The organism is Pannonibacter phragmitetus DSM 14782 (assembly GCF_000382365.1).
Lineage (GTDB): Bacteria > Pseudomonadota > Alphaproteobacteria > Rhizobiales > Stappiaceae > Pannonibacter > Pannonibacter phragmitetus.
In genome coordinates, this window is the sequence record NZ_KB908220.1 from 1 (window position 1) to 115,343 (window position 115,343).

Consider the following 115,343-nt stretch of genomic DNA (forward strand, 5'->3'; position numbering starts at 1 on the left):
ATTCTGGCCACCGGCGGTGACTATGTTCTGGCCCTCAAGGACAACCAGCCCAGCCTCCTGAAGCAGGCCAAAGCCCTCATCGAGGATGGGGACCAGACCGGCAGCATCCTGCTCGCCCCGGAAACCGCCCATGACCGGACCGAGACGCGCCGGGCCAGCGTCGTGGCCGCCACAGGCCTCGATTTCCCCGGGCTGCAGGCCGTCGGCTCCGTCGAGACCGCCTGCCGTCATGCAGATGGCACCCAGACCAGTCATGTCCGCTTCTTCCTCCTGTCCAGGATCATGCCGCCAGACGCCCTCATCGAGACCGTCAGAACCCATTGGCACATCGAAAACAAACTGCACTGGGTCCTCGACGTCCACTTCTGCGAGGACGCCGCCAGAAACCGCAAGGACAACGGCCCCCAGAACATCGCCCTCCTGCGAAAAATCGCCCTCAACGTCATCCGATCCCATCCTGACAAGGCCTCAATCAGGCGGAAAATCAAAAAGGCTGGATGGGACGAGGACTTCCTCACATCGCTCATCAGCCATATGCGATAGCCCTGCCCTTGAGGGGGGAGAGGAGTTGGAGCCTGACTGACTGTCCGGGATAGACACCGCGCCCTCACGGCGCCCCGTGCCAGGGGCGGGTGCGGACGGGGCGGGCCCATTGCAGGTGCGTGATCACCACCCTGCCCTCCACCACTTCCAGCCAGAGGGCGAGTGCGCCTTTCTCCGTGCGCTCCGGCCCGCCGATGGCCAGCGCCTTTGCGCAAGAACGCGGAAGGGTGAAGCTGCTGATGACCATATCCGCAAGGCGGCAATCCTCCTCCAGCGCCTCCAGGCTGCGGCTGAGAGCCACGCGAAGTGGCGCCACCCCAGCCCCTTCTTCCGAAGGCAGCGGATAGGCCTCGACCACGCAGCCGGACGGATCACAGGCCATGTCGCGCGGCAGCAGGCGGCGGGCCTCGAAGGCCATCGGCGGCACCCCATCCCCCCTAAGCCAGGTTTCCGCAGCAAAGCCGACCTTCGAGGCAGTGACCCGCAAATCCCCTGAGACATCGCGCACCGCCACCAGCGCGCCCCTGTCCGCCACCATGATATCCGGCGGGCGGAAGAGCATCAGCGAGACAAGACCAATGCCGAGCGGCACCGCCGCAAGGGCCCGCCAGCGCCCGCTCGCCAGCAGCAGCATGAAGACAGAGGCCGTGAGAATCACCGCCGCAAGGGCTGGCATCTGTCCGGTCACCCCGTCTGTATCGCTGAGCGAGGCGGTGAAACTGGCTGAGGCGAGCATCAGGTCAATGCCCCAGGCCATCACCGCCAGAGGCAGATCCGCAAGGCCGAAAGGCAGCAGCAGGAAGGCCAGCACACCGGCCGGCATGACGATGAAGGAGACGGCAGGCATGGCCAGCAGATTGCCGAGCAGCCCATAGGGCGACACCCGGTCGAAGTGATAGGCCCCGATCACCCCCGTCGCCACACCGGCCACAAGCGACGTCACCGCCAGTCCGCCAGCCCATAACACAACAGATGAAAGAATGCGGCGGAAGGGCGAGAGGCTCGCCCGCCGTGCCGCATTCATCTTGGTGGCCGGACGGCGTGACCAGTCGTCATAGACCGCAACCAGACAAAGAACGGCGGCAAAGGACATCTGAAAGCCGGGGTCATAAAGGTCTTCCGGCGCCACGATCAGCAGCGCCAGCGCCACCAGCGACAGGCTGCGCAGGCTGAGGCCGCGCCGCCCGGTCAACAGCCCCAGAAACACCAGCGAAATCATCAGATAGGAGCGCTGCGTCGGCACACTGGCGCCTGACAGCAGCAGATAGGCGGTTGCCGTCACAAGGGCCACACAGGCGGCGATCTTGTGGATGGGCAGACGTAGCGCCAGCAACGGAAAGGCCGCCAGCAGCGCCAGCGCTGCCGCATAGACACCGCCCGCAAACAGCGCCATGTGCAGGCCGGAGATCGACAGCACATGCGCCAGCCCGGATTCTCTGAGATCCTCGACCGCTTCATCTGAAATGAGACTTCTGTCCCCGACAAGCAACGCAGCCGCCAGCGCCGCCCGGTCGCCCTCGCCAAGGGCGGCGCGAATGCCTTCGACAAGGCCCGCCCGCACAGCCTCGATCTGCCGGAGCGCCTTCAGCCGGAGCCCCGGCGGCGGCAGTTCTATTGTCTCCGGCGCACCCAGCACGAAGCCGGTGGCACCGATCCGGTCATAATAGGCGCGGAAGGCAAAGTCATAGCCGCCCGGACGCACCGGGCCGGAGGGCGGCACCATCCGGGCCCTCACCTTGATGGCATCGCCAATGGCAAGCTTCTGCGCCTGCCGCAGCACCAGCCGCACCCGCGCCGGCGGCTCGCCCCGGCGCGACCAGTGCGCCACATCAACCGTCACCTGCCGGGATGCGCCCGCTCCGGCGATGCCTGAAACGTGGCCGGAAATCTCTGCTGAAACCGGACCCTTCAGCACGGGCGCAGCAATGCTGACCGTGCGCATGGCCCCTGCCGCTGCCCCAGCCAGCGCCAAGGCCAGAACCAGCGCCACAGCATGAAGCCGCCCGCGCCAATGCGCCCACAGAGCAAAGGCAAGCGCCGCAAAGGCCAGCGCCATCAGCACCCAGCCGTTGGGCTCACGCGGGGCGGAAAAATAAAGCGCAATGCCACCGCAGAAGGCAAAGGCCTGCAGCACGGGGGCAAGATCACGCGGGACCTTGCGGCTGACCGCTGCAGCCGGTTTCAGCAGTCCGGCATCGGGCGCATGCGGCCGCTTGCGCCACAGGCGCTCACCATGACGGTAAAACCAGTCAGGAATGGAAAACGGGCGGCGCGGCGGCGGCGCCCTGTCATCTGTTGCAGAGCCTGTCAGCCCTGCATCGGCCATGGCCCTGCGGCCCCTGCTTCATACGCCAAACGCAAACCCGCCCCACACTGCCGGTGCGCCTCACCAGCCTTGCCCATACCCTTTGTCCATTCGCTGCACCCCGGACATTTGCCGGGCCGCGCGCCTGTGCTAAAGAGCCAGCAACCGGATTCCGGTTCTGACCGGCATCACCTCACTCTGACAGAGAAACAACATCCTGACCATGGCTGACCAGATCGTCACGCGCTTTGCGCCTTCCCCGACCGGCTACCTTCATATTGGCGGCGCCCGCACGGCTCTCTTCAACTGGCTCTTTGCCAAGCGCCACGGCGGCAAGATGCTGCTGCGCATCGAGGACACCGACCGCGCCCGTTCCACCAAGGAAGCCGTGGATGCGCTGCTCGACGGCCTGACCTGGCTCGGCCTCGACTGGGACGGCGAGCCCGTGTCCCAGTTCGGCCGCGTCAAGCGCCATCAGGAAGTGGTGGAAGAGATGCTGGCGCGCGGCACCGCCTACCGCTGCTATTGCTCGCCGCAGGAACTGGAAGAGATGCGCGAGAAGGCCCGCGCCGAAGGCCGCCCGCCGCGCTATGACGGCACCTGGCGCGACCGTGATGCTTCCGAAGCTCCTGCGGGTGTCGCCCCGGCCATCCGCCTGCGCGCGCCGCTCGAGGGCGAGACCATCGTTGATGATCAGGTGCAGGGCCGCATCACCTTCCCGAACAAGGATCTCGACGACCTCGTCCTGATGCGCTCGGACGGCGTGCCGACCTACATGCTGGCCGTGGTGGTGGACGACCATGACATGGGCGTGACCCACATCATCCGTGGCGACGACCATCTGACCAACGCCGCCCGCCAGACCCTGATCTATCAGGCCATGGGCTGGGACGTGCCCAGCATGTCGCACATCCCGCTGATTCATGGTCCGGATGGCGCCAAGCTTTCCAAGCGCCACGGCGCGCTGGGAGCGGAAGCCTACCGCGCCATGGGCTATCTGCCTGCCGCCATGCGCAACTATCTCGCCCGTCTCGGCTGGAGCCATGGCGACGACGAGATCATGTCCACCGAAGACATGATTTCCTGGTTCGGCCTTGAGTCCATTGGCCGTTCGCCGGCCCGCTTCGACTTCAAGAAGCTGGAGAACCTGAACGGCCACTACATGCGCGCCACCGCCGATGCGGACCTGCTGGTGCACTGGAAGGCCTGCATTGCCCATAACGAGGGCGGCGCCGCCATTCTCGACTGGATGGCCGCCCCCGGCAATGAAGCCAAGGTGCTGGCAGCCCTGCCTGGCCTCAAGGAGCGCGCCAAGACGCTGGTGGAACTCACCGAAAGCGCATCATACCTTTGGCGGGTGCGGCCAATTGACCTCGACGAGAAGGCCGGCACCATTCTTGACGCAGACGGCAAGTCGATCCTTGCCCGCCTCCTGCCGCTGCTGCAGGCTGACGGCACGTGGTCACTGGAAAGCACGGAAGCTGCCGTCAAGGCCTTCGCGGAAGCCGAAAACCTCAAGCTTGGCAAGGTGGCGCAGCCTCTGCGCGCTGCATTGACGGGCCGTGGCACCTCGCCCGGCATCTATGATGTGCTGGTGGTTCTGGGCAAGGACGAATCCCTTGGCCGCATTGCCGATCAGGCTGCTTGACGCCTGATCGGACAGGTATTTTCAGAATAACGTTCAGCGTTATTTATTGGAACCAGGCCCATGGCGCAGACGTTTTCGCGCCATGGGCAGTGCAGCATGCAGCTTGCAGCCCCTGCTCAAATGGGATACGCAATCCGGGGCTATTTCAACCGCCGTGCAAGCATCAGGCAGATCAGTCAAGGTCTGCGGCGCTCCCAACGCCAGAATGCACCGGCAGTTCCAGACGAAGGGGTTACCTGAATGGGCGACACGAAAGCCAACCTGACCGTTGACGGCAAGGCCAGCGATTTCAAGATTCTCGATGGCTCCATCGGACCGTCGGTCGTGGACATCTCCACTCTCTACAAAGAGACGGGCATGTTCACCTACGATCCGGGCTTCACTTCGACCGCATCGTGCGAATCCAAGATTACCTACATCGATGGCGACGAAGGCGTGCTTCTGCACCGCGGTTACCCGATCGAGCAGCTGGCCGAGAAGGGTGACTTCCTCGAAGTCTGCTATCTGCTTCTCTACGGCGAACTGCCGACAGCCGCCCAGAAGAAAGACTTCGACTACCGCGTCACGCACCACACCATGGTGCATGAGCAGATGAGCCGCTTCTTCACCGGCTACCGCCGCGACGCTCACCCGATGGCCGTCATGGTCGGCACCGTGGGTGCCCTCTCCGCCTTCTATCACGACTCGACCGACATCACCGATCCGCACCAGCGCATGGTCGCTTCGCTGCGCATGATCGCCAAGATGCCGACGATCGCCGCAATGGCCTACAAGTACCACGTCGGCCAGCCCTTCGTTTACCCGAAGAACGACCTCGACTACGCCTCCAACTTCCTGCGCATGTGCTTTGCCGTGCCTTGCGAGGAGTACAAGGTCAACCCGGTCCTGTCCCGCGCCATGGACCGCATCTTCATCCTGCACGCCGACCACGAGCAGAACGCCTCGACCTCGACCGTGCGTCTTGCCGGTTCGTCGGGCGCCAACCCGTTCGCCTGCATCGCGGCCGGCATTGCCTGCCTCTGGGGCCCGGCACACGGCGGCGCCAACGAGGCTGCGCTCAACATGCTGATGGAAATCGGCTCGGTTGACCGCATCCCCGAATATATCGAGCGCGCCAAGGACAAGAACGATCCGTTCCGTCTGATGGGATTCGGCCACCGGGTCTACAAGAACTATGACCCGCGCGCCAAGATCATGCAGAAGACCATGTACGAAGTGCTGGAGGCCACCGGCCATGCAGATGACCCGCTGATGCAGGTTGCTCTGGAGCTGGAAAAGATCGCCCTCAACGATCCGTACTTCATCGAGAAGAAGCTCTACCCGAACGTCGACTTCTACTCGGGCATCACCCTGCGTGCGCTCGGCTTCCCGACCACCATGTTCACCGTGCTCTTCGCCCTCGCCCGCACCGTGGGCTGGATCGCACAGTGGAACGAGATGATCGAAGATCCGTCCCAGCGCATCGGCCGTCCGCGCCAGCTCTACACCGGCGCCCCGCAGCGTGACTACGTGCCGCTCGGCAACCGCAGCTGAGATCTTCTGATCTGACAGACACGAAAAGGGCGCCAGACGGCGCCCTTTTTGCTATGTGCATGCAGAACAGGAAAAGGCGGGCTTGAGCATTTTCAAGGCGTGATGCGTCAGCATCGAAAGCCTTGGTATTACGACTTGAGGAGATCCAGCACGATCCGGGCCGCGGCCTCGCTCTGGGAGCGGCCATCCGGCAGGCGCATCATGCCATCGAGCGCCGTGAAAGCGTCCACCTGCGTGCGCCGCTCGGGCGTATCGCTCAACAGCTTCGAGATGACGGGCACAAGGCGCTCCGGATTGACCTCCTCATCGAGGAACTCCGGCACCACATTGCGCTCCAGAATGATGTTGGGCAGCACCATGGAGGAGACGCTGGCAATCGGCATGATCTTGTGCAGCTGCTTCAGGCGCCGGTAGAACCAGTCGAGCCGGTAGCAGATCGCCATGGGCACACCGGAGGCCGCCAGTTCCAGCGATACGGTGCCGGAGGCTGCCAGCGCAGCATGCGCACGGCGGAAGGCTGCAAACTTTTCCGCTTCGCCCCGGATGATCTGCGGCGGCAACGGCCAGCCGGCAACCCGCTCCGTAATACGGTCCGCCAGATGCGGCACCGCCGGCAGCAGCACTTCCAGCCCCGGATGAAGCGGGGCAAGCTGCAACAGGATCTGGCCGAAATCATCCAGCAGTGCATCCACCTCGCTGCGGCGGCTGCCGGGCAGCAGCAGCAGCACGGGAGCGCCCTCGCCCACCGGCTTGCGCTCACCTGCAGCCGGACGCAGCAAGGCCGCCTTCTCGATCAGCGGATGACCGACGTAGAAGGTGGGCGGGCCGCCGAGACGCTTGTGGGCCGCCGGTTCAAACGGCAGCAGCGCCAGAAGACGGTCCACATAGACGCTCATCTTCTTCGCCCGGCCCGGACGCCAGGCCCAGACGGAGGGCGACACATAATCGACAATGGGAATATGCGGCGCGCGCTTGCGCACCCGTTTGGCGACATTATGCGTGAAATCCGGGCTGTCGATGATGATCAGCACATCCGGATTGGCGGCAATTGCCGCATCGACAGCCTGATAGACGCGCCGGACGATGGTGGGCAGGCGCTTCAAGACCGCCGTGAGCCCCATCACTGCAATGTCGGACAGCGGAAAGAGGCTCTCCAGCCCCTGATGCGCCATCCGCTCGCCGCCGACGCCCTCAAAGACAATTGCGCCGCCGTGCAGCTGCTTCAGCGAGGCCATGAGATTGGCGCCAAGAGAATCGCCGGATTCCTCGCCAGCCACCAGAAACACCTTCAGCGGACGCGCCGGATTGCCGGCCATCACCTCAGTGTTCATGCTGCATCGCTCCCGTTTCGCGTCAGGCCGAAGAGGAACAATCCGCCCGCTTTGGCGGCCGCTGCTGTCTCAGCCTCATCGGCCACCAGCGCATGGCCTGCTTCCACCGCTATGCCGGCAAGCCCTGCCGCCTTGGCAAGCTCGACCGTGCGCGGGCCTATTGTCGGGAGATCCACGCGCAGATCCTGCCCGGGCTTGGCCGCCTTCACCAGAACGCCCGCTGCGCCCTTGGTCTTGACCCGGCCAATGCGCCGCAGCTCGGCGCAGCGCGCCAGCATCGCATCGGTGCCCTCGGCCCCTTCCAGCGCGATCACACGCCCGCCAATGGCGACAGCGGCCTGGCCAATATCCAGTTCACCCAGCCTTTGCACCGCCTTGTAGGCTAGTGCCATATCTGCGGCGGCATCCTCATCCGGTGTCTTTCCGGCGAGCAACCCGGCACGAGCCAGCAGCGCAGGGGCAACATCGCGCACGCCAACAGCCTTGAGGCCTTCGGCTTCAAAGATGCCGATCACACGGGTCAGAAGACTGTCATCGCCGCCAATCATCGCCTTGAGGATGGCAGGCAGGCGGCGCATGGTGCCCAGATCCCCCATGACGGAGGTAAAATCCGGCCTCTTGGTAATGCCGCCGATCAGCAGCACCCGGTCGCAGTGCGCCTGTTTGAGGCTCTTGAACAGCTGTCCGATCTGGCCCCAGCCCAGTTCGACATCGGCCTGGGCAGCAAGCTCCGGCTCGGCCTCGCCCTTGATGGCGACAAGATGCACGGGCTCGCCCCGGGCCTGCAGGTCGGCCAGAATAAGCCCAGGCAGACGCCCCCCGCCCGCGATGATGCCGAGGCATCCTGTGGAAGCCCCGGTCTTTCCGGCATCGCTGGCGGCAGTCATCTCAGGCATCGCCCGCAGGGCCACGCGGTGTGCAGAAGCGGCGCTCACCCTCGACGAGGATGAAATCCGTCACCTGCTTCACCAGCGGCTGGTCCGTCACGCTGTCTGCAATCTTCTGGGCGCGGTCACGCAGCGTGCCTTCCTCGCTCTCGAACAGCTCGCGGTAGGCTGCGCGCAGGGCATGGATCTGCTCACGCGGGAAGTTGCGCCGCTTCAGGCCGACGAGATTGAGACCGCCAAGCCGCGCCCTGTTGCCCGTGACCATGCCATAGGGAATGAGATCATTCTCAAGACCCGCCAGGCCACCGACAAAGGCGTGGTCGCCAATGCGGGTAAACTGGATCACGGCCGATCCGCCGCCGAAAATGACGTGGCTGCCCACTTCGACGTGGCCGGCAATCATCACATTGTTGGACAGCACGCAGCCGTCCCCCAGATGGCTGTCGTGGCCGACGTGAGAATTCGCAAGGAAAGCGCAACGGTTGCCGATGGTGGTCGTGGAGCCGCCCCCTTCCGTTCCGGCGTTCATCGTCACGCCTTCCCGGATGATGCAGTCCTCGCCCACGCTCAGCGTTGCGTGCTCGCCCTTGAACTTGAGATCCTGGGCCTGATGGCCGATGGACGCAAAGGGGAAGATGACCGTGCGCGCACCGATCCGGGTGGATCCGGCAACGGCCACATGCGACTTCAGCTCGACGCCATCGCCCAGCACCACATCCTTGCCCACGTGGCAGAAAGGCCCGATGCGAACCCCGTCACCGAGAGACGCACCGTCTTCAATGATTGCGGAGGGATGAATGTGGGACATGATTTCCTCAGGCGTCAACGATCATGGCGCTGATTTCAGCTTCAGCGACCTTAGCGCCATCCACCTTGGCAATCGCCTCAAATTTCCAGATGTTGAGACGGTTACGGATCTTCTTCACATGGAATTCGACCTGGTCACCCGGCATCACCGGCTTGCGGAACTTGGCCTTGTCGACAGTCATGAGATAGACGAGCTGCGGCGTGTCGCCGGTGCTCAGGGAGTTGACGCAGAGCGCCCCGGCCGTCTGCGCCATCGCCTCGATCAGCAGAACGCCCGGCATCACCGGATGAGCCGGAAAATGCCCCTGGAAATGCGGCTCGTTGATCGTGACATTCTTGATGCCGATGCAGGACTCGTCCCCGTTCATCTCGATGATCCTGTCGATCATGAGGAACGGGTAGCGGTGCGGCAGGAGCTCCATGACACGCATGATGTCAGCGGTGTTGAGCGTTGTCTTCTGTTCTTCCATATCCATCGCCCTCTTGCAGGGAAACTGTCGTTTGCTGCTGTTTATCGCAGTGTAAAGCGCCTGTCAGGCATCAGATCCGCGTTCTGCCAGTTTTTTCAGCGCCGTGATTTCACGGAACCACTGTTTCACCGGCTTGGCCGGCACGCCGCCGTAGCGCCCGCCTGCCGGAACCGCGTCATTGACGACGCTGACCGCAGCGATCTGTGCGCCCATGCCGATTTCCACGTGGCCGGCAACACCGGACTGTCCGCCAATGGCCACATAGTCGGCCAGGGTCGAGCTTCCGGAAAGTCCGACCTGCGAAACGATCACGCAGTGGCGGCCGACAACGACGTTGTGGCCAACCTGGACCTGATTGTCGATCTTGGTGCCTTCGCCAATCACGGTGTCACGGTTGGCGCCGCGGTCAATGGTCGTGTTTGCGCCAATTTCCACGTCATCCTGAATGATGACACGGCCAATCTGAGGCACCTTCAGATGCCCGCCAAGACCCATGGCATAACCGAAACCATCCTGTCCGACACAGACGCCCGGATGAAGAATGACCCGGTTGCCAAGCAGGGCGTGCTGCAGCACGGCATTGGCGCCGATCCGGCACTCCCGGCCGACACGCACATTGCAACCGATGACGGCATTGGGGCCAATATGGGAGCCCGCACCAACTTCGGCGCCTTCTCCGATGACGGCACCCGGCTCGATGACGGCGCCCTCTTCAATGACGGCAGCCGGATGCACGGTTGCCCGCTCCGAAATCCGTGTCTCGCCGTAAAAGGGCTCCGGCTTCATGGCCGCAGGAAACAGGCCCGCCAGCACAAGCGCCCAAGCTCTGTACGGATCCTTGCAGACGATGACAGCCACTTCTTCCGGCACTTTGGCCACATGCTTCTGTGCAACGATGCAGGCACTTGCCCGGGTGCTGCCGAGCTGGGCGAGGTACTTCACATTATCGAAGAAAACCAGCGCACCTGGCTCCGCATCCTCCAGCGGCGCCACCTTGCTGATCAGAAGAGCCGGGTCACCGCGCTGAAGCTCGCCGCCGGACAGGGCCACAATCCGCTCAAGCGGCAGCTCTGCCATGGGCGGGAAGAAGATGGGATCGGACATGAACTGTCTCCCGCAAGATGTTCTGACTACAAAAGAAAACGGCCGCCGTTTGATGCGGCGGCCGTTGAATTTCTGCTTCTCCGGCTTAGAACCGGGTGCCACCGCCGAGACGGAAGACCTGGGTCTTGTCGCCGGTTTCCTTGACCACAGGCACGGCGAAGTCCATGCGCAGCGGACCAAAGGGCGACTGCCAGCGGATACCTGCACCCACCGAAGCGCGGACCTTGAAGCTGTTGCTGTTCACACCGTTGGTGCCCACAGCCTTGATCAGCTTGTCGTCGGCATCCCAGAGGGAACCTGCATCCGCGAAGACCGCACCGCTCAGACCGAATTCTTCCGGAATGACCGGGAACGGGAAGGTCGCTTCCACGGTACCAGCCACGTAGAACCGGCCACCGAGAGCGTCACCCGTCCTGCTGTCACGCGGGCCAATACCCTGGCTCTGGAAACCGCGAACAAGTTCGCCACCCATCATGAACTGATCGGAGATGCGCAGACGCTTGCTGCCAAAGCCCTGAATATGACCGGCACGCAGCGTGACGTTACCGACGATCCCGGCATCCGGGAAGATCTCGTGGTAAGCACGGCCTTCCACAGTCGAGCGCATGAACTGTGTGTCACCGCCGATACCTGCAAATTCCTGCTGGAACTTGCCGTAAAGACCGCTCGACGGGTTCACGTTGTTGTCGAGCGTGTTGTAAATCAGCGCGTAACCAGCCAGAGACGTCAGGTAAGTTCCCAGAGCGTCACAGACAGCCGGAGACAGATTGGCGTTCCGCGAACAGGTTGCCAAGTTGGTGGCAAGGTTCTTCGGATCCTTAATCTTCGTCTCATAGATGTTGTAGAACAGCTTCAGAGACAGCTCGTCTTCACGAAGCGGCAGAGTGAAGCCGAAACCACCACCGGTGACTTCTTCATCATAGCTGCGGTAATCGTTGTTCTTCGAGACACGGCGATAGGCCTCGAGATCCAGCGCGATACGGCGGCCCAGGAAGAAAGGCTCCTGGAAAGCGAACTCGTAGGACTGGGTGCTCTCACCACCACCAACGCCGAGCTTCACATACTGACCGCGGCCAAGGAAGTTCTTTTCGCTGATGGAGACATCGCCGATGACGCCGTCGGTGGTCGAGTAACCGACGCCGAAGGACACTTCACCCGTGGCCTGTTCTTCCACGTCCACGTTGATGACAACGCGATCGGGCGAGCTGCCGCGTTCAGTGGTGATGCGCACTTCCTTGAAGAACCCGAGGTTCTTCAGACGGCGCTCGGCCTTGTCCATGAGAACGCGGTTGAAGGCATCACCTTCCGCCAGATCGAACTCGCGGCGGATGACATATTCGCGCGTCCGGTCGTTGCCACGGATGTTGATCCGCTCGACATAGGCGCGCGGGCCTTCTTCGATGTTGTAGACGAGATCAATCGTCTTGGTCTCGTAATTACGCAGGGCGCGCGGACGCACCTCGGCAAAGGCGTAGCCTTCCTTGGAGACCTGCAGCGTCAGATCTTCGAGCGACTGCTCAACCCGCTTGGAGTTGTAGGTGTCGCCAGCGCTGGTCCGGACGTAGGACTTCAGGCTCTCCGGATCGATGGACGACAGGGAGCTCTGAACTTCAACGCTGCCGATCTCGTACTTCTCGCCCTCGTCCACCGTGAAGGTGACGTAGAAGACGTTCTGTTCGCGATCGAGGTCAGCACTGGCCGAGATGATGCGGAAGTCGGCATAGCCGTGCTGATAGTAATACTGACGCAGCAGCTCCTGATCGGCCGCCAGACGGTCCGGATCATAGGTATCGGAGCTGCGCAGCCAGCTCAGCAGCCCGCTTTCACGGGTGCGGATGACATCGCGCAGGCGGCGGTCGCCGAAGTTCTTGTTACCGACGAAGCTGATGCGCTCGACACCGGTCTTCTCGCCTTCGTTGATCTCGAACACCAGATCGACGCGGCCATTGCCGCGGTCGATGGTCTTGGGATCAACCGAAGCGCGGTAACGGCCCGAGCGGCGGTAAGCTTCCAGAATGTTCTGGACGTCGCTCTGCACCTTGCTGCGGCTCAGCATCGAGCGCTCAGTGGTGCGAACCACACCCTTGAGGGTCTCGGGGCTCAGGCGCTTGTTGCCCTCGAAGGACACGCGGGAGATGACCGGATTTTCCACAACATTGACGACCAAGGCGCCGCCCTGCTGCGTGATGCGGACATCTTCAAACAGCCCCGTCGCAAAAAGCGCCTTGAGCGATTCGTCGATATCGGCCGCAGAATACTGCTGCCCCCGCTTGATGGTCATGTAGCTCGCGACGGTTTCAGCCTCGATGCGCGTGTTGCCACGCACGACGATGGAACCCGCAACGGCTGCCTCCGCAGTGGATACAAACGACCCGAACGGGTCAGGCAGCACCCCGCCGGTGACAAGGAGCGGCGCCGACAAAATCACGGCGCGGGAGATTTTCCGCAGTCGCTGCATATTCGAGCTATGCCTTTTTCACAAAACTGACCCCGAAGGATCATAGTCAGATTCTCAGCATCCGGCCTTGGTTTTACATCCTTTTGCCGAATACGCAACCGCACGATTCACACGAAACAGATTTCATTTGAATGCGTTGCGGGCATGTCACGCAGGCAGCCAGCGGCTGACAAGGCGTGACAGGTCATTCCAGGTCGCAAAAACCATGAGCATCAGCACCAGCGTGAGGCCGATACGGAAGCCGAATTCCTGCGCTTTCTCACTGAGCGGCCGCCCTCTGACAGCTTCCGCAGCATAATAAACCAGATGTCCTCCATCCAGCATCGGCACCGGCATCAGATTGAGCAGGCCAATGCTGACCGACAGGACTGCAGCAAGCTGCAGCAGCGGTATGAAGCCAAGCGTCGCCACCTGTCCGGCCACTTCCGCAATGCGGATCGGCCCCCCAAGCTGGTCGGCCGGCTCGCTTCCGCGCACCACCTTGCCGATGTACTCCACGGTCCGCACCATAACGAACCATGTTTCGTTAACACCCTCTTTCACTGCCTCGAAAGGACCATAGGTTTTCTGAATTCTGTCACCTTCCTGTACCGTTCGTGACACACCCAGAAGACCGATGCGCTGCACATTGCCGAAATCGTCCTTCAGCTCGCGCAGCTGCGGCGTCACGGTCAGGTCCGTCAATTGCCCCTGGCGCTCGATCTCCAGCTGCAGCGGCACACCGGCGCTGACGCTGACGATGCGCTGCAACTCGGCAAAGGTCTCGATCGGAGTGCCGTTGACCGCAGTGATCAGATCGCCGGGCTGAAGCCCGGCCTCGGCAGCTGCACTCTCCGGCTGGACTTCACCGACCAGAGGCGTCGAGACGACGCGGCCAAAAGCGCCGAAAATGAAGGCAAAGATGACGATGGCGAGAATGAAATTGGCGACCGGGCCAGCGGCAACCACGGCTGCGCGCTGCCAGACGGGCTTGGCAACGAAGGCCCCCGCACGCTGCGCTGCACTCATGGCCGCCACCTTTTCATGGTCAGGCACACTGGCGGCATTCTCGTCGCCGGAAAACTTCACATAGCCGCCCAGCGGAATGAGGCAGAGCTTCCAGCGTGTGCCCTTGCGGTCATTGAAGCCAACCAGCTCACGGCCGAAACCGATGGAGAAGGCCTCAACGTCCACGCCACACCAGCGGGCCACAGCAAAATGGCCAAGCTCATGAAAGAAAACAACAACCGTCAGCACGAACAGGAAGGCTGGCAGGGTGAGCACCGGCTGTGACGACAGGGCTGCGAGAAGATCCATTCACCTATCCTGAACTTGCGCAACACGCGGGTAGCGGAGCGGTCATGTTTCGCCCCTTTCTCGCCCGGAACATAGCCATCCAGTCAAGGTGATGCCAGATGTATGGCGGAAATTAGTCGCAGGCGCCAAATGCGGCGGGGAAAACCTCCCTCCTGGCGGCGGTCAGGTCAATGCAAAGCGGTTCAGCAATTCGTGAGCCAAGGCCCGCGCCTGCATATCAAGCGCCAGGATGGAATCGATGTCTGCAGCCGGAGCCAGATCATGCCCGGCAGCAAGCCTGTCGAGCACCGCCCCCACCAGACCGGCAATGCCCGTAAAGCCGATCTGCCCGGACAGGAATGCGGCAACCGCAACTTCATCGGCAGCATTCAGTGCAGCCGGTGCGCAGCCCCCTGCCCGCATGGCATCCAGCGCGAGGCCGAGCGCCGGAAACCGCTTGATATCCGGAGCTTCAAAGGTCAGAGAACCGAGCTTAGCAAGGTCGAGCCGTGCCCCCGGCACCGGCATCCGGGAGGGATACGCAAGGCAATGGGCGATGGGTGTGCGCATGTCGGCCGGTCCCAGCTGCGCCAGCAGCGAGCCATCCGTGTATTGCACCATGCCATGGATGGCCGATTGCGGATGCACCAGAACCTCGATCTGATCGTGGCGCAGCGGGAAGAGATGCGAGGCCTCGATCACCTCCAGCCCCTTGTTCATCAAGGTAGCACTGTCGATGGTGATGCGGCTGCCCATGCTCCAGTTGGGATGTTTCAATGCCTGTTGAGGCGAAACATGCGCCATTTCGGAAAGGGAGAGCGTGCGGAACGGGCCGCCCGAAGCGGTGAGGATGATCTTTTCCACTTCCGCCAGATTGCGGCTCTCCAGCACCTGGAAGATGGCATTGTGCTCCGAATCGACCGGCAGCACCGTTGCCCCTGCCCGCCCTGCGGCGGCCATGAACAGGTCCCCGGCGCAGACGAGGCATTCCTTGTTGGCCAGCGCGATGGTCCGGCCCGCTTCAAGCGCTGCAAAGGTGGGGCGCAAGCCGGCAGCGCCGACAATGGCCGCCATCACCATGTCTGCGGGCCAAAGCGCCGCCTCGATGACCGCAGCTTCACCTGCGCCGCAGGCAATACCAGTTCCGGCAAGATACGCGGCCAGCTCTTCGCCTTTTGAAGGATTGGCCAGAGCGGCAAAACCGGCCCCGGTCTGACGGGCAAGTTCCGCAAGCCCGGCCGCATCCTGACCGGCCACAAGGGCCGCAATCTCGAAATGCTCCGGATAACGGGCAACCAGATCCAGCGTGCTGCGGCCGATGGAGCCCGTGGCCCCGAGAATGACCAGCCGAAGCGGCGCAGTCCGCCCTGCCAGCATTGCCTCAAGCCCTGCCGAAGCGTCCCGGCCCTTCTCTGCCTCACTCACCACAGCCAACCACCCAGGCTTTTGAACTTACTGAAAACCGATGCCGGACATCGGATCGGCAAGACTGCCGCCGAAAAGCAGTCCGCACAGAACGGCGAAGATGGCAGCCGCCACCAGTCCGTCGATCCGGTCCATGATACCGCCATGGCCGGGAATGAGACGCCCGGAATCCTTGACGCCAAAGCGCCGTTTGATCGCCGATTCCAGCAGGTCGCCCCCCTGCGATACAGCGGAAACCGCAAGACCGAAGGCAAACCAGGACAGCGTGCCGCCCTGCCCCAGAACCGCGACAACTCCCAGACCGCCAAGCGCGCCGAAGATCAGGCCACCGATGGCCCCGGACCAGGTCTTCTTCGGTGAAACGCGCGGCCAGAGCTTCGGACCACCCAGCTTGCGCCCGGTGAAATAGGCCGCGACATCGGTCACCCAGACCACAGCCAGCAAAAAGAAGATGTGCATCTCGCCTTCGCTGCCCCGGCGCACAAGCATCAGGGCCCCGAGAGCGAGACTGGAATAGAGAATGCCCTCAGCCGTCCAGAAACCGGTCTTCCCGGCCCGGGCCGACAAGATGCTGAGGCCCGCACCGGCGGCAAGTGCGGCAAGGGCCCACAGCTCAAGCCCTGCGTAGATCAGCCCCGCGACAGCCAGAAGCGTTGCAAAGCCGGCCAGTGCAGGCAGGCCGGCAGGCCGCGCACCGACGATCGCCAGCCATTCCTTCAGGAACAGCGCGCAGCCAAGCAGCGCCAGCGCGAAGAATGCCTCGCCGCCCCGCCAGGCGATGAGAAGCACGAGCGGCCCCAGAATCAGCGCGGAAATGAACCGCAGCTTCAGATCGGCCATCGGTCCGGCCGGACCACCGGTCCCGCTGCTGCCATTTGCCCCCCCGGACATGATCAGGAACCCGTGGCGGTTACACCGCCGAAGCGCCGCTCACGCTCACAGAAGGAGGCAAGCGCGGCATCAAACTCGTCCGGACCAAAATCAGGCCACAGAACCGGCGTGAAATAGAACTCGGCATAGGCCGCCTGCCACATCAGGAAGTTGGACAGGCGCAGTTCGCCGCTGGTGCGGATGATGAGGTCAGGGTCGGGGATGCCGGCCGTATCGAGCCTTGCAGAAATCTCGGCATCCGTAATGGCAGAAGGGTCGCGCCCCTCCGCCAGATATTGCTGTGTAAGCTTGCGCACCGCACGGGTGATCTCGTCACGCGCGCCGTAATTGAAGGCGATCACCACGGTCATGCCGGTGTTGGCAGCCGTCACCCGCTCGCTCTCTTCCAGCAGGCTGCGGATGCCTGGATCCAGCCCTTCCCGCTCGCCGATGATGCGCACCCGGCAATTGGCCTTGTGCAACTCCGTCAGATCGCGCTGCACGAAACGGCGCAGCAGCGACATCAGGAAGCTGACCTCGGTGGGCGGGCGGCGCCAGTTCTCGGAGGAAAAACTGTAGAGCGTGATGAAATCGACGCCACGGGACGAAGCATGGCGGATAATCTTGCGCAGCGCTTCCAGCCCGTGGCGGTGTCCTTCGGTACGGGGAAGCCCGCGCGCCTGCGCCCAGCGGCCGTTGCCATCCATGATGATCGCAACGTGGCGCGGCACAGACCCGCCGCCGGATGCGGGGCCTGTCACGCTTGAGCCAGTTTCAGGTCGGCTGCTCATCAAGTCCCCCGGGGCGCGCTGCCAGATGGCGGGGGCGGGCTTCGCCCGCTCCCCTATCAGATCCTCAGACCTGGGAGATTTCCTGCTGCTTCTTTTCCAGCATGGTGTCGGCCTCGGCAATGCGGGCGTCGGTCAGCTTCTGCACGTCATCGGAAGCAACGCGGGCGTCATCCTGGCTGATGTCGCCGTCCTTCTCCAGCTTCTTGATGATGTCCATGCCGTCGCGGCGCACGTGACGGATGGCAACCTTGGCCGCCTCGGCATATTTGTGCGCGACCTTGATCAGTTCCTGGCGGCGCTCGGCGTTCAGCTCCGGGATCGGCAGGCGCAGCAGCTGTCCATCGATCACCGGGTTGAGGCCAAGGCTGGATTCGCGAATCGCCTTTTCGACGGCGCTGACCATGCCCTTGTCCCAGACCTGGATCGCGACCATGCGCGGCTCCGGCACGGACACGGTGCCAACCTGGTTGATCGGCATGGACTGGCCATAGGCGTTGACGACGATGGCATCCAGCATGCTGGAGGAGGCACGGCCGGTGCGAAGGCCCGCAAGTTCGGTCTTCAGAACACCAAGTGCGCCCTGCATACGACGCTCGAGATCTTTGAGATCGACACCTTCAACCGGCATAACTTCCTCGCTTTGTTTTTCGTTGGCTCACGCTTTGCTGGCGCGGCGCAAACATGGCACAGTCTCGCCGAAAGACAAGACCAACTCAGGCAGAGCCCCTGAATAAGCAGGAGACAGGCGGATGCGCAAGCCGCATTCCGCCACTCTGCATGTCCTGATGCCGGGAAGGCCGGAAAAGCCCTCCCGCCCTTTGGAAAATCAGCTGACGACCGTGTAGAGGCCGCGCTCTTCCAGAACGCTCACGAGAGCGCCGGGGGTGTGGATCGAGAACACGATCACGGGGATCTTGTTGTCACGGGCCAGCGCAATGGCCGTCGTGTCCATGACCTTGAGATTGCGGGTGATCACGTCCTCATAGGTCAGCTCGGTGTAGCGCTCCGCATCCGGATTGATCTTCGGATCTTCCGAATAGATGCCGTTCACCTGCGTGCCCTTCAGGAAGGCATCGCACTTCATTTCGGCTGCGCGCAGGGCCGCGCCGGAATCGGTGGTGAAGAACGGGTTGCCCGTGCCGCCGGCAAAGACGATCACGTCGCCGTCTTCCATGTAGCGCTCGGCACCGCGCTGGGTGAAGGTTTCGCAGATGGAGGGCACCGGCACGGCCGAAAGCACGCGGGCCGGGATGTTGTGGCGGCGCAGGGCGTCGGCCACGGTCAGGCTGTTCATGATCGTTGCCAGCATGCCCATATGGTCGCCGGTGACGCGGTTGCCGCCCTTGGCGGCCACGGCGACGCCGCGGAAGATATTGCCGCCGCCGATCACCACACCCACTTGCGCACCCAGCTTCACGGCACTGGCAATCTCAAGCGCAATCCGCTCGACCACTGCCGGATCGATGCCGAAGGACTGGCTGCCCATCAGGGCCTCGCCCGAGAGTTTCAGAAGCACACGGCGCCAGCGCAGCGGTTTGGACATGGGCATACCTTCCGGTTCAATGATCGTGAAAAAAAGGGCTGTCAAAAAAAAGGCGCCGGTTTGATCCGGCGCCCTCTGGGCTTAGTGGCCGGCCGCCGCGGCGACCTCTGCCGCGAAGTCCGTCTCTTCCTTCTCGATCCCCTCGCCGAGAGCGAAGCGGACGAAGCCGGAAAGCGTGACTGCGGTGCCGAGTTCCTTGCCGAGAGCCTCAACGGCCTGCTCGACGGTCTTGTCCGGGTCGATGACGAAAGCCTGCTTCACGAGGGTGACTTCCTCGTAGAACTTGCGGATGCGGCCTTCGACCATCTTCTCAATGATGTTGTCCGGCTTGCCGGATTCGCGGGCCTGCTCGATGAACACGGCGCGCTCACGCTCCACAACGGCCGGGTCCAGCTGGTCGACGTTCAGCGACAGCGGGCTGGTGGCAGCAATGTGCATGGCGATCTGGCGGCCCAGAGCGTTCAGCTTGTCCTTGTCACCGGCCGATTCGAGCGCGACGAGCACGCCGATCTTGCCGAGGCCATCGGAGATGGCGCTGTGGACATAGGTCGACACAACGCCATCGTTGACGGACAGGACGGCTGCGCGGCGCAGGGTCATGTTCTCGCCGATGGTGGCGATGGCATCCTTGATGGACGCGTCAACGGACTTGTCGGAGCCCGGGTAGCCGGCAGCGGAAATCGCCTCGACATCACCGCCAGCGGTCAGGGCAACGGCGGCGATATCGCGGACCAGAGCCTGGAAGCCGTCGTTACGGGCCACGAAGTCGGTTTCGGAGTTCAGCTCGATGACGGCAGCGGTCGTGCCCTTGGATGCAACGCCAACCAGGCCTTCAGCAGCCACGCGGCCGGCCTTCTTGGCAGCCTTGGCGAGACCCTTGGCACGCAGCCAGTCGATCGCTGCTTCCATGTCACCGTTGGTTTCGGTCAGAGCAGCCTTGCAGTCCATCATGCCTGCGCCGGTCTTCTCGCGCAGATCCTTCACCATTCCTGCGGTAATGCTCATGGTAGCCTCGTGAATCGGAGTTAAAGCTTCGCACGGTTTAGCCCATGGCCAACCGCGCCTTTATGACGGTTCCCGCAAGAGGGGCCTCCATCAGCGGCATTGCCGCGCCTGACCTTGAAACGGCGCAGCCTTCAGGCCGCTGCCAGGGTCAGAACAGGTGCGGCGCCGGGCGCCGCACCTGCAACAGAATCAGGCGTCAGCCGATTCTTCTTCAGCGTCGAGAGCCGGCTCGACCGGAGCGGACTCGGAAGCACCGACGTCGATGCCCATGCCACCCTGGGCGCGGGAGATGCCGTCGAGAGCTGCACGGGCGATCAGGTCGCAGTACAGCGCAATCGCACGGCCGGCGTCGTCGTTGCCCGGGACCGGATAGGTGATGCCTTCCGGCGAGCAGTTCGAGTCGAGGATCGCGGCGACCGGGATGCCCAGACGGCGGGCTTCCTGGATGGCGATGGCTTCACGGTTGGTGTCGATCACGAAGATCAGATCCGGCAGGCCGCCCATGTCCTTGATGCCGCCCAGGTTCCGCTCGAGCTTCTCGCGCTCGCGGTCCATGAACAGCTTTTCCTTCTTGGTCAGGCCCGAGGTGTCCGTGGACAGGGTCTCTTCGAGCTTGCGCAGGCGCTGGATCGAACCGGAGATGGTCTTCCAGTTGGTCAGCATGCCGCCGAGCCAGCGGGCGTTGACGAAGTACTGCGCGCAGTTGCGTGCGGATTCGGCAACAGCTTCCTGAGCCTGACGCTTGGTGCCGACGATCAGAACACGGCCGCCCTTGGCAACGGTGTCGCTGACGGCCTTGAGAGCCTGGTGCAGCAGCGGAACGGTCTGGCCGAGATCCATGATGTGGATGTCGTTGCGAACGCCGAAGATGTACGGCGCCATGCGCGGGTTCCAGCGGTGCTTCTGGTGACCAAAGTGAACACCAGCTTCGAGCAGCTGACGCATGGTGAAATCGGGCAATGCCATGGCCCTGAACTCCATATTTTTCCGGTTGAACCTCCACGGGGAGCGTGCAGCAGCAGCCTGAGGCTGAAGCAGACACCGGAACGGCAAATGGACAAGCCAAAGCCTTCCCCCGTGTGTGGAATGGGCGCCTTATATGCGCGCATCCGCGCCATGACAAGCGCAAATGACAGGTTTTCACACCCTCGCCCGCCCTTCGGCGGCAGCAGATCAGGCCAGTTGCACGTCCGTGACACCCGGCACGGCCTTCAGCGCACCGGCGATTTCCGGCGACAGGCGGTAGCGGCCCGGAAGACGGACTTCCACCTCGCGCTTACCCTCGTCCAGCAGCACGACCACGTTCACCTCCCCCTCGCCCTTGACGCCAAGGTGGCGCGACAGGCTCTTGAGCGGGCGCGGATCGCGCAGGAAGACGCGCAGGCTCTTCTGCACGCGGGCCGCCATCACCTCCACCGGATCCACCTGATCGATGCGGATGGACGGCTCATCGTCGCGCATGTCGGCGTTGACCAGCACCACCATCGACTTGCCGACTTCCAGCACATCGCGGAACTGGGCGAGCTTTTCGGAGAAGAGCAGCGCCTCGAACTGGCCGGTGGGATCGGAGAAACGCACGATGCCCATGCGGTTGCCGGACTTGGTCTTGCGCTCCTGCTTGGAGATCACGGTTCCGGCAAGACGGCCCGCCGAGGCACCGCGCTTCACGGCCTCGGAGAACTGCGCCCACATCTGTACGCGCATACGCTCCAGCAGCGGTGCATATTCATCGAGCGGGTGGGACGAGAGATAGAAGCCGATGGCCGCATGTTCGCGCTGCAGCCGCTCCGCCGGCAGCCAGCCGTTCACCTCCGGCAGCTGGAGCTCTTCCTCCACCCCTGCCCCGCCGAACATGTCGTTCTGGCCAAGGGTAGCATTGGATTCGGTGCGCTGCGCCAGTCCCATGATACGGTCGAGGCCTTCGAAAACCCGCGCCCGGTTGGGCTCGATACAATCAAATGCCCCTGCGTTGACAAGGCTTTCCAGCGTTCTCTTGTTGAGGAACTTCGGCGAGATGCGGCTGGCGAAGTCGCTGAGATTGCGGAATGGCCGGTCACCGCGCACATCGACGATATGCTGCACCGCCTGCTCGCCCACGCCCTTGATGGCACCCATGGCATAGACGATGCGGCCCTCGTCCACGTCGAAATGCACCATGGAGCGGTTGATCGACGGCGGCATCACCTCGATCCGCATGCGCCGGGCTTCCTGCCGGAAGTCGCCCAGTTTGTCCGTGTTGCCCAGATCCAGCGTCATGGACGCGGCCATGAACTCCACCGGGTGGTTCGCCTTGAGCCAGGCCGTATGATAGGAAACGAGCGCATAGGCGGCGGCGTGCGACTTGTTGAAGCCGTAGTTGGCGAACTTGGCCACAAGGTCGAAGATCGTGCCGGCCTGATCCTTGTCGACGCCGCGCTCCACCGCACCGTCAACGAAACGGGCGCGCTGCACCTCCATCTCGGCGGCGATCTTCTTGCCCATGGCGCGGCGCAGAAGGTCAGCTTCGCCGAGCGAGTAGCCGGAGAGCACCTGGGCGATCTGCATCACCTGTTCCTGATAGACGATGATGCCATTCGTCTCTTTCAGGATCGGTTCCAGCAGCGGATGCAGATAGTCGGGCTCAAGCTCGCCGTGCTTGACCGAGTTATAGACCGGGATGTTCTCCATCGGGCCCGGACGGTAGAGGGCCACAAGCGCAATGATGTCCTCGAAACGGTCCGGTTTCATGCCTGCAATGGCGCGGCGCATGCCCTGGCTTTCCAGCTGGAACACGCCCACCGTTTCACCGGCAGCCAGAAGACGGTAGGTCTTCTCGTCATCCAGCGGCACTTCCTCGATCTTGATATGGACGCCCTTGCGCGCAATCAGCTTCAGCGCCGTATCGATGACGGTCAGCGTCTTGAGGCCGAGGAAGTCGAACTTCACCAGCCCGGCTTCTTCCACCATCTTCATGTTGAACTGCGCCACCGGCATGTCGGAGCGCGGATCGCGGTAGAGCGGGACAAGCTGTTCCAGCGGGCGGTCGCCGATCACCACACCGGCAGCGTGGGTGGAGGCGTGGCGGTACAGCCCTTCCAGCTTCTGCGCCATTTCCAGAAGGCGCTCGACCACCTCTTCCTCGCGGGCGGCCTCGCGCAGGCGGGGCTCGTCGGCAATGGCCTGCGCCAGCGTTACCGGGTTCGCCGGATTGGCAGGCACCAGCTTGCACAGCCGGTCCACCTGGCCATAGGGCATCTGCAGCACACGGCCGACGTCGCGCAGCACGGCGCGGGCCTGCAGCGATCCGAAGGTGATGATCTGCGCCACCTGGCCGCGGCCGTACTTCTCCTGCACATAGCGGATCACTTCTTCGCGCCGGTTCTGGCAGAAGTCGATGTCGAAGTCCGGCATCGACACACGTTCCGGGTTGAGGAAGCGCTCGAACAGCAGCGAGAAGCGCATGGGGTCGAGGTCGGTGATGGTCAGCGCCCAGGCCACCAGCGAGCCTGCGCCCGAGCCACGGCCCGGCCCCACCGGAATGTCATGCGCCTTGGCCCATTTGATGAAGTCGGCCACGATGAGGAAGTAGCCGGGGAACTTCATCCGCTCGATGATCGACAGCTCGAATTCGAGCCGGTCCCAGTAGTCCTTTTCCGTCAGCCCATCGGCAAGTCCATGGACGCGCAGGCGCTCGGCAAGGCCCTCGCGGGACTGGCGCTTCAGTTCGGACGACTCGGCAAGTTCCGCCTCCTCCGGGTCTGCATCAGCCCCGGCAAAGCGCGGCAGGATCGGGTTGCGCTTCAGCGGCCGGTAATGGCAGCGCAGCGCAATCTCGACGGTGTTCTCCACCGCCTCCGGCAGATCGGCAAACAGCTCGATCATCTCCTGCCGGGACTTGAAATAATGCTCCGGCGTCAGGCGGCGGCGTTCCTCGTCGGAAATCACCCGGCCTTCGGAAATGGCGATCAGCGCGTCATGGGCTTCGTAATCCTCGCGCTTGGGGAAGAAGGCCTCGTTGGTGGCCACCAGCGGCAGGCCCATGTCATAGGCGAGATCAATGAAACCGGCTTCCGTGCGCCGTTCATCGGCCATGCCATGGCGCTGAAGCTCCACGTAGCAGCGCCCGTCGAAGGATTTCGCCAGCCGGGAAAGCCGCGCCTGCGCCAGCGTGCGGTTGCCGGTCAGCAGCGCCTTGCCAATGGGGCCTCTCGCGCCGCCGGTCAGGAGAATGATCCCTTCCGCATGCGATTCGAGATAGGCCTGCGGCACATGCGGCAGCTGACCCGTGGGCGTGTCGAGGAAGGCGCGGCTCGTCAGTTCCATCAGGTTGCCGTAGCCGCGTTCGCTCATGGCCAGCAGAACGACGTCAAACAGCGCCGGATCGCCCCGGCGGTCATCGCCGCCCTCCTCGTCAAAGGCGACGGAAATCTGGCAGCCGATGATGGGCTGAATGCCGGAGCCCCAGGCCTTGCCGGCAAACTCCTGCGCACCGAACAGGTTGCCCGTGTCGGTGATCGCCAGCGCCGGCTGCGCGTCGGCCTTGGCCAGGTCGAGCAGCTTCTTGATCGGCAGCGCGCCTTCCAGCAGCGACAGGGCCGAATGGACGCGCAGGTGAACGAAACCGGGATTTGCAGACATGGGACTTCACTTTCAGGCGGCCGGAAACCGGCCTGCCGGCAGCCGGCACCCGCAAGCGCCAGCCCTTGAAACTGTGTCCCCTACCATGAACGCTATGCCCTTGCCCTGTCGAGCCCCGCACGCGGGAGGAAGCGGCAAATGCGCCATGGCGGCGCCTGTTTTCTTTGGATGACCGCAGAAGTCCGCGGCCAAGTCTTTCCCTCACTGCCGATGCCGGAGCAACGCTTTGCCAGCATCAGATGGCAGGATCAGTGCACGGCGAACAGAACCTCGCCCCAGACGGCGATAGTGGCAACGAAAATGACCAGCGAACCGAAGGCTGCGACGTCTCTTGCGAAAAAGGTCATGGATACCTCCTCTTGGATCAAGTCATCTGAGCGGGAAGCTCAATATGTATCTATTTTGTTCTCTTCCCGTTCACCTTTCAAGGCCAAAAAAGCCCGCTCCGGAGGGAGCGGGCGAAAAGCATCAGCCATAGTGAACAGACTGTGAACAGGGATCTCTTAGAGAGCCAAGTATGCAGATGCTGGTACAGGAGGGGCACTACACTCTGCAACGGGTGGTGTTTGAAACGGACAGCCAGTCAGGCTCCAGTTCCTCTCCCCCCTTGAGGGGGAGATGCCCCCGGCAGGGGGCAGAGGGGGGGTAACTGACTGTCTGCTGGTACGAGAGACGGTGCTGAGCCGAAGCGCTGCTACCCCCCTCTGTCAGCTTGCGCTGACATCTCCCCCTCAAGGGGGGAGAGGGGCGCTGCGGCAAGAGGAGAGCGTCTTCCTCCTTCTTGCAGTCCGATGTAAACACTACCCCTTCCTGCAGAGGGGGCGGAAACGCCGTGCCGAAGTGATTAAGCTGCCGGCACTCCCCTTGAACGAACGTCAGAGATCCACCACCTTGCCGTCGCGCAGGGTGATGACGCGGTCCATGCGCCCGGCCAGTTCCATGTTGTGGGTGGCAAAGAGGGCGGCAACGCCGGAGGCCCGCACCAGCGCATAGAGCGCATCGAACACATAGGCGGCCGTTTCCGGATCGAGGTTGCCGGTCGGCTCGTCCAGCAGCAGCAGGCGCGGCGCGTTGGCGACCGCACGGGCGATGGCGACGCGCTGCTGCTCACCGCCGGAAAGCTCGGACGGATGATGGCTGCCGCGCTCGCCAAGGCGCATGTAGTCGAGCAGCTGCGCCGCCCGCTCCGCCGCGACCTTCTTCGGCAGCGTGCGGATCATCTGCGGCATCATCACATTCTCCAGCGCCGTGAATTCGGGCAGGAGATGGTGGAACTGGTAGACGAAGCCGATGTCATTGCGCCGGATGGCCGTGCGCTCATCGTCGCTCATGGCGCTGCAAGCCTTGCCGCCCACATAGACCTCGCCCTCATCCGGGCGCTCCAGCAGGCCTGCCAGATGCAGCAGCGTGGACTTGCCGGTGCCGGAAGGCGCGACAAGCGCCACCATCTGCCCGCCATCCAGCGTCAGGTCCGCGCCTTTCAGGATTTCAAGCTTGCGGTCGGCTTCGTGGAAGACACGGGAAACACCGGAAAGGCGCAGCGCCGGAACGGACATGGGCGGGCTCTTGGCTGGTCTTGCGGAGGGTGCGGGGGCAGTGCCGGTTGTGCTGCTCATTCGTAACGCAGCGCCTCCACCGGGTCGAGCCGCGCTGCCCGCCAGGCGGGATAGAGCGTTGCCAGCAGCGACAGCACCAGCGCCATGATGAGGATCATGATGGTTTCGCCCGTATCCATTTCAGCCGGCATCTTGGACAGGAAATAGAGCGTCGGATCAAACAGCTGGGTCTGGGTCAGCCAGGAAATGCCCTGACGGATGCTCTCGATGTTGAGACAGACCAGCAGCCCGAGCAGGAAGCCGGAAACCGTGCCGACCACGCCGATGCTGGCGCCCGTGATGACAAAGATGCGCAGGATCGAGCCGCGCGTCGCCCCCATGGTGCGCAGGATGGCGATATCCTTGCCCTTGTCCTTCACCAGCATGGTGAGACCGGAAATGATGTTGAGCGCGGCCACGACGACAATCAGCGTCAGGATCAGGAACATCACGTTCCGCTCCACCTCAAGCGCGGAGAAGAAGGTGATGTTGCGCTGGCGCCAGTCGGTGACGAAAGCCGGGCGCCCTGCCCCGTCCTCGACGGCAGCGCGCATGCGGCCGACGCTGTCCGGGTCCTTCACATAGACTTCCACGCCCGTCGCCTTGTCATCCATGTTGAAGTAGCTCTGCGCTTCCTTCAGCGGCATGAAGACGATGGTGCTGTCATATTCCGACATGCCGATCTCGAAGATCGCCGTGATCGGATAGGACTTGCGGCGCGGCGTCACGCCCATGGGCGTCACCGTTCCGCGCGGCGAGATGATGGCAAGATTGTCGCCGATGGTCAGGCCGAGCTGCGCGGCGAGCCGTGTGCCGATGGCAACGCCATCGCCCGTGTCAAAGCCTTCCAGCGTACCCATGCGGATGTTGCCGGCCACCAGCGGCAGGCGCTTCAGATCCTGCTCGTAGAGGCCGCGCACCAGCGCGCCGAGGCTGTTGGCGGGCCCGGTGACCAGCGCCTGACCTTCGACGAAGGGCACGGCCGCAACCACGCCCTCCACACCCTGCAGACGTGAAGCGACGGCATCAAAATCCGTCAGCGGCTGATCGATAGGCTGCACCAGCATGTGGCCGTTGATGCCAAGGATCTTCGACAGAAGCTCGGAACGGAAGCCGTTCATCACCGCCATGACGATCACCAGAGTGGCAACGCCAAGGGTGATTCCGGCAAAGGAAAAGCCGGCGATGACGGAGATGAAGGAATCACGCCGCCGCGAACGCAGATAGCGCCCGGCCAGCATCCACTCGAAAGGGGCAAAGGCCTTGCCCGGCGCGCGGGAATCCTGCGCTGCCTTGGTGTTCTTGCCCTTGCCGGAAACGTCCTTGGGTCCGCTCATGCTCTGCCTTGCGTCCGGAGCCGCTGGCCAAAAGGCCACAAGCGGCAGATCGGTGGTCACTGCGGATAGTACAAGACCGGGCGGAGGAAATCCTGTGCGCCCGGTCCCTTATCCCCCAGATGCGGGAGCCGGAAAGCGGCCGGCTCAGAGAGCCAGTGCTTCCCGGACCTTGTTGAAGGCCGCGTCGATGGTGAGTGTTTCGCGGGCTCCCGTGGCCCGCTCCTTCACTTCAATCACGCCATCCTTCAGGCCGCGCGGCCCGGCGATGAGCTGGAACGGCAGGCCAATGAGATCCATGGTGGCGAACTTGGCACCGGCGCGGGTGTCGACATCATCATACAGGACTTCGATCCCGGCATTTTCAAGACGCTGATACAGCGCCTCACAGGCCGCATCGGTGTCAGCGTCACCCGGCTTGAGGTTGACGAGGCCCACATGGAACGGCGCGACGGAGGCCGGCCAGATGATGCCTTCCTCGTCGTGGCTCGCCTCGATGAGCGCGCCCATCAGGCGCGACACGCCAACGCCGTAGGAGCCCATGTGCACCGGCACTTCCGTGCCTTCCTTGGTCATGACCTTCGCGCCCATGGCTTCGGAATACTTGGTGCCGAAATAGAAGATGTGCCCCACTTCGATGCCGCGGGCCGACACCTGCGCGTCGGCAGGCAGCGCGGCGAAGGCAGCTTCGTCGTGCATCTCTTCCGTCGCCGCATAAGGCGTCGTCCACTGGTCGACAAGCGGCGTCAGATCGGAAGCGAAATCCGTCTCGGCGGCAGGGGCCGGCATGTCCAGCAGGCTCTTGTCGCAGAACACGGCGCTTTCGCCGGTCGAGGCCAGGATGATGAACTCGTGGCTCATGTCGCCACCGATCGGGCCGGTGTCGGCGCGCATCGGAATGGCCTTCAGCCCCATGCGGGCGAAAGTGCGCAGATAGGCGACGAACATGCGGTTATAGGCGTGGCGGGCGGCTTCCTTGTCGATGTCGAAGGAATAGGCATCCTTCATCAGGAACTCACGGCCGCGCATGATGCCGAAGCGCGGGCGCACTTCGTCACGGAACTTCCACTGGATGTGGTAGAGGTTCAGCGGCAGATCCTTGTAGGAGCGCACATAGCCGCGGAAGATGTCGGTGATCATCTCCTCGTTGGTCGGGCCGAACAGCATTTCACGCTCGTGCCGGTCTTCGATGCGCAGCATCTCCTTGCCATAGGCATCATAACGCCCGCTTTCGCGCCACAGGTCGGCAGACTGGATCGTCGGCATCAGCAGCTGGATGGCGCCGGCGCGATTCTGCTCCTCCTCAACGATCTTCTCGATCTTGCGCAGCACGCGGAAACCAAGCGGCAGCCAGGAATAGATGCCTGCGGACTGCTGACGGATCATGCCGGCACGCAGCATCAGGCGGTGCGAAACGATTTCCGCCTCCTTGGGGGTTTCCTTCAGGATCGGCAGAAAAAAGCGGGACAGGCGCATGGTCTCTCTCTGGTCTTGCTTGGCCCGCAAGCCGGGCCCATAGGCGGGACGGCCTGAGAGAAACCGCAGGTGCGGCAAAAACTCAAGCCCCTTGCCGCCAAATGCGCGGTTATCCGCCGTTTCCCGCACTCCGGCGCCGCACAGGCCGCCATTTTCCGAAGCCGGCAAACCGCATCAGAAAGCGGCATGCAAAAAGTTTGTGCTTATGCGCTCAAAATAGTGACAAGTTTGTGTCGATGCGCTAGTTTCCACTTTCATAAGAACAGGACGTTGATTTTCAACGTTCGGAGCCACTGAAAAGAGGCATCGCGGTCTGAGTCTTGGGAGGAAGATCCCCCAGGCGCACCTTCGGGTTCGCAGCCGGCACCAGAAGCTTAAAAGAGCACTGGTGTAAAACGGGGGAGTTTAGACGCGGAACTTAAAGAAGCAGGACGCAAGTCCTGCTTTTTTTTCGTCCGGATTTTGGCGGGATTTCTGGATGTGAGCGTTTGCGGCTTTTTTCAGCCCCCGCACCCCAAAGAAAATTCAGGCGGCGTCACGCCTGGGCCTCGCAAGGCCTGACACCACAACAGAAGACGTCAAGTATCTGCAAATTTTCAGCTGAAACCGCGCACTCGGCCAATAAAAAACTCACTCGTCATGCCATGACTTGATCATGGCATCCATGCCCTTGCGTATAACGGAAAAAGAAGAAGAAAATACTACCTCTGAAAAACACCAAAAGATCACGGGATGGATGCCATGATCAAGTCATGGCATGACGAATACGGGAGATTTTGTACAATATATCTACCGCCATTTTGATCAATGAGGCAGGAATAGTGTTCTTGACCAGACAAGACAGAAGCAGGCAGCCAAGCCGGTTCCCTTCCCCAACCATCCCGCCACAACGCCGGTTACGCCGCATAACTGACTCTGCGGCAGCCACCTCAACCGGCATATCATCCTGCTTCACAAGAAGTTCAGGACTCCACCCCAAGGGATTCCAGACGCTGCGTCAGATTGCGCCTCCCTGCAGGACAAGCGTCCTCACCTCGGACCCGGCAGCGGAATATCGTCCAGCGTGAGGCCGGACTGGCGCAGCCAGAGGAAGCCGGCGAAGACGATGGTCGTCACCACCGTGTTCCACATGGCCACCCGCCACATGCGGTGGCGCGCCGGGGCGCTCTCCACCGTGCCGGGGACGACCTTGCCCTCCTCCTCCTGCGTGCGCACGCCGAAGGGCAGCGCGGCGAAGAGGAGGATCCACCACATCATGAAATAGACAGCCAGGCCGTAGGCAATCGACATTGCAGATCCTTCAGGCTTGTTCGAGTTCGGTCAGGGTGCCGAGAAAATCCTTCGGGTGGAGGAACAGCACCGGCTTGCCATGGGCGCCGATCTTCGGCTCGCCATCGCCCAGCACGCGCGCGCCCTTCGCCAGAAGCTGGTCACGGGCGGCCAGAATGTCATCCACCTCGTAGCAGACATGATGAATGCCGCCGGACGGGTTCTTCTCAAGGAACTTCAGGATGGGAGAGTTTTCGCCGAGCGGCTCCAGCAGCTCGATCTTGGTGTTGGGCAGGTTGATGAAAACCGTCGACACGCCATGGTCCGGCTGCGGAACCTTGGCCGAGACATCGGCCCCCAGCGTGTCGCGGTAGACGGCGGCGGCCGCGTCAATGTCGCTGACGGCAATGGCCACGTGGTTCAGTCGTCCGATCATCTTTCCTCCTTCGCCCGGCGGGCCTGTTGTCACATGGCCCGCCACGCGCCAGCGCGTGCCTGCGGCCCCTCTCCCAAGGGGCCGTTCCGGGTCATCATACCCGGGAGACGAGCACCTTGCAGAGCGTCTTCTTGCCCCAGACGTCGTTGACGCTGGAGCGCACGGAACGGCGCACCGCCTCGCTCACAAGATCAGGGTCCTTGCGGCGGGCCTTCGGAATGCTGCCGAAGGCACCGTGCACGGCCTTGATCACGATCTCCTCCATCTCGTCGCCTTCATCATCCACTTCCGGGATGCCGAAAAGCGCGACGGCGGGATCATCCAGAAGATCGCCGGTCTTGTTGATCACCAGAGACACCACCAGAGCGCCGGCAAAGGCCAGCTTGCGCCGCTCCTTCACGCCGGTCTCCTCCGGATCCCCCATGATCCTGCCATCCACCACCGTGATGCCGAACGGCGCTTCATCGATGACTTCGGCACGGCCCGGCGCAAGGCGGATGATGTCGCCGTTGCCAGCCACGACCACCGACTTGATCTTCTGCGAACGGGCAAACTCGCCATGAGCTGCAAGATGGAACGGTTCGCCGTGGACGGGAACCACCACCTTTGGCTGAAGCAGTTTGTAGAGTTCGGCGAGTTCCCCCTGACGGGGATGGCCAGAAACATGCACCAGCCCGTCCCGGTCCGTCACGATCTCGACGCCGGACTTGGCCAGATTGTTGACGATGGCACCCACTTCCTTCTCGTTGCCCGGAATGGTACGGGCCGAGAAGATCACCACATCGCCCTTCGACAGGGCAATGTTGCGGTGCTCCCCCGCCGCGATACGGGCAAGGGCGGCGCGGACTTCGCCTTGCGAGCCGGTGCAGAGCAGCACCGTCTTCTCGCGCGGCAGGAAGCCGTAACTGTCCTCGTCAAGGAACGGCGGCAGATCATCGAGATAACCAAGCTCCCCGGCCACCTCGATCACCCGGCGCATGGAGCGGCCGACGACGACGAGGTTGCGGTCCGAAGCGGCTGCGGCTTCGGCAATGGCGCGGATGCGGGCGACGTTGGACGAGAAGGTGGTCACGGCGACGCGATGCTTCGACCGCTTCATGATCTTCGTCAGTTCACCGGCCACATCGCCTTCGGAGGGGCTGAAGCCTTCCCGGTAAGCGTTGGTGCTGTCGCAGATGAGGGCCGTCACCCCTTCCCGGCCAAGCTCGGCCAGACGGTCAAGGTCGATCGGCTTGCCGACGCCGGGCGTGCGGTCGATCTTCCAGTCGCCCGTATGCACCACCATGCCTTCCGGAAAGCGCAGCGCCAGGGCGCAGGGCTCGGGGATGGAGTGGGACATGGCGACGAATTCGACGTCGAAGGCGCCAATCTTCAGCCGGTCGCCCTGCTTCACAAGCGTGACCGGAACCTCTTCGGCACCCGGCTCGCTCTCGATCTTTGCTTCCAGCAGACCAGCGGTGAAGGCAGTGGCATAGACCGGCACCCGCAGATAGGGCCACAGGTGCATGATGCCGCCGTAGTGATCTTCATGCGCGTGGGTGATCACCATGCCGGCAATGCGGTTGCGTTCGCTTTCCAGAAAGCGGATGTCCGGCAGCACCAGATCGATGCCCGGCAGGTCGGGGCCTGCAAAAGTGACGCCGCAATCCACGATCAGCCACGTACGGTCGCCGTCCGGGCCATATCCATAGAGGCCCAGGTTCATTCCGATTTCGCCAACGCCGCCAAGCGGCAGGAAGACGATTTCGTTGGCATCCGCCATACGGTGTGCTCCTTGCATGTTCATGTCCGCACAGTCTGTTGCGTGCGGTCAGCCTGTGGTTCCGAAGAAAACATCTCCGGCCGAAATTGTCTTTTTGCTGCCGTTTTCAAGCACCAGCACCATCTGCCCGCGCGTATCGATTTCGGCAAAGCGGCCTTCAATCAGCTCTTCGCCCATGCGCACGGCAATCTTCTCGCCCAGCCGCAGCGCCCGCTTCATCCAGGCGTCCCGCACGGGATCAAAACCATCGCGCTGCCAGTGGCCGAGCCAGAGGGCGAACTGTTCCGCCAGCCGCTCGAACATCACTTGCGCCGAAACGCGGAAGCCAAGCGCGGTCAGATCCGTCGTGGCATAGGCCTCGATCTGCGGATGAGCCGCCACATTGACACCGAACCCGCAGACGACCCCGGTGCGGCCGCCGCTGAGCGGCTGAGCTTCCAGAAGGATGCCGGAAAGTTTGCCGCCATCCACCAGAAGGTCGTTCGGCCACTTCAGCCGTGCAAGGCCGATGGAGCCAACCGCCCGGTCCACGGCCTCGGCCAGCGCAACGGCGGCCACCATCGGCAGCTCGCCCAGCCGGTCACGCGGGCCCGGATCGATCAGCAGCACCGAGGCGAAGAGGTTGCCCTTTGGCGACACCCAGGCCCGGCCGCGCCGGCCGCGTCCGCCGGTCTGCACATCCGCCAGCACCCACAGGCCGCCTACCTCCCCTGCCCGGCCCAGCTCCATGGCACGGGTATTGGTCGACTCCAGCGCGGAGTGCCTTTCAAAACGGAAGCCCGGTGCGCAAGGCACCGGGCCAAATTCTTGCAAAGTCCCGCTCATAAGGCTCAGAACAGGCTCTTGGCCGCCGCCGTGGCGATCGGAATGAAGCTGGACGCACCGGCGAAGAAGAACAGCACACCGATGCTGGAGAGGCCCAGCACGACCCGCAGTTCCACCGGCATCGGCTCGAACTTCTCGGCCGGCTCATCAAAGAACATCACCTTGATGACACGCAGGTAGTAGTAGGCACCCACCACCGAAGCGACGACACCGATGATTGCCAGCGGATAGAGCCCTGCCTCGACAGCTGCCGAGAACACGTACCACTTGGCGAAGAAGCCGATGAAGGGCGGCAGACCGGCCAGCGACCACATGATGCAGGCCAGCAGGATGGCCATCGGCAGGTTGGACTTCCACAGGCCGGACAGCTCGCTGATCTCTTCCACCATGCCCGACTTGCGGCGCATGGAGAGGATGCAGGCGAAGGCGCCGAGGGTCATGACCAGATAGGCGGTCATGTAGACGATGACGCCCATCACGCCCTGCTCCGTGCCAGAGGCAAGGCCGACGAGCGCATAGCCCATGTGGCCGATGGAAGAATAGGCCATCAGGCGCTTGATGTTGGTCTGGCCGATGGCGGCAAAGGCACCCAGCACCATGGAGGCGATGGAGACGAAGACCACGATCTGCTGCCAGTCATGGGCAACCGGCTGGAACACGTCGATGACGACGCGCACCAGAAGGCCCATGGCCGCAACCTTCGGGGCGGCCGCAAAGAAGGCGGTGACCGGCGTCGGCGCGCCTTCATAGACGTCCGGCGTCCACATGTGGAACGGCACGGCCGAAATCTTGAAGGCGAGGCCTGCAAGCATGAAGACGAGGCCGAAGACGAGACCGGTGGAAGCACCTTCCTTCGTCAGCACGGCTGCGATTTCCGGGAAGCCGACATGGCCGGAGAAGCCATAGACCAGCGAGATACCGTAGAGCAGCATGCCCGAAGACAGGGCACCCAGCACGAAGTACTTGAGGCCCGCTTCCGTGGAGCGCACGGAATCGCGGTTGATCGCAGCCACCACATAGAGCGACAGGCTCTGCAGTTCGAGGCCGAGGTAGAGCGCGATCATGTCATTGGCCGAGAGCATCAGCATCATGCCGACGGTGGCCAGCAGGATCAGCACCGGATACTCGAACCGGTCGAAGGACTGGCTCTTGGCATAGGCCCAGGACATGGCGATGGCGAAGAACGAGCCGATCAGCACCAGCTGCTTCATGTAGAAGGCGAAGCCGTCCAGAATGAAGGCGCCGTGGAAGGTTGTCCCGAGCTGGGCGCCGTAGGGCAGCACGAAGAGCGCTGCCGCAGCGACCAGGCCCATGGCCATGCCATTGACGAGGAAGCTGATCTTCTTGCCGCCAAAGGCGCCAATCATCAGCAGCACGAGGGCACCCGCAGAGAGGAAGATCTCCGGCAGTACGGGCAGAAGGTCGGGCAATTGAGTGGTTTCAGACATTGCGCGCGTCTTTCGTCCAGTCGGGATCAGTGGCTGGCATGGGCAGCAGCGGGAACATGTGCCTGCTGCGCCGGGCCAGCCGCCTCAATGGCTGCATTGTAATTGGTGATCAGGGCCTCGACCGAGGCCGCCGTCACATCCAGGATCGGCGACGGATAGAAGCCGAAGAAGATGGTCAGAACGACGAGCGGCACCAGAAGCACCTTCTCGCGGAGGTCGAGGTCGAGGATCGACTTCAGGCTCTCCTTGTCCAGCGCGCCGAAGACGACGCGGCGGTAGAGGTAGAGCGCATAGGTTGCCGAGAGGATCACGCCGGTGGTTGCGAAGAAGGCAACCCAGGTATTGGCCTCGAAGGCGCCCATCAGCGTCAGGATTTCACCGACGAAGCCGCTGGTGCCCGGCAGGCCGACATTGGCCATGGTCAGGATCAGGAAGATCACCGCATAGACCGGCATCCGGTTGACCAGGCCGCCATAGGCCGAAATCTCGCGGGTGTGCATCCTGTCATAGATCACGCCGACGCAGAGGAAGAGCGCGCCGGAGACGATACCATGCGACAGCATCTGGAAGATCGCGCCCTGCAGGCCCTGCATGTTCATCGCGAAGATGCCCATGGTGACGTAACCCATGTGGGCGATGGACGAATAAGCGATGAGCTTCTTGATGTCCTCCTGCGCCAGCGCCACCAGCGAGGTGTAGATGATGGCAACAACAGACAGGGTGAACACGAGCGGGGCGAACATTTCGCTCGCCAGCGGGAACATCGGCAGCGAGAAGCGCAAGAAGCCGTAGCCGCCCATCTTCAGCAGCACGCCGGCCAGGATCACGGAACCGGCGGTCGGCGCTTCCACGTGGGCGTCCGGCAGCCAGGTATGCACCGGCCACATAGGCATCTTCACCGCGAAGCTGGCGAAGAAGGCGAGCCATAGCCACGTCTGCGCATTCTCCGCGAAGGGATGGCGCATCAGGGCTGCGATGTCTGTGGTGCCGGCCGTCCAGTACATGGACATGATGGCCACCAGCATCAGCACGGAGCCGAGCAGCGTGTAGAGGAAGAACTTGTAGCTGGCATAGACGCGGCGCTTGCCGCCCCACACGCCGATGATGAGGAACATCGGCAGCAGGCTCGCCTCGAAGAAGACGTAGAAGAGCACCAGATCCAGCGCGCAGAACACGCCGATCATCATCGTTTCCAGAATGAGGAACGCGATCATGTACTCCTTCACGCGCTTCTGCACGCTCTCCCAGGAGGCGAGGATGCAGAAGGGCATGAGGAACGTCGTCAGGATGACGAAGAGCATCGAGATGCCATCGACGCCCATGCGGTAGCCGATGTTACCGCCCAGCCATTCCTTGCTTTCGACAAGCTGGAAGCCCGGGTTGGCGTAGTCGAAGGCGCCCCAGATGAACAGCGACAGGATGAAGGTGAAGATGGTGGTGACCAGCGCAACCATGCGGATGTTGCGCTTTGCCCCGTCATCGTCTCCCGGCACCAGGAGAATGGCCAGCACACCTGCCAGCGGCAGGAATGTGGTCAGTGTCAGGATCGGCCAATCGATCATCAGTGCGCTCCCCCGCCGGTCGAAACGCCGGTGAACATCGACCAGGTGACGAGCGCCGCCACACCGATCAGCATCGCAAAAGCATAGTGGTAGAGATACCCGGTCTGCAGGCGCACGACCCAGGACGTGACATTCTGGACACGGGCGGCAACGCCATCGGGACCGTAGCCATCGATGATCTTGCCATCACCCTTCTTCCAGAGCTGGCGGCCGATCCACATGGCCGGACGCACGAAGATGACGTTGTAGAGCTCGTCGAAGTACCACTTGTTCAGCAGGAACTTGTAGAGGCCCTCATGCTCGGCAGCCAGGCGCTTGGGCGTCTCGGGCGAGCGGATGTAGCAGTACCAGGCACCCGTGAGGCCAAGCACCATCATGACGAAGGGCGAAACCTTGACCCACTTCGGCACGTCATGGATGGCGTGCAGGATGTGGTTCTCGGCACCGGTGAACAGCGCACCCTTCCAGAAGGCATCGTAGGCCGCGCCGGCAAACTGGCTGTAGAACACCATACCGGCCAGAACAGCACCGATGGACAGGATGAAGAGCGGAGCCAGCATCACCATCGGGGATTCATGCACGTGCTTCATCACATCCACCGGAGCCCGCGGCTTGCCGTGGAAGGTCATGAAGGTCAGGCGCCAGGAGTAGAAGGACGTCAGGCCTGCAGCCACAACGGTCATCCAGAAGCCATAGAGCGCGAAGGCATTGGCATGCTCACCCGACGAAGCTGCATAAGCGGCCTCAATCACCAGATCCTTCGAAAGGAAGCCGGCCAGACCAATGTGCGTGAGCGGAATGCCGACACCCGTGAGGGCGAGCGTGCCGATGAACATGGTCCAGTAGGTGAACGGGATGTGCTTGCGCAGGCCGCCCATCTTGCGCATGTCCTGCTCGTCCGAGACGGCATGGATGACCGAACCGGCGCAGAGGAACAGAAGCGCCTTGAAGAAGGCGTGCGTGAACAGGTGGAACACGGCGATCGAATAGGCCCCTACGCCGAGCGCCACGAACATGTAGCCGAGCTGCGAGCAGGTCGAATAGGCGATCACGCGCTTGATGTCGTTCTGCACGAGGCCGACCGTTGCCGCGAAGAAGGCGGTCGTGGCACCGAAGAAGGTGACAACCGTCAGCGCCGTGTGGGACAGCTCGAACAGGGGCGACAGGCGGGCGACCATGAAGACGCCCGCGGTCACCATCGTGGCGGCGTGAATGAGGGCCGACACCGGGGTCGGGCCTTCCATCGCGTCCGGCAGCCAGGTGTGCAGCAGGAACTGCGCCGACTTGCCCATGGCACCCATGAACAGCAGCAGGCAGACAACCGTCATAGCCGTATGGGCATCGAGCGGATGGCCGAGGAAGTTAAGCACGGCCGCGCCGTGGTCAGCGCCCTCTGCCCCGTGGCCGCCAACGACGGCCTGAGCGTTGGCGAAGATCTCCGGCAGGTTGATGGTGCCGAACATCATGAAGACGCCGAAGATGCCGAGGGCAAAGCCGAAGTCACCGACGCGGTTGACGACGAAGGCCTTCATGGCCGCCGCATTGGCCGAGGGCTTCTTGTACCAGAAGCCGATGAGCAGGTAGGAGGCCACGCCCACGCCTTCCCAGCCGAAGAACATCTGCAGCAGGTTGTTCGACGTCACCAGCGACAGCATGGCGAAGGTGAAGAGCGACAGATAGGCAAAGAAGCGCGAGCGGTGCGGGTCGTGGTGCATGTAGCCGATGGAATAGACATGCACGAGAGCCGACACCGTGTTCACCACCACCAGCATCACCACAGTGAGCGTGTCGATGCGCAGCGACCAGGCGACATTGAGCGCGCCGGAAGAGATCCAGCGCAGGACCTCGACCTCGACAAGCGCCGTTTCGCCATAGCCGATGGTGAAGAAGGCAACCCAGGACAGCACGGCCGAGATGATCACCAGACCGCTGGTGATGTACTCGCTGGCCGTATGCCCGATCACACGCCCGAAGAGACCGGCAATCAGGAAGCCAATCAGGGGCAGGAAGACGATCGCTGAATACAACATCCGTCCGTTACCCCTTCATCGCATTGATGTCTTCCACGGCAATGGAGCCGCGGTTGCGGTGGAACACGACCAGAATGGCGAGGCCGATGGCAGCCTCGGCGGCCGCCACGGTCAGAACCAGCATGGTGAAAATCTGGCCCATGAGATCGCCCAGGTGTGTGGAGAAGGCGACAAAGTTGATGTTGACGGCGAGGAGCAGCAGCTCCACCGACATCAGGATGACAATCACGTTTTTCCTGTTCAGAAAGATCCCGAAGATCCCGATCGTGAACAGGATGGCCGCGACCGACAGATAGTGCGACAGACCGATTTCCATGGGCGCCTCGCAGTGCTCCCTCGTTTACCCCGATCCGGGCAGAAGAGCATCAGATGCCCCTGCCCGGGTTTAAAACCGCGGTTTCCCGCGTCAAATGCCCTTGCCCGGCTCGACCTTGCGGATCTCGATAGCCGTTTCCTTGTTGCGCGCAACCTGAGCCGGAACGCTCTGGCGCTTGATGCCTTCGCGGTGGCGCAGCGTCAGGACGATGGCCCCGATCATCGCCACCAGCAGCACAAGCCCGGCAACCTGGAAGAAGAAGATGTACTTGGTGTAAAGCACCTGGCCGATGGCCTCGATGTTCGAGACCTGCTCCAGCGGCGGGATCGGCTGTGAGCCATGGCCCAGCAGGTCAGGCGCAATCACCCAGGCGCCAACACCCATCAACAGCTCGACCAGCAGGATCAGCCCGACCAGCACGCCGACCGGCATGTACTGCAGGAAGCCCTGCCGCAGCTCGACGAAGTCGACGTCCAGCATCATCACCACGAAGAGGAAGAGCACCGCCACCGCGCCGACATAGACGACGATCAGCAGCATGGCGAGATACTCGGCCCCCAGAAGGATGAACAGACCAGCCGAATTGACGAAGGCCAGAATGAGGAACAGCACCGAGTGCACCGGATTGCGCGACGAGATGACCATGAAGGCAGATGCCACGGTCACTCCGGCAAACAGATAGAAGAAGAGGGCTTTCAGGATCATGTCAGGACCTGCCTGTCTCGGGCTCTTGCCTTTGGCTCATTCTTGCGTCCCCCGCCGGCCGGCCGGTTCCGCGCATCCCCTACCCGTCTCATGCGGCGGCCAGGGGTCTTGTTTCTTGTGCCTGCCGCCTCAGCGGTAGGGCGCATCCATTGCGATGTTGCGGGCGATTTCCCGCTCCCACCGGTCGCCGTTCGCGAGCAGCTTTTCCTTGGAGTAGTAAAGCTCTTCGCGCGTCTCGGTGGCGAACTCGAAGTTCGGGCCCTCGACGATGGCATCCACCGGGCAGGCTTCCTGGCAGAAGCCGCAATAGATGCACTTGACCATGTCAATGTCATAACGGGTGGTGCGGCGGGTGCCATCGTTGCGGCGCGGGCCGGCTTCGATGGTGATTGCCTGCGCCGGGCAGATGGCTTCGCACAGCTTGCAGGCGATGCAGCGCTCTTCCCCGTTGGGATAGCGCCGCAGGGCATGCTCGCCGCGGAAACGCGGGCTCACCGGCCCCTTCTCGAAGGGGTAGTTCACAGTCGGCTTCGGCTTGAAGAAATAGCGCATGGCGAGAAAGAACGCCGATACGAACTCCTTCAAGAACAGCGACTTTATGGCCTGATCAAGTCCCATCGCCAGAGCCTCTTTGCCTTCCTGCCGCTCAGCCTACAAGCTGAAACGCGGCCAGATACCCGATCACCGGAAACAGGGTGACCGGAAGGATGAAAACCAGTTTGCGCAGGACTGGCTCGAACCGTACGGCCCATCCGCCGCCCTTGCGCTTGTTCTTTTCGACCATCGCCGACAGCAGCCCGTTCAGGATGCCGTAGTCGAGCCAGCCGATGTACAACCCGATGGCTGCGCCAATCAACCCGGCGACGGAAATATCCATGGCCTTACGGGGCCCAGCCCATCACCTGCAGAACGCCGGCGACAACCACGACCATGATCAGCGACAGCGGCAGGAAGATCTTCCAGCCCAGACGCATCAGCTGGTCGTAGCGGTAACGCGGGACCATTGCCTTCACCATGGCGAACATGAAGAAGACAAGCAGCGCCTTCAGCAGGAACCAGACGAAGCCCGGCACCCAGGTGAAAGGAGCTGCATCCACCGGCGGCAGCCAGCCGCCCATGAACAGAATGGTCATCATCGCGCACATCAGCGCAATCGACACATACTCGCCGAGCATGAACATCATGTACGGGGTGGAGCCATATTCCACCATGAAGCCGGCCACGAGTTCCGACTCTGCTTCCGCCAGATCGAAGGGCGGGCGGTTCGTCTCGGCCAGGGCCGAAATGAAGAACACCACGAACATCGGCAGCAGCGGCAGCCAGTACCAGTTCAGGATCGACAGCCAGGGCAGGCCCACCGCCGTCGCCAGACCCGTCTTCTGGGAATTGACGATCTCGGTCAGGTTCAGCGATCCGGCGCAGAGCAGGACGGTGACGATGACGAGGCCGATGGAGACTTCATAGGACACCATCTGCGCGGCAGAGCGCAGGGCCGACAGGAAGGGATACTTCGAGTTGGACGCCCAGCCGCCGATGATGATGCCGTACACGCCGAGCGAGGAGATGGCGAAGATATAGAGAATGCCCACATTGATGTCGGCAATCACCCAGCCATCGGCCACCGGCACCACGGCCCAGGCGCTGAGCGCCAGAAGCACGGTGAGGAGCGGTGCCAGCAGGAACAGGCCCTTGTTGGAGCCCGACGGAATGACCGGCTCCTTCAGCACGAACTTCAGAAGGTCGGCAAAGGACTGGAAAAGCCCCCAGGGGCCAACCACGTTCGGGCCACGGCGGATCTGCACGGCAGCCCAGATCTTGCGGTCGGCATAGAGGATGTAGGCGATGATCACGAGGAGCACCACCATCAGCAGCACGCTCTGGAACGCCATCCAGAGGAACGGCCAGCCGTAGGTCGTCATAAACTCCGACATCGTTGTCCCCTGCCCCTTATTCCGCAGCCGCCGCCAGGCGCGACTTGGCCAGCGCGGAACATTCCGCCATGACCTTCGACGCGCGGGCGATCGGGTTCGTCAGATAGAAGTCGCTGATCACGTTGGTGAAGGCGACGGAGTTGGTCTTGCCGCCAAGGCCGGCCAGAGCCTCCACGTCAGCCGGGTTGCCGGCTGCGATGGTGTCGATGGCCGCCATATGCGGGAATTCCTCGAAGAGCTTGGCGCGCAGCTGCGCCAGGCTGTCGAACGGCAGAGCCTTGCCGAGAACAGCCGACAGGGCACGCAGGATGGCCCAGTCTTCACGCGCTTCACCCGGGGGGAAGCCGGCACGGTCGCCCAGCTGGACGCGGCCTTCAAGGTTCACGTAAAGGCCGGACTTCTCGGTATAGGCAGCGCCCGGCAGGATGACGTCGGCACGGTGCGCGCCCTTGTCACCATGGGTGCCCTGATAGACCACGAAAGCCCCGGCCGGGATCTCGATCTCGTCAACACCCAGCAGGAACAGCACGTCGAGGCTGTTCTCGGCCAGGATCTGGCCGGTTGACAGACCGCCCTCGCCCGGCACGAAGCCGATGTCGAGCGCGCCAACCTGAGCTGCTTCCGTGTGCAGGACGCTGAAGCCGTTCCAGTCTTCACGGACCGCGCCGCGCGACTGGGCCAGCTTGGCCGCCAGCGACAGAACCGCAGCCCCGTCCGGACGGTTGATCGCGCCCTGACCGGCGATGATGAGCGGCTTCTTCGCACCGGCGAGGAAGGAGGCATCGTCGATGAGCGAAGCCAGCGTGTCGGGGCCCGCACCCTTGTAGGTGGCCGGATAGGTGAGATCGGCGTTCTGGCCGATCACGGAAATCTCGACATTGCCCTTGACCCAGCGCTTGCGCAGACGGGCGTTGAGCACCGGAGCTTCGAGGCGCGGGTTGGTGCCAATCAGAACGATGGCATCGGCCTCGTCGATCCCGGCAACCGTGGCGTTGAACAGATAGCTGGCGCGGCCATGCTTGGGATGCAGCGGCGAGCCGGGGAAGCGGCTGTCGATGTTCTTCACACCGAGGCTGTCCATCAGGCTCTTCAGCGCAAACAGCTCTTCCACGCTGGACAGCTGGCCGGCGAGCGCACCAATCTTGTCAGCGGTGGCGGCCTTCACCTTGTCCGCGATGATCTGGAAGGCTTCGCTCCAGCTCACCGGAACCAGCTTGCCGTCCTTGCGGGCGTAGGGCCGGTCGAGGCGCTGGGTCTTCAGGCCGTCCCAGATGTAGCGGGACTTGTCCGAGATCCACTCCTCGTTCACCTCGTCGTTGAGGCGCGGCATGATGCGCATCACTTCGCGGCCACGGGTGTCGACGCGGATGGCAGAGCCGAGCGCGTCCATGACGTCGACGCTTTCCGTCTTCACCAGTTCCCAGGGACGGGCATTGAACTCATAGGGCTTGTGCGTCAGCGCACCCACCGGGCACAGGTCGGCCACGTTGCCCTGCATTTCGGAGGACAGCGCGGCTTCCAGATAGGTGGTGATCTCCGCATCCTCGCCGCGGCCGATCAGGCCCATGTCGGCAACGCCGCAGACTTCCGTGGTGAAACGGACGCAGCGCGTGCAGTGGATGCAGCGGGTCATGATGGTCTTGACCAGCGGGCCGAGGTGCTTGTTCTCGACAGCGCGCTTGTTTTCGGCAAAGCGCGAGCTGTCCACACCATAGGCCATGGCCTGGTCCTGAAGATCGCACTCACCGCCCTGGTCACAGATCGGGCAGTCCAGCGGGTGGTTGATGAGCAGGAACTCCATCACCCCCTCGCGGGCCTTCTTGACCATCGGGCTCTTGGTCAGCACCACCGGCGGCTCGCCGTTCGGGCCGGGCCGCAGGTCACGCACACCCATGGCGCAGGAGGCGGTCGGCTTCGGGGGCCCGCCCTTCACTTCCACAAGGCACATGCGGCAGTTGCCGGCAATCGAAAGCCGGTCGTGGTAGCAGAAACGCGGCACTTCCGCGCCTGCTTCCTCGCAGGCCTGCAGCAGCGTGTAATCCGCCGGGACGTCAACTTCCTTGCCGTCGATGATCAGCTTTGTCATCACTTCGCCTCTTGTGCTGCGGTGTAGGCAGCCAGCAGTTCTGTGACCTCGATGCCGTTGATGGTCATCCCATCAAGCCGGCAATCGTTGATAGAGGCCCCCGCCAGATTGGCGTTGGTCATACGAAACCCGGCCATATTCACGTCGTCATACCGTCCGCCGGACAGGTTTGCGTCGCTGTATGTACAGCCAGACAGATTGATGTTGCGGTAAGATCCACCAGACAGGTTCACGTTCACGAACGTGCTCCCGGAGAGATTGACGTCATCAAAGGACGATCCGGAAAGATCGCTGCCTTTGACATCCATGCAATGCTTTTCGTGGTGGATCTTCATCGCATCACTCCGCTGCCGCCAGGGCCTTGGGAGCCTTGGTCTTGGCCACGTAGTCGTCAATGCGGGCCTCGATCACAGGCCGGAAGTTCTTGATCAGGCCCTGGATCGGCCATGCAGCCGCATCGCCAAGGGCGCAGATCGTGTGACCTTCCACCTGCTTGGTGACGTTGAACAGCATGTCGATTTCCTCACGCGAGGACTGGCCCTTGACCATGCGCTCCATGACGCGCCACATCCAGCCGGTGCCTTCACGGCACGGCGTGCACTGGCCGCAGCTCTCGTGCTTGTAGAAGTAGCTCAGGCGCGCAATCGCCTTGATGATGTCGGTGGACTTGTCCATGACGATCACCGCCGCCGTGCCGAGGCCGGAGCCGAGGCCGCGCAGGGTGTCGAAGTCCATGGCCGTGTCCTTGATCTGCTCGCCGGTGAGACAGGGAACGGACGAGCCGCCCGGGATCACCGCCAGCAGATTGTCCCAGCCGCCGCGAATGCCGCCGCAGTGCTTCTCGATGAGTTCGCTGAACGGAATGCCCAACTCCTCCTCGACCGTGCAGGGACGGTTGACGTGGCCGGAGACGCAGAACAGCTTCGTGCCTGCATTGTTCGGCTTGCCGAGACCGGAGAACCAGGAAGCGCCCCGGCGCAGGATCGTCGGCGAAACAGCGATCGATTCCACGTTGTTCACGGTGGTCGGGCAGCCATAAAGGCCGACGTTCGCCGGGAACGGCGGCTTCAGGCGCGGCTGGCCCTTCTTGCCTTCAAGGCTTTCGAGCAGCGCGGTCTCTTCACCGCAAATATAGGCACCTGCACCGTGATGGACGTAGATGTCGAAGTCGTAGCCGTTCTTGTTGTTCTTGCCGATCAGCCCGGCATCATAGGCCTGATCGATGGCAGCCTGCAGGCGCTCGCGCTCACGGATGAACTCGCCGCGCACATAGATGTAGGCGGCGATCGCACCCATGGCGAAGCCGGCGATGAGGCAGCCTTCGACCAGCGTGTGCGGGTCGTGGCGCAGGATCTCCCGGTCCTTGCAGGTGCCCGGCTCGGACTCGTCCGCATTGACCACCAGATAGGACGGGCGGCCGTCGCTGGCCTTGGGCATGAAGGACCACTTGAGACCGGTCGGGAAGCCGGCGCCACCGCGCCCGCGCAGACCCGAACTCTTCATCTCCTCGATGATCCAGTCGCGGCCCTTCTCGATCAGCCCTTTGGTGTTGTCCCAATGGCCACGCTTGCGGGCGCCTTCAAGGCCCCAGTCGTGCAAGCCGTAGATATTGGTGAAGATCCGATCCTGATCCTTCAGCATCTTGTCTCTCTCACCCCTCGTTCTTGGCTGCGGCCTCAGCTGCCTTGCGGGCAGCCACTTCGGCCTTCACACGTGCAACTGATACTTCAGCCGAATCCGGTACACCATTGAAATCCTTGCCACCGCCGTTGATCGACGGACCAGCAAAGGCATGCGAAGCCTTTTCCGAACCATCCACCACATGGGCAGCAGGCAGAACGCCCTGGGTATCATCGGCAATTTCGGTCAGCGAGGTCGGGCCGCCTTCCGGAGCGCCGAAACGGCGATTGATCTGCGGCCCGGGGGTCACTTCACGGCCTGCGGAAATGTCGTCAATGAGCTTTTCAAGGCTCTCCGGCGTCAGGTCCTCGTAGGTGTCCTTGAAAATCTGCACCATGGGCGCGTTGACGCAGGCACCAAGGCACTCGACCTCTTCCCAGGAGAAATTGCCGTCAGCCGACAGATCATGCGCATGCGCCGCGATCTTCGACTTGCACACCCGGATCAGGTCTTCTGCACCGCGCAGCTGGCAGGGCGTGGTGCCGCACACCTGGATATGCGCCTTCTTGCCCACCGGCTGCAGCTGGAACATGGTGTAGAACGTCGCCACTTCCAGCACGCGGATGTGCGGCATGCCCAGCATTTCCGCGATGTAGCGGATCGCCGGCTCGCTCACCCAGCCTTCGTTCTGTTCCTGTGCGCGCCACAAAAGCGGGATCACGGCCGAAGCCTGACGGCCAGCCGGGTAACGGTCGATCACCTTCTTCGCCCAAGCGAGATTTTCCGCTGTGAAAGCAAAGCTTTCAGGTTGTTCAGCGGCAAGTCTGCGAACCGCCATGGTCCTTTTCCCCGTTCCGTGCCCTGTGGGCCGCTGCCCCTCCGGTCCTGCCCGGCGCCCCTACCCTCTTGCGAGGGATTCGAGACGGTCGAGCCAGAAGCGGCTGCGTGTGGCGAAGAAGTCGTAACCTCTGCGCCGGTTGGTCTTGATACGGTCCAGCTCACCGAGCGGGCCGAGTTCAAAAAAGTCGCGTCCGGCATGGCCGAACAACCGCATTCCGCAGTCCTCGCGCAAGTAGCGCGAAACGGCATGGCTGCGGTCGCTGCCATGCTCCTCGTAGATTACAAGCACATCGCGCATCAGAAGCGCCACGCCACCGCGCAGCGCCTCGATCTCGACGCCCTCCACATCCAGCTTCAGGACCAGCGGCCCTTCCTGCGGAATGTGTCCATCGTCCACGAGGCGGTCGAGCGTAACCGAAAGAACCTCGCCCTTCGGCTCCACACCGGCCTGAGGCACAACGGACCGTGCCTCATGCTTGGCCCCGTAGAAACGGAGCACATCGTCATCCCGTCCGGCCACTGCCCGGTTGAGGCAGGCGACCTTGCCGCCGTTCACCGCCACATTCGCCTCAAGCAGGGCGAAACTGGCGGGATCCAGCTCGATTGCGGCCGCCTTGTGCCGGCCAAACCGCTCACTGGCCACTTTCAGTGACCAGTACCCGTAATTGGCACCACAATCGATGAAGGTGTAATCACAATCCTTCACCGCCAGCAGCACCGCCTCTACCTCTTCCTCGTAGGTATCGCGAGGATCCAGCAGAAGCCCCCAATAGCCGTCGCCATAGGGAAAGCAGAACGTCATGTCCTGCGTGAACCTGACAGCCACCTTGCGGCGGCTTGGCAGCAGGCAGCGGATCAGCCGCGCCGCATGCGAGAACCCCAGATCGTCCAGCGGCCGCAGCGCCTTGGCTGCCATCCGCGTCAGCACCAGACCCGCGTGCTCCACCAGCGTCGCATCCGAGATGGCGCCGCTGGCCTTGTCCACGCGGATCGGGGCTCCGGTCAGGTCCATGCCCTAGCGGTCGACCTCCCCGAACACGATATCGAGCGAGCCGAGCACTGCGGAAATGTCGGCCAGCTGATGCCCGCGGCAGAGGAAGTCCATCGCCTGGAGATGGCTGTAACCCGGCGCCTTGATCTTGCAGCGGTACGGCTTGTTGGTGCCATCCGCCACGAGATAGACGCCGAACTCACCCTTCGGCGCTTCCACGGCAGCGTAAACTTCGCCAGCCGGCACGTGGTAGCCTTCCGTGTAGAGCTTGAAGTGGTGGATGAGCGCTTCCATCGACCGCTTCATCTCGCCCCGCTTCGGCGGCACGATCTTGCCATCGGTGGACGAGACCGGACCGGTCTCCTTGGTCAGGCGCTCAAGGCACTGCTTCATGATGCGGATCGACTGGCGCATCTCTTCCATGCGGATGAGATAACGGTCGTAGCAATCACCGTTCTTGCCGATCGGGATGTCGAAGTCGAGGTCGCCGTAGCACTCATAGGGCTGCGATTTGCGCAGATCCCAGGCAGCACCAGAACCGCGCACCATGACGCCCGAAAAGCCCCAGGCCCAGGCCTCTTCCAGCGTCACAACGCCAATATCGACGTTACGCTGCTTGAAGATTCGGTTGCCGGTGAGAAGCCCGTCGATATCGTCCAGCGTCTGCAGGAACGGATCGCAGAAGTCCCAGATGTCATCAAGCAGCTGGCGCGGCAGATCCTGATGGATGCCGCCCGGCCGGACGAAGGCAGCGTGCATGCGCGCGCCGCAGGCACGCTCATAGAACACCATCAGCTCTTCACGCGGCTCGAAACCCCAGAGCGGCGGCGTCAGCGCGCCAACGTCCATGGCCTGCGTCGTCACGTTGAGCAGATGCGACAGGATGCGGCCGATTTCCGAGTAGAGCACACGGATCAGCTGCCCGCGCATCGGCACGGTAATGCCGAGCATGCGTTCCACCGCCAGGGCAAAGGCATGCTCCTGGTTCATCGGCGCCACGTAGTCGAGGCGGTCGAAATAAGGAACTGCCTGCAGATAGGTCTTCTGCTCGATCAGCTTCTCGGTGCCGCGATGCAGCAGGCCGATATGCGGATCAACGCGCGTCACCACTTCGCCGTCCAGTTCCAGCACAAGGCGCAGCACGCCGTGCGCAGCCGGATGCTGCGGACCGAAGTTGATGTTGAAATTGCGAACCTGAGCCTCAGCCATGCCGCCCGCCCTTAATTCGTCGTTGCCTTCTCATCGCCGGGAAGCACGTATTCCGTGCCTTCCCAGGGCGAGAGAAAGTCGAAGTTGCGGAATTCCTGTGTCAGCCGGACCGGCTCATAGACAACGCGCTTCTTGTCGTCGTCATAGCGCACTTCCACGTAACCGGTTACGGGGAAGTCCTTGCGCAGCGGATGGCCGTCAAAGCCGTAGTCCGTCAGGATGCGGCGCAGATCCGGGTGGCCGGAGAAGAGAATGCCGTACATGTCGTAGGCTTCGCGCTCGAACCACTCGGCACCGGGGAAAACGGGCGTCAGCGACGGAACCGGCGTGTCCTCGTCGGTCGCCACCTTCACGCGGATGCGCTGGTTCTGCACCGGGGACAGGAAGTGGTAGACAACGTCGAAGCGCTTGTCGCGGAAGGGATAATCCACACCGCAAATGTCCGTCAGATTGACGAACTTGCAGCTCGCGTCATCGCGCAGGAAACGAACCACATCGATGATGTCCTGGGCCGGAACGGTCAGCGTCAGCTCGCCATAGGCAACCTGCCACGACAACAACCGGTCCTTCAGCGCCAGCCCGATATGCTCGCCGAGTTCCTTCAGCGTCTCGTCCATCGTTTTGTTCCCGACCCTTCCGGACCTGACGGCGCGGATCCCTCAACCCGCACCCTTGCATTCTACACGGTGCTGCCCGGGCCTTGCGCCCGGACGGCCTTAGCGTTCGATCGTGCCTGTGCGGCGGATTTTCTTCTGCAGCATCAGCACGCCGTACAGCAGCGCCTCTGCCGTCGGCGGGCAGCCCGGGACATAAATGTCAACCGGAACGATGCGGTCGCAACCGCGCACCACCGAATAGGAATAGTGATAATACCCGCCACCATTGGCGCAGGAGCCCATGGAGATGACGTAGCGCGGCTCCGGCATCTGGTCGTAGACCTTGCGAAGCGCGGGCGCCATCTTGTTGGTCAGCGTGCCGGCGACGATCATCACGTCGGACTGGCGCGGGCTGGCGCGCGGTGCAAAGCCAAACCGTTCCGCGTCATAACGCGGCATCGACATCTGCATCATTTCCACGGCGCAGCAGGCCAGACCGAAGGTCATCCACATCAGCGAGCCGGTACGGGCCCACTGGATCAGGCTCTCGGTCGAGGTGACCAGAAAGCCCTTGTCGGCCAGCTCGTCATTGACCTGCATGAAGAAGGCATCGGAAGCCCCGGCGGGCTTGCCGGTGGCCGGATCGATCACACCCTTCGGAGCGGGTGCGACCAGCGTGTCCGAAGACGTGGTCAGTCCCATTCCAGAGCCCCCTTCTTCCATTCATAGATAAAGCCGATGGTCAGCACACCGAGGAAGGTCATCATCGACCAGAAGCCGAGCCAGCCCAGATCCCCGAACACAACTGCCCAGGGGAAGAGGAACGCCACTTCCAGATCAAAAATGATGAACAGGATCGACACCAGATAGAAGCGCACATCAAACTTCATGCGCGCATCGTCAAAGGCGTTGAATCCGCACTCGTAGGCCGACAGTTTTTCAGGATCCGGCTTGGAATAGGCCAGCAAAAACGGCGACACCAGCAGCGCCAGGCCAATGACCAGCGCAATACCGATGAAGACGGCAATCGGGAGATAATCCCGCAACAGATCTTCCATGTCTTTCGCGTCCTTGCACTTGGCGGGCCGGATCGGGAGGAGATCCGGTGCTTCCGGCACGTGCCCCACTCATAGGAGTACGACTCGAGCCTGTCAAACGCCCCGATTTTACCAACATGCGAGCGCACGCTTAGCTCACGCGCATGACCAACGCAAGAGCCGAAAGCAGAGGGCGCAATGGCTTGCTCAGGCCAGCAAGCATAAACAGCTCCGGAAAGGCACGTCACCCCTGCGGCAGCGCCGCTGCCCGCATATCCTGTTGACGGGCACCTAGTGCGGAAACCCCACAGGAAAAGGCCGCCACAAGACCATGAACCGCGGCCAACCGCCGCAGCAGCCGCCAGCCCCTGCCCCGCCGGGCAAGCATTTCATGAACGTGGAAAGTTTTTAGCGGACATGAAAAAAGCCCCACGAGGGGGCTTCATCAAGTTTCGTAAGTGGCGCGAGTGACGGGGCTCGAACCCGCGACCTCCGGCGTGACAGGCCGGCACTCTAACCAACTGAGCTACACCCGCACACTTTACGAAACGGTGCCAAACCCTTCAGAAGGGAATGGCGCGAGTGACGGGGCTCGAACCCGCGACCTCCGGCGTGACAGGCCGGCACTCTAACCAACTGAGCTACACCCGCTTCGTTTCCCCCGCAGCAACCTTCCGGCGCCGCGAAGTGGTGCCGATGTACGGCGCGCCCGGACGGAAGTCAAGCACCCCTGAACCGGCGAATGACCTGTTTTTCAAAAAAGGCAGAAAACCGCGTCTTTTGACCCGGCGCCATTGTGGATAAAACCAAGACAGCGATGCACGCGACAATCTGCACAAACTTACGCAGAAAAATGCAACCAAAAGAAAACATTTTCACTTGCCGCTATAAGTCTAAACACTCCACGTGAATGGGATATTTGTTAACGACCTTGCGGCATCTTAGCAGCACGCTCTCTATTTTTACCGGAGTTCATAATGAAGATCCTGCCATCCTCGGTCTCGGGGAAGCTATATGGACTGGTCGCGTTCTTTGCGGCTTGTTTCATTCTTGTCATTTCGTACCAGCTTTGGAACTTGCGGACGAATTTGATGCAGTTCAAGAGCTCCGAAGTTCGCAGTCTTGTAGATGCTGCAATTGGTATTGCAGACACATACAACCAGCTCGCCAAAAAAGGTGAGATGTCCATAGAGGAAGCGCAGGCTGAAGCTAAAACAGCCATTCGCGGCATCAAGTTTGACGGCGACAATTATATCTTTGGCTACGATGAGAAAGGTATCCGCCTGATACATGCTCAGAAGCCGGATACGGAAGGCACGAACCGTTGGGAAACTAAAGACTCTCAAGGTAAATATCACATTCGCGAGTTTATCGACGTAGCCACGAGAAGCGGTGGCGGCTATGTTGATTATTACTACGAAGCACCCACAGGCGGTCACTTCCCCAAAACTAGCTATGTTGGATACTACAAAGATTGGGGCTGGGTTCTTGGATCCGGCATTCTTTTTGATAACGTCAATGCACTTTATTGGGACCAGGTCATCAAAAGTGTCAGTTTGACATTCATTCTTCTTGCCGCCGCACTCACGCTTAGCCTTTTCCTTGCAAAGTCAATAGCGAACCCGCTGAGGCGCCTGAGTGCGCAGATGCTTCGTATCGCAGACAATCAACTGGACGAACCGGTTGAAGGAACGGATCGATCTGACGAAGTCGGAAGCATGAGCCGCGCCGTTGAGGTCTTCCGCGAAAACGGTCTTACCCGCCAGAAGCTTGAGAGTCAGAGCGAAGCTGACCGTCTGCGCGAGCATCAGCGCCAGGAGGCGATTGCCCGCCTGATCGAGAGCTTCCAGATCGAATCGCAGCAGGCGCTTGGTGTCGTTGCCGAGAACACCGGCCGCCTGAACGAAGCCGCCATTGCCCTGAAACAGATCGCCACCCGCACCGAGGAGAGTTCCGGCAGCGCAGCGGCCGCCTCCGAACAGGCAACCGCCAACGTGCAGACCGTCGCCTCGGCGGCAGAGGAGCTCTCCGCCTCCATCGGCGAGATCAACCGCCAGGTCAGCCAGAGCAGCATTATCGTCGGCAAAGCCACCACCAGTGCCGCCCAGTCGAATCAGAAGGTCGCCAGCCTTGACGCTGCCGCACAGAAGATCGGCGAAGTCGTCAGCCTGATCCAGGCGATTGCCGAACAGACCAACCTGCTCGCGCTCAACGCAACGATCGAGGCCGCCCGCGCCGGTGAGGCCGGCAAGGGCTTTGCTGTCGTCGCCGCCGAAGTGAAGGAACTGGCCAACCAGACCTCCAAGGCAACGGAAGAAATCTCCTCGCAGATCTCTGCCATCCAGGCCTCGACCCGCGAGACCGTTGCCGTGATCGAAGAGATCACCGACATCATGGAAGAGGTGAATGGCTACACCGGCGCCATTGCCGGGGCCGTCGACGAGCAGGGCAAGGCAACGCGGGAAATCTCCGCCAACGTTCAGGAAGCTGCTCAGGGCACCCGTATGGCCACGGAAAACATGCACCACGTCGCCGACGGGGCAACCCGCACCGCCCAGACGGCTGAAGGCGTGCTGCAGAACTCCACCCAGACCGCCCGCAGCACGGAAGACCTGCGCAACCGCATCGAGACCTTCCTCAGGGCTGTGGCGGCTGCTTGACATCAGACCCGGCGGGCAGTCACCTGCCCTCCACAGACAGAAACCGGCGGATCGTTCCGCCGGTTTTTTGCTGGGCAGATGCCCGCAGCAGCCCCTGACGGCCCCTCAGATGCCAGCAGCCGCCCCTGGCTGGAACACCGCAAACTGATTCTTGCCGTTCTTCTTGGCCGCATACATGGCGCAATCCGCTGCATGCAGAAGCAGATCGCTTTCGCAGCCGTCGGACGGGTAATGCGAAATCCCGATGGATGCGCTGACGCAGACAGCCTCCTTGCCGGTATCGATCGGACGGGCGATGTCCGTCAGCAGATGCTGGGCCAGCGCTCTCACCGCATCGACTCCGGACTGGGCGTCAACAATCAGCGCGAATTCATCGCCGCCAAGACGAAAGCTGCCTGCGCTGGCACACAGGCTGATGCGGCGGCTCACTTCCTTGAGAACATCATCCCCGGCGCGGTGGCCATAGGTGTCATTGACGGCCTTGAAGCCATCAAGATCGATGATCAGCAGAAAGAACTCAGCCGCCTTCCCCTTGGGCTCCGTCCGGCCCGACAGCTCTGCATTGAAATGATAGCGGTTGCCCAGGCTGGTGATCTGGTCGAAATGGGCTGCGCGCCACAGGTCGAGCTGACTGTTATAGGCGTCCGTGATGTCCTGCAGAACGCCCTGAATCACCGGCTCCCCGAGATGGTTGACGCTGCCATGGCCCGCAATCTTGAAACGGCGGACCAGGCCTGACGGATGGCTGAACTCCACCTCATGGGACACGGGCGCCAGGCTCGGCAGATCCGGCTGCGCCAGCATATCCTCGATCGTTCGGCGGACAGCGGGTGCAAAGGGCCGCAAAGCCGTTTCAAGATCGATATCCGTGCCGCTGCTGATTCCGTAAAGTTCATAGGTCCGGCCGGACCAGAGCATCCGTCCCGTCCGGATCTCGTAGGTCCATGCTCCGATGCCTGAAAGAGCCTCAAGCTGGGCAAGCCAGGCGGCGCGCCGCTCGGCATCGCTCTTGAGGCTGAGCAGCTGATCTTCAAAGGAGCGCCGCTCCGGCGCCGGAAAGACGGCCACATCGTAAAGCCGAGGCGAGATCCCGGTCCGGACCGTCATGTTGAGCAGAACGGGTGTGGACGAAGACGCTGCCTGCAGGCTGAGCGCGACTTCAGAACAGGCGCCTTCGATGTGCAGCAGCGGGGCCAGAATACTTTCGAAATAGATCTGGCCCGGCCTGCTCAGGAAGCTGCTGAGGCGCTTGCCCTCTGCTGCAGTTTCGTCAATTCCGGCAAGGCGGCAGAACAGCCTGTTGGCACGGGTCAACCGGAATGAGGCATCCGTGACCGCCAGCGCGCAAGGAGCATCATACCATGCGTCAAGGAGCCCGGAGACGTCAGCTGAGGGGGATGGGAAGCCCGGCATAGCACCTGATCTCTTCAATGACTTCGGCAGGATGGCTCACATGCGGACAATGGCCCGTAACCTTGAGTTCGACGAACTGCGCGTTGGGCATCTGTGCGGCAACATAGCGCCCGGCACTCTGCGGCGCGATAACATCTTCGGAGCACTGGATGACCAGAGCCGGTGTGGTGACGGACGCCAGATCGCTGCGGTTGTCACTCCAGAACGTCAGGGCTGCAAAATGCTGTGCGACATCGGGATCCGTCCGGCAGAAGCTTTCCTCCAGAACCGCCGTCAGTTCCGGGCGATCCGGATTGCCCATGATCAGCGGCGCAATCCCTTTCGTCCAGCCGAGATAGTTCGACCGCATCGCCTCGATCAGGCCTTCAATGTCGGCAGCATTGAAGCCTCCCTGATACGCGCCATCATTCACATAGCACGGAGACGGACCGATCAGCACCAGCTGCCTGAACAGATCCGGCCGCTTCCCGGCCGCCAGAACGCCAATCATGGCGCTGACGGAATGGCCAACGAATATGACCGGCTCGGAACAGACATTCTCAATGAGCTCGATACAGTCATCCGCATAATCGGCAAGCGACTGATACCGCTCGTAGCTGAAGCAGCTGTGATCCGAATTGCCGAATCCGATCAGGTCAAACAGAATCACCTGGCCGGACGCTTCAAAGGCGGGCGCCACATCCTTCCACATGGTCTGGTCACAGCCGAGGCCATGGGCAAAGACGATCGGCACACGCCCCCTGCCACGCAGCGTCACCGCATATTTTCTTGAAACGTCCTGCACGCTCATACAGCAATCCTCACAGCCCACACCCTGCAGTTTAAGGACTTGCGATTAGGCAGGAGTAAAAATTTATCCGCGAACTGCGCAATAACGATGATTACTTATAAAAAACAGAGACTTAAACTCTTGAAGCGAAGCCAAACCCGCTTCAAAGAAGCACGAATCCGGGCAAATTCAGCCATGGCGTCAAAGTGAATTGACGCAAGATTCGTGGATATCGAGGAGATAAGATGGTGGGCGGTGAGAGACTCGAACTCCCGACATCCTCGGTGTAAACGAGGCGCTCTACCAACTGAGCTAACCGCCCGGCACTGATGGCCAGCCGGATCGAGGCGATCCGGAAGCCCGTCTTTTAGGGGCAATGATCCGGCTTGGCAAGGGCCAAGGGACCTTCACGCGTTTTTCCTCAGGGCTCTGGATAACCTGTTGATGGCGGAACGGCAGACGCGCTTCGGATGGCGGAAAACCGTGGCTTCATGCCGTCCCGCAGCGAGCTTTTCTGATTGCGGCATGCTCAAGCCCTTGTGGCGCTGGAGCATTCTCAGGGCGGGATACGCCGGCATCGCAAGACAGGCCGTTCATCTCAGGTGACAGCCGCAGATGCCCGCTTCCCCCTTGGCCGCCTCTCCCCTGCCCGCCTCACTCTTGCCCGCCGGAACGGAAAAACCCGCGCATGGAGACCACACGCGGGTTTTCGGGCGGGCTGAGCACCAGGCTCCGGATGCAGATGCTGCCGGGACGCGGCGGCTCAGCGCCGCACGGGCTTTACCGTGCCGCCCGAAGGCGGCCCGGTAAAGGCTCCGGAACTGCCTCAGGCGTTCACGGCGTCCTTGAGGCCCTTGCCGGCCTTGAACTTCGGCGTCTTGGAAGCCGGGATCTGGATCGTTTCGCCAGTGCGCGGGTTACGGCCTTCGGTGGCTGCACGCTCGGAAACCGAGAAGTTGCCAAAGCCGATGATGCGGACTTCGTCACCGCCCTTGAGCGCCTGGGTCACGGCGTCGAACGTGGCGTCGACGGCTTCACCGGCCTGAGCCTTGGTCAGGCCAGTCTTCTCAGCCACGGCCGCGATCAGATCGTTCTTGTTCATAGCAGTCCCTTTCTACAAAACGGCGGAAAGCAGGCGATTCTCGCCAAAGCCGCTGGCCGGAAATTCGTGCGAAACAGACGGCAAAGCAAGCCATTTTTTCGCAGAAAACCGCCATTTTCACCCGATTCTCCAAGAAAAAAGCCCCGGCGCAAGCCGGGGCTCCAATTATTTCAGGCGTTCACGCTTCAATGGGCAATCAAACCGGATGCATCATCGTCGCCGGGACGCTGATCAGAAGTTGCAGCCGCCTGAGCCGCCTCATCCCATTCGATCGCTTCCGGCATGCGCAACAGGGCCGTCTTCAGGACCTGCTCCATGCTGGAGACCGGGATGATTTCCATCCCGTTCTTCACGCTGTCCGGAATATCCGCCAGATCCTTGGCGTTGTCTTCCGGGATCATCACGGTCTTGATGCCGCCGCGCAGCGCAGCCAGCAGCTTCTCCTTCAGCCCGCCGATCGGCAGGATGCGGCCGCGCAGGGTGATCTCACCCGTCATCGCCACATCACGGCGGACCGGAATGCCGGTCATGACCGAGATGACGGCAGTGGCCATGGCGATGCCCGCAGATGGGCCATCCTTCGGCGTTGCGCCTTCCGGCACGTGCACGTGGATGTCGCGCTTGTCGAACAGCGGCGGCTGAATGCCGAAGTCGACGGCACGCGAGCGCACATAGGACGCAGCGGCGGAGATGGACTCCTTCATCACGTCGCGCAGGTTGCCCGTCACCGTCATCTTGCCCTTGCCGGGCATCATGACGCCTTCGATGGTGAGCAGCTCGCCGCCCACTTCCGTCCAGGCAAGACCGGTGACCACACCGACCTGATCCTCGAGCTCTGCCTGACCATAGCGGTAGCGCGGCACACCGAGGTACTTCTCGACCAGTTCCTCATCCACGGCCACCGTCTTCACGCCGGTCATGAGGATGTCCTTCACCGCCTTACGGGCCAGCGTTGCCATTTCGCGCTCAAGATTACGCACGCCCGCCTCACGGGTGTAGCGGCGAATCACGAAACGCAGGGCTTCTTCGCTGACGGAGAACTCGCCGTCCTTCAGGCCGTGGTCCTTTTCGGACTTCGGCAGCAGGTGGCGGCGGGCGATCTCCAGCTTCTCATCTTCCGTGTAACCGGCGATGCGGATGATCTCCATACGGTCCATGAGCGGGCCGGGGATGTTCAGCGTGTTGGCCGTCGTCACGAACATCACATCCGAAAGGTCATATTCGACCTCCAGATAGTGGTCCATGAAGGTGCTGTTCTGCTCAGGATCCAGCACTTCCAGCAGCGCCGAAGACGGATCGCCACGGAAGTCCATGCCCATCTTGTCGATTTCGTCGAGCAGGAAGAGCGGGTTGGAGCGCTTGGCCTTCTTCATCGACTGGATGACCTTGCCGGGCATCGAGCCGATGTAGGTGCGGCGGTGGCCGCGAATCTCGGCTTCGTCACGCACGCCACCCAGCGAGATGCGCACGAATTCGCGTCCCGTTGCCTTGGCGATGGACTTGCCGAGCGAGGTCTTGCCGACGCCCGGAGGACCGACGAGGCAGAGGATCGGCCCCTTCAGCTTGTTGGCGCGGGCCTGCACGGCGAGATACTCGACGATGCGCTCCTTGACCTTGTCGAGGCCGAAGTGATCAGTGTCCAGCACCTTTTCAGCCAGCGACAGGTCGTGCTTGACCTTGCTCTTCTTGCCCCAGGGAATGCCGAGAATCCAGTCCAGATAGTTGCGCACCACGGTGGCTTCCGCCGACATGGGGCTCATCTGCTTCAGCTTCTTGACTTCGGCCTGGGCACGCTCGCGCGCTTCCTTGCTGAGCTTGGTCTTCTTGATGCGCTCTTCCAGTTCGGCCAGCTCGTCACGGCCATCCTCGCCGTCGCCAAGCTCCTTCTGGATTGCCTTCATCTGCTCGTTGAGATAGTACTCGCGCTGGGTCTTCTCCATCTGGCGCTTGACGCGCGAACGGATGCGCTTTTCCACCTGCAGGACGGAGATTTCGCTCTCCATCAGCCCCAGAACGCGCTCCAGACGCTCGGCCACCGAAACGATGGCGAGAATGTCCTGCTTCTCCGGGATCTTGATGGCCAGATGCGAGGCAATGGTATCAGCCAGCTTCGAGTAATCCTCGATCTGGTTGATGGTGCCCAGAACCTCCGGCGAAACCTTCTTGTTCAGCTTCACATAGTTCTCGAACTCGGCAACGACGGAGCGCGCCAGAGCTTCGATCTCGATGTTCTCGCCGTCCTTCTCGGGCAGCACGACGGCCTCGGCCTCGTAGAAGTCCTCGCGGCCGGTGTAATTGGTGATCTTTGCGCGGGCACCGCCTTCGACCAGCACCTTGACGGTGTTGTCGGGCAGCTTCAGCAGCTGCAGCACCGTCGCCAGCGTGCCGACCTCATAGATCTGGTCCGTGGCCGGATCATCATCCGCCGCGTTGATCTGGGTCGCCAGAAGAATGTGCTTGTCGGACGTCATGACCTCTTCGAGGGCGCGGATCGATTTTTCCCGGCCGACAAACAGGGGCACGATCATGTGCGGAAACACGACAATGTCGCGTAGCGGCAGAACGGGATAAACCGTCTTTTCCGCCTCGTTGAGGGAGCGCGTTTCAGATTCGCTCATGTCCATTCCTTTCTTGCCGCACGCCTGTGTCCCGGGAGGGGGGACCGCATGCAGCGCTCTTGGGATGGCCCTCCGGTCCCGGGGTGGTCCGGATGAGGGCCGGCTGATCCCGCCTCACATGAGCACGAATGTCAGCCGCCAAACCATCGTCATGGTCTATTAGGTGGACACCCGCGCCATGGGTGTCAAGGCAAGGCAGCAATATCCCTTCAGCTTGCCTGTTGACGACCGGGCCGCAATCCGCGCTCCCCCGCCAGACGCAGGGAAAAACCGTCATTCCGGGCCCCGGATGAAACAGAAATGCCGCCCGGAGGCGGCATTTCAGAACTGCGTGAACGCAAGGCCGGAAGGCTCAGGCGCTCGTTGCCGTGGTCTCGGCACGGTCCTCGTAGATGTAGAGCGGACGGGCCTTGCCATCCACCACTTCCGGCGAGATGACAACTTCCTTGACGCCCTTGAGGCCAGGCAGCTCGTACATGGTGTCGAGAAGGATGGCCTCCAGAATGGAGCGCAGGCCGCGGGCACCCGTCTTGCGCTCGATGGCGCGGCGGGAAATCGCCTTGAGAGCCTCGTCGTGGAAGGTCAGTTCCACGTTCTCCATCTCGAACAGGCGCTGGTACTGCTTGACCAGAGCGTTCTTCGGCTCGGTCAGGATCGTCACCAGAGCTTCCTCATCGAGGTCTTCCAGCGTGGCGATGACAGGCAGACGGCCGACGAATTCCGGGATCAGGCCGAACTTCAGCAGATCCTCAGGCTCCAGCTCGGAGAACAGCTCGCCGATGCGGCGGTCTTCCGGGCCCACCACATTGGCCTTGAAGCCGATGGTGGACTTGCGGCCGCGGTCGGAGATGATCTTGTCGAGACCGGCAAAGGCGCCGCCGCAGATGAACAGGATGTTGGTCGTGTCCACCTGCAGGAATTCCTGCTGGGGATGCTTGCGCCCGCCCTGCGGCGGAACGGAAGCCACGGTGCCTTCCATGATCTTCAGCAGGGCCTGCTGCACGCCTTCGCCCGACACGTCGCGGGTGATGGACGGGTTGTCGGCCTTGCGGCTGATCTTGTCCACCTCGTCGATGTAGACGATGCCGCGCTGCGCCCGCTCGACATTGTAGTCGGCAGCCTGAAGCAGCTTGAGGATGATGTTCTCCACGTCCTCGCCCACGTAGCCGGCTTCCGTCAGCGTGGTGGCATCGGCCATGGTGAAGGGCACATCCAGGATGCGCGCGAGCGTCTGGGCCAGCAGCGTCTTGCCGCAGCCGGTGGGGCCGCAAAGCAGGATGTTGGACTTGGCCAGTTCGACGTCGTTGTTCTTGCTGGCGTGATTCAGGCGCTTGTAGTGGTTGTGAACCGCCACGGACAGCACCTTCTTGGCGCTGTTCTGCCCGATCACGTAGTCATCGAGGACACGGCGAATCTCTTGCGGCGTCGGAATCCCGTCGCGCGATTTCACCAGCGAGGACTTGTTCTCCTCGCGTATGATGTCCATGCACAGCTCGACACATTCATCGCAGATGAAAACAGTCGGACCGGCGATCAGCTTGCGAACTTCATGCTGGCTCTTGCCGCAGAACGAGCAGTAGAGCGTATTCTTGGAGTCGCTGCCGCTGGCCTTCGTCATCTATTCAACCCCGCAGGTTCCGGAAGGGGCACGCCCCTTCCTTTCTGTCTCCCGAAGCTGGCCCGTCCAGCCGCTCCGGTTCCGGTCCGAGACCGCATTTCCGGCCTTTACGAACAAGCATGCTCCATGCTTCGCCCGTAAAGATCAACATTCGTTTAAGCCGGTCATCCAAACAATGACCTGTTGAAGGAAGAGGAGCCGGCAAAGCTCCCTTCCCTCATACCCCTCAGGCGCTTTCGCCGCCAGAGAGGCTGTTGCGGTCGGCAATCACATTGTCGATGATGCCGAATTCCTTTGCCGTATCCGCCGTCATGAAGTTGTCGCGCTCAAGAGCCTCTTCCACCTGGTCGAGGGTCTGGCCCGTGTGCTTCACGTAGATTTCATTCAGGCGGCGCTTCAGGCTCAGGATTTCCTTCGCATGCAGCATGATGTCGGACGCCTGGCCACGGAACCCGCCGGACGGCTGGTGCACCATGACGCGCGCGTTCGGCAGCGCAAAGCGGGAACCCTTGTGGCCGGCTGCCAGCAGCAGCGAGCCCATGGAGGCGGCCTGACCGATGCAGAGCGTCGACACTTCCGGCCGGATGAACTGCATGGTGTCGTAGATCGCAAGGCCAGCCGTCACGAGGCCGCCGGGCGAATTGATGTAGATCGAGATTTCCTTCGTCGGGTTCTCCGACTCAAGGAACAGCAGCTGCGCGCAGATCAGCGTCGCCATATGATCCTCGACCGGGCCGGTGAGGAAAATGATGCGTTCCTTCAGGAGGCGCGAGTAGATGTCGAAGGCCCGTTCGCCGCGGCTGGTCTGCTCGACGACCATCGGCACGAGCGTGTTCGTGTAGAATTCGACAGGATCCTGCATACCTCATCCATCTTCTGGCTTTGCCGCCCGCAGGCCACCGGGGCGCGGGCAGACAGCGTTGAAACGCATCTTCGTCAGTCAGGCACCGCACCGTTGCGCGGCCCTTTGAGTCGAAAAAAGCGACACCCATACATAGGGGATGCCGCCAGCAACTCAAGACTGTTGCAGATGCGGCGTGAAGGCAAGGTTAAAGCCCCCACGCCGCATCGCCAAGTCCCTATGGGATCAGTTCGAGGCAGCCTCGTCCTCGTCCTCGGCGACGAGCTTCTCCAGCTCTTCCTTGGTGACAGTCTTGTCGGTCACCTTGGCGAGGGAGAGGATGAAGTCGACGACCTTTTCCTCATAGATCGGAGCGCGCAGCGAGGCGAGAGCCTGCGGGTTGCTCTTGTAGAACTCGAACACCTGACGCTCCTGGCCGGGGAACTGGCGCACGCGGTCATAGAGCGCGCGCTGGACTTCCTCGTCCGTCACTTCGATCTTGTTCTTCTCGCCGATTTCGGAGAGCACCAGACCCAGGCGCACGCGGCGCTCGGCAATCTTGCGGTAGTCGGCCTTGGCGGCCTCTTCCGTGGTGCCTTCCTCTTCGAAGGTCTTGCCGTTGCGCTTCATGTCGGCCTCAACCTGATTCCAGATGTTCTGGAATTCGGTCTCGAGCAGCTTGGACGGCAGTTCGAACGAGTAGGACTCGTCCATCTTGTCCAGCAGCTGGCGCTTGACGCGCTGGCGGGTCATGGCGCCGAACTGGCTCTCGATCTGGCCGCGGATGATGCCCTTCAGGCTGTCCAGCGACTCAAGGCCGAGGCTCTTGGCGAAGTCTTCGTCGATCTTCGCTTCACCGGGAGCGGCAACGTCCTTGAGGACGATGTCGAAGGTGACTTCCTTGCCGGCGAGCTGCGCAGCCGGGTAGTCTTCCGGGAAGGTCACGGAGATGACCTTTTCCTCACCCTGCTTCATGCCGAGGACGCCTTCCTCGAAGCCGGGGATGAACTGGCCGGAGCCAAGCACCAGCTGGCCGTTCTCGTCAGCGCCGCCGTCGAAGGGAACGCCGTCGAGCTTGCCGAGGTAGGACATGGTGACGCGGTCGCCGTTTTCGGCAACGGCGCCTTCGCCCTTGCTCTCGAACGGACGGTTGCTCTCGGCGATCGAGGAGACCTGCTCCATCACGCCTTCTTCGGAGATCTCGACGACCGGACGCTCGATCTCGATGCCGGAGAAGTCGATGATGTCGAACTGCGGCAGCAGGTCGTAGCTCATCTTGAAGGCGAGGTCGGCATTGCCTTCCAGGATCGCCTCTGCCTCGTTGTCCGGCAGATCGATCTCGGGCTGCAGGGCCGGGCGCTCGTTGCGCTCTTCAATGGCCTTCTGGCTGGTTTCCTGAATCGTGTTGCTCAGGATCTCTGCCATGGCCTGACGGCCGTACATGCGCTTCAGATGCGCGGCCGGGACCTTGCCCGGACGGAAGCCATTGATGCGCACCTTGGACTTCAGTTCGTCGAGGTACGTGTCAAGCTTGGCCGCCAGTTCGGTCGCCGGAATAACGACTTTCAGTTCGCGCTTGAGGCCCTCGGAAAGGGTTTCGGTCACCTGCATGGTAGTATGCTTCGTCCTCGGTATGGAACCAGCGTTCCATCTTCGTGTTTTCGATCAGCCCATGACGGGCCTCTTTGAAAGGGGGGCCGCTACGCTCTGGACCAGTTCATCTCTGGACCGGTTGCCCAGATCGGCTGCCTGCGGCCGGCACTCCTCAAGACCCATGACTTGGTGCGGGCGGAGGGACTTGAACCCCCACGGCTTACGCCACCAGAACCTAAATCTGGCGTGTCTACCAGTTCCACCACGCCCGCGACGGCCCTGAACATGATGCAGTCAGGCCTTGCGAGCCGGAACGGCAGGATCATGCCCGGGGCATTGAGTCTGGAACGCTTTCCGGACGGCAGGTCACTTCCCGCCGCAAAAAACGCTCAACAGCGCCCGTAGCCAAGGCGGGGCCTCTATAGCACCCGTCCCTGCCGCATCAAAGCAAAAATGGCGGCAGCAGCCATTTCTACGCGGAAAGCTCCTGCACCACATCCTTCAGAGCCGGCAAAAGGTCATCCGCGATCAGCCCGGCCCCGGCAATCTCCGCCGCGCGGCCGTGCATCCACACCCCCATGGCAGCCGCCTCGAAGGCAGGCAGGCCTTGCGCCAGAAGCCCGGTCACGATCCCCGCCAGCACATCGCCAGAGCCTGCCGTCGCCAGCCAGGGCGTGCCATTGGCATTGATGGCCGCCCGCCCGTCCGGCGCGGCAATCACCGTATCGGCACCCTTGTATATAATGACAGAGCGGCTGCGCTGCGCTGCGGCACGGGCCGCATCCAGCTTGCCGAGGCCGGACACGGGCGGCGGCAGATCCGGGAAAAGACGGCCGAATTCACCCGCATGCGGCGTCAGAACCGGAGGCTGCGCACCGCCCCGCACCCTCTTTTCAATGGTAACGAAAAGAGGTGTCTCCGTTCCTGCAAAACTCGAAAGCGCATCGGCATCCAGCACCAGCCCCTTGCCGGAGGCCACAAGATCCAGCACCAGCGCCTGCGTCTCCGCCCCCAATCCGGCACCCGGCCCATAGACAAGCGCCGTGATACGGCTGTCCGGCAAAAGTCCGGCCAGCGCCTCTTCCCCGCGCAAGGGGTGCAGCATGACGGTGGTCAGATGGCTCGCCAGAACCATCGTGGCGGAGGGCTCGCAGGCAACCGTCACCAGCCCCGCCCCGCTGCGCAGCGCCGCCATGGCCGACAGGCGTATGGCACCTGTGGCATGAGCCGGACCGGAGATGGCCACCGCATGACCGCGGGAGAACTTGTGCCCGTCCACCCGCGGCCTTGGCACAAAAGCATCCCAGACCTGCGGCCCGTTGCGCCAGCACCCCGGCCCGCCTGCCGCCTGAACCGTTTCATTGGCAATGCCGATATCGCAAACCTCGACCTTACCACACAGAACACGGCCCGGCAGCAGCAGATGCCCCGGCTTCATCCGGCAGAAGGTGACAGTGCGCGCGGCCTTGACGGCAACGCCCCTCACCTCCCCCGTCGCACCATCAAGTCCGCTCGGCACATCAACGCTCAGCACCGCCAGGCCCGAAGCGTTGAGGCCGTTGACCAGTTCCAGTTCATATCCACTGACAGGACGGGAAAGCCCTGCGCCAAAAAGCGCATCAATCACCAGCGGAGCGCCTGTTCCCGTACTCTCCTGAAACGGATTGGCGCCTGCCTCCAGAAACCGGATGCCATCGGCCGCTTCTTCACCCATGCGCCGCCAGGCGCTCCAGGCATCCCCCGAAAGCTGCTCCGGCTGCCCGCACAGAAGCAGCATCACCGGCACGCCCTCAAGCGCCAGAAGCCGGGCGGCAACGAAGCCATCGCCGCCATTGTTGCCGGGCCCGCAGAGCACCAGCACCCCCTGCCCCGGCGCCAGCGTGGCCCGCGCAGCATTCGCCACACCACGGCCTGCGCGCTCCATCAGCTCGATCCCCGGCGTTCCCGCCTCGATTGTCAGCGCATCTGCGCGGCGCATTTCCTGCGGAGTGAGCAATTCTACACCCGGCACCATGACATATCCCCATCCGCCTTCTGAAACGGGCGTCAGAGTTGCCAATAGAAGCCGCACACGCAAGCCCCTTTGGCACCCGCCAATCAGCGCTTTTAAGCCCGGCAGGAGCCCCAAATGCAGACGAGTGCACAATAAGGCATCACATTGAGCAAAAAACGGGCAGCTGACCGGCTTGGCGGAACCATCAGGATCGGCCACAGTGTCGGCAATGCCCCTTTTTTCGGCGCTTTCAGGTGATGAGAAAAGTTGGCACGCGTCGTGCAAGAGAGGGGGCAACAACGGGCCTCCCCGATCGTGCGATCCGGACCCCGCCGCAGAAACGTGCCAGCCAATGGCCACCGAAACGGAGAGAGACGCAAGACGATGAAAAAGATCGAGGCGATCATCAAACCCTTCAAGCTCGACGAGGTGAAGGAAGCGCTGCAGGAAGTGGGTCTTCAGGGCATCACCGTGACCGAAGCCAAGGGCTTCGGCCGCCAGAAGGGACACACCGAACTGTACCGCGGCGCAGAATATGTCGTCGACTTCCTGCCGAAGGTGAAGGTGGAAATCGTCCTCGCCGACGAGATGGTGGAAAAAGCCGTTGACGCGATTCGCAATGCAGCCCAAACCGGGCGCATCGGCGACGGCAAGATCTTCGTCTCCAACATCGAGGAAGCTGTCCGCATCCGCACCGGCGAATCCGGCGTGGACGCCATCTGAGGCCTTTCAATCCGTTTCGCGGGCATAGCCCGCTCCCGAGTTTCGCATCCGCAAGGCCGCTGCGCCACAGGCGCAGGCTCTGAAGCTGCGAGAATAGCCCACGTGAAAACAGAACACATAGGGAAGTGAATAATGACCACCGCTGCTGATATCCTTAAGGAAATCAAGGACAAGGACATCAAGTTCGTCGACCTGCGCTTCACCGACCCGCGCGGCAAGCTGCAGCACGTCACCATGGACGTTAGCCTCGTTGACGAAGACATGTTTGCCGAAGGCGTTGCCTTCGACGGCTCCTCCATCGCCGGCTGGAAGGCGATCGACGCCTCCGACATGACGCTGATCCTGGACCCGTCCTCGGCTCACATCGACCCGTTCTTCGCCCAGCCGACCCTCGTCATCCTGTGTGACATCGTCGACCCGCGCACCGGCGAGACCTACAACCGCGATCCGCGCTCCATCGCCAAGAAGGCAGAAGCCTACGTCAAGACCGGCGGCTTCGGCGACACCATCTTCTTCGGCCCGGAAGCTGAATTCTTCATCTTCGACGACGTGCGTTTCGCTTCCGAGCCGTACAACACGGGCTTCAAGCTGGACAGCAACGAGCTGCCGAGCAACCTCGACACCGAGTACGAAGCCGGCAACCTCGGCCACCGTCCGCGCGTCAAGGGCGGCTACTTCCCGGTCCCGCCGATCGACAGCTGCCAGGACATGCGTTCCGAGATGCTGACCGTCATGGCCGAGATGGGCGTGTCCGTTGAGAAGCACCACCACGAAGTGGCTGCCGCACAGCACGAGCTGGGTGTGAAGTTCAACACCATGACCGTCTGCGCTGACCACATGCAGATCTACAAGTATGTGGTTCACCAGGTCGCCAACGCTTACGGCAAGACCGCAACCTTCATGCCGAAGCCGATCTTCGGTGACAACGGTTCGGGCATGCACTGCCACCAGTCGATCTGGCGCGATGGCAAGCCGCTGTTCGCCGGCAACCTCTACGCTGACCTCAGCGAGATGTGCCTGTACTACATCGGCGGCATCCTGAAGCACGCCAAGGCCCTGAACGCCTTCACCAACCCGTCGACCAACTCCTACAAGCGTCTGGTCCCGGGCTACGAAGCTCCGGTTCTGCTCGCCTATTCCTCGGGCAACCGTTCGGCCTCCTGCCGCATCCCGTACACCTCTTCGCCGAAGGCAAAGCGCATCGAAGTCCGCTTCCCGGACCCGACCGCGAACCCCTACCTCGCCTTCGCTGCGCAGCTGATGGCCGGTCTCGATGGCATCAAGAACAAGATCCATCCGGGCGACGCCATGGACAAGAACCTGTACGACCTGCCGCCGGAAGAGCTGGCCGAGATCCCGACCGTCTGCGGCTCGCTGCGTGAAGCCCTGCAGTCGCTGGATGCCGACCGCGAGTTCCTCAAGGCTGGCGGCGTGTTCGACGACGACTTCATCGACAGCTACATCGAGCTGAAGATGGAAGAGAACATGCGCTACGAAATGACCCCGCATCCGGTCGAATACGACATGTACTACTCTGCATAAGCCTTTCAGGCTGCAGATGCGGAAAGCCGGGCCTCGCGCCCGGCTTTCTTGTTTCAGGCCTTCCTGCACCTGTCATGCAGCCGCCATCACGCGGCGCCCGGCACTCCCACCTGCCCGATCGAATTGATGCCGAAGCACCCGATCGGGATCTGGGAAAGCCAGGCGATGCGGTTTGCCGGAATACCGAAGCCCGTCATCACGTTGATGGCATCCATATAGCCCTGATCCCAGGGCTGCGTGACCGCATAGGTGACCATCAGATCTTCCCAGGCAGGCAGGTTGTTGGGATTCTGCGTGATGGCCAGCCGCATCTGGTTGAGGTTTACCCCCGTTATCACGCCTGCATTGGCGTGGTACACAGAGGCGACCGGCGGATCATTCGGGTTGGCCGAAACCATCACCACCGAAGCGCATGTGATGAGCCCCATGGCAGCCGTTGACGACGGGTTCTGCGTCGCGTCAATCGTCTGGCGGCCAAGCTGGTTGACCCAAAGATAGTTCGGATTGGGGTTCGGATTGATGACGGGCGTTGGCCCGGCATTGCCCGCATTGGCCTGCTGGATTACCTGACTGATGGACATGCTGGCAGTGCCAAGTGCGGCATTGATCTGATAGAGGGGCATCTCTTGTCCTTGGAATGAGGGAAAGGAACAAGAAGAGAGACGCCCGGCATTCAAATCCGTGACGCCGCACGTGCACGCCGCCTATGCCTGCCGATTTACAACGGCTGTCTGCCGGTATAGAGCCAGACACACCAACTCACCTCCCGAACATCCAGCGCGTGGAAACGTTACATGAGCGAGTACAAGTCCGGTTTTCTGAAGGTCCTCAACGAGCGCGGCTTCATTCACCAGATGTCCGACGCCGAGGGCCTCGACAAGCTGCTCTCGACCGAGACCGTGACCGCCTATATCGGCTTTGACTGCACGGCGCCCAGCCTTCATGCCGGTTCGCTCGTCACCATCATGATGCTCTACTGGCTGCAGCAGACCGGCCACCGGCCGATCGCGCTGATGGGGTCTGGCACCACACGCGTCGGCGACCCCACCGGCAAGGACGAGAGCCGCAAGATCCTGTCCGATGACGACATCGAGACCAACAAGGCCGGCATCCGCAAGATCTTCGACAAGCTGCTTACCTTCGGTGACGGCCCGAAGGATGCCATCATGCTGGACAATGCCGACTGGCTGATGAAGCTGAACTATGTGGAGTTCCTGCGCGATATCGGGCGCCATTTCTCGGTCAACCAGATGATCCAGCGCGACAGCGTGCGCCTGCGGCTGGAGCGCGAGCAGCACCTGTCCTTCCTGGAATTCAACTACATGCTGCTGCAGGGCTACGACTATCTGGAGATCTACCAGCAGACCGGCTGCCGCCTGCAGATGGGCGGTTCCGACCAGTGGTCCAACATTCTCTCAGGCGTCGATCTGGTTCGCCGCAAGGCAGGCGTGGAGGCCTTCGCCCTCACCGCACCCCTGCTGACCACCGCCTCCGGCGCCAAGATGGGAAAGACTGCCGCAGGTGCGGTCTGGCTCAATGCCGACCAGCTGTCGCCCTATGACTACTGGCAGTACTGGCGCAACACCGAGGACGCGGATGTGGAGCGCTTCATGAAGCTCTTCACCGTGCTGCCGCTGGACGAGATCGCCCGTCTTGCAGCGCTGCAGGGCGCGGAGATCAACGAAGCCAAGAAGATCCTCGCCACCGAAGCCACCGCCATGATCCATGGCCGCGAGGCTGCAGAGGCCGCTGCCGAAACCGCCCGCCGCGCCTTTGAGGAAGGCCAGACGGCCGAGGGTTTGCCGACCGTCGAGCTGCCGCAGGCAGAGCTGGAGGCCGGTCTCGGCGTTCTTGCGGCCTTCGTGCGTGCAGGCCTTTGTGCCTCCAACGGCGAAGCCCGCCGCAACATCACCGGCGGCGCGCTGAAGGTGAATGACGAGACCGTCACCGACGACAAGCGCAGCCTGTCCATGGCGGACATCACCGGCGAGGGCGTGATCAAGCTTTCCATGGGCAAAAAGAAGCACGTGCTGCTGCGCCCGGCCTGATCTGCCGTTGCACAAAAAATCAGCAAGGCCCGGCCCGCAAGGTCCGGGCCTTTTGTTCATATGCAGACGGTGTGCCGGAAACTGTCTGGCGGCAGGCTCTCATACCAAGGCTTTCGATGCTGACGCATCACGCCTTGAAAATGCTCAAGCGCCGCACGGGCTTAACCAATGCTCGAGAAGTCAAGCTCATCGAGCATTGGTATCAGCGGAACTCGAACATCTTGCGGAAGATGCCCGGCGCAATGGCCGAGACCGGATTGACTGACAGCTGGGGCGCGCTGATCGGGCCGGCCAGACGGTAGGTCACCCCAAAAAGCCCTTCTTCCGAACCGCCGCCGAGGGCAAAGCCGAGCAGCGGTATCTTGCTGAACAGGTTGTTGAGCGCAAAGACCGGCACATAGGTTCCCGTCAGTGCCAGTGTCCGCTGGCCGAGATCGACCTCGCCCGTAACCGTGCCGCCGACGACAGCTCCCTGCATCAGGCCTTCCTCGACTGTGATGATTTCGCCCTTGCGCGAGAAGCGCAGATCCAGCCGGTCAAACGAGGCTTCACCGGCCCGTACGGACTGGGTCACAACCACGGCGCCCGTTTCATTGCGCGCCGAAACGGGCAGCTCGGCCAGCTTCCGGATCGCCGGATCTTCCGTGATCGACAGATTGCGCACGCCGAATGTGCCGAACCATTGGGTTTCCTCCGGCATGGAAATCAGCAAGGTGCCGGTACCCCCGCGCATGCGCGGATAGACATCCAGGAAACGCAGGACAGCGCCCGTATCGGCGAAATCGCCGCTGGCAGCGCGCGTATCGCCCTTCCCGCTGATCTCGAAACGGAAGGCACCACGGTTGTTCGTGGCGCCCTTCAGCTCCAGGGTGCCAATGCCCTCCGGGCCGCCGGTCACCTTGCCGTCCACATCCGTCGCCACAACGCCGTTGAAGCCCTGCAGCCGGCCAGCCTTGATGGCTATGTCATAGATCGTCTTGTCCTTGGCGTCAGAGCCGCCCTTCTTGTCGAGCAGGGCCTTTATCAGCCCGCGCGCGTCGAACTGTGCGCCGTTGAAAACCACCTTGTACTGGTTGCGGCGCTGCTGGGTGATCTTGAGCGAGGCCGAATCTCCGGGCCTGATCTGGAAGCCGGCGAAATCGGCCTCCCGGAAGCCGCCGTCCTTGCCAAGAACCACCTCGCCCCCGATGGCCACACCGTCGGAGGTCAGCTGAAACGCCTTCAGCCGCCGGGTGTCGCCCTGTTCACTCAAGATGAATCTGGCTTTCGCCGGCACACCCGGCCCCTTCTCCCAGCCAATCTGCTCCAGCTTGACCGAGGTGTCCGTCAGGTCGATGTCAAAGGACTGGCCGCCCGGTGTTTCAGCCAGCTTCAGCACCATCTGCCCGCGGACCAGAGACCCCAGATCTATGCCGCGCTTGCCGAGTTCTTCTGCGGAGACTTTCAGCTCCACATCCTGACGGCGCTCGCCCTGCCCGTCCTCCACCGGAACCAGCAGGTCAATGTTGGCCTCCAGCCCGTCGATGCGGCCCTTGCCCTTGACCGCCACCTCCCTTGGGTCGGCTTCAATGGCAACGTCGGCGCCGGAAATCTTGTGCCCGCGCACTGGCTGGGTGGAGGAAAATCCGCTCAGCCGGGCCGCAGCCGTCCAGTCCACATCGGCAACCGCAATGGACAGGCGCAGCGGAAAATGCGCCGTCACATCGAGCTCTCCGGTGCCGCCGAAGGTTCCACCGCCCATCTGCGCCTTGTCGAGTGCGCGGAACGGCGGCCGGTTGATCAGGCTGCCGAGATCCTGTGCCTCACCTGCAAACTTCAATGAAATATCGGCCGGCTTGATGCTGCGCAGCGCCAGCTGCTGAATTGTGAAGGTCCCTTCCTGAACCGCAACAGGCTTGCCAACGCCCTCGACAATCCTGCCGTTCCGGCCGGACACGGTCAGGACCTCGTTGTCGATGGTGATCGTCCCGTCAAGCCCTGTGATGGGCGGCAAAGTGTCGAGCGGGGCCACATCCACGTCTTCGAACGCCAGGTCGAGCCGCACATCGTCAGTTCCCCAGCCCGGATCCGGATGGTGCTCGTCAAAGGCAGGGGGACGAATCGAAACGTCGATGCTGGCCTCGCGGATGAGGCCAGACAGCATGTGCTTGCTGATCCAGGCCCGCGCCGGCGGCGTCAGGGTGATCGGCCAGATCTGCTTGAGCAGAGCCACCGGCATGGCGTTGACCTCAACCGCCAGCGCCAGATAGGGGCCATCATCCTTCAGGTCCACCGTGCCAACCGCGCTGAGGCTTGCCGGACCCGATTGCACCTGCGCCCTGTCGATGTAGAGGCTGCGAGCAGCCGGATCATAATGCGCCTTCAGATGCACCCGCTCGGCCATGATCGGATCATCCTGCACATCGGCAGAGCCGAAGACAGGATTGTCCGCGCCGATCAGGATCTTCCAGTCAGGCTGCCCGGCGGCAGGCGGCGTCACCACGCCGTCAAAGCTGATGCGCGTGTTGCCCCGAACCACATGGGACGGCATGACCTGAATGCGCGGATCCTCCCCCTCCCAGGCAAGGCCAACCGCCACTTCATCGTAGCGGATCGTCGTCGTGCCGATCTGGAACCACCCGTCCACCGCGCGGCCAACAAGGGTTGCCCGGTCGAACACCCCGTCCTTGTCCAGCCTCGCCCCGAACTGGAGCTCCAGCGGCAGGCCGAGCCCCCGGCCGGAGCGCACCTGCTCGTTCAGCGGAAAGAGCTCGGCCAGCGACACATCCTTGATGTAGAGCCCAAGCTCGCGGGCTCCGGTTTCAGCATCCGTACCGCGCCGCAAGGCCAGCTGCCAGGTGCCCATGCGCCCCTCGACCGTGCTTTCGGCATAGATGGCACCCGTTGCATCCCGCCCCAGCGATGCGTCGATGTTGTCGATAAGGCGCGGGGTCGGCCCGGAAATTTCCAGCCGCCCGTCGCGGACGCGGATCACATCGAGGCTGCGGCGGCTCAGTTCCTCGTCCACCAGAAGTGCAATCCGGTCAACGGCTTCCATCATCCTGCTCATTTCCGGCATCAAGGCAGGCCCGTCCCCGCCTTCCAGCGTGATGCGCGGGCGCTCGATATCGAGACTGCGGAATTTCACCTCGCCGGTGAGCAGCGGCGCGAACTGGAGAACGGCTTCGGTGCGCGGCAGGAGAATGCGGCTTTCAACATCGCCCCCGACCGTAACCCCCGCATCATCGATGACCACCTGCGGGCCGCTCGCTGCAAACAGGTCCAGCCTTACAGAACCGACCGACACATCGGCATTGACCACGCGGGCGCGGGCTTCAACCAGTTCCCGTGCAAAAGGTATGGTGACCGGTCCCCAATAGAGCCGACCGATAATCCCTGCAGCGGCGGCGAGCACCAGAATGCAGAGGAACCCGCAGGCGCGCGTGAGCTTCCGGCCCAATCCAGACCGGCGCTCTTTCCGTATGACAGGAGCTTTCTGCGGTTCTTGCGGCGGAGACAGCGTTCAGAGCCTTTTCATTTTTTCGTCCCGGGACTGCGAATCCTCCGATCCGCTGTGATACTTCATTATGCAGCAAAGCCAGCCGCGAGGCGCGCCTCAAGCACGGACAACTGAATACCGTTCCGGATAAATCCACCGACTATGACAAGAGGAAGGCAGCATGACCGATTTGACCATTTCAGCCCCCGCACCGGACGTTGACCTGCTGCTCGGCGATGAAGAGAAAGTGAAGCTTTCCAGCCTGCAGGGCAGCCCCGTGGTGATCTATTTCTACCCCAAGGCTGACACGCCCGCCTGCACCGAAGAATGCATTGCCTTCAGCCAGGCCAAGGCGCAGTTCGAAGCGCTTGGTGCAAAGGTCATCGGCATTTCGCCGGACCCGGTTGCCAAGAACGCCAGGTTCAAGGGCAAGCACAGCCTCACCGTCGACATCGCTTCCGATCCGGACACCGCCGTCTGCCAGGCCTTTGGCGTGTGGGTGGAAAAGTCCATGTATGGCAAGACCTACATGGGTGTGGAGCGCAGCACCTTCCTTGTTGCAGCCGACGGCAAGATCGCCCAGATCTGGCGCAAGGTGAAGGTCAAGGGCCACGTCGACGCCGTGCTAGAGGCAGTGCGCGGACTCTGAACGCAAGGCGTGGGGGCGGCACATCCGGCGCCCCCGCGCCTTGCGGATGCTGAAGGGGCTTTTCGGGCATGAGCGGCACATTTCCATCCCCGGCGCTGGACACGCTGGCCGGGCGCGCCAATGCCATCGTGCGCACGCCGGATCTTTCCGAAAAGGTCCGCCTTGCCTATGAGACCGCCAAGCTCTGGTATGCCCGCAGCCTTGCCCTTGGCTCGCCATCCGCTTCAGCCCAGATGCCGGACCGGCCCGGCCGTCCGGAGCGTCCGGTGCTTCTGGCCCCGCGCGACATGCCCAAGCGCAGCATTGGCGGCGAAGCGGGCAGGATCGCCCTGCTTCACTCGCTGGCCCATATCGAACTCAATGCGGTGGACCTGACCTGGGACATCATCGGCCGCTTCGTGCATGTGCCGATGCCTCGCTCCTACTATGACGACTGGGTGCGCGTCGGGCTTGAGGAGGCCAAGCACTTCAGCATGCTGGAGGAGCGGCTGCAGGAACTCGGCGCTGCCTATGGCGGCCTGCCCGCCCATGACGGCCTGTGGCAGGCAGCACAGGCCACCGGGCACGATCTGACCGCGCGCCTGGCCGTGATACCGCTGGTGCTGGAGGCGCGCGGCCTCGACATCACCCCGCCGATGATCGAGAAGGCTGCCGCCCTCGGCGATCACGCAACCGCCCGCATCCTCGGCATCATCTACAGGGACGAGAAGAATCACGTGGCTTTTGGTGCCAAGTGGTTCCGCTTCCTGTGCGACCGCCACGGCGAACGGCCAGAACCGCGCTTCCATGAACTGGTGCGCACCCATTTCAGAGGCCCGCTGAAGCCGCCCTTCAACGACCGGGCCCGCTCCGAAGCTGGTCTGACGCCGGGCTTTTACCGCCCCCTCGTCAAGCTCTCTCCTTGAGGAAAACTGTCCTGACGGCAAAGTATGAACGGCAGGAAAGGTGTTTGTTAACCTTAACCGTTTCTAATGATTCCTGACCGGGGCAGAACTCGCCCCTTCCGGACGCATGGAAAACGGCATGTCAGACTTTCCTTCAAGAGCCCGTCAGGGGTTCGGCAAGCGCAAGGCACTGCATCAGGTCACCATCACGACCGGCGAACGCACCCGGACCTTCACCATCCGCCCCTGGCTCGCCGCCGGAAGCTGTCTGACCCTTGGCCTTTTCATCACCGGCTATATGGCCGCCGCTGCCTATTTCGTGATGCGCGACGACCTGATCGAAAGCCGCCTGACCCAGCGCACCCAGGAAGCAGCCGTCTACGAGAACCGCATCGCCTATCTCCGTGCCGAAATCGACCGCCTGACCAGCAGCCAGATGTATGAGCGCCGCTCCGTCGAAGGCATGATCGACACATTGCTGCAGCGGCAGAACGAGCTTCTGGATCAGCACGGTAAGGTCGCAGCCATTCTCGACAAGGCCGCCCGCAGCGGGCTCGATGTGGTTTCCGGCCCGGCCATTCCTGCGGCCAAGCCCGAACAGCTTTCGGATGCCGGCGCCTCCGGCAGCCTTCTGGCCATTGGCGGCCCGGAAGCGCCGCTGGACAATCCCTTTGCGGCCCTTGGCCTGCGCGGCAGCAGCGACAACGTCCTGATGGACAGCCCCCTTTCCGCCTTTGCCCCCCTGCCCGCAGCACAGGACAGCCTGACGGCCAAGCCGCTGCCGGAAGTGGAAGCCCCGCGTGACGACCTTCTGGGCATCGGCGCCGCATTGGACAAGATCAGCGAAGAAAGCAACGCAGCGCTGGATGCCGTGACGCTTGCGGCCGAGCATGAAACCAGCCAGCTGGCCTCTGCCGTCCGCCCTCTGGGCTACCGCTTCAGCGATCTCGCAGGCAGCATGGAGGCCACAGGCGGTCCCTACGTGCCACTTGCCGCAGCCACCCTGGACGACAAGATCGAGCGCGCCGAAGCCGCTCTGGATCTGCGCAACAAGGTCCGCAAGTCTGTCGGCGCCATTCCCCTTGCCCGCCCCATTTCTGCAGCTCAGATCACCAGTGATTTCGGCCCCCGCATCGATCCGTTCCTCGGCGGTCTTGCCATGCACACGGGCATCGATTTCCGCGCGCCTTACGGCACGCCCGTGCGCGCCACGGCTCAGGGCACGGTGGTCACCGCCTCCTATCAGGGCGGCTATGGCCGTCTGGTGGAAATCGAGCACCCTGACGGGCACCTGACCCGCTACGCCCACATGAGTGCCATCACCGTCGCCGTGGGGGACGAAGTGCGCGCCGGCGATCAGGTCGGCCGCCTCGGCAACACCGGCCGCTCCACAGGCCCGCATCTCCATTACGAAGTGCGGCGGAACGATGAGGCTCTGGACCCGATGACCTTCGTCCGCACAGGAGACAGGGTCTCCGGTCTGCTGAAGCGCTGATCGCCATTCCCTTGAAATGCCAGCAAAAACCCCGCCGGAGCACTCCGGCGGGGTTTTTCAGTCTTGCAGTCCGGATGGATCTGCTCAGTCGATGTCCGAAACCTCGGCATCCTTGCCGCCGAAGACGCGCTGCGCGAGGGCCGCTTCGATGTAATCATCGATCTTGCCGTCGAGCACATCCTGCGGCGAGGAGCTTTCCACGCCCGTGCGCAGGTCCTTCACCATCTGGTAGGGCTGCAGAACGTAGGAGCGGATCTGGTGGCCCCAGCCGATCGAGGTCTTGGAAGACGCCTCGGCGTTGGCCGCCTCTTCGCGCTTCTGCAGTTCGGCCTCATAGAGGCGCGCCTTCAGCATCGACCAGGCGGTTGCGCGGTTCTTGTGCTGGGAGCGGTCGTTCTGGCACTGCACGACGATACCGGTCGGGATATGCGTGATGCGCACGGCCGAGTCGGTGGTGTTGACGTGCTGGCCACCGGCACCGGAGGCGCGGTAGGTGTCGATGCGGCAATCGCTTTCGTTGACCTCGATATCGATCGAGTCATCGATCACCGGATAGACCCAGGCACTGGCAAAGCTCGTATGGCGGCGCGCCTGACTGTCATAGGGCGAGATACGCACCAGACGGTGCACGCCCGATTCGGTCTTCAGCTTGCCATAGGCGTTCTCGCCCTTGATGAGCAGCGTCGCCGACTTGATGCCCGCTTCTTCGCCATCATGGTATTCGAGAAGCTCGACCTTGAAGCCACTGCGCTCCGCCCAGCGGCGGTACATGCGCAGGAGCATGCTGGCCCAATCCTGGCTTTCCGTGCCGCCGGCGCCCGAGTTGATTTCCAGATAGGCGTCGTTGCCATCGGCTTCACCGGACAGCAGTGATGCCATCTGCAGCTTCATCACCTCGGCCTTGAGGCCGCGCATGGCCGTTTCGGCTTCCTCGACCACGTCCTTGTCGCCATCGGCGCTGCCAAGCTCGATCAGCTCGATGTTGTCGGCAAGATCCGATTCGAGGCGGCGCACGCCGGTAATGCCATCTTCCAGCTGCTGCCGCTCACGCATGAGCTTCTGCGCCTTGGACGGGTCATTCCACATCGCAGGGTCTTCGGACAGGGCGTTCAGTTCGTCCAGACGGACCAGAGCGTGATCCCAGTCAAAGATGCCTCCTCAGCAGGCTTATGGCCTGCTTGATTTCGTCGACGATGCCTTCCATCTCGGCGCGCATCGGATACCTCTCAAAGCTAGTTCAGGAATGTCGCGGCCACCGCCTCGTTGCCGGGGCAGTGGCCGCAAATCGTGGCGGAGACTAACGGCGCAGGCAGGTCCTGTAAACAGCTACCCGCGCAGGCAGATCTGCAGATGGTTCAATAAAGGCCGCCCGTGCCGGTCATCACGGCCGCGCCAGCTTCCGGCGAAACGGTGCGCGGCACGCCCATCTCGTCCTCGAAGCCGATGACCGAATAGGTGTCCGGCGGGGCGGTGCCCGGCTTGAAGGACTCCAGAATGGTGCCTTCGGCCCCGGCGACGGCGCGCATGCCGGTGTGCCGGTTGATCGGGATCAGCTGCAGGCCCTTCGGCACACGGAACTCGACCGGCGGGCTGCCCGCCAGCGCTTCCTTCATGAACTCGGTGAAGATCGGCGCAGCGACAAGGCCGCCCGTCGCACCGCGTCCCATCGGCCGCGGCTGGTCGTAACCGATGAAGACGCCGACCGCGAGATCCGGCGTATAGCCGACGAACCAGGCGTCCTTTTCCTCGTTGGTGGTGCCGGTCTTGCCGGCAACCGGACGGCCAACCGCACGCACGCTGGTGGCGGTGCCGCGCTGAACCACGCCTTCCATCATCGAGGTGATCTGATAGGCCGTCATCGGATCGAGCACCTGCTCACGCTCGTCGATCAGCTCCGGCTCGGCCTGACCGGTCCAGTCATTGGCATCGCAGGTCTCGCAGATACGGCTGTCATGCTTGTAGATGGTGCGGCCATAACGGTCCTGAATGCGGTCGATCAGCGTCGGCGTCACCTTGCGGCCGCCATTGGCGAGGATCGAATAGGCCGTGACCATGCGCAGCACTGTGGTCTCGCCTGCCCCCAGCGACATGGAGAGCACCGGCATCAAGTTGTCGTAGATGCCGAAACGCTTGGCATATTCGGCAACCAGCGGCATGCCCATATCCTGCGCAAGGCGGATGGTCATGAGGTTACGCGACAGCTCGATGCCTGTGCGCAGCGTCGAGGGGCCATAGAACTTGCCGCCATAGTTCTGCGGACGCCAGGTCGCCTGCCCGGCCTGCGCCAGCTCGATGGGCGCATCCAGAACCACACTGGATGGGGTGTAGCCATTGTCGAGTGCGGCCGCATAAACGAAGGGCTTGAAGGACGAGCCGGGCTGGCGCCACGCCTGTGTCGCACGGTTGAACTCGCTCTGGGCAAAGCTGAAGCCGCCAACCAGCGCCAGCACGCGGCCCGTGAACGGGTCCATCGCAACCATCGCACCGGACACGCGCGGGATCTGGCGCAGCTCGTAGCGGCCGCCGTTCTTCGGAATTTCGACGTAGACCACGTCACCCGGTTTGAGCACGTCGCTGGCGGAATTGGGAGCACGACCGGAAACGCGTGCCCACTTCATGTCTTCCAGCTGCAGGGTGGCGGTTTCGCGCTCAGGCTCGAGCGCGCCGCTGACAAGCTTGCGCGGCTGCAGACCAACCTGTGCCGTGTTCTGACCAGCCTCGAGCACGACTGCAAGACGCCACTCCGGCAGATCCGAGAACGCCTCCACCTTGCCAAGCTCGACGCCCCAGTCACCCGCAACAGGGATCGTCGTCACCGGCCCGCGCCAGCCGCCGCCGCGCTTCTGATCGAAATCCAGAAGACCGTTCATCAGCACCTTGCGGGCTGTCGCCTGCATCTTCGGGTCGAGCGAGGACCGCACAGACAGACCGCCTTCGTAGAGGCTGTTTTCGCCGTAGATCGATGCAACCTGACGCCGGACCTCTTCCGTGAAGTACTCGGCAGCAAACAGCTGGGAGCCGGTTTCACGCGGCTTCACAGTCAGGGGCTTTGCCTTGGCAGCCTCGGCATCGGCCGCGCTGACGTAGCCGTTCTCGACCATACGGTCGATCACCCAGTTGCGGCGCTCGATGGCGCGATCGCGGCCACGGAAGGGATGGTAATTGTTCGGCGCCTTCGGCAGGGCCGCCAGATAGGCAGCTTCCTCAAGGGTCAGTTCATGCACCGACTTGTCGAAATAGACGAGCGAAGCCGCAGCCACACCATAGGCGCCGAGGCCAAGGTAGATCTCGTTGAGATAAAGCTCGAGAATCTCGTCCTTGGTATAGGCCTGCTCGATGCGCAGCGACAGGATCGCTTCCTTGATCTTGCGGTCGACCGAAAGCTCGTTGGTCAGCAGGAAGTTCTTGGCGACCTGCTGCGTGATCGTCGAGGCGCCTTCGGGGCGCCGGCCAGACCCGAAATTCTGCACAAAGCGCACCACGGCACGGGCAATACCCTCAGGGTCGATGCCGACGTGGCTGTAGAAATTCTTGTCTTCCGCCGAGATGTAGGCTTCCTTCAGGATGTCCGGCATGGCCTGGATCGGCAGGAAGAGACGCCGCTGCTTGGCGTATTCGGCCATCAGGCTGCCATCGGCGGCATGCACGCGGGTCATCACCGGCGGCTCGTAGTTCTTCAGCGCCGTATAGTCCGGCAGGTCCTCGCCCAGCTTCTCCAGATAGATCCAGACGCCGGCAGCGACCAGCAGTCCCAGCACCGCGCCGATGCCGAACAGATAACCGAAGAACTTGATCAGAAATTTCATGCCTTGGGCTCGCTTCTTCCCGGCCAGAGTGCTGCTGCCGGTCCCCTACCATATTCCGGGCAGACTGGACACAGGAGCAGGCAGAAATCCGGGTTTACCTCGGGACCTTAGTCGTCGAGCAATATGGCGATGCTGAGGCATCGGCAAGCACAGGCAGGCCCTGCGGCGCAATTACTTGGCCGTTGTCCCCGCCGTTGTCGCCCGTGCAGCGCCCTTGTCCATCGCAAAGCGCGGCTGGAAGAAGGCTTCGATCGCATCCGCGACGGCTGTTGCCGTACGCTCACGCCACTCCGGCGAAATCAGCAGCTTCTCGTCCTGCTCGTTGGAGAGATAGCCAAGCTCCACCAGCACGGACGGCACATCATGGGCCCTGAGCACCATGAAACCGGCGGAACGCTGCGGATTGTTGATCAGCTTCACCGCACTTCGCAGCTCTTCCACAAGGATCTTTGAGAAATGGCTTGAAAAGATCTTTGCTTCCCGCCGGGCGAGATCGACCAGAATATCAGCGACTTCAGCCGGTTCTTCGCTCAGCTCCACCCCGGCCAGCACATCCGAATGGTTTTCCGAGGCTGCAATCTGGGCAGCGAGCGTATCCGACGCCTTTTCGGAAAGTGTGTAGACAGTGGCGCCACGCACCTCTTCCTTGTAACTGCGCACCGAGTCCGCATGGATCGAGACGAAGAGATCGGCGTTGTGGCCGCGGGCAAACTGCACCCGCTTGCGCAGCGGCACGAAGGTGTCGTCATCACGGGTCATGAAGACCGTATAATGGCCAGTGTCTTCCAGCTTCTTTTTCAGAACTTGCGCAAAACTGAGAACCACTGCCTTTTCAAGCGTCCCGTGCACGCCGATGGCGCCCGTATCAATGCCGCCATGGCCAGGGTCCAGCACAACGACAGGCTTGGTCTTGCCCGCAGACGAGGTCAGCTTGTTCGCCTTGGGCGCGGCCTGCTGGCCATCCGTCACAAGGGCGCTGAGCGGCTGATGGGTGCGCTCGGCCTCGGCGAGAAATTCCTCACGGCTGGTCTTCACAAGATCGACAACAAGCCGGGCCGGCTGGTCTTCAATGGCTTCCAGAACGAAGCTCTTGTCCACCTTGGCTGGCTCGGTGAGGTCCAGCACGATCCGCGCCTTTCCCTTGGCAAACACGCCGTAGCGCCAGCTCCGGATCAGACCGCGCCCGTCCGTGCCCGAGCCCTCGGGCAGCTTGAACTCCATGGAAGGCAGATCAATGATGACGCGGTAGGGATCGGCGAGATTTGAAACGATGAAAGGCACCTGCCCCTGCAGGTCCAGAACGAATCGGGTCCGGGCCTCGTCCCCGGCAATACGGGCATCCGTGGCAGCGGAAGACTGGTCCGAGGCAACGGGCAAGGTCTCAGCCTGAACCGGAGCGGTGCCGGTCATGGCAGGCACCGCCAGAGCGGCCGCAAGCATCACCCTCGCCGCCGCACGGCGCAGCGCAGGCAAGACAAGATCGCGCAAACCTCTGCGGGCCACGGGCGCGTTCCGCTCGCAGCCTGGCAGAAAGACAGGCAAACTCTGCTGCAATCTGACTGGCAATACTCTACTCCGGTCCTGTTCGCGGGCTCGGATGCGGCACCTGCCGCGCTCTTTAAACCCTCCGGTGGCGTGCCGTCAAAGGACGGATCCTGGTGCAATGACCCTGCCGGTGGATGGTTAACTCCGTGCTAACGGGCCTTGCCTGTGCTTGCAAGCTGGCAGAGATGATTTCCATTGCTTGCCAAGGCGCTTGCTGACCCGTAAAAGAAGAATACGGATTTCGGTTTGCAGCCGATACTGCCTCAGATGATGGGAAGAACGGTCTTTCCACATGTCTTGGCGGCTTTGCCGGACGCGCGGAGCGGAGTGGAGGCCATTTGCCCCGGCCGCGGCGCCCGGCGTTAAGAGACGGCGAAGCATTGGGCGGTATTAGATGTGACGGGTGCGGGCTGTCCCTGGACAGTCTGGAATTGGCCGGACCAGAAGGCAGTGAGCAGGCTTCAATCCTGCACGCTCCGCCCGAAGGGTGACCAGAGTGACCTGTCATGGTGTCAGGCCCCAAGGCTTGGCTGCATGCCCCATCCGTGAAAACAGAAGCGCCTCGCAGGCGGCCATCGGGCCTCTTGCGGCAGCACTTCGCGGTGACAACAGTTTAATCAAGGGCAGGCGTTGCCTTGAAGCACAGCGCGATGCAGGCGGAAATGACACAAACGGTGTCCCCGGTTTTGCGGGACAGCCGGTCCGCAGGCATAGACGCGCGCGCGCCAGCTCTTTCGTCTTTCCATCCAAGTGACAAGAAAACGGTCTGCCGGACCTTCAGCCACGGAGCGCGTCAGCCGCGCCCCGGGCGTCCGGCTGCCGTGGAGACCTTCATCAATGGCAAACAAGATGCTGATCGACGCGGCGCACCCGGAGGAAACCCGGGTCGTCGTGGTGCGCGGCAATCGAGTTGAAGAATTCGACTTCGAGGCAGCTAACCGGAAGCAACTGCGCGGCAATATCTATCTGGCGAAGGTGACGCGGGTCGAACCCTCTCTCCAGGCCGCATTCGTGGAATACGGCGGAAACCGGCATGGTTTCCTCGCTTTCAGCGAAATCCATCCCGACTATTACCAGATCCCCGCCGCTGACAGGCTGGCGCTGATCGAAGACGAGCGTCACGAGGAAGAGCGGCGCGAAGCCGCTGAAAACGCCCGTCATGCCGCCCGCGAGGCTGCGGCCTCCGAAACTGCAAAGGACGGAGACGACAGCGACGACGACGATGATCACGAGGATTCGGACAAGTCGTCCTCCGACGGCGACGATGATGCCGACCATGTTGAATCGGTCGGCGCCGAAGATGCCATGGAAGAGGTGCCGGAGCGCCGCACCCGCCAGCGCAAGCAGTACAAGATCCAGGAAGTCATCAAGCGCCGCCAGGTGCTGCTGGTTCAGGTCGTCAAGGAAGAGCGCGGCAACAAGGGCGCTGCCCTGACCACCTATCTGTCGCTTGCAGGCCGTTACTCGGTGCTGATGCCGAACACGGGCCGTGGCGGCGGCATTTCCCGCAAGATCACCCAGCCTGTCGACCGCAAGCGCCTGAAGAAGATCGCCTCCGAGCTGGACGTGCCGGAGGGCATGGGCGTCATCCTGCGCACGGCCGGTGCCAGCCGCACCAAGGCCGAGATCAAGCGCGACTTCGAATATCTGATGCGCCTGTGGGAGAACGTGCGCGACCTGACGCTGAAGTCCAGCGCGCCCTGCCTCGTCTATGAGGAAGGCAGCCTGATCAAGCGCTCGATCCGCGATCTCTACAACAAGGACATCGACGAGGTTCTCGTCGCCGGCGAAGACGGCTACCGCGAGGCCAAGGACTTCATGCGCATGCTCATGCCGAGCCATGCCAAGAACGTCCAGCCCTACCGCGAGGCCTCGCCGATCTTCACCCGTTTCGGGGTGGAGCCGCAGCTCGATGCCATGTTCTCCCCGCAGGTCACCCTGCGCTCGGGCGGCTACATCGTCATCAACCAGACGGAAGCTCTGGTCTCCATCGACGTGAACTCGGGCAAATCCACCCGCGAGCACAATATCGAGGACACCGCCCTCCAGACGAACCTTGAAGCCGCCGAGGAAGTTTCGCGCCAGCTGCGCCTGCGCGATCTGGCCGGCCTCATCGTCATCGACTTCATCGATATGGAGGAGAACAAGAACAACCGGACGGTCGAGCGCAAGCTCAAGGACTGCCTGAAGAACGACCGCGCACGCATCCAGGTTGGCCGGATCTCGCATTTCGGCCTCATGGAAATGTCGCGCCAGCGCATCCGCACCGGCGTTCTGGAAAGTTCCACCACGCCCTGCCCGCATTGCCATGGCTCGGGCATGATCCGCTCGGTCGAATCGGTTGCCTTGCATGTGCTGCGCTCGCTGGAAGACTTCCTGCTGAAGGGTGTCACCCACAATCTGATCGTTCGCACCAATACCTCCGTGGCGCTCTACATCCTCAACCAGAAGCGCCGCAACCTGGGTGACCTTGAGGCCCGTTTCGGCCTCGAGATTGCCGTGGTGGCGGATGAGGTGGGCCATGGCCAGCATTATGTGCTGGAACGCTCGTCCCTGATCGACCGCGACAAGATCCCCCTCCCTGCTCCGCCGCAGATCCAGCCGCATATGGTCGAGATCGAAGAGATCGACGATATCGTCGAGCCGGAGGAAGAGGACGAGGATGACGTTGAGGAGGAACTGGAAGCAGCCTCGGCACATCCCTCTGCCCGCGAGCAGTCCGAAGACAGCGAGCGCCGCAAGCGCCGCCGCCGCAAGCGCCGCCGCAGCCCGGAAGCAGGCGGTGACCGCCAGGCCGGCCCGCGCCAGAACGAAGACGGTTCGGACGCTGATGCTGGCGATGACGCAGAAGGCAGCGAAGGCGAAGACGGTGAAGCGTCTCAGGGCGAAGGCGCCCAGGGCGACGGTTCCGACGAGCCCAAGCGCAAGCGCCGCCGTGGCCGCCGTGGCGGCCGCCGCGGCCGCCGCAATGGCGAGCGCGAGGACGGTGAAGAGGGCAGCGACGGCGACGAGGATGCGTCCGGTGAGGATACAGACGCAGACGCAAATGCAGCCGCAGCTTCGGAAGATCTGACCGGTGCAGTTGAAGGGGACGAAGCCGCAAACGGCGGCTCCTTTCCCGAAGCAGCCGAAGCCCCCGCTGCTGCAGAGGCTGACGCAGACGCTCCTGCCCGGGTGGAAGCAGCTCCGGCAGTGGCCGAAACGGCTGAAGAAGCCGTAACGGCCGCTCCCGAGGCACCGCAGGAAGCCCCGGCGGCTGAAACTCCGGCAGCAGAGGCCCCGGTTCTGGAAACCGTTGCCGCTGAAGCTCCGGCCGAAGCCGCCGCAGAGGTTGCCCCGGCGGCTGAAGTTGAAGCGCCCGCAGAACCGGCAGCCCCGGCCCGCCCGAAGGCACCGGCAACGCCGGTCGTCACCAGCCAGACCGCCGGTGACGGGGAAGGCCCGGATGACGAAGGCAAGCCCAAGCGTTCCGGCTGGTGGCAGCGCCGCTCCTTCTTCTGATCCCCTGATCAGAGGCTAAAAAAGACCCCCTCCGGAAGGCTGCTTCCGGAGGGGTTTTCTTTTCTCTCTCTTCGACGGTGTACCGCGCTCTCAGCGCCCCTTCAGCCATCCGTCCAGACGCCGCACGGCCTCTGCAATATCCTCACCGGACCCGGCGAAGGAAAAGCGGGTGTAGCTGGCGCCGTGAACGGGGTCGAAATCCGCTCCGGGCGTCGCCGCAACACCGGCCTCTTGCAGCATGGCGCGGGTGAAATCGAGAGAGCTTGCGGCAAAACGGCTGGTGTCGGCATAGACATAGAAGGCACCATCCACCGGCAGCAGCCGGTCGAAACCGATCTTCGGCAGGGCCTCCAGCAGCAGTGCCCGGTTGGCGGCATAGCCAGCCTTGATCACCTCCAGCTCTTCTGTGGCATCAAAGGCGGCGGCGGCGGCGATCTGTGAAAGTTCCGGCGCGGAGATGTAGAGGCTCTGGGCGATGCGCTCGGCCGGCCGCACAAGGCTTTCCGGCAGCACCATCCAGCCGATGCGCCAGCCCGTCATGCAGTAATATTTGGAGAAGCTGTTGATGATGATCGCGTTCTGGGAGGTCTCCAGCGCTGAGGCCTGCTGCCCGTCATAGACGAGCCCATGATAGATCTCGTCAGAGATGAACCAGATGCCCGCATCGTCACAAAAACGGGCAAGATCCGCGAGGGCTGCGGGCGTCATCATCGTGCCGGTCGGGTTGGCGGGGCTCGCCACCAGAACACCCTTGACCGGGCCATCCTTCAAGGCATTTGCGATATGCTCCGGCGTGAGGCTCCAGCGGGTCTGCGGCCCCACCTCGATTTCCACCGGCACCAGCCCCAGCGCCTTGATGATGTTGCGGTAGGCCGGATAACCGGGCGCCGTCAGAACGATACGGTCACCCGGATCGAAGGCGGCAAGGAACGACAGGTTGAAGCCCGCTGAAGAGCCGGTCGTCACCATGATCCGGCTTTCAGGCACCTCGACGCCATAGGCATCGCGGTAGTGGCGGGCAATGCGCTGGCGCAAGGGTGCGATACCGCGCGCCTCCGTGTAGCCAATACGCCCAATCTCCAGCGCCTGCCGGGCGGCGGCAAGAACGGTGGAGGGGGCCGGTGCGCCGGGCTGGCCCACTTCCATGTGGATGAGATGCCGCCCCTCCGCCTCCAGCGCACGCGCCGCCGACAGAACATCCATGGCCAGGAACGGGTCCACGGCACTGCGGGCGGAAGGGATGGTCTTCTGGCTGGTCACGGCGCAAATCCTCACGATGGCTGTTGCCACGCGGTTTACAGCGTTGCCCTGCCTTATGCCAGCCGCCGCTTTGGCGGGGCACGAAAGCGCAGCACACCTGAGCGTGACCGGATGCGGCGGACGGGCCTGTTGACCTGCCCCGGATGCCTCCCCTACCTTCTCCGGCAACACGCTAAAGAGGAAGCACCCGTGCGACACATTTCCACCGTTCAGGAACCCGGCAGCGGCAAGGCAGCCGCCCCTGTCCTTGGCCGGATTCTGCGCAAGGCCGGCACCCTGTTCATGGCAGCAGCGATTGCCCTGCCGTCATTGACCGCACCATCGGCGGCTCAGGGCCGGAAGATTCCGGTCGTGCGCGATGCGGAGACCGAGGAACTGCTGCGCGACTACGCGGCACCGATCTTCAAGGCTGCCGGCCTGCCGCAGGGACAGGTGGAAATCATCCTCGTCAACGAAAGCACCTTCAACGCATTCGTTCCCGATGCGCGCCGCATGTTCATCAATGTGGGTGTGCTGATCGAAGCCGAGACACCGGGCGAGGTCATCGGCGTGATCGCGCATGAAGCCGGCCATATCGCGGGCCGCCATCTGGTGCGCCTGCGCACCGCGCTTGCCAATGCGCAGATCATGACCGTTGTCGGCATGGTGCTGGGTGCCGGTGCCATGGCGGCAGGCGTCTCCAGCAATTCCTCCGGAGCAGCAGGGGGCGGTGCAGCCATTGCCATGGGTGCGCCGGGCATCGGCCAGCGCTCGCTGCTGGCCTATCAGCGCGGCGAGGAAGCCGCTGCCGACAAGGCCGCCCTGCGCTATCTGGAAATGACCGGCCAGAGCGCCAAAGGCATGCTGCGCACCTTCGAGCGCTTTGCCGACCAGCAGCTGTTTTCGGCCAAATACACCGATCCTTATGCCCAGAGCCACCCGATGGCGCGTGAGCGTTACAACTCGCTTGAGGAGCAGGCCCGCAAGAGCAAGTATTTCGACAAGCCCGCCCCGCCGGCTCTTCAGGCGCGCCATGACATGGTGCGGGCCAAGCTGACTGCCTTCACCAATCATCCCAATGCCGTCGCCCGGCTCTATCCGCGCTCGGACACCAGCATGCCGGCACAATATGCCCGCGCAGTTGCGGCCATGCGCAGCAGCGGCAGGGCAGCGGTGAAGGACATTGACGCGCTGATTGCCAAGCAGCCCGACAACCCGCATTTCCATGAGCTGAAGGGCCAGGCCCTGCTGGAATCAGGAAACCCGAAGGCGGCCATCCCCTCCTTCCAGCGCGCCGTGCAGCTGCGGCCGAACGAAGGCCAGTTTCTGATCTGGCTCGGCTATGCCATGGTCGGTGCCAACGAGCCCTCACTGCTGGCCGAGGCGGAGCGCATCCTGAAGAACGGCATCCAGCGCGACCCCAATTCCGGCATCGCCTTCAGCCAGCTGGCCATTGCGCAAGGGCGCCAGGGCAAGCAGGCAGAGGCGGATGTCTCGACAGCCCAGGGCATGATGATGGCGGGTGACTTCCAGGCGGCGAAACGATATGCCGCACGTGCTCAAAAGAATTTGAAGCCCGGAACGCCTGCATGGATCCAGGCAGATGATATCCTGACCTACAAACCGCCGGCCCTGAATCGCTGAGCTGCAGCAATCTGTTTCCGCACCACGCGCTGAATGCGCGCAGGAGTTTTTGAATGAACCGCATTTTCCGCAGTCTCGCTGCGCCCGTGCTGGCGCTTGCCCTTGGCACCCTGGCCCCCGTGACGGCTTTGGCCCAGTCCCCCGCCCTCGACAAGGCGCAGGTCGAGCAGATCGTGAAGGACTATCTGCTGCAGAACCCCGAAGTCATCCGTGACGCCCTTGTCGAACTGGACCGCCGCGACAAGGAGGCCGAAGCCACCCGCGTCAGCGCCATGGTCTCCGACAAGGACGGCATCCTGCTCAATTCCCGCCATCAGGTGGTGCTGGGCAATCCGGATGGCGATGTCACCATGGTCGAGTTCTTCGACTACAACTGCGGCTACTGCAAGCGCGCCATGGCAGACATGGAACGCCTGCTGGATGAGGACCCGAACCTGCGCGTCGTGCTGAAGGAATATCCGGTTCTGGGCCAGCCCTCCTTCGAAGCCGCACAGATTGCCATTGCGGTGAATGCACTGGCGCCGGACAGATACCGGGAGTTCCACGTCGCCATGCTGAGCCTGCGCGGCAAGGCCGATCAGGCCAGCACGCTGAAGGTCGCAGAGGCGATGGGCCTTGCCCGTGACGATCTCGCCCGTGCGGTCACCAAGGAGGATGTGCGTGCCAATGTGGAAGAAGTCTACGATCTGGCAGACCAGCTCGGCATTTCCGGCACGCCGTCCTATGTGATCGGCGATGCGGTGATCAAGGGCGCCTATGGCTACGACACGCTGAAGGCCGCCATTGAATCCGTGCGCAAATGCGGCAAGGCGACCTGCTGACCGGATACGGCAGGCCACGGGCATCCCCGTGATTTTCACCAAGACCCTGGGGGCGGCCATGGCGCTGCCCCAATCAGGGCTTTTCCTCCCGCACGCAAATCCCTATAAGGATGCGGAAATCGCGGCGACGGAGAAGGAATGCCCGCCACCTTTTTCATTTTGAACGGCCCCAATCTCAACCGGCTCGGCAAGCGCGAGCCGGAGACCTATGGCCGTACGACCCTCGCCGATATCGAGGCCCAGGCACGCGCAACTGCCGCGCGGCTCGGCTACGACATCGTCTTCCGCCAGACCAACAGCGAAGGGACGCTGGTGGACTGGATTCACGAAGCTGCCGACACCGGCGCTGTGGGGATCATCATCAATCCTGCCGCCTACACGCACACATCCGTCGCCATTCATGACGCGATCCGTGCCGTGGCGCTCCCTACGGTGGAAGTCCATCTGTCCAACGTCCATGCACGTGAGGCCTTCCGCCACCACTCCTATGTCTCACCGGTTGCGGCCGGCGTGATCTGCGGCTTCGGCGCCAAGGGCTATGACCTGGCGATCGAGGCCTTGGCCCACAAGCTCGGCGCCTGAACGACTACAGAAAGCACTTTGAGATGACCAAAGAAAACAACGGTTTCGACAAAAACCTGATCCGTGAGCTGGCGCTCCTGCTCGATGAGACCAACCTGTCCGAGATCGAGCTGGAGCAGAAGGATTTCCGCATCCGCGTTGCCCGCGAGCTGACGATCCAGGCTTCCGTTGCCTCTCATTATGCTCCGGCTCCGGCCGCCGCCCCCGTGGCAGCAGCTGCCCCTGCCGCAGCACCGGCAGAGCCCGCAAAGCATCCGGGCATGGTGCCCTCGCCGATGGTCGGCACCGCCTATCTTTCGCCCGAGCCGGGCGCCCGCGCCTTCGTGGAAGTCGGCGCTGCCGTGAAGGAAGGCCAGACGGTTCTGATCGTCGAGGCCATGAAGACCATGAACCAGATCCCCGCTCCGCGCAGCGGCGTGCTGAAGCAGGTGCTGGTCACCGACGCGCAGCCGGTGGAATACGGCGAACCGCTCTTCATCATCGAATAAGGGGCGGCCCGATGTTCACCAAGATCCTGATCGCAAACCGCGGCGAAATTGCCCTCCGGGTGCTGCGGGCCTGCAAGGAGCTCGGCATTTCCACCGTGGCGGTGCATTCCACCGCCGACGCGGATGCCATGCACGTGCGCCTTGCCGATGAAAGCGTCTGCATCGGTCCGGCTCCGGCCCGTGACAGCTACCTCAACATTCCCGCCCTCATGGCCGCCTGTGAAATCACCGGCGCCGATGCGGTGCATCCGGGCTACGGCTTCCTGTCCGAGAACGCCCGCTTTGCGGAAATTCTCGAGGCTCACAACATCACCTTCATCGGCCCCACGTCGGAACATATCCGCATCATGGGTGACAAGATCGAGGCCAAGCAGACCGCCAAGCGCCTCGGCATTCCGGTGGTGCCGGGCTCTGACGGCGCCGTGACGCCGAAGGACGATGCCCACGCCATTGCCCGCGAGATCGGCTATCCGGTTCTCGTCAAGGCGGCAGCGGGCGGCGGCGGACGCGGCATGAAGGTGGCGCTGACCGAGGCCGACCTCGACAACGCCCTCTCCACGGCCCGTTCCGAAGCCAAGGCCGCCTTCGGTGATGATGCTCTCTACATGGAGAAGTATCTCGCCAAGCCGCGCCACATCGAAATCCAGGTTCTGGGTGACGGTCAGGGCAACGCCATTCATCTGGGCGAACGCGACTGCTCGCTGCAGCGCCGCCACCAGAAGGTGCTCGAAGAGGCTCCCTCCCCGGCGCTCAATGCCAGCCAGCGGGCGGAAATCGGCGAGATCGTGGCCGATGCCATGCGCAAGCTGAAGTACCGCGGTGTCGGCACGGTCGAGTTCCTCTACGAGGACGGCGAGTTCTACTTCATCGAGATGAACACCCGACTGCAGGTGGAGCATCCGGTGACGGAAATGGTCACCGGCATCGACCTGGTGAACGAGCAGATCCGCATTGCAGCGGGTGGCACGCTCAGCCTCAAGCAGGAAGACGTGCTGTTCGAGGGCCATGCCATCGAGTGCCGCATCAACGCGGAAAACCCGCGCACCTTCGCCCCCTCGCCCGGCACGATCACCTATTACCACCCGCCCGGCGGCCTTGGTGTGCGCGTCGATTCCGGTGTGTATCAGGGCTACAAGATCCCGCCGCACTACGACAGCCTCATCGGCAAGCTCATCGTCCATGGCCGCAACCGCGTGGAATGCATGATGCGCCTGCGCCGTTGCCTGGACGAATTCGTCGTCGACGGCATCCAGTCCACCATTCCGCTGTTCCGCGATCTGGTGGACAATCAGGACATTGCCAACGGCCAGTACGACATTCACTGGCTGGAAAAGTATCTGTCTGCGAAAGATCAGTAAGATACGGGATAAAGCGTCTCCGCCCGCATGGCCGGGCGGAGACTGCATCTGATCAGATCCGGCGAAAGACCGGACGGTACAGGCCTCGGGATGGCACGCAAGAACAACGACGACGCCGTTCTGGAAATCACGCCGCAGCTTTTGCTGAAGGCCTATGCCTGCGGCATCTTCCCCATGTCGGAATCGGCGGACGACCCGCATCTGTTCTGGATCGAGCCGGAGCATCGCGGCATCCTGCCCCTCGACGGCTTCCACCTGCCCCGCCGCCTCGCCCGCACCGTGCGTTCGGACCATTTCGAGATCCGGGTGGACAGCGATTTTGAGGGCGTCATCAGCGGCTGCGCCGAACCGGCACCGGGCCGGGACAACACCTGGATCAACACGGAAATCCGCCGCCTCTATGGCGAGTTGTTCGAGCTCGGCCACTGCCACACGGTGGAGGCCTGGCGCGAGGGCAAGCTGGTGGGCGGACTCTATGGAGTCAGCATCGGGGGCGCCTTCTTCGGCGAAAGCATGTTCGCCCGTGAGCGCGACGCCTCCAAGGTCTGCCTCACCCATCTGGTGGCCCGGCTGATTGCGGGCGGCTACCGTCTGCTCGACACCCAGTTCACCACCAGCCATCTGGAACGCTTCGGCACCATCGAAGTGCCCAAGGCCGACTACAGCCTGCTCCTCGAAGACGCCATGCGCTGTGACGCCAGCTACTTCACCCTCCCCCCCGATGCCACCGGCGAAATGGCACTGGCCGTGCTGGAGAGGCCGGGAACACGGAAGGCGTGAGGGGCGCGGATTAGCGAGCTCCGGGCGCCGGGATTGCGAAAGACTCCCCATCTTCCTAAAGACGTTCCACCGCCGCAAAGTCTCTCCACCTTCGTCATGCCATGACTTGATCATGGCATCCATGCCGATCCTGCACAAAGCTTGAGGCGGTTAAGATCACTCAAGCAAATCAACGCCCTGAGCGAGCGGAGAAGCAATGGAATGGATGCCATGATCAAGTCATGGCATGACGGAATTTCGATATTTTCGCAAAAATAACCAGCTCCACGATGTTCCCGCAGCTTCAAGACCAAAAAAGCCGGAAACTGATCCCCAGTTCCCGGCCTCTTTCTTTCAACGCTCCAGATCCCTCACCCGCGCAGGGCGCGGTCGAGGTGGGTGTAGCCGCCGTCGGGGAAGACCCACTGGCCGGTCGTGTGGGACGAACGGGCAGACAGCAGGAAGACCACCGTGTCCGCCAGCTCCCGGGGGGTCGTCATGCGGGCGCCGAAGGGAATGCGCCCCTCGATCTCCGCAAGCCGCTCCTCAGGGTCCGGGAAGGACTTCAGCCAGTTTTCATAGAGCGGTGTCATCACCTCGGCCGGCAGCACGGCATTGACCCGCACACCGTCCTTGGCAAGTTCCGCCGCCCATTCCCGCGTCAGGCCCAGCTGCGCCGCCTTGGCGGCCACATAGGCCGAGGTGTTGCCCTGCCCCGTCACCGCCGTCTTGGAGGAGACATTGACCACGGCCCCTTTTGAGGCCTTGAGGTCGGCAAGGGCGTGGTGCATCAGCGCGTAGTAATGCACCAGATTGCGGTCGAGCGAGGCGCGGAAGGCTTCCGGCCCGGCATCAAGGCCGACGCTGTCATTGGCGCCGGCATTGTTGACCAGCCCGTCGATGCGGCCATAGCGCGCCCGGCAGGTGGAGATCACCGCCGCGCAATCCTCATCACGCGACAGTTCCGCCTGAATGAAGGAGGCTTCAGGCGACAGGGCGGTGATCCGCGCCATGAACGCCGCCTCCGGCTCCCGCCGGGTGGCGATGACCGGAATGGCCCCCTCCTCGGCGAGAATTTCGGTGACGGCAGCCCCGATGCCCGAAGCGCCGCCCGTGACGATGATGACCTTGCCCTGAAGCCCCAGATCCATCAGTTTGCTCCGAACCGGTAGGCCGCGATGGAGGCTGGCTTCATCTCGATGGAGAAGCCCGGCAGCTGCGGCGGCATGTAGGCTGCATCACGGATGAGGCAGGGCTCGACGAAATGCTCATGCAGGTGATCCACATATTCGATCACCCGGCCCTCATAGGTGCCTGCGATGCACAGATAGTCGATCATCGACAGATGCTGCACATATTCGCAGAGCCCGACGCCGCCCGCATGCGGGCAGACCTTGAGGCCATGCTTGGCCGCCATCAGCATCACGGCGAGGATCTCGTTGACGCCGCCCAGGCGGCAGCTGTCGATCTGCACCACGTCGATGGCACCGCGCATGATCAGCTGTTTGAAGATGATGCGGTTCTGGCACATCTCGCCGGTGGCCACCTGAATGGGGGCAACGGCTTCGCGGATCTTGCGGTGGCCTTCGATGTCGTCGGGGCTGGTCGGCTCCTCGATGAACCACGGACGGGCAAAGGCAAGCTGCTTCACCCAGCCGATCGCCTGATCGACCTCCCACACCTGATTGGCGTCGATCATCAGGTTGATGTCCGGGCCAACCGTTTCACGGGCGATCGTGAGCCGGCGGATGTCGTCGGCCAGATCGCGGCCCACCTTCATCTTGATGTGGCGGAAGCCGGCATCGACCGCCTCGCGGCACAGGCGCCGCAGCTTGTCGTCGTCGTAGCCGAGCCAGCCAGCCGAGGTGGTGTAGCAGGGATAGCCGGTGGCTTCCAGCTTGGCCCGCCGCTCCGCCTTGCCTTCCGCCTGCTTCGTCAGGAACTCCAGCGCCCATTCCGGCGTGATGCAATCCGTGAGGTAGCGGAAGTCGATGCAGCGCACCAGCTCTTCCGGGCTCATGTCAGCGACGAGTGCCCAGACCGGCTTGCCCTCGATCTTGGCCCACAGGTCCCAGACCGCGTTGACGACGGCGCCGGTTGCCAGATGGATGGCGCCCTTGTCGGGGCCGATCCAGCGCAGCTGGCTGTCGGAGGTGATGTGCCGCCAGAAGCGGCCCATGTCTTCGGCAACCCAGGCCATGTCGAGGCCCACGACCAGCGGACGCAGGGCCTCGATGGCGGCAACGCAGATCTCGTTGCCGCGCCCGATGGTGAAGGTCAGACCGTGGCCCTCGTGGGGGCCATCGGTCTCCAGCACCACATAGGCTGCCGAGTAGTCCGGATCCGGGTTCATCGCATCCGAACCATCGAGATGCTGGCTCGTGGGGAAACGCAGGTCCGCCGTGCGCAGACCGGTAATCCTGGTCATGCCCGCACCACCTTCTGGGTCTGCTCGCCGAGGCCAGCAATGCCGAGGCGGATGGTCTCGCCGCCCTTGAGGAACACCGGCGGCTTCTGGCCGAGGCCAACGCCCGGAGGCGTACCGGTGGAGATGACATCACCCGGCTGCAGCGACATGAAGCGGCTGAGGTAGGAGACGATATGGGCGACGCCGAAGATCATCGTGGCGGTGGAGCCGTCCTGATAGCGCTTGCCATCGACCTCCAGCCACATGTGCAGGTTGCCCGTATCGGCAATCTCGTCGCGGGTCACCAGCCAGGGGCCGATCGGGCCGAAGGTATCGCAGCCCTTGCCCTTGTCCCAGGTGCCGCCGCGCTCGATCTGGAATTCGCGTTCGGACACATCGTTGACAACGCAATAGCCGGCCACATGGTCCAGCGCGTCCTTTTCCTCGATGTACTTGCCGCCCTTGCCGATGACGATGCCGAGTTCGACTTCCCAGTCGGTCTTCTGCGAGCCACGCGGGATTTCGATGGCATCATCCGGGCCGGAGATGGCCGAGGTCCACTTGTTGAAGACCACCGGCTCTTTCGGGATGTCGGCCCCGGTTTCGGCGGCATGGTCGGCGTAGTTGAGACCGATGCAGATGAACTTGCCGACGCGGCCAACGCAGGCGCCAAGGCGCAGGTCCTGCTGCGGGGTGCCCGGCACCACCGGCAGCGAAGCCGGGTCGATGGCGGCAAGGCGCGCAAGGCCTTCCGGCGTCAGGTGGCTGCCCGCAACGTCATCAATGACGCCGGACAGATCACGCACCTTGCCGTCCTTGTCGAGAAGGCCCGGCTTTTCCTGGCCATTCGGGCCGTAACGCAGCAACTTCATGTCAGTCTCCGTGGGTATGAAAGGGACCGGGCAGTCTGCCCGGCCCCGGATGTCAAAGCTGGATTTCCTCAAGCCCGTGCGGCGCTTGGGCCTTCCAGGACGTGATGCACAAGCATCCCGGCGCCTTGAAATTAGTCGTAGAGAACGGCAGTAATTTCCGGCGCGTCGATGTTCGACTTGTCGTAATAGTAGAAGCCGGTGTCGATGTTCGGCACCACCGGCTCACCCTTGGCAGCGGCAACAGCGGCCTTGACGGTTTCATAGCCGATGCCGACCGGGTTCTGGGTGATGGCGCCCGCCATCAGGCCGTCGCGGACCGCCTGCTTCTGGGCAGCGCCCGAGTCATAACCGATGATGACCACCTGACGGCCCATCTCGCGTGCGCCGTTGACGACACCGATGGCAGAACCTTCATTGGCACCGAAAATGCCCTTCAGGTTCGGGTTCGCCTGCAGGATGGCCTTGGTGATTTCGGTGGACTTGAGCTGGTCGCCGCCGCCGTATTCGATGGCAACGACCTGGATCTTCGGCTTGTTCATGGCCAGCCATTCGACGAATCCGTCGCGGCGGTCGATGCCGGTGCGGCTGGTCTGGTCATGCACCACCAGCGCCACGTCGCCTTCATCACCGATCAGCTCGGCCATCTTCTCGGCGGCAAGGGCAGCAGCGGCCTTGTTGTCGGTCGCGGCCGTCGAAAGCGGGATGGAGCTGTCCACGCCGCTGTCAAAGGCGATGACCGGGATATTGGCGGCTTCGGCCTGACGCAGCAGTGGAATGGCAGCCTGGCTGTCCAGCGCGGCAAAGCCGATGGCGGACGGCTTCTTGGCAAGGGCTGCAGACAGCATGTCGATCTGCCGGTCGACCATGGTCTCGTTGTCCGGGCCTTCGAAGGTCACTTCCACGTTGAACTCGGCGGCGGCCTTGTCGGCGCCTGCCTTCACGGCCTGCCAGAACTGATGCTGGAAGCCCTTCGAGATCATCGGGATATACATCTTCTCCTGTGCCATCGGCATGGAAGCCGAGGCAACAAGGACGGCGGCACTGAGCGTGCCCAGCAGCATACGGCGTGTAATCATTTCCATTCCTCCACTTTCAAGGTTTCAAAGATACGGGGGCATTTGCGCCCTCTTCTTTCCTGACCTCAGCTGCGCTCCCTCCGCAGTTGATCGGCATAGACGGCAAGGATGATGATCCCGCCGGTCACAACGGTCTGCCACTCGGGCGCGACCGAAAGAATGCGCAGGCCGTTGGTGAGCACGGCCATGATCAGCGCGCCGATCAGCGTGCCGAGCACCGTGCCCCTGCCACCTGCCAGCGACGTGCCGCCAATGACGACGGCAGCGATGGCGTCCAGCTCGTAGCCAAGGCCAAGGGCCGGCTGCGCCGAGTTGAGACGCGAGGAAATGAGAATGCCCGCGATGCCGCAGATGGCGCCAGCCAGCGCATAGACGGCCATTTTCCAGGCGCGGGTGTTGACGCCGGACAGGCGCACCGCCTCCTCGTTGGAGCCGAGTGCATAGGTGTAGCGGCCAAGCACGGTGCGCGACAGCACCCAAGCCATGCCGCCGGCTACGGCGAAGAGCACGAGCACACCATTGGGGATCGGCAATGCCGGGATCACCATGCCGATCAGCGAGCCCTGCGAGATGTCCGTGTAGCCCGGCGTGTCGTTGAAATAGATCGGGCGCGCCCCGGTAATCAGCAGCGACAGCCCCTTCAGCATCAGCATCATGCCCAGAGTGGCAATGAAGGGCGGGATCTTCATCTGCGCCACGAAGGTGCCCGAGGCGAGGCCGCAGAGCGCGCCCGTGCCGATGGCCGCCAGAATGCCCAGCGGCAGCGGCATGCCGCCCCATGTCAGCACCACGCCGGTGATGACGGCGCAGAAGGTCATCAGCATGCCGATGGACAGGTCGATGCCCCCCGTCAGGATGATGACCGTTGCCGCCACGGCCAGCACGCCATTGACGGACGTGGCCTGCAGGATGGCCATGATGTTGCTCACCTGAAAGAAATTCGGTGAGGCAAGGCTGAAGCCGATGACGAGAATGATCAGGCTGGCAAAGGCCAGAAGCTTCTGCTGGGCAGATGCGGATTGCTGCACGAAGCTTGCGCCTGCTGCGGCCTTGGACTTGTCTTGTGCTGTCACGCGGGTTCCTCCTGACGCGTGGCTTGCCGGGCAGTGGCAAGATGCATGATGTCTTCCTGGGTGGTGCCTGCCCCGCCGGGCAGCGTGCCGGTCAGCCGGCCTTCGCACATGACGGCGATGCGGTGCGACACACGCAGGATTTCCGGCAGTTCCGAACTGATGACGATGATGGCCTTGCCCTCCGCAGCAAGGTCCGCCAGCAGTTTGTAGATTTCAGACTTGGCGCCAATGTCGATGCCGCGCGTCGGCTCATCGAAGATGAGGATATCGCAATTGCGCAGCAGCCATTTGGCAATGACGACCTTCTGCTGGTTGCCACCGGACAGAAGCCGCACTTCCTGCCGCTCGGACGGGGTGCGGATGCCAAGGCTCTTGATGAAATCCCGCGCTGTCTTGCGCATGGCTTCATCGTTCAGTTGTCCCGCACCGCCGGTGAAGCGGTGCATGCTGGCCAGCGCCACGTTGTCGGCAACGTCCATGCCAAGGGCGAGGCCGAAGTGCTTGCGGTCCTCCGACAGATAGCCGATCCCGGCCCGCACAGCGTCCACCGGGGAGCGGATCTCGACCTTGCGGCCATGCACGGTGATTTCGCCGCTGTCCCGCGGATCGGCACCGAAGATGGCGCGGGCGACTTCCGTGCGCCCGGCCCCCATGAGACCGGCAAAGCCAAGCACTTCGCCCTTCTTCAGCGAGAAACTGACATCGCGGATTTCACGCCCCCGGTTCAGGCCCTTCACTTCGAGAGCCACTTCTGAGCCGGTCAGATCGGGGATCGAGACCACCTCATCCGTCAGCGTGCGCCCGACCATCATGGAGATGATCTGCGAGATCGGCGTTTCCTTCGCGCCCACCGTGCCGACATATTCGCCGTCACGCATCACGGTCACCCGGTCGGAAATACGGCGGATCTCGTCCATCTTGTGGCTGATGTAGACGATGCCCACGCCATCGGCCTTCAGCCGGGCGATCATGGCAAAAAGCTCGTTGATCTCGCTCTCGGTGAGCGCCGCCGTCGGCTCGTCCATGATCAGCACGCGCGAGCGCGCCGACAGGGCCTTGGCGATTTCCACCATCTGCTGGCGGGCGATGGACAGGCCATCCACCTTGCGGCGCGGATCGATGTTGATGTTGAGGACACGGAACAGTGCCTCGGCATCGCGGATCATCTTTGCATCATCGACCCGGCCGAAGGACAGGCGCGGCTCGCGGCCGATGAAGATGTTCTGCGCGACCGTCAGATCCTTCATCAGGGCGAGTTCCTGATGGATGATGCCGATGCCCTGATCCTGTGCGGCGCGCGGGCTGGGCAAGGTCACTTCCCGGCCCTCCACCAGAATACGGCCCGAGTCCGGCTGATAGACGCCGGAGAGGATCTTCATGAGGGTGGATTTGCCTGCGCCATTTTCCCCCATCAGCGCATGAACCTCGCCCTCCTGAAGGTCGAAGCTCACGCCCTTCAGGGCATGGACGCCGGGAAAGCGCTTGTCGATGCGGTGCATTTCCACGAGGATCTTCATGCGCGCCCCTCCCCGAGCCCGTAGAAACGGATGGCAGTGCCGCCAAGCAAGGCAGCGCGCTCATCAGAGGACAGACCACCGGTCAGCCGTTCCGTCACCTCTTCCCAGAAGCCGTGCGTGCCGGCCAGCGTCAGCACCGGCCAGTCCGATCCCCACATCAGCCGCTGCGGGCCGAACCAGTGCAGCAGATGATCCATCACCGGCTGCAACAGGGCCACCGCAGCTTCCACATCCTGCGGGCAGGACGGGCTGATTTCGGTGAGAAGGCCGGACAGCTTGCAGACGATGCGCGTGTCCGCCGCCAGCGCCTTCATGTGGTGCTTCCAGTGGGCGCTCAGGCCTTCCGCCACCGTAGGCTTGGCAGCGTGATCAATGACCAGCGGAAGATCAGGATGAGCAGCCGCGAAACGGGTGATGGCGGCAAGCTGAGGTTCCTTCACCAGTGCATCGAAGCGCAGGCCAAGGCGCACCATGGCTGCAATCACGCAATCCTCGGGAGCTGTAAGGATCCAGTCCGGATCGGCAATGTCCTGCAGCATCGGGCGGATGCCCTTGAGGCGCTTGTCCGCCGCCATGTGCTCCAGCCGGACTTCCGCCAGCGGATCGGTCAGATCAACCCAGCCGACCACACCGGCAATCTGCGGCGCAGCCTTGGCAAGCTCCAGCAGAAACAGGGTTTCCGCCTCGGACGGGGCAGCCTGCACCACGACAACGCGGCGGTTGCCGTTGAGGCTGGCGAGATCGGCAGGCAGGAAGTCACGGCGCAGCGGATCAAGAGCGGGACCGCCCTCCTCCAGCCAGCCATAATCTCCGCGCGCCGGGCGCCAGAAATGGCAATGAGCATCAATTCGTTCCATCCGGCGGCCTCCCGTCCGCGTGTGATGGCTGCGGGCCTCGACCGGCCCGCAAGGCTCAGATCGTGACGCCGCCGTCCACCAGAACGGCCTGACCGGTCATGAAGCGGCTTTCGTCGCTCAGAAGATAGAGCACCAGCGGCGTGATATCGTCCACCGTTGCCAGACGGCCCATGGGCTGGCGGGCGATGAAGTCCTTCTCCGCCTGCACCGGGTCGGCAGCAGAGGCGATGCGGCCGCGCAGCGAGGGCGTGTCCACCGTGCCGGGGCACAGGGCGTTGCAGCGGATGCCCTGCTTCACATAATCGGCCGCAACGGCCTTGGTCAGGCCGATCACCGCCGCCTTGGTGGTGCCATAGGCGGTGCGGTTGACAAATCCCTTGATGGAAGAGGCCATCGAGGCCATGTTGAGAATGGATGCAGAGCCGGTCTTGCCGGCCCGTTCCAGCATCCCCGGCAGGAAAGCCCGGATCATGCGCATCATGGAGGTTACATTGACCGCCAGTGCCTGTTCCCAGTCCTCGTCAGTGATGTCGAGCACCGCACCGTTGTGCACCATGCCCGCGCAGTTGAAGAGCCCGTCCAGCGGGCCAACGTCCCGCGCCAGCGCATCGATGGCAGCCCGGTCCGTCACATCCAGCTTCAGCGTTTCAAGGCCAGTGAGCCCGGCCAGCAGAGTGGCATCCCGGTCCGTGGCAATCACCCGTGCGCCTTCTGCCGCCAATGCCAGAGCCGAAGCGCGGCCCATGCCCTGACCGGCTGCCGTCACGAGAATAGTCTTGCCTGCAAGGCGCATCGCAGTCCTCCCGGATACCGGCTCCACCTCAGGGCCACCGGCCTTTCCTCCACCAGCCGCTCTTGATGACAGCTGTTCATATACGAACACCCTATTCACAAATGAACTGATATGCAACACTGCAGATCAAGAGAACAAAACACCCCCGCGTGAAATTTGCGAGGGGACCGGGAGGAATGAACCATGAGTGATGCAGAGAGCGGGTCAGAGCGCTACCGCGCCCCTGCGCTGGACAAGGGGCTCGATATTCTCGAATTGCTGTCGGAACAGTCTGCCGGCATGACGCGTGCGGAAATCGTCAAGGCCATGGGCCGCAGCCCCTCGGAAATCTACCGCATGCTGGAGCGGCTGGTGGCGCGCGACTATGTGGTGCGCTCCTTTGGCGGCGACCGCTACGCCCTGTCGATGAAGCTGTTCGTGCTGGCCAACCGGCACCCGCCGGTGCGCCGCCTTGTGGCGCAGGCAACGCCGAAGCTGGATCTGTTCGCCCGTGACAGCCGCCAGTCGTGCCATCTCGCCGTGCCTGAGCGCGCTGCCGCCGTTGTCGTGGCGCAGGCAAGCCCGATGGACAGTTGGGAATTCCGCGTGCGCGTCGGCGCAAGACTGGACCTGCTGGACACCGGCTCAGGCATTGCGCTGCTGGCCTTCCAGAACCCGGAACGCCGCGCCGAAACCCTGGCCACCTGGGGCAGCAGCGCCCAGACCGCGCGCCTGCATGAGGTGGAAGAAGAGCTCGAACGGGTGCGGGCGGCCGGTTACCGCATTGCCGAAAGCGGCCAGCTTCTCGGCGTGCAGGATATTTCCGTGCCCGTGCTGGCCCCGGACGGCGACGCCATCGCCGTCCTCACCTGCCCCTACCTCGGCCGCCCCGCCAGCGCCCCTTGCGCCAGCATCAGCGAGGTTCTGGACCGGTTGAAGGGTCTGGCGGGGGAACTCTCCCTCGCCTGATCCTCACTTCACATCACCCGAAGATCACGCCCTTGCGGATGATGAAATTGCCATAGGCGCGCAGTTCGGTGGTCAGGACCACAGCATAGCACTCCTTGGCACGGGCGTAGAAATCATAGCGCTCCAGCGAGGCCATGGACGCTTTTTCCGCGTCGAACAGGGGCTTGGCCTCGGCCACCACCGGCGGAATGGCCGCAGCATCGCCCACCACCTGCATGGTGAAAACCGGATCGCCATCGAAGGTGTCCACCGGCAGCAGAGTGAGAATGGCCTCCACCGCTTTCACTGCCGGGCAATCCATGCGCAGCGGCACCCCATGCACCGTGTGGCGAGCGGTCGATTCGGCCGGAAAATTGGCATCGACGATGGCAATCTCGTCCCCATGCCCCATGGCGGCCAGAACCATCAGCAGTTCCGGGCTGATGAGCGGATGAATCCCCTTGAGCATGACGGAAGTCCTCCCTGCCCGCAGAATTGGAATCTCTGAACAGCTGCGCGGGCGGGCGGCAGATTAGCGGGCTGAGGGATGAGGTCAACGGGGACGCGGAGCAAGACTACAAGCGACTGTCGGAGGATCTGCAAGGCCTTGCGTCCACTCCGCGCCGCCCCGGCCTTGCGCCGGGGCCTGTAAGGCTGCCGCTGCCTTTGCAGAATTGGACAAGGCTTCCGCTCTGCATTTGTCACAGAAAAGCAACCGCCCTGCGTCCCTGACGGGTCCCCGCACAAGGCGGGGACGGCGCGGTGTTTGCGTCTTCCTCCTGGGCAGAGCAGGATCGCCTCTGCTTTCCAGAAACAAACCACCGCCGGGGAATTCACCCCGGCGTGTAGGCCAGGCTTGCAATGTCCACGGCCTTGCCGGTCATGGCGGATTGCTGGGCGGCGAGGCCCATGGCGACGGCCCACCAGCCGTCATTCAGAGCCACTTCCACCGGCGCACCGGCGGTGACGGCTTTCTGGAAGCGCTGGTGCTGATAGAAGGTGGAGCCATTGTGGTCGCCGGCATCCAGCAGCTGCGGATCGACCGGCACTTCCAGCACCACGGGCCCCTGCGGCTGGCGCGGCGAGACGATGACCTGCGGCACCGGCGGCTCACCCAGATGCTCCGGCCAGAAACGGCCCGGTCCCGGAACGAGGCATTCGATCTTGCCCTTTGGCCCGACAGCGGAAATCTCCTCCTGATAGCGCGAGCCTTCCGCGAACATGCAGAGCTCCAGCATGGCGCGGGCGCCGGAGGCGAAATCGACGATCACATAGGCATGGTCCCAGATATCGGAGCGCTCGCCTGCGTAAACCTCGTCCAGATGGTTCACCGCCTGCCCGCCGGACGCCATAACCCGCACCGGATCGGACTTGAGGATGTGGCGCATGAGGTCGAAAAAATGGCAGCATTTTTCCACCAGTGTGCCGCCGGTGTTGCGGTTGAAGCGGTTCCAGTCGCCGACCTTCTCGAGAAACGGAAAGCGGTGCTCGCGGATAGTCAGCATGCGGATGCCGCCGGTCACGTTGTCCGCTTCCTCGATCATCTTTGCGACCGGGGGCATGTAGCGGTATTCCATCGCCACCCAGATGGGCGCAGGATAGGCAGCGCGCAGGGCGGCAAGGCGCGGGGCATCTTCGGGCGCTGTGAACAGCGGCTTTTCCACGATCACCGGCAGTGGCCGGACGGAGGCAATTTCCTCGAGCTGGCTGAGATGCAGGAAATTGGGGCTGGCGATCAGCAGACAGTTGATCTGGGCCACCTCCAGAAGATCGGCGACCGAGTCCACCATCCGGGCGCCGGGCACGGCTGCGGCGGCACGGGCGCGCATGTCTGCATCGGGCTCGTAGATTGCTGCAACAGACGCCCCCTCCAGCAGGGCAATGTTGCGCAGATGCTCCTGCCCCATCATGCCGCAGCCGATGATTCCATACGTCAGGCTCAAGGTATTTCCCCCTATTTCAGACGCGCCACGTAGCGCGCCACGTTATGATCGAACCAGGTGCGGGAAACCTCCGCCCGCTGCCCGTCCTGTCCATGACTGATGCGAAGGATGTGCGGCACCGGCGCACCCGGCGCGTGGCAGAAATTGGCAGGCGCCCAGTCCGGCACATGATCCAGCCCCACCTGATCCTCGGCCTTGACGATCCACAGGCCGAGCCGGGTGCGGTAGAAGAGATAGAGCGACTCTGACAGCTCTTCTGCCGTCACATGCTGCACATAGGAGCCGTCGAGCCAGATCTCCTCGACAGCTGCAATCTGCCCCGAAAGACGGCGCAGGCGGCGGATGCGGTGGCCTTCGCTGCCATGCCCGAAAGGCGGCAGGTAATCCGGCTTGGCCAGCCGGGTGACGGACAGAACCTCCGCTGTTGGCAGGCCGCCGCCCTTGATCAGCTCCAGCCGGAACATGGCGTAGAGGCTCTTCGGGTCACTCATCGCCCGGATGTAGTTCCCCGAGCCCTGAACACGCTCCAGCAGCCCGCGATTCTGCAACTCTGCCAAGGCCTTGCGCAGGGTTCCGACAGCAATGCCCATCTCCGCTGCCATGTCCCGTTCCGGCGGCAGGCGCATGCCGTCGATCAGCCGTCCAGCAGCAATATCGCGCACCAGCAATTCGGCGATCTGCATGTAGATCGGCAGGCTGCCCTTGCTCTGTGTCATCACGCTCCGGCCGTGGAATGAGGTGTTCGAGGAGTGGGTCACAAGAAAATTGATACACTATTGATTTACATCAATGCAGGTGTTACGCAAGTGGAAACTGCGGCTCAAAAGGGGAGTATGATGACCGTTGTTCCCGTGACCTCCGCCGATCTCGACGCATCCGAAGTGTCCTGGTTTGCGGCTCTGTGCTCCGACGACTACGCCTATCTCGGCGTGCCGGACGGCAGCCTGCGCTCCAGCTGGGAGCACTGCTCCTCGATCGTGCAGAAGGCGGAAAGCCTTGGCTTCCGCAACATCCTGTGCCCCTCGTCCTATCAGGTGGGGCAGGACACGCTGAGCTTCGTGGCCGGCTGCGCGCCCATCACGGAGCACATCAACATGCTGGCGGCCATCCGCTGCGGCGAGATGCAGCCGATCATGCTGGCCCGCACGGTGGCAACGCTCGATCACATGCTGAAGGGCCGCCTGACGCTCAACGTCATCAGCTCCGACTTCCCCGGTGAAGTTGCTGACAGCACCTACCGCTACAAGCGCAGCCACGAGGTCGTTCAGATCCTGCGGCAGGCCTGGACGCGCGAGACCATCGATCATGAGGGCGAGGTCTATCAGTTCAAGGGCGTTTCGACAGAACCGGCGCGTCCCTATCAGCAGAACGGCGGCCCCCTGCTCTATTTCGGCGGATACTCGCCGGATGCGCTGGAACTGTGCGGCGCCCAGTGCGACGTCTATCTGATGTGGCCCGAGACAAAAGACCAGTTGGCAGAGCGGATGAAGGCCGTGCATGAACGCGCCGCCGCCCATGGCCGCACCCTCGACTATGGCCTGCGCGTCCACATGATCGTCCGCGACACGGAAGCCGAAGCGCGCGAATATGCCGAGCATCTCGTCTCGAAGCTCGATGACGAATACGGCAAGCTGATCCGCGACCGCGCCCACGACTCCATCTCGCTGGGCGTTGCCCATCAGGCCCGCGCCCGCGAACTGGCGGACAAGTTCGGTTATATCGAGCCGCATCTGTGGACCGGCATTGGCCGGGCGCGCTCAGGCTGCGGGGCGGCGCTCGTCGGCTCCACCGATCAGGTGCTGTCGGAAATCGAATCCTACCGGAAGATGGGCATCCGCGCCTTCATCTTCTCCGGCTATCCGCATCTGGAGGAAGCCGGTCACTTCGGAACCAAGGTCCTGCCGCAGCTCAAGACCTGTTCCCTGCCCCATGAATATGGCCGTGTGCCAAGCGAAACGCCAGCCACTCCGCTGGGCGTGGGAGAACGCCGCTGATGAACCGCATTGATCTCACCAAAGACCTGAGCCTCAGCCGCATCGTCTATGGCATGTGGCGCATCGGTGATGACAGCAACACCAGCCCGGCGCATGTTCAGGCCAAGATCGAAAGCTGTCTGGCGCAGGGCATCACCACGCTGGATCAAGCCGACATTTACGGCGGCTACACCGCCGAGGCGATCCTGGGCGGTGCGCTGAAGGCATCGCCGCAGCTGCGCGACAAGGTGGAACTCGTCACCAAGTGCGGCATCGTCGCCCCGGCCGGCCGCTATGCGGACCGGCGCGTGAAGTACTACGACACCACCGAAGGACACATCACGGCCTCGGTCGAAGCCTCCTTGCGCGACATGGGCACGGACCGGATCGACCTGCTGCTGATCCACCGCCCCGATCCGCTGATCGACCACGAGGAAACCGGCAAGGCGCTGGATGGCCTCGTCGCGTCGGGCAAAGTGCGCAGCGTCGGCGTCTCCAACTTCCGCCCCTGGGATTTCTCGCTGCTGCAGTCGGCGATGAGCGGCAAGCTCGTCACCAACCAGATCGAGATCAGCCTTGTGGCAACCGAATGCTTCGTCAACGGCGATCTGGCCTATCTGCAGGAAAGGGCGATTGCGCCGATGGCCTGGTCGCCGCTGGGCGGCGGCTCGCTCTTCGGCGAGGACAACCGCCAGCTTCTGGCCGCACTGGAGCGGACCGGCGCGGCGCAGGGCGTTGATGCAACTGCAGTCGCAGTCGCCTGGCTGCTGCGCCATCCGGGGCGGATCATCCCGGTGATGGGCACCAACAACATCGAGCGGATCGGCAAGATCGGCGAGGCAGCCAAGGTGGAGATGGACCGGCAGACCTGGTTCGAGCTTTATACTCTGGCCATTGGCAAGGACGTGCCGTGATGATGGCAGCGAACGAACACCTCTCCGGACGGGATGAGCGGCTGTTCGTGCCGGGCACGGAAACATCGCGCGAGTTCCGCACTGCGCTGGGCACCTTTGCCACGGGCGTAACTGTGGTGACGGCCATGGGCGATCAGGGCCCCATGGGCATGACGGCCAACAGCTTCACCTCGCTGTCGCTGGATCCGCCACTGGTGCTCTGGTCGCCGGCAAAGAACTCATCCAAGCATGGCGGCTTCACCACCGCCACGCATTTCGCCATCCATGTGCTGGGCGAGGAGCAGGACGGGCTCAGCGCCAGCTTCACCCGGGGCGGCACCGCCTTTGACGGGCTGGCGTGGGAGATCAATGCGGAAGGCGCGCCGGTCATCCCTGGCACGCTCGCCCGCTTCGAGTGTGCCCTGCATGCCGTGCACGACGGCGGGGACCATTCCATTGTCATCGGACGGGTGCTACGCGTAGCACAGCGCGATGGCGCACCGCTTTGCTTCTCGCAGGGCGCTTTCGGACGGTTTGCCAGAATGACCTGAGATACCGGGCCATTCGGGTTTGGCAGCCGCGCCGGGAGACCGCGGCTGGTGGGAGGAAAATGATGGGTTTCATTCTGGCAACCGCCAGATATCTGGGCCTTGTCAACGGCGCGGCGCTGGCCGCCGGCCGCTGGATCGGGGCAGGCTGCGTCGGGCTGATGGTCATCATCATCCTGATCCAGGTGTTTTTCCGCTACGTGCTCAACGACGCTCCGGCCTGGACGGAGGAAGCCGCCCGCTTTCTCATGCTCTGGATGACCGGCCTGATGGTGCCCACGGCCTTCCGCCGGGGCGGCTTTGTCGGCATCGACATGCTGGTGATCCTGCTGCCGCGCCTTGTGGCCGGAGTGCTCAATCTCGTTCTGCTCATCCTGATTGCCGGCCTCCTGTTCTACGCCACACGGCTGGGCTGGAAGGAAGTCACCGGCATTGGCGGCCGTTTTGCGATGGCCGCGATTTCCGTGCCCGTGTCGCTGGACTTCTCCGCCTGGATGAAGGTCCCCCGCGCCTGGATGATGGCCTCGCTCGCGGTTGGCTGTACGGCGATGCTCGCCGTCTGCATCGAACTGATCCTGCGCAGCCTCATCACGCTCATGGGCGGTGAGCGCCAGCTTGCACCGGTTACCGAAACTCAGTCTCTGGGAGCGGAGTGATGCTCAGTCTTTTCCTGCCGCTCTTCCTCCTGCTGCTGTTCCTCGGCCTGCCCGTGGTCTTCGGCCTCATCATGGCCCCAGCCGCCCTGCTCTGGGCCAATGGCCAGGAGCGTGAGATCGCCCTGCTCTACCGCAATGTCTACAACGGCATGGACAGCTTCCCGCTGATGGCGATTCCTTTCTTCATGCTCGCGGGCGAACTGATGAACCGGGCCGGCATCACCATGCGCCTCGTCGAATTTGCACAGGCCATGATCGGCCATCTGCGCGGTGGTCTGGCGCACGTGAACATCATGTCCTCCATGCTCTTTGCCGGATTGTCCGGCTCGGCGGTGGCGGATGTGTCGGCGCTGGGCTCCATGCTGATCCCGGCCATGGAGAAGCAGGGGTACACCCGCCGTTTTGCCGCCGCCGTGACCGCCGCCTCCTCCATCATCGGCCCGATCATCCCGCCCTCCGGCATCATGATCATCTATGCCTATGTGATGAACCAGAGTGTTGCCGCCCTGTTCCTTGCGGGCATCGTGCCGGGCATTCTCATTGGCCTCAGTCTGATGGTCATCGTCTGGCTGCAGGCGGACCGGGAAAACCTGCCCGCCGCTACCGCCCGCGCCTCGTGGGGAGACAGAGGCAAGGCCAGCCTCTCGGCCTTCTGGCCACTGCTGACGCCGGCGATCATCCTCGGCGGCATTCTTGGCGGTGTCTTCACCCCGACGGAAGCTTCCGCCATCGCCGTGGGCTACTCGTTCTTCATCGGCCTCTTTGTCATGCGCACCCTCAAGGTGCGCGAGATCCCGGACGTGCTGACCCGCGCCGGCATGACCTCCGCCGTGGTGCTGCTGCTGGTGGGTGCTGCCATGGCCTTCAAGACGGTGGCCAGCCTTGCCCACACGCCGGAACTGCTGGCCGATATCATCCTCGGCCTCAGCAACAATCCGCTGGTGCTGCTGTTCCTGATCAACATCCTGCTGTTCATCGTCGGCATGTTCCTCGATGCAGGGCCCGCCATCATCATCCTGGGGCCGATCCTCGGACCGATCTTCACCTCCATGGGCGTGGATCCGATCCATTTTGCCATCATCATGGCGGTGAACCTGACCGTTGGCCTGCTCACCCCGCCCATGGGCCTCGTGCTGTTCGTCACCTCGTCCGTCTCGGGCCTGAGGGTGGAGACCATTGCCCGGGCAACGCTGCCGTTCCTGGCGGCGGAAGTGGCCGTGATCTTCCTGATCACCTACTTCCCCGCCATCTGCCTCACCGTCCCCCGCCTTCTGGGGTTCGTGAACTGACTTGAGTGAAAGGGAGGAACTGGAATGCTCAAGGCACTTCTGAAGACCGTGCTGCTGGCCAGCACGCTGTCCATGGCCACCATGGCGCAGGCGGCAGACATCACCCTGCGCGCCACCGCCAATTCCAACGAGAATGACGAGGATTATGACGGCCTCGTCGTCTTCAAGAACTACGTGGAGAATGCCTCGAACGGCGCGATTGCCGTTGAGCTGTTCATCGGCACCCAGCTCTGCGCCACCGGCGAGGAATGCCTTCAGGGCGTCGCCGACGGCAACATCGATATCTACATCTCCACCTCCGGCGGTGCGGCGGGCCTCTTCCCCTATATCCAGGTGCTGGACCTGCCCTATCTGATGAGCGACGACCGGGTGGCCGAAGCCGTGCTGACCGGCCCCTTCACCCGCGAATTGCGCGCCAAGGCTCTGGCTGACAGCGGCAACGCCATCCGCCTGATGACCATCGGCAACACCGGCGGCTGGCGCAACTATGCCAACACCAAGGGCACGGTGAAGACCCCGGCAGACCTCAAGGGCCTGAAGATGCGCACCGTGCCGGCCGACCTGCCGCAGCAGGTGGCCACCGCCGTCGGCGCGTCGCCCACGCCCGTTCCGTGGCCGGAACTCTTCACCGCCCTGCAGACCGGCGTTGTCGAAGGCACGGCCAACGGCATCACCGACATCATGAACATGAAGTTCACCGATGCAGGCGTGAAATACATCACTCTGGATGGCCACTCCTACATGGGTGCCTTCTGGTGGATGTCGAACCAGCGCTTCCTGTCGCTGACGCCGGAACAGCGCAAGGTGGTGGCCGATGGCTTCGCCGCCCTGCAGCAGGCCACCTTCGCCAGCCCCAAGCGCAAGGAAATCGCCGCCTATCAGGACTTCCTGAAAGCCGGCGGCGAGATCTACGTGCCGACGGCTGAAGAAAAGGCAGCCTTCAAGGAGGCCGTCGCCCCGGTGTTCGACTGGTTCAAGACCAAGGTCACGGGTGGCGAGGAAGTCTTCGCCATGTTCACCACCGCCGTGGCTGAAGCCGAGGAAATCGTCAACGCCGAGCGCGCCGCCGAAACGGCCGACTGACATTGACCCTGCAGGACGGGGCCCGCTCCGTCCTGCTTTTTGGGGGAGCTCGGATATGGCCGGGGTGGCCTTTCCTCCATCGTGGAGCAGTATTTACAACGGACGCATGGCGGGGGAACGCGCCCTCCTTTGGCCGCAGCCCCCTCTCCCCCCTTGAGGGGGAGATGTCTGCGTCAGCAGACAGAGGGGGGTGGCAGCGCCTCAGTACGGCAGGATCTCTCTCATAAACGGACAGTCCGTTACCCCCCTCTGCCCCCTACCGGGGGCATCTCCCCCTCAAGGGGGGAGAGGAATTGGTGCCTGACTGGCTGTCCGTTGTAAACGTTGCGCCACAAGAGGAAGGGAGGCTGAAAAGCCTTGCCCCACAACCCCAAACAGGCCCAGACCTGATATCCTTTCATCTGCCCTGAAACAAAACTGCTTACCCGAAAAACAACGGCTCTCAAGACAGGCACCGGGGCATCCGGTGCGTCTCTTTTGCGCCCCATCCTGAAGGTTCACGCCATGGCCACTCCAGATCAGGCCTTTCCAGCCGAAAAGGACGGAGAGACTTCGCTTGCCGCACGCATGCGCCTGCGTTTCCCCGGCCTTTCCATCGCCGTGCTGATCGCACTCGCCTCCGCCTTCCTTTCGGAGCATTACGGCGCGCCGGCCATGCTGCTGGCGATCCTGATCGGACTGGCGCTGCATTTCCTCTCAGATGATCCGCGCATGCTGCCGGGGCTGGAGTTTGCAGCGAAAAGCCTCCTGCGCGCCGGGATCACGCTACTCGGCCTCAGGATCAGCCTCGGCATGTTTGCCGATCTCGGGCTACCGATGCTTCTGGTGCTGGCAAGCGCCGTTGCCTTGACCATCGGCTTCGGTATGGCCGTCTCGCGCCTCTTCGGGCAGGAAAGCCGCTTCGGACTGCTCACGGGCGGCGCCGTCGCCATCTGCGGGGCGTCTGCCGCCATGGCCATCGCCGCCGTGCTGCCGCGCAAGTCTGCCCATGAGGCAGAGCGGGACATGGTGTTCGCCGTCTTTGGCGTCACCATGATGTCCACACTCGCCATGATCGGCTACCCCATCCTCGCCTCTGCTCTGGGCATGAGCGATCAGGTCACCGGCGTCTTCCTCGGCGCAACGATCCATGACGTGGCGCAGGTGGTCGGCGCAGGTTTCTCCGTTTCCGAGACAACTGGCGACATGGCCGTGCTGGTGAAGCTGATCCGCGTCACCATGCTGGCCCCCGTGGTGCTGCTGATCGCCCTCGCCTTCCGCCGCTCCGTGCCCTCCGATGCCAAGCGTCCGCCGCTGGTGCCGCTGTTCGTTCTTGGCTTTCTGGCGCTGGCCATCCTCAATTCCCTCATCGAAATCCCGGCATTCGTCGCAGAAGGCGCCAATGCAGCCTCCCGCTGGGCGCTGCTGGCAGCCATCGGCGCGGTCGGCGTCAAGACCTCCCTGCCCAACATCATGAGCGTCGGCCGCCGCGCCATTGCGCTGCTGGTTGCCGAAACCGTGTTCCTCGCAGGCTTCATCCTGATCTGCGTCGAGTTCCTGCCACTCGACCGGCTGCATTAAGGCTCTCCACACTTGCCCTTGCCTGCCAGTTTTGCGAGGGTCGGACACTGCTGCTTCATGGGGTGCGAACAAGACGCCGCAAGCAGGCAGCATGGGAGGGGAGAATGAACACCAGCACGGCACTGGCCAGCGCTGCGCCGAAGACAGGCTTTGATGAGGCGCTGGGAGAGGCCTCGATCCTCGTCATCGATGACGAGCCGGGCATGCGCAACTTCCTTGACCGGACGCTGCGCCCGCGCTGCCGGCATCTGGATCTGGCCGCCAGCGTCGAAGAGGCCACTGGCCTGCTGGATGCAGCGCATTTCGATATCGTCATCCTCGACAATATCATGGGCGGCCAGCGCGGCGTCGACTGGCTGGCCGAACAGCGCGACACCGGCTTTCTGCCCGCCGCCATCCTGATCACCGCCTATGCCGACCTTGAGACGGCCATTCAGGCACTGCAGGCGGGTGCGGCGGATTTCGTGCTGAAGCCCTTCCGCTCCAACCAGATCCTCAATGCCGTGGCCCGCTGCCTCGACCGGATGCAGCTGCAGCGGGAGAACACGGTGCTGCGGCATGAGCTGAAGGCAAGCTCTGACCTTATCCTCCTGCGCGACAAGCTGATCGGCGCCTCCCCCGCCATCGAGGACATCCGCGCCACCATCGCCCGCGTTGCCCCGCTCCCCTCCTCCGTGCTGCTGACCGGCCAGTCCGGCACCGGCAAGGAGGTGGCAGCGCGCATGATCCATGAGCTGTCCGACCGGGCGGCCAAGCCCTTCGTGCCGGTCAACTGCGCCGCCATGCCGTCCGACATGGTGGAGAGCGAGCTTTTCGGCCATGTGAAGGGCGCCTTCACCGGCGCGCAGAATGGGCGCGAGGGCCTGTTCCTGCATGCCCGCGGCGGCACGCTGTTTCTGGACGAGATTGGCGACCTGCCCCTTCAGACCCAGGGCAAGCTGCTGCGCGTGCTGGAAGACCGCAAGGTGCGCCCCGTCGGCGCCGAGCGCGAGCTGCCCGTCGATCTGCGCTTCGTCTTTGCCACCAATGTGGATCTGGAGAAAGCGGTGGCCGAGGGGCGCTTCCGGGCCGACCTCTTCTTCCGCATCAACATCGTCAGCCTGCACATGCCGCCGCTGAAGGAGCGCGGGCGCGATGCGCTCGATCTGGCGGACCTGTTCATGCAGAAGCTGTCGCTGCAGCTCGGCACCCCGCCGCTGCCGCTCACCGAAGAGGTGCGCCGGGCGATTGCCGCCTATGACTGGCCGGGCAATGTGCGCGAGCTGCGCAACTTCATCGAGCGCAGCCTGATCCTTGGCCGCTTTCCGCCGGATTTCCTGCGCACCGCGCAAACGCCCGGTACTGGCGGGCAAGCCAGCGCGGCACCGCAGGCCGATGGCACGCTGACGCTGGCCGATATGGAGCGCAACCATATTCTGGGCACGCTGGAGAGCTGCGGCGGCAACCGGGATGCGGCCGCAAACCTTCTCGGCATTTCCCGCAAGACCATCGACCGGCGGCTCAGGGACTGGAATGTCTGAGCCAGCCGCCCCACTGGAGCGCGTCCGCCCGTCCCGTTCCGTCCGTTTCCGCCTGCTGGCGATTGCGCTTCTGCCCATGCTGGTCATCGTGCCGCTGGTGGCCGGCGGCATCATGCTGCGCTGGAACACCAAGTTCAGCGAGGTCTTGATCAACAAGGTCAGCGCCGACCTCACCATAGCCCGGCAATATCTCGCAAGGCTGATGGAAACCAACGGCGAGCGGCTGACCGCCATCGCCCAGTCCGCCCGCTTCCAGAGCGCCGCCTCCCGCCCGGCACTGGCGGATCTGCTGGCGCAGGAAAAGACCAGCCTCGGCCTCGACTATCTCTATCTCACCGACGCCTCGGGCGCGCTGATCGCCGCCAGCAGCCCGGACCTGCGCCTGCCGGAGCAATCCTCCCCTGTCATCGCCAGCGCGCTGGAAGGCAGCGCCCGCACCGGCATCACCATTCTCTCCGGCCCGGATCTTGAACGGCTGTCGCCGGAGCTTGCGGCGCGTGCCAGGCTCGACATCGTGCCCACCGCCAACGCCGCCCCCAGCCCGCGCAAGACCGAAGACCGGGGCATGGTCATTCTGGCTGCCACCCCGGTCACGCTTGCCGATGGCCGCAAGGCCGCGCTCACCGGCGGCCTGCTCCTCAACCAGAACCTCGTCTTCATCGACACGATCAATGATCTCGTTTACCGGCAGGGCAGCCTGCCGGAGGGCAGTGAGGGCACGGCGACGCTGTTTCTCGATGACGTGCGCATCAGCACCAATGTGCGCCTGTTCGAGGGCAAGCGCGCGCTGGGCACGCGGGTGTCGGATGCCGTGCGCAAGACCGTGCTGGATGACGGCATCACCTGGCGGGCCAGCGCCTTCGTCGTCAACGACTGGTACATCTCCGCCTATGAGCCGATCCTCGACAGCGAGGGCCAGCGCGCCGGCATGCTCTATGTCGGCTTTCTGGAAACGCCCTTCACCCAGGCCCGGCAGCAGACGGTGCTGCTGGTCGTCCTTGCGCTTCTGGCCATCGGCACCATCACCGTGCCCATCTTCCTGCGCTGGGCGCGGGCGATCTTCCGCCCGCTGGAGAAGATGGCAGGCACCATTTCCCGCGTCGAAGCGGGTGACATGGGCGCCCGCACCCATGCACCCCAGCCGCAGGGCGGCGGGGCCGGTCAGGACGAAATCACCCGCGTGGCGCATCTGCTCGATCACCTGCTGGATCTCGTTCAGGAGCGGGATGCAGCTCTGCGCCAATGGAACGAACAGCTCAACGCCCGCGTCGCCGAGCGCACCCGCGAGCTGGAACAATCCAACCTGCAGCTGGAAGCCGCCACCCGCCAGCTCATCGTTTCGGAAAAGCTCGCTGCCATCGGCGAGATCACCGCAGGTGTCGCCCATGAGATCAACAATCCGGTCGCCGTCATCCAGGGCAATCTCGATGTGCTGCAGCAGGTGATGGGTGACCGGGCGGTGGAAGCTGCCACCGAGTTCCGCCTGCTGGACGAACAGGTCCACCGCATCCACCTCATCGTCACCCGCTTGCTTCAGTTTGCAAGGCCGGAGGAATTCGCCGGCTGGACCGAGCGCACCGATCCCGCCGAAGCCCTCGAAGGCTGCCTGCCGCTGGTGCAGCATCTTCTGAAAAAGGCCGATGTCAGCGTCACGCTGGAGCCCTTCTCCACCCGGCAGGTGCTGATCAACCGCACCGAGCTTCAGCAGGTGCTGATCAATCTCATCGTCAACGCCGTCCACGCCATGCCCGGTGGCGGACGGCTGCGCCTCGCCTGCGAGGACGCGGAAGAAGCCGGCCTCTCCGGCGTGCGCTTCACGGTGGCAGACACCGGCACCGGTATGAGCGCCGAGGTGCAGGCCCGCATCTTCGAGCCCTTCTTCACCACCCGCCCCGCTCCCGGCACTACTGGTTCTGGCAGCAGCTCTGGCACCGGGTCAAGCGCCACCGGCTCCGGCCTTGGCCTGTCCATCTGCCAGAAACTCGTCGAACGCCAGAACGGCCGCATCACTGTCCAGAGCACCCCCGGCGGAGGCACGACGTTCACGATCTTCTTGCCGGAGGCGGTGTGAGGGGGAAGGCAAAGGTAGGAATGCGCCCTCCTTTTGCCGCAGCATTCCTCTCCCCCCTTGAGGGGGAGATGTCTGCGCCAGCAGACAGAGGGGGGTTGCAGCGCCTCAGCACGGCAGGATCTCTCTCATAAACGGACAGTCCATTACCCCCTCTGCCCCCTGTCGGGGGCATCTCCCCCTCAAGGGGGGAGAGGAGTTGGCGCCTGCCTGACGGCCTGTTGTGAACACTGCTCTAAAAAGCGAAAAAGGCACAAGGGTCAGCGGAAGAACCGTCCTGTTTTCTGTAAGCCCCCCAGCCCCCCAAAGACCCTCTGTCCGGACAAGCTGTCCCTGAGCCTCCCAAGTTGTCCGGCATGAAGGGCGAATGCTGCGGATGAAGAACCAGCGGGGGCTGGAGAGCAAGGTGCGCAGCCCTCGTGCCGGCACATTCTGACGGATCGCCCCACAGCATCACCCGAGTAAATTAGTCCTATTTTTCAAATTGGTAAGCGGATTTCCCCGCAAACCGCTGGCGCAGCTGCACCTGATGCACACCCCGCCTGCCCTTCAATTCCCTCCATGCCCCGGCAACTGGCACGCTTCTGGCTAAGTAATTTGCCGGGGAGAGGCGGCCTTCGGGAGGAACGGGGCTGAGGTCCGGAGAATGGCTTGCAGAAGCCGCCGGTCCGCCGTGCGAAGGCGCCCTCCAAGGTTCCCCTGTGCAAGGGGCTCTCGGGAGGAGACAGGAATGACCACAACCACCGGCGTCGAGGGCGGGTACTCCGAAGGAGGACTGCTCGACCGGGAACGCATCATTGCAAAACCCGGATTCAACCGCTGGCTCGTGCCGCCAGCAGCGCTTGCCATCCATCTGTGCATCGGCATGGCCTATGGCTTCAGCGTGTTCTGGCTGCCGCTGTCGCGCGCCATCGGCATCCAGCAATCCGTCACCTGCGAGGGCATGAGCCTCGTCACCGCGCTCTTCACCGCCTCCTGCGACTGGCGCGTCGCGGATCTGGGCTGGATCTACACCCTCTTCTTCGTCTTCCTCGGCTGCTCGGCGGCCATCTGGGGCGGCTGGCTGGAAAAGGCCGGGCCGCGCAAGGCGGGCGTCGTCTCCACCTTCTGCTGGTGCGGCGGCATTGCCGTGGCGGCGGTGGGCGTGATGACGCATCAGCTCTGGCTCATGTGGCTGGGCGCGGGCGTCATCGGCGGCATCGGTCTTGGGCTGGGCTACATCTCGCCCGTTTCCACCCTGATCAAGTGGTTCCCGGACCGGCGCGGCATGGCGACGGGCATGGCCATCATGGGCTTCGGCGGCGGCGCCATGATCGGCGCACCGCTGGCTGACCGCTTGATGCGCTATTTCGCAACGCCGGAAAGCGTTGGCGTGTGGGAGACCTTCCTCGTCATGGCGGCGATCTACTTCGTCTTCATGCTGGGCGGCGCCTTCGGCT

Annotated in this window: 93 protein-coding genes and 4 tRNA genes (1 of these 97 running past the window's edge); 28 read left to right on the forward strand and 69 right to left on the reverse strand. The window is 63.0% G+C overall.

Features of this window, described 5'->3' with window-relative positions; translation table 11 throughout:
- A partial coding sequence (locus H163_RS0111010; protein ID WP_019964638.1) for an ISAs1 family transposase occupies nt 1-543 on the forward strand: 543 nt, incomplete at its 5' end.
- A gap of 64 nt (nt 544-607) precedes the next feature.
- Here H163_RS0111010 and H163_RS22695 read toward each other — a convergent pair.
- Entirely contained in the window at nt 608-2,869 is a 2,262-nt protein-coding gene (locus H163_RS22695; RefSeq protein WP_019964639.1) for a ComEC/Rec2 family competence protein, read from the reverse strand.
- 202 nt (nt 2,870-3,071) lie between these two features.
- Between H163_RS22695 and gltX the strand changes: the two genes are divergently transcribed.
- Nucleotides 3,072-4,496, forward strand: coding sequence for a glutamate--tRNA ligase (gene gltX, locus H163_RS0111020; protein ID WP_019964640.1), 1,425 nt, complete (start codon nt 3,072-3,074; stop codon nt 4,494-4,496).
- A 240-nt stretch (nt 4,497-4,736) separates the two neighbouring features.
- Entirely contained in the window at nt 4,737-6,029 is a 1,293-nt protein-coding gene (gene gltA / locus H163_RS0111025) for a citrate synthase (RefSeq protein WP_019964641.1), read from the forward strand.
- A 128-nt stretch (nt 6,030-6,157) separates the two neighbouring features.
- Here gltA and lpxB read toward each other — a convergent pair whose 3' ends face one another.
- The 41 genes from lpxB to H163_RS0111245 form a co-directional block, all read right to left on the reverse strand.
- Nucleotides 6,158-7,360 (reverse strand): lipid-A-disaccharide synthase, encoded by a 1,203-nt coding sequence (gene lpxB, locus H163_RS0111030; RefSeq protein ID WP_019964642.1) that lies wholly within the window; start codon nt 7,358-7,360, stop codon nt 6,158-6,160.
- Entirely contained in the window at nt 7,357-8,247 is an 891-nt protein-coding gene (locus H163_RS0111035; protein WP_051105372.1) for an LpxI family protein, read from the reverse strand. Before H163_RS0111035 ends, lpxB begins: the two co-directional genes overlap by 4 nt.
- A gap of 1 nt (nt 8,248) precedes the next feature.
- Nucleotides 8,249-9,055 (reverse strand): acyl-ACP--UDP-N-acetylglucosamine O-acyltransferase, encoded by an 807-nt coding sequence (gene lpxA, locus H163_RS0111040; protein ID WP_026355726.1) that lies wholly within the window; start codon nt 9,053-9,055, stop codon nt 8,249-8,251.
- A 7-nt stretch (nt 9,056-9,062) separates the two neighbouring features.
- Complete coding sequence (fabZ, locus tag H163_RS0111045) at nt 9,063-9,530, reverse strand: 3-hydroxyacyl-ACP dehydratase FabZ (RefSeq protein ID WP_019964645.1); 468 nt, start codon at nt 9,528-9,530, stop codon at nt 9,063-9,065.
- 57 nt (nt 9,531-9,587) lie between these two features.
- Nucleotides 9,588-10,628 carry a UDP-3-O-(3-hydroxymyristoyl)glucosamine N-acyltransferase gene (gene lpxD / locus H163_RS0111050; protein WP_019964646.1) on the reverse strand — a complete coding sequence of 347 codons (1,041 nt, stop codon included), beginning with the start codon at nt 10,626-10,628 and terminating at the stop codon, nt 9,588-9,590.
- Nucleotides 10,629-10,713: 85 nt separating this feature from the next.
- Nucleotides 10,714-13,086 carry an outer membrane protein assembly factor BamA gene (gene bamA, locus H163_RS0111055; RefSeq protein ID WP_019964647.1) on the reverse strand — a complete coding sequence of 791 codons (2,373 nt, stop codon included), beginning with the start codon at nt 13,084-13,086 and terminating at the stop codon, nt 10,714-10,716.
- Nucleotides 13,087-13,233: 147 nt separating this feature from the next.
- Nucleotides 13,234-14,382, reverse strand: a complete 1,149-nt coding sequence (gene rseP, locus H163_RS0111060; RefSeq protein ID WP_019964648.1) for an RIP metalloprotease RseP — start codon at nt 14,380-14,382, stop codon at nt 13,234-13,236.
- Nucleotides 14,383-14,544: 162 nt separating this feature from the next.
- On the reverse strand, nt 14,545-15,738 hold the full coding sequence (gene dxr / locus H163_RS0111065; protein ID WP_026355727.1) for a 1-deoxy-D-xylulose-5-phosphate reductoisomerase: 1,194 nt from the start codon (nt 15,736-15,738) through the stop codon (nt 14,545-14,547).
- Between the two features lie 75 nt (nt 15,739-15,813).
- Complete coding sequence (locus H163_RS0111070; RefSeq protein ID WP_019964650.1) at nt 15,814-16,626, reverse strand: phosphatidate cytidylyltransferase; 813 nt, start codon at nt 16,624-16,626, stop codon at nt 15,814-15,816.
- A 53-nt stretch (nt 16,627-16,679) separates the two neighbouring features.
- On the reverse strand, nt 16,680-17,447 hold the full coding sequence (locus H163_RS0111075; RefSeq protein ID WP_051105373.1) for an isoprenyl transferase: 768 nt from the start codon (nt 17,445-17,447) through the stop codon (nt 16,680-16,682).
- 64 nt (nt 17,448-17,511) lie between these two features.
- Nucleotides 17,512-18,075: a ribosome recycling factor gene (gene frr, locus H163_RS0111080; protein ID WP_026355728.1), complete on the reverse strand. Its 564-nt coding sequence runs from the start codon at nt 18,073-18,075 to the stop codon at nt 17,512-17,514.
- Nucleotides 18,076-18,273: 198 nt separating this feature from the next.
- Nucleotides 18,274-18,990 (reverse strand): UMP kinase, encoded by a 717-nt coding sequence (gene pyrH / locus H163_RS0111090; protein WP_026355729.1) that lies wholly within the window; start codon nt 18,988-18,990, stop codon nt 18,274-18,276.
- Nucleotides 18,991-19,071: 81 nt separating this feature from the next.
- Entirely contained in the window at nt 19,072-19,995 is a 924-nt protein-coding gene (tsf, locus tag H163_RS0111095) for a translation elongation factor Ts (RefSeq protein ID WP_026355730.1), read from the reverse strand.
- Nucleotides 19,996-20,184: 189 nt separating this feature from the next.
- Nucleotides 20,185-20,961 carry a 30S ribosomal protein S2 gene (rpsB, locus tag H163_RS0111100; protein WP_026355731.1) on the reverse strand — a complete coding sequence of 259 codons (777 nt, stop codon included), beginning with the start codon at nt 20,959-20,961 and terminating at the stop codon, nt 20,185-20,187.
- A 207-nt stretch (nt 20,962-21,168) separates the two neighbouring features.
- Nucleotides 21,169-24,612 carry a DNA polymerase III subunit alpha gene (dnaE, locus tag H163_RS0111105; protein ID WP_019964656.1) on the reverse strand — a complete coding sequence of 1,148 codons (3,444 nt, stop codon included), beginning with the start codon at nt 24,610-24,612 and terminating at the stop codon, nt 21,169-21,171.
- An 875-nt stretch (nt 24,613-25,487) separates the two neighbouring features.
- Nucleotides 25,488-26,168 (reverse strand): ABC transporter ATP-binding protein, encoded by a 681-nt coding sequence (locus tag H163_RS0111115; protein WP_019964658.1) that lies wholly within the window; start codon nt 26,166-26,168, stop codon nt 25,488-25,490.
- Nucleotides 26,169-26,224: 56 nt separating this feature from the next.
- On the reverse strand, nt 26,225-27,448 hold the full coding sequence (locus H163_RS0111120; RefSeq protein WP_026355732.1) for a lipoprotein-releasing ABC transporter permease subunit: 1,224 nt from the start codon (nt 27,446-27,448) through the stop codon (nt 26,225-26,227).
- A gap of 240 nt (nt 27,449-27,688) precedes the next feature.
- On the reverse strand, nt 27,689-29,017 hold the full coding sequence (proS, locus tag H163_RS0111125; protein ID WP_026355733.1) for a proline--tRNA ligase: 1,329 nt from the start codon (nt 29,015-29,017) through the stop codon (nt 27,689-27,691).
- 1,029 nt (nt 29,018-30,046) lie between these two features.
- Nucleotides 30,047-30,307 (reverse strand): DUF1467 family protein, encoded by a 261-nt coding sequence (locus H163_RS0111130; protein WP_019964661.1) that lies wholly within the window; start codon nt 30,305-30,307, stop codon nt 30,047-30,049.
- 10 nt (nt 30,308-30,317) lie between these two features.
- The gene (mce, locus tag H163_RS0111135; protein WP_019964662.1) at nt 30,318-30,722 is read right to left on the reverse strand and encodes a methylmalonyl-CoA epimerase; all 405 of its coding nucleotides are present in this window, start codon (nt 30,720-30,722) and stop codon (nt 30,318-30,320) included.
- A 94-nt stretch (nt 30,723-30,816) separates the two neighbouring features.
- Nucleotides 30,817-32,484 (reverse strand): ribonuclease J, encoded by a 1,668-nt coding sequence (locus H163_RS0111140; RefSeq protein WP_019964663.1) that lies wholly within the window; start codon nt 32,482-32,484, stop codon nt 30,817-30,819.
- A 48-nt stretch (nt 32,485-32,532) separates the two neighbouring features.
- Entirely contained in the window at nt 32,533-33,297 is a 765-nt protein-coding gene (locus tag H163_RS0111145; RefSeq protein WP_019964664.1) for a biotin--[acetyl-CoA-carboxylase] ligase, read from the reverse strand.
- A gap of 17 nt (nt 33,298-33,314) precedes the next feature.
- A complete protein-coding gene (gene nuoN, locus H163_RS0111150) occupies nt 33,315-34,757 on the reverse strand; it encodes an NADH-quinone oxidoreductase subunit NuoN (RefSeq protein ID WP_040678693.1) in 1,443 nt (480 codons plus the stop codon).
- A gap of 26 nt (nt 34,758-34,783) precedes the next feature.
- On the reverse strand, nt 34,784-36,319 hold the full coding sequence (locus tag H163_RS0111155) for an NADH-quinone oxidoreductase subunit M (protein WP_019964666.1): 1,536 nt from the start codon (nt 36,317-36,319) through the stop codon (nt 34,784-34,786).
- Nucleotides 36,319-38,346, reverse strand: a complete 2,028-nt coding sequence (nuoL, locus tag H163_RS0111160) for an NADH-quinone oxidoreductase subunit L (RefSeq protein WP_040678718.1) — start codon at nt 38,344-38,346, stop codon at nt 36,319-36,321. The genes H163_RS0111155 and nuoL overlap by 1 nt, the downstream gene beginning before the upstream one ends.
- A gap of 10 nt (nt 38,347-38,356) precedes the next feature.
- The gene (gene nuoK, locus H163_RS0111165; RefSeq protein ID WP_019964668.1) at nt 38,357-38,665 is read right to left on the reverse strand and encodes an NADH-quinone oxidoreductase subunit NuoK; all 309 of its coding nucleotides are present in this window, start codon (nt 38,663-38,665) and stop codon (nt 38,357-38,359) included.
- A gap of 90 nt (nt 38,666-38,755) precedes the next feature.
- The gene (locus tag H163_RS0111170; RefSeq protein WP_019964669.1) at nt 38,756-39,370 is read right to left on the reverse strand and encodes an NADH-quinone oxidoreductase subunit J; all 615 of its coding nucleotides are present in this window, start codon (nt 39,368-39,370) and stop codon (nt 38,756-38,758) included.
- A gap of 129 nt (nt 39,371-39,499) precedes the next feature.
- Nucleotides 39,500-39,988 (reverse strand): NADH-quinone oxidoreductase subunit NuoI, encoded by a 489-nt coding sequence (nuoI, locus tag H163_RS0111175; protein ID WP_019964670.1) that lies wholly within the window; start codon nt 39,986-39,988, stop codon nt 39,500-39,502.
- A gap of 28 nt (nt 39,989-40,016) precedes the next feature.
- On the reverse strand, nt 40,017-40,247 hold the full coding sequence (locus H163_RS0111180; protein WP_019964671.1) for a hypothetical protein: 231 nt from the start codon (nt 40,245-40,247) through the stop codon (nt 40,017-40,019).
- A gap of 4 nt (nt 40,248-40,251) precedes the next feature.
- Nucleotides 40,252-41,301, reverse strand: coding sequence for an NADH-quinone oxidoreductase subunit NuoH (gene nuoH / locus H163_RS0111185; RefSeq protein ID WP_019964672.1), 1,050 nt, complete (start codon nt 41,299-41,301; stop codon nt 40,252-40,254).
- A gap of 16 nt (nt 41,302-41,317) precedes the next feature.
- Nucleotides 41,318-43,387 (reverse strand): NADH-quinone oxidoreductase subunit NuoG, encoded by a 2,070-nt coding sequence (nuoG, locus tag H163_RS0111190; protein WP_019964673.1) that lies wholly within the window; start codon nt 43,385-43,387, stop codon nt 41,318-41,320.
- Nucleotides 43,387-43,722: a pentapeptide repeat-containing protein gene (locus H163_RS0111195; protein WP_019964674.1), complete on the reverse strand. Its 336-nt coding sequence runs from the start codon at nt 43,720-43,722 to the stop codon at nt 43,387-43,389. Before H163_RS0111195 ends, nuoG begins: the two co-directional genes overlap by 1 nt.
- A 4-nt stretch (nt 43,723-43,726) precedes the next feature.
- Entirely contained in the window at nt 43,727-45,028 is a 1,302-nt protein-coding gene (nuoF, locus tag H163_RS0111200) for an NADH-quinone oxidoreductase subunit NuoF (protein ID WP_019964675.1), read from the reverse strand.
- Nucleotides 45,029-45,038: 10 nt separating this feature from the next.
- Entirely contained in the window at nt 45,039-45,845 is an 807-nt protein-coding gene (gene nuoE / locus H163_RS0111205) for an NADH-quinone oxidoreductase subunit NuoE (RefSeq protein ID WP_019964676.1), read from the reverse strand.
- Between the two features lie 60 nt (nt 45,846-45,905).
- On the reverse strand, nt 45,906-46,859 hold the full coding sequence (locus H163_RS0111210) for an FkbM family methyltransferase (protein WP_019964677.1): 954 nt from the start codon (nt 46,857-46,859) through the stop codon (nt 45,906-45,908).
- A 3-nt stretch (nt 46,860-46,862) separates the two neighbouring features.
- The gene (locus tag H163_RS0111215; protein WP_019964678.1) at nt 46,863-48,047 is read right to left on the reverse strand and encodes an NADH-quinone oxidoreductase subunit D; all 1,185 of its coding nucleotides are present in this window, start codon (nt 48,045-48,047) and stop codon (nt 46,863-46,865) included.
- A gap of 11 nt (nt 48,048-48,058) precedes the next feature.
- Nucleotides 48,059-48,664 (reverse strand): NADH-quinone oxidoreductase subunit C, encoded by a 606-nt coding sequence (locus H163_RS0111220; RefSeq protein WP_019964679.1) that lies wholly within the window; start codon nt 48,662-48,664, stop codon nt 48,059-48,061.
- 99 nt (nt 48,665-48,763) lie between these two features.
- Nucleotides 48,764-49,345: a NuoB/complex I 20 kDa subunit family protein gene (locus H163_RS0111225; RefSeq protein WP_019964680.1), complete on the reverse strand. Its 582-nt coding sequence runs from the start codon at nt 49,343-49,345 to the stop codon at nt 48,764-48,766.
- A complete protein-coding gene (locus tag H163_RS0111230; protein ID WP_026355734.1) occupies nt 49,336-49,701 on the reverse strand; it encodes an NADH-quinone oxidoreductase subunit A in 366 nt (121 codons plus the stop codon). Before H163_RS0111230 ends, H163_RS0111225 begins: the two co-directional genes overlap by 10 nt.
- 438 nt (nt 49,702-50,139) lie before the next feature.
- A tRNA-Asp gene (locus H163_RS0111240) sits at nt 50,140-50,216 on the reverse strand.
- Between the two features lie 38 nt (nt 50,217-50,254).
- Nucleotides 50,255-50,331, reverse strand: a tRNA-Asp gene (locus H163_RS0111245).
- Nucleotides 50,332-50,657: 326 nt separating this feature from the next.
- Between H163_RS0111245 and H163_RS23985 the strand changes: the two genes are divergently transcribed.
- Entirely contained in the window at nt 50,658-52,340 is a 1,683-nt protein-coding gene (locus H163_RS23985) for a methyl-accepting chemotaxis protein (RefSeq protein ID WP_081626011.1), read from the forward strand.
- Nucleotides 52,341-52,445: 105 nt separating this feature from the next.
- Here the strand turns inward: H163_RS23985 and H163_RS0111255 are convergent, their stop codons facing one another.
- The 10 genes from H163_RS0111255 to H163_RS0111300 form a co-directional block, all read right to left on the reverse strand.
- Nucleotides 52,446-53,654: a GGDEF domain-containing protein gene (locus tag H163_RS0111255; protein ID WP_019964684.1), complete on the reverse strand. Its 1,209-nt coding sequence runs from the start codon at nt 53,652-53,654 to the stop codon at nt 52,446-52,448.
- A gap of 70 nt (nt 53,655-53,724) precedes the next feature.
- Nucleotides 53,725-54,543 (reverse strand): alpha/beta fold hydrolase, encoded by an 819-nt coding sequence (locus H163_RS0111260; RefSeq protein WP_019964685.1) that lies wholly within the window; start codon nt 54,541-54,543, stop codon nt 53,725-53,727.
- A 225-nt stretch (nt 54,544-54,768) separates the two neighbouring features.
- Nucleotides 54,769-54,844: transfer RNA gene (locus tag H163_RS0111265), tRNA-Val, on the reverse strand.
- Nucleotides 54,845-55,348: 504 nt separating this feature from the next.
- The gene (locus tag H163_RS0111270) at nt 55,349-55,624 is read right to left on the reverse strand and encodes an HU family DNA-binding protein (RefSeq protein WP_019964686.1); all 276 of its coding nucleotides are present in this window, start codon (nt 55,622-55,624) and stop codon (nt 55,349-55,351) included.
- A 185-nt stretch (nt 55,625-55,809) separates the two neighbouring features.
- Complete coding sequence (gene lon, locus H163_RS0111275) at nt 55,810-58,248, reverse strand: endopeptidase La (RefSeq protein WP_019964687.1); 2,439 nt, start codon at nt 58,246-58,248, stop codon at nt 55,810-55,812.
- 346 nt (nt 58,249-58,594) lie between these two features.
- Nucleotides 58,595-59,860: an ATP-dependent Clp protease ATP-binding subunit ClpX gene (gene clpX / locus H163_RS0111280; RefSeq protein ID WP_019964688.1), complete on the reverse strand. Its 1,266-nt coding sequence runs from the start codon at nt 59,858-59,860 to the stop codon at nt 58,595-58,597.
- A gap of 226 nt (nt 59,861-60,086) precedes the next feature.
- On the reverse strand, nt 60,087-60,722 hold the full coding sequence (clpP, locus tag H163_RS0111285; RefSeq protein ID WP_019964689.1) for an ATP-dependent Clp endopeptidase proteolytic subunit ClpP: 636 nt from the start codon (nt 60,720-60,722) through the stop codon (nt 60,087-60,089).
- A gap of 225 nt (nt 60,723-60,947) precedes the next feature.
- A complete protein-coding gene (gene tig, locus H163_RS0111290; RefSeq protein WP_019964690.1) occupies nt 60,948-62,312 on the reverse strand; it encodes a trigger factor in 1,365 nt (454 codons plus the stop codon).
- A 169-nt stretch (nt 62,313-62,481) separates the two neighbouring features.
- Nucleotides 62,482-62,566 (reverse strand) — tRNA-Leu (locus H163_RS0111295).
- A 200-nt stretch (nt 62,567-62,766) separates the two neighbouring features.
- Nucleotides 62,767-64,308, reverse strand: a complete 1,542-nt coding sequence (locus tag H163_RS0111300; RefSeq protein WP_040678696.1) for a bifunctional ADP-dependent NAD(P)H-hydrate dehydratase/NAD(P)H-hydrate epimerase — start codon at nt 64,306-64,308, stop codon at nt 62,767-62,769.
- A 363-nt stretch (nt 64,309-64,671) separates the two neighbouring features.
- Between H163_RS0111300 and H163_RS0111305 the strand changes: the two genes are divergently transcribed.
- Nucleotides 64,672-65,010: a P-II family nitrogen regulator gene (locus H163_RS0111305; RefSeq protein WP_019964692.1), complete on the forward strand. Its 339-nt coding sequence runs from the start codon at nt 64,672-64,674 to the stop codon at nt 65,008-65,010.
- Between the two features lie 132 nt (nt 65,011-65,142).
- The gene (gene glnA, locus H163_RS0111310; protein WP_019964693.1) at nt 65,143-66,552 is read left to right on the forward strand and encodes a type I glutamate--ammonia ligase; all 1,410 of its coding nucleotides are present in this window, start codon (nt 65,143-65,145) and stop codon (nt 66,550-66,552) included.
- Between the two features lie 86 nt (nt 66,553-66,638).
- Here glnA and H163_RS0111315 read toward each other — a convergent pair whose 3' ends face one another.
- Nucleotides 66,639-67,175: a hypothetical protein gene (locus H163_RS0111315; protein WP_019964694.1), complete on the reverse strand. Its 537-nt coding sequence runs from the start codon at nt 67,173-67,175 to the stop codon at nt 66,639-66,641.
- 171 nt (nt 67,176-67,346) lie between these two features.
- Here H163_RS0111315 and tyrS point away from each other — a divergent pair, with 171 nt between their 5' ends.
- On the forward strand, nt 67,347-68,600 hold the full coding sequence (gene tyrS / locus H163_RS0111320; protein ID WP_019964695.1) for a tyrosine--tRNA ligase: 1,254 nt from the start codon (nt 67,347-67,349) through the stop codon (nt 68,598-68,600).
- A 202-nt stretch (nt 68,601-68,802) separates the two neighbouring features.
- Here the strand turns inward: tyrS and H163_RS22710 are convergent, their stop codons facing one another.
- Nucleotides 68,803-72,039: an AsmA-like C-terminal region-containing protein gene (locus tag H163_RS22710; RefSeq protein WP_019964696.1), complete on the reverse strand. Its 3,237-nt coding sequence runs from the start codon at nt 72,037-72,039 to the stop codon at nt 68,803-68,805.
- Nucleotides 72,040-72,259: 220 nt separating this feature from the next.
- Here H163_RS22710 and bcp point away from each other — a divergent pair, with 220 nt between their 5' ends.
- The 3 genes from bcp (at nt 72,260) to H163_RS0111340 (ending at nt 75,106) form a co-directional block, all read left to right on the forward strand.
- Nucleotides 72,260-72,727 carry a thioredoxin-dependent thiol peroxidase gene (gene bcp, locus H163_RS0111330; RefSeq protein WP_019964697.1) on the forward strand — a complete coding sequence of 156 codons (468 nt, stop codon included), beginning with the start codon at nt 72,260-72,262 and terminating at the stop codon, nt 72,725-72,727.
- Nucleotides 72,728-72,795: 68 nt separating this feature from the next.
- On the forward strand, nt 72,796-73,632 hold the full coding sequence (locus H163_RS0111335) for a ferritin-like domain-containing protein (protein ID WP_019964698.1): 837 nt from the start codon (nt 72,796-72,798) through the stop codon (nt 73,630-73,632).
- A 118-nt stretch (nt 73,633-73,750) separates the two neighbouring features.
- The gene (locus H163_RS0111340; RefSeq protein ID WP_026355737.1) at nt 73,751-75,106 is read left to right on the forward strand and encodes a M23 family metallopeptidase; all 1,356 of its coding nucleotides are present in this window, start codon (nt 73,751-73,753) and stop codon (nt 75,104-75,106) included.
- Between the two features lie 84 nt (nt 75,107-75,190).
- Here H163_RS0111340 and prfB read toward each other — a convergent pair.
- The 3 genes from prfB to H163_RS0111355 all read right to left on the reverse strand — a co-directional run bounded on the left by prfB (nt 75,191) and on the right by H163_RS0111355 (nt 80,415).
- Nucleotides 75,191-76,322 (reverse strand): peptide chain release factor 2 gene (prfB, locus tag H163_RS0111345; protein WP_115336458.1). Its coding sequence is split into 2 segments (ribosomal slippage): nt 75,191-76,252 and nt 76,254-76,322, totalling 1,131 coding nucleotides; the frame shifts between segments, so codons are not numbered across the junction.
- A 139-nt stretch (nt 76,323-76,461) separates the two neighbouring features.
- Complete coding sequence (locus H163_RS0111350; protein ID WP_019964701.1) at nt 76,462-78,912, reverse strand: penicillin-binding protein 1A; 2,451 nt, start codon at nt 78,910-78,912, stop codon at nt 76,462-76,464.
- A 171-nt stretch (nt 78,913-79,083) separates the two neighbouring features.
- Nucleotides 79,084-80,415, reverse strand: a complete 1,332-nt coding sequence (locus H163_RS0111355) for an N-acetylmuramoyl-L-alanine amidase (RefSeq protein WP_244296130.1) — start codon at nt 80,413-80,415, stop codon at nt 79,084-79,086.
- A gap of 879 nt (nt 80,416-81,294) precedes the next feature.
- On the opposite strand from H163_RS0111355, the gene H163_RS0111365 reads away from it, so the two are divergent.
- Nucleotides 81,295-83,958 carry an Rne/Rng family ribonuclease gene (locus H163_RS0111365; protein WP_019964704.1) on the forward strand — a complete coding sequence of 888 codons (2,664 nt, stop codon included), beginning with the start codon at nt 81,295-81,297 and terminating at the stop codon, nt 83,956-83,958.
- A gap of 90 nt (nt 83,959-84,048) precedes the next feature.
- On the opposite strand, the gene H163_RS0111370 is transcribed toward H163_RS0111365, so the two are convergent.
- Nucleotides 84,049-85,161 (reverse strand): pyridoxal phosphate-dependent aminotransferase, encoded by a 1,113-nt coding sequence (locus H163_RS0111370; protein ID WP_081626014.1) that lies wholly within the window; start codon nt 85,159-85,161, stop codon nt 84,049-84,051.
- A 246-nt stretch (nt 85,162-85,407) separates the two neighbouring features.
- Between H163_RS0111370 and H163_RS0111375 the strand changes: the two genes are divergently transcribed.
- The 6 genes from H163_RS0111375 to aat all read left to right on the forward strand — a co-directional run bounded on the left by H163_RS0111375 (nt 85,408) and on the right by aat (nt 90,870).
- Nucleotides 85,408-86,841, forward strand: coding sequence for a M48 family metalloprotease (locus H163_RS0111375; RefSeq protein WP_019964706.1), 1,434 nt, complete (start codon nt 85,408-85,410; stop codon nt 86,839-86,841).
- 53 nt (nt 86,842-86,894) lie between these two features.
- Entirely contained in the window at nt 86,895-87,662 is a 768-nt protein-coding gene (locus H163_RS0111380; RefSeq protein WP_019964707.1) for a DsbA family protein, read from the forward strand.
- 138 nt (nt 87,663-87,800) lie between these two features.
- On the forward strand, nt 87,801-88,244 hold the full coding sequence (gene aroQ, locus H163_RS0111385) for a type II 3-dehydroquinate dehydratase (RefSeq protein WP_019964708.1): 444 nt from the start codon (nt 87,801-87,803) through the stop codon (nt 88,242-88,244).
- A 23-nt stretch (nt 88,245-88,267) separates the two neighbouring features.
- Nucleotides 88,268-88,732, forward strand: a complete 465-nt coding sequence (gene accB, locus H163_RS0111390) for an acetyl-CoA carboxylase biotin carboxyl carrier protein (RefSeq protein ID WP_019964709.1) — start codon at nt 88,268-88,270, stop codon at nt 88,730-88,732.
- Nucleotides 88,733-88,743: 11 nt separating this feature from the next.
- Nucleotides 88,744-90,090: an acetyl-CoA carboxylase biotin carboxylase subunit gene (gene accC, locus H163_RS0111395; protein WP_019964710.1), complete on the forward strand. Its 1,347-nt coding sequence runs from the start codon at nt 88,744-88,746 to the stop codon at nt 90,088-90,090.
- 90 nt (nt 90,091-90,180) lie between these two features.
- Nucleotides 90,181-90,870: a leucyl/phenylalanyl-tRNA--protein transferase gene (gene aat / locus H163_RS0111400; protein ID WP_019964711.1), complete on the forward strand. Its 690-nt coding sequence runs from the start codon at nt 90,181-90,183 to the stop codon at nt 90,868-90,870.
- 350 nt (nt 90,871-91,220) lie between these two features.
- On the opposite strand, the gene H163_RS0111405 is transcribed toward aat, so the two are convergent.
- From H163_RS0111405 to H163_RS0111440, 8 genes are all read right to left on the reverse strand, one after another.
- The gene (locus H163_RS0111405) at nt 91,221-92,000 is read right to left on the reverse strand and encodes an L-fucose dehydrogenase (protein ID WP_019964712.1); all 780 of its coding nucleotides are present in this window, start codon (nt 91,998-92,000) and stop codon (nt 91,221-91,223) included.
- Nucleotides 92,000-93,277, reverse strand: a complete 1,278-nt coding sequence (locus H163_RS0111410) for an L-fuconate dehydratase (RefSeq protein ID WP_019964713.1) — start codon at nt 93,275-93,277, stop codon at nt 92,000-92,002. The genes H163_RS0111405 and H163_RS0111410 overlap by 1 nt, the downstream gene beginning before the upstream one ends.
- Nucleotides 93,274-94,128, reverse strand: a complete 855-nt coding sequence (locus H163_RS0111415) for a fumarylacetoacetate hydrolase family protein (protein WP_019964714.1) — start codon at nt 94,126-94,128, stop codon at nt 93,274-93,276. Before H163_RS0111415 ends, H163_RS0111410 begins: the two co-directional genes overlap by 4 nt.
- Before the next feature lie 131 nt (nt 94,129-94,259).
- Nucleotides 94,260-95,204, reverse strand: coding sequence for an ABC transporter substrate-binding protein (locus H163_RS0111420; protein WP_026355739.1), 945 nt, complete (start codon nt 95,202-95,204; stop codon nt 94,260-94,262).
- Between the two features lie 65 nt (nt 95,205-95,269).
- Nucleotides 95,270-96,277 (reverse strand): ABC transporter permease, encoded by a 1,008-nt coding sequence (locus H163_RS0111425; protein ID WP_019964716.1) that lies wholly within the window; start codon nt 96,275-96,277, stop codon nt 95,270-95,272.
- Nucleotides 96,274-97,794, reverse strand: coding sequence for a sugar ABC transporter ATP-binding protein (locus tag H163_RS0111430; protein WP_019964717.1), 1,521 nt, complete (start codon nt 97,792-97,794; stop codon nt 96,274-96,276). Before H163_RS0111430 ends, H163_RS0111425 begins: the two co-directional genes overlap by 4 nt.
- Nucleotides 97,791-98,651 carry an amidohydrolase family protein gene (locus H163_RS0111435; protein WP_019964718.1) on the reverse strand — a complete coding sequence of 287 codons (861 nt, stop codon included), beginning with the start codon at nt 98,649-98,651 and terminating at the stop codon, nt 97,791-97,793. The genes H163_RS0111430 and H163_RS0111435 overlap by 4 nt, the downstream gene beginning before the upstream one ends.
- A 55-nt stretch (nt 98,652-98,706) precedes the next feature.
- Entirely contained in the window at nt 98,707-99,444 is a 738-nt protein-coding gene (locus H163_RS0111440; RefSeq protein ID WP_019964719.1) for an SDR family oxidoreductase, read from the reverse strand.
- 183 nt (nt 99,445-99,627) lie between these two features.
- Between H163_RS0111440 and H163_RS0111445 the strand changes: the two genes are divergently transcribed.
- On the forward strand, nt 99,628-100,392 hold the full coding sequence (locus H163_RS0111445; protein WP_019964720.1) for an IclR family transcriptional regulator: 765 nt from the start codon (nt 99,628-99,630) through the stop codon (nt 100,390-100,392).
- Between the two features lie 13 nt (nt 100,393-100,405).
- On the opposite strand, the gene H163_RS0111450 is transcribed toward H163_RS0111445, so the two are convergent.
- From H163_RS0111450 to H163_RS0111460, 3 genes are all read right to left on the reverse strand, one after another.
- A complete protein-coding gene (locus H163_RS0111450) occupies nt 100,406-100,840 on the reverse strand; it encodes an RbsD/FucU family protein (protein ID WP_019964721.1) in 435 nt (144 codons plus the stop codon).
- 364 nt (nt 100,841-101,204) lie between these two features.
- Nucleotides 101,205-102,314, reverse strand: a complete 1,110-nt coding sequence (locus H163_RS0111455; RefSeq protein ID WP_115336459.1) for a Gfo/Idh/MocA family protein — start codon at nt 102,312-102,314, stop codon at nt 101,205-101,207.
- 11 nt (nt 102,315-102,325) lie between these two features.
- Nucleotides 102,326-103,030, reverse strand: coding sequence for a GntR family transcriptional regulator (locus tag H163_RS0111460; protein WP_019964723.1), 705 nt, complete (start codon nt 103,028-103,030; stop codon nt 102,326-102,328).
- Nucleotides 103,031-103,150: 120 nt separating this feature from the next.
- On the opposite strand from H163_RS0111460, the gene H163_RS0111465 reads away from it, so the two are divergent.
- From H163_RS0111465 to H163_RS0111510, 10 genes are all read left to right on the forward strand, one after another.
- Nucleotides 103,151-104,308 (forward strand): LLM class flavin-dependent oxidoreductase, encoded by a 1,158-nt coding sequence (locus tag H163_RS0111465; protein WP_026355740.1) that lies wholly within the window; start codon nt 103,151-103,153, stop codon nt 104,306-104,308.
- Complete coding sequence (locus tag H163_RS0111470; protein ID WP_019964725.1) at nt 104,308-105,201, forward strand: aldo/keto reductase; 894 nt, start codon at nt 104,308-104,310, stop codon at nt 105,199-105,201. The genes H163_RS0111465 and H163_RS0111470 overlap by 1 nt, the downstream gene beginning before the upstream one ends.
- Nucleotides 105,201-105,731: a flavin reductase family protein gene (locus tag H163_RS0111475; RefSeq protein ID WP_019964726.1), complete on the forward strand. Its 531-nt coding sequence runs from the start codon at nt 105,201-105,203 to the stop codon at nt 105,729-105,731. Before H163_RS0111470 ends, H163_RS0111475 begins: the two co-directional genes overlap by 1 nt.
- A 62-nt stretch (nt 105,732-105,793) precedes the next feature.
- On the forward strand, nt 105,794-106,384 hold the full coding sequence (locus H163_RS0111480; protein WP_026355742.1) for a TRAP transporter small permease: 591 nt from the start codon (nt 105,794-105,796) through the stop codon (nt 106,382-106,384).
- Nucleotides 106,384-107,673, forward strand: coding sequence for a TRAP transporter large permease (locus H163_RS0111485; RefSeq protein ID WP_026355743.1), 1,290 nt, complete (start codon nt 106,384-106,386; stop codon nt 107,671-107,673). The genes H163_RS0111480 and H163_RS0111485 overlap by 1 nt, the downstream gene beginning before the upstream one ends.
- A 24-nt stretch (nt 107,674-107,697) precedes the next feature.
- Complete coding sequence (locus H163_RS0111490) at nt 107,698-108,756, forward strand: TRAP transporter substrate-binding protein (protein WP_019964729.1); 1,059 nt, start codon at nt 107,698-107,700, stop codon at nt 108,754-108,756.
- A 504-nt stretch (nt 108,757-109,260) separates the two neighbouring features.
- Nucleotides 109,261-110,316, forward strand: coding sequence for a YeiH family protein (locus tag H163_RS0111495; protein WP_019964730.1), 1,056 nt, complete (start codon nt 109,261-109,263; stop codon nt 110,314-110,316).
- Nucleotides 110,317-110,420: 104 nt separating this feature from the next.
- Nucleotides 110,421-111,836, forward strand: a complete 1,416-nt coding sequence (locus H163_RS0111500) for a sigma-54-dependent transcriptional regulator (protein WP_019964731.1) — start codon at nt 110,421-110,423, stop codon at nt 111,834-111,836.
- Nucleotides 111,829-113,907 carry a sensor histidine kinase gene (locus tag H163_RS0111505; RefSeq protein WP_019964732.1) on the forward strand — a complete coding sequence of 693 codons (2,079 nt, stop codon included), beginning with the start codon at nt 111,829-111,831 and terminating at the stop codon, nt 113,905-113,907. Before H163_RS0111500 ends, H163_RS0111505 begins: the two co-directional genes overlap by 8 nt.
- Nucleotides 113,908-114,634: 727 nt before the next feature.
- On the forward strand, nt 114,635-115,343 hold the 5' portion of the coding sequence (locus H163_RS0111510) for an OFA family MFS transporter (RefSeq protein WP_019964733.1). Its footprint extends 950 nt past the window's final position; 709 of the gene's 1,659 nt are visible here — the first part of the coding sequence; it begins with the start codon at nt 114,635-114,637; the stop codon falls past the right edge of the window.

Excerpts from the sequence above, each read along its gene's own strand:
- H163_RS22695 (WP_019964639.1), bottom strand. The coding sequence starts at position 2,869 with ATGGCCGATGCAGGGCTGACAGGCTCTGCAACAGATGACAGGGCGCCG.
- gltX (WP_019964640.1), top strand. The coding sequence starts at position 3,072 with ATGGCTGACCAGATCGTCACGCGCTTTGCGCCTTCCCCGACCGGCTAC.
- gltA (WP_019964641.1), top strand. The coding sequence starts at position 4,737 with ATGGGCGACACGAAAGCCAACCTGACCGTTGACGGCAAGGCCAGCGAT.
- lpxB (WP_019964642.1), bottom strand. The coding sequence starts at position 7,360 with ATGAACACTGAGGTGATGGCCGGCAATCCGGCGCGTCCGCTGAAGGTG.
- H163_RS0111035 (WP_051105372.1), bottom strand. The coding sequence starts at position 8,247 with ATGACTGCCGCCAGCGATGCCGGAAAGACCGGGGCTTCCACAGGATGC.
- lpxA (WP_026355726.1), bottom strand. The coding sequence starts at position 9,055 with ATGTCCCACATTCATCCCTCCGCAATCATTGAAGACGGTGCGTCTCTC.
- fabZ (WP_019964645.1), bottom strand. The coding sequence starts at position 9,530 with ATGGATATGGAAGAACAGAAGACAACGCTCAACACCGCTGACATCATG.
- lpxD (WP_019964646.1), bottom strand. The coding sequence starts at position 10,628 with ATGTCCGATCCCATCTTCTTCCCGCCCATGGCAGAGCTGCCGCTTGAG.
- bamA (WP_019964647.1), bottom strand. The coding sequence starts at position 13,086 with ATGCAGCGACTGCGGAAAATCTCCCGCGCCGTGATTTTGTCGGCGCCG.
- rseP (WP_019964648.1), bottom strand. The coding sequence starts at position 14,382 with ATGGATCTTCTCGCAGCCCTGTCGTCACAGCCGGTGCTCACCCTGCCA.
- dxr (WP_026355727.1), bottom strand. The coding sequence starts at position 15,738 with ATGCTGGCAGGGCGGACTGCGCCGCTTCGGCTGGTCATTCTCGGGGCC.
- H163_RS0111070 (WP_019964650.1), bottom strand. The coding sequence starts at position 16,626 with ATGGCCGATCTGAAGCTGCGGTTCATTTCCGCGCTGATTCTGGGGCCG.
- H163_RS0111075 (WP_051105373.1), bottom strand. The coding sequence starts at position 17,447 with ATGAGCAGCCGACCTGAAACTGGCTCAAGCGTGACAGGCCCCGCATCC.
- frr (WP_026355728.1), bottom strand. The coding sequence starts at position 18,075 with ATGCCGGTTGAAGGTGTCGATCTCAAAGATCTCGAGCGTCGTATGCAG.
- pyrH (WP_026355729.1), bottom strand. The coding sequence starts at position 18,990 with ATGTCCAAACCGCTGCGCTGGCGCCGTGTGCTTCTGAAACTCTCGGGC.
- tsf (WP_026355730.1), bottom strand. The coding sequence starts at position 19,995 with ATGAGCATTACCGCAGGAATGGTGAAGGATCTGCGCGAGAAGACCGGC.
- rpsB (WP_026355731.1), bottom strand. The coding sequence starts at position 20,961 with ATGGCATTGCCCGATTTCACCATGCGTCAGCTGCTCGAAGCTGGTGTT.
- dnaE (WP_019964656.1), bottom strand. The coding sequence starts at position 24,612 with ATGTCTGCAAATCCCGGTTTCGTTCACCTGCGCGTCCATTCGGCCCTG.
- H163_RS0111115 (WP_019964658.1), bottom strand. The coding sequence starts at position 26,168 with ATGTCCGTTCCGGCGCTGCGCCTTTCCGGTGTTTCCCGTGTCTTCCAC.
- H163_RS0111120 (WP_026355732.1), bottom strand. The coding sequence starts at position 27,448 with ATGCTGGCCGGGCGCTATCTGCGTTCGCGGCGGCGTGATTCCTTCATC.
- proS (WP_026355733.1), bottom strand. The coding sequence starts at position 29,017 with ATGCGCCTGTCCCGCTTTTTTCTGCCGATCCTGAAGGAAACCCCCAAG.
- H163_RS0111130 (WP_019964661.1), bottom strand. The coding sequence starts at position 30,307 with ATGTCGATTGCCTACGGCCTGGCTGTCTATTTCATGATGTGGTGGATC.
- mce (WP_019964662.1), bottom strand. The coding sequence starts at position 30,722 with ATGATCGGACGACTGAACCACGTGGCCATTGCCGTCAGCGACATTGAC.
- H163_RS0111140 (WP_019964663.1), bottom strand. The coding sequence starts at position 32,484 with ATGGCGGATGCCAACGAAATCGTCTTCCTGCCGCTTGGCGGCGTTGGC.
- nuoN (WP_040678693.1), bottom strand. The coding sequence starts at position 34,757 with ATGTCTGAAACCACTCAATTGCCCGACCTTCTGCCCGTACTGCCGGAG.
- H163_RS0111155 (WP_019964666.1), bottom strand. The coding sequence starts at position 36,319 with ATGATCGATTGGCCGATCCTGACACTGACCACATTCCTGCCGCTGGCA.
- nuoK (WP_019964668.1), bottom strand. The coding sequence starts at position 38,665 with ATGGAAATCGGTCTGTCGCACTATCTGTCGGTCGCGGCCATCCTGTTC.
- H163_RS0111170 (WP_019964669.1), bottom strand. The coding sequence starts at position 39,370 with ATGATCCTGAAAGCCCTCTTCTTCTATCTGTTTGCCGGAGTGACCGTG.
- nuoI (WP_019964670.1), bottom strand. The coding sequence starts at position 39,988 with ATGGGACTTGATCAGGCCATAAAGTCGCTGTTCTTGAAGGAGTTCGTA.
- H163_RS0111180 (WP_019964671.1), bottom strand. The coding sequence starts at position 40,247 with ATGGATATTTCCGTCGCCGGGTTGATTGGCGCAGCCATCGGGTTGTAC.
- nuoH (WP_019964672.1), bottom strand. The coding sequence starts at position 41,301 with ATGTCGGAGTTTATGACGACCTACGGCTGGCCGTTCCTCTGGATGGCG.
- nuoG (WP_019964673.1), bottom strand. The coding sequence starts at position 43,387 with ATGACAAAGCTGATCATCGACGGCAAGGAAGTTGACGTCCCGGCGGAT.
- H163_RS0111195 (WP_019964674.1), bottom strand. The coding sequence starts at position 43,722 with ATGAAGATCCACCACGAAAAGCATTGCATGGATGTCAAAGGCAGCGAT.
- nuoF (WP_019964675.1), bottom strand. The coding sequence starts at position 45,028 with ATGCTGAAGGATCAGGATCGGATCTTCACCAATATCTACGGCTTGCAC.
- nuoE (WP_019964676.1), bottom strand. The coding sequence starts at position 45,845 with ATGGCGGTTCGCAGACTTGCCGCTGAACAACCTGAAAGCTTTGCTTTC.
- H163_RS0111210 (WP_019964677.1), bottom strand. The coding sequence starts at position 46,859 with ATGGACCTGACCGGAGCCCCGATCCGCGTGGACAAGGCCAGCGGCGCC.
- H163_RS0111215 (WP_019964678.1), bottom strand. The coding sequence starts at position 48,047 with ATGGCTGAGGCTCAGGTTCGCAATTTCAACATCAACTTCGGTCCGCAG.
- H163_RS0111220 (WP_019964679.1), bottom strand. The coding sequence starts at position 48,664 with ATGGACGAGACGCTGAAGGAACTCGGCGAGCATATCGGGCTGGCGCTG.
- H163_RS0111225 (WP_019964680.1), bottom strand. The coding sequence starts at position 49,345 with ATGGGACTGACCACGTCTTCGGACACGCTGGTCGCACCCGCTCCGAAG.
- H163_RS0111230 (WP_026355734.1), bottom strand. The coding sequence starts at position 49,701 with ATGGAAGATCTGTTGCGGGATTATCTCCCGATTGCCGTCTTCATCGGT.
- H163_RS23985 (WP_081626011.1), top strand. The coding sequence starts at position 50,658 with ATGAAGATCCTGCCATCCTCGGTCTCGGGGAAGCTATATGGACTGGTC.
- H163_RS0111260 (WP_019964685.1), bottom strand. The coding sequence starts at position 54,543 with ATGAGCGTGCAGGACGTTTCAAGAAAATATGCGGTGACGCTGCGTGGC.
- H163_RS0111270 (WP_019964686.1), bottom strand. The coding sequence starts at position 55,624 with ATGAACAAGAACGATCTGATCGCGGCCGTGGCTGAGAAGACTGGCCTG.
- lon (WP_019964687.1), bottom strand. The coding sequence starts at position 58,248 with ATGGACATGAGCGAATCTGAAACGCGCTCCCTCAACGAGGCGGAAAAG.
- clpX (WP_019964688.1), bottom strand. The coding sequence starts at position 59,860 with ATGACGAAGGCCAGCGGCAGCGACTCCAAGAATACGCTCTACTGCTCG.
- clpP (WP_019964689.1), bottom strand. The coding sequence starts at position 60,722 with ATGCAGGATCCTGTCGAATTCTACACGAACACGCTCGTGCCGATGGTC.
- tig (WP_019964690.1), bottom strand. The coding sequence starts at position 62,312 with ATGCAGGTGACCGAAACCCTTTCCGAGGGCCTCAAGCGCGAACTGAAA.
- H163_RS0111300 (WP_040678696.1), bottom strand. The coding sequence starts at position 64,308 with ATGGTGCCGGGTGTAGAATTGCTCACTCCGCAGGAAATGCGCCGCGCA.
- H163_RS0111305 (WP_019964692.1), top strand. The coding sequence starts at position 64,672 with ATGAAAAAGATCGAGGCGATCATCAAACCCTTCAAGCTCGACGAGGTG.
- glnA (WP_019964693.1), top strand. The coding sequence starts at position 65,143 with ATGACCACCGCTGCTGATATCCTTAAGGAAATCAAGGACAAGGACATC.
- H163_RS0111315 (WP_019964694.1), bottom strand. The coding sequence starts at position 67,175 with ATGCCCCTCTATCAGATCAATGCCGCACTTGGCACTGCCAGCATGTCC.
- tyrS (WP_019964695.1), top strand. The coding sequence starts at position 67,347 with ATGAGCGAGTACAAGTCCGGTTTTCTGAAGGTCCTCAACGAGCGCGGC.
- bcp (WP_019964697.1), top strand. The coding sequence starts at position 72,260 with ATGACCGATTTGACCATTTCAGCCCCCGCACCGGACGTTGACCTGCTG.
- H163_RS0111335 (WP_019964698.1), top strand. The coding sequence starts at position 72,796 with ATGAGCGGCACATTTCCATCCCCGGCGCTGGACACGCTGGCCGGGCGC.
- H163_RS0111340 (WP_026355737.1), top strand. The coding sequence starts at position 73,751 with ATGTCAGACTTTCCTTCAAGAGCCCGTCAGGGGTTCGGCAAGCGCAAG.
- H163_RS0111350 (WP_019964701.1), bottom strand. The coding sequence starts at position 78,912 with ATGAAATTTCTGATCAAGTTCTTCGGTTATCTGTTCGGCATCGGCGCG.
- H163_RS0111365 (WP_019964704.1), top strand. The coding sequence starts at position 81,295 with ATGGCAAACAAGATGCTGATCGACGCGGCGCACCCGGAGGAAACCCGG.
- H163_RS0111370 (WP_081626014.1), bottom strand. The coding sequence starts at position 85,161 with ATGGATGTTCTGTCGGCGGCGCGTGCGCTGGAGGCGGAGGGGCGGCAT.
- H163_RS0111380 (WP_019964707.1), top strand. The coding sequence starts at position 86,895 with ATGAACCGCATTTTCCGCAGTCTCGCTGCGCCCGTGCTGGCGCTTGCC.
- aroQ (WP_019964708.1), top strand. The coding sequence starts at position 87,801 with ATGCCCGCCACCTTTTTCATTTTGAACGGCCCCAATCTCAACCGGCTC.
- accB (WP_019964709.1), top strand. The coding sequence starts at position 88,268 with ATGACCAAAGAAAACAACGGTTTCGACAAAAACCTGATCCGTGAGCTG.
- accC (WP_019964710.1), top strand. The coding sequence starts at position 88,744 with ATGTTCACCAAGATCCTGATCGCAAACCGCGGCGAAATTGCCCTCCGG.
- aat (WP_019964711.1), top strand. The coding sequence starts at position 90,181 with ATGGCACGCAAGAACAACGACGACGCCGTTCTGGAAATCACGCCGCAG.
- H163_RS0111405 (WP_019964712.1), bottom strand. The coding sequence starts at position 92,000 with ATGGATCTGGGGCTTCAGGGCAAGGTCATCATCGTCACGGGCGGCGCT.
- H163_RS0111410 (WP_019964713.1), bottom strand. The coding sequence starts at position 93,277 with ATGACCAGGATTACCGGTCTGCGCACGGCGGACCTGCGTTTCCCCACG.
- H163_RS0111415 (WP_019964714.1), bottom strand. The coding sequence starts at position 94,128 with ATGAAGTTGCTGCGTTACGGCCCGAATGGCCAGGAAAAGCCGGGCCTT.
- H163_RS0111420 (WP_026355739.1), bottom strand. The coding sequence starts at position 95,204 with ATGATTACACGCCGTATGCTGCTGGGCACGCTCAGTGCCGCCGTCCTT.
- H163_RS0111430 (WP_019964717.1), bottom strand. The coding sequence starts at position 97,794 with ATGAAGATCCTCGTGGAAATGCACCGCATCGACAAGCGCTTTCCCGGC.
- H163_RS0111435 (WP_019964718.1), bottom strand. The coding sequence starts at position 98,651 with ATGGAACGAATTGATGCTCATTGCCATTTCTGGCGCCCGGCGCGCGGA.
- H163_RS0111440 (WP_019964719.1), bottom strand. The coding sequence starts at position 99,444 with ATGCGCCTTGCAGGCAAGACTATTCTCGTGACGGCAGCCGGTCAGGGC.
- H163_RS0111445 (WP_019964720.1), top strand. The coding sequence starts at position 99,628 with ATGAGTGATGCAGAGAGCGGGTCAGAGCGCTACCGCGCCCCTGCGCTG.
- H163_RS0111450 (WP_019964721.1), bottom strand. The coding sequence starts at position 100,840 with ATGCTCAAGGGGATTCATCCGCTCATCAGCCCGGAACTGCTGATGGTT.
- H163_RS0111460 (WP_019964723.1), bottom strand. The coding sequence starts at position 103,030 with ATGACACAGAGCAAGGGCAGCCTGCCGATCTACATGCAGATCGCCGAA.
- H163_RS0111465 (WP_026355740.1), top strand. The coding sequence starts at position 103,151 with ATGACCGTTGTTCCCGTGACCTCCGCCGATCTCGACGCATCCGAAGTG.
- H163_RS0111470 (WP_019964725.1), top strand. The coding sequence starts at position 104,308 with ATGAACCGCATTGATCTCACCAAAGACCTGAGCCTCAGCCGCATCGTC.
- H163_RS0111475 (WP_019964726.1), top strand. The coding sequence starts at position 105,201 with ATGATGGCAGCGAACGAACACCTCTCCGGACGGGATGAGCGGCTGTTC.
- H163_RS0111480 (WP_026355742.1), top strand. The coding sequence starts at position 105,794 with ATGGGTTTCATTCTGGCAACCGCCAGATATCTGGGCCTTGTCAACGGC.
- H163_RS0111485 (WP_026355743.1), top strand. The coding sequence starts at position 106,384 with ATGCTCAGTCTTTTCCTGCCGCTCTTCCTCCTGCTGCTGTTCCTCGGC.
- H163_RS0111490 (WP_019964729.1), top strand. The coding sequence starts at position 107,698 with ATGCTCAAGGCACTTCTGAAGACCGTGCTGCTGGCCAGCACGCTGTCC.
- H163_RS0111495 (WP_019964730.1), top strand. The coding sequence starts at position 109,261 with ATGGCCACTCCAGATCAGGCCTTTCCAGCCGAAAAGGACGGAGAGACT.
- H163_RS0111500 (WP_019964731.1), top strand. The coding sequence starts at position 110,421 with ATGAACACCAGCACGGCACTGGCCAGCGCTGCGCCGAAGACAGGCTTT.
- H163_RS0111505 (WP_019964732.1), top strand. The coding sequence starts at position 111,829 with ATGTCTGAGCCAGCCGCCCCACTGGAGCGCGTCCGCCCGTCCCGTTCC.